The sequence below is a fragment of the Rhizobium herbae genome (assembly GCF_017873135.1).
Taxonomy (GTDB): Bacteria; Pseudomonadota; Alphaproteobacteria; order Rhizobiales; family Rhizobiaceae; genus Pararhizobium; species Pararhizobium herbae.
In genome coordinates this window covers 1-110,289 of sequence record NZ_JAGGJV010000004.1, presented here as the reverse complement: position 1 = coordinate 110,289, position 110,289 = coordinate 1, and the positions used below count along the sequence as shown (strand labels likewise).

The window sequence follows — 110,289 nt, the reverse complement described above, 5'->3', positions numbered from 1 at the left end:
GTGATCGCCTTGAAATGATGATGCAGCGAGGAAACGCTCATGCTGACCCGGTTGGCAAGATCCTCGATCCTCAGCGGCAGCGCGTAGTGTTCTTTCAGCCAGACGCAGGCGCGGCTCACCTGGTGCGATTGGCTCTCGGTTATCGCCATCTGGCGCAGTCGTCCGCTCTGTGGTCCGGTCAAGATCCGGTAGATGATTTCCTGCTCGATGAGCGGCAGCAGCGCCGCGGTGTCGCCGGGCCGGTTCAGCAGCCGCAGCAGCCGGATCGCGGCATCCTCGAGTTCGGGCGTTACGCTGCTCACCGCCATGCCGCGGGCAGCCGGAACAGGGGCACTGTCCTGATGGCCGGCATGTTCCAACAGCCCGGCAATCCGGGTCGTATCGATTTGGAACACGATACTCAGATAGGGTTTCTCGGCCGACGCTTCGACGACCTGGGTCGTGACCGGCAGGTCGATCGAGGTGAGCAGATAATCCGCGCCGCCATAGCGGTAAATCTCGTCTGCGAGCACCACCTGCTTTGCGCCTTGCGCGATCAGAGCGAAGCTCGGCTTGTAGGAGCCGCAGACTTTTGTGCCCGTTGTGGAGCGCATATGCACGCTCAATCCGGGGATAGGGGTTTGATGATCGCCATCCTTCTGGGCGAAACGGGCAATAAGATCAATCAGTTCCTGACTACGCTCAGTTCTTGAATCTGTCATAATCAAAAGTCTTTCCAGTGATTTAGGATCTGTGGTGCATTCCGGAAGTTAGTCTTTTACCTCACGTTTGCAAAACTCCGGCGACATCTTTTGCAGGATCGTACAATAATTTTGCAGGATTGCTCTAACGCCTGTTCGCCACTCCCTGCATAGTAGGCTTCTGGGGAGAGGCCATTCGTGCCTCCATGACAATCCCCGCTTCACAGAATAAAGGAGTGACCCATGGCCCTGGCAAGAGGATATGCGGCGACGGATGCGTCGAAACCGCTTGAGCCCTTTACCTTCGAACGGCGCGAACCCAATGATGACGACATCGTCATCGACATCAAGTTCTCCGGCATTTGCCATTCCGACATCCACCAGGCGCGCAACGAATGGGGCAATTCCAGCTTCCCCATGGTGCCCGGCCATGAGATTGCCGGCATTGTTACGGCGGTCGGAGCCAAGGTAACGAAGTTCAAGGTCGGCGATCGTGCCGGCGTCGGCTGCTTCGTCAACAGTTGCACCCACTGCGCAACGCGCGATCTTGACCTCGAACACTACATGCCCGGCCTGATCGCGACATATAACGGGTTCGAGGCCGATGGCGTCACCCCGACCTATGGCGGTTATTCCGATCATGTCGTCGTCAAGGAAGGCTATGCGCTGTCCATTCCGGAAAGCCTGCCGCTTGACGCCGCCGCACCGCTGCTCTGCGCTGGCATCACACTCTACTCGCCGCTGATGCACTGGAAGGCCGGTCCCGGCAAGAAGGTGGCCATTGTCGGCATGGGTGGCCTTGGCCATATGGGCGTCAAGATCGGTTCGGCGCTCGGTGCGGAGATCACCGTGCTCAGCCAGTCGCTTTCAAAGCAGGAAGACGGCCTGAAGCTCGGCGCGAGCCATTACTATGCCACCAAGGATCCGGAAACCTTCACGAAGCTCGCCGGCACGTTCGACCTGATTATCAGCACCGTCGGTGCCGATATGGATCTCGCTCCGTATCTGAACCTCCTGAAGCTGGACGGCACGATGGTGCTGGTCGGCGTGCCGGAGGTTCCGGCCTCGATCCACGCATTCTCCCTGATCGGTGGTCGCCGCAGCCTCGCCGGTTCGATGATCGGTTCGATCAAGGAAACCCAGGAAATGCTCGATTTCTGCGGCAAGCACAACATCGTCTCTGAAATCGAACTGATCCGCATGGACCAGGTCAACGAAGCCTATGAGCGCGTCATCAAGAGCGACGTGCGCTATCGCTTCGTCATCGACATGGCGACACTGTAAGTTTTTTGAATGTTCAGGCAGACCGGCACGTTCGAACATGCCGGTCTGCCGACCACACAAAGCGGTTACCGATGATCGATTCGCCCACATCGTATCGCAGTCGCTGTCGGCTGTTGAGCAAACGTACCCGTATGGGGCAGAAACTCACTGATACAAAATCGCAATTGTGAAAATCGTATACCAAGGTACACTCACGTCCGATTTCCTCGGTATATTTGGGTCGCTGGATGAGCTTGAAAGACGATTTTGCAGACTCTGCGTTGATGTTGCTCAGGCTCAGGCGCATTCGGGTTGAAATGAACAAAGGTACGCCGCCGGCGGAATCCTTGAAGATGCTGACGCAAATGATCAGCGATCAGCAGCTTTGCGATCGGGCCGAAACGGCCCTCCCGCGTGAGGATGCGGTTATCCTCGGGGTACGGTTGGCGTAACACCTGCGGTGGCAGATGGTGCCGCTACAGCCTTTCAGAGGCGATCACGCTTTTTTCTTCTCGGCATTTGCGTTCCGGTTTTTTGAACGCTCGATGGCCATGTCGATCAGGTAGATCAGCAAGCCATCGTCTTCCAAAAGTGCCGCGCTCCGCGAAGCGTAAAGAAGTTCGACCACGTATCGATCTTTGGGCACAAGTAATCCTCCTGCAGCATCCAAACGGTACACGCAGTCTGATCCGCGTCTTTCTTTTTGCAACTCCGATTTGTTGCCGTTAATTTTTCGCATTTTGAATATTGTTATATATCAGCACAGTTTTTGCTGGCTGAAATTCTGAAGCTCTCCGCAAAATCGGAATCCGGCAAGACGATGCGAACCTCTCGCGCAGTCCTCCCGGCCGCTCCAAGCGTCGTCAATTGGCTTCCGTCAGGGTTTCCGTACCTGAGCCATCCTTGCCGGTGATGGTCCACTTGCCATCGAGCGAACCATCGCCGTTCACTTTGTAGACGATGAGCCCGAGCGCGTCGCCGAGTACATAGGCCGCCGCGAAGGCATTGCCGTTGAGCATGCAGACGCCAGTGGATTTCACGCCCGCGGTGTCCCATTCGATGACGCAGGTCGTCTCGCTGGCCAGCGTTATTTCCGCCGTTCCGGAATAGCTCGACCCATCAAGATTGGTGCCCTCGACGGTATATTTTCCGGCGTTGACGGTTTGCGCATTCGCAGCGGATGCGGCCGCGAGCATGAGCGCTGCGGCGATTATGATCTTCTTCATTGGAACCCCCCCAAAAAAAGCTCGCTGATCGAGCGGCGCAGAGCGTAAGCGGATTCCCGGCGGTTTGAAAGGGGAGGTCGATTTGCGGATCGGAATGCGCTCGACCGTCGGCACGTCCGGACGCGTTCAGTGGCCAATGGCATACCAGCCCGTCTGGCTGCCGTCTTACGCCAACGGCAGTGGCCCGTCGTTCTTGATCTCTTCCATCACCGCATAAGTCCGCGTTTCCTTGACGCCCGGCAGTGTCCAGAGTACCTGGCCCAGGAAATTGCGGTAGGCGTTCATGTCTTCGAAGCGGGTCTTGACCAGATAGTCGAAACCGCCGGCGACCATGTGGCACTCAAGCACCGCGGAGGCCTGTTTGACGGCGGCGGCGAATTTGTCGAAGACTTCGGGCGTCGTCTTGTCGAGCATGACCTCGATGAAGACGAGGAGCCCGAAACCGAGCTTGTGCGGATCGAGCCGGGCGCCGAAACCGGAGACATAGCCTTCCTTGAGCAGGCGGCGCAGCCGTTCGCTTGTCGCTGTCGGCGAAAGCCCGATGCGGTCGGCCAGTTCCAGATTGGTGATCCGGCCGTCTGCCTGCAGGATGTTGAGAATCCGCCGGTCGATCTTGTCTATCTCGTGCATCGGCGCGATCCCCCAATACTTCAGTCTTGTGCAGGCTCAGGCCGCCAGCCGCATTTCAGCGAGCTTGACCCAGTAGGAGATGCCGTGCGGAATCGCCTCGTCGTTGAAGTCGTAGCCGGGGTTATGCAGGCCGGCCGTGTCGCCGTTGCCGATGAAGATGAAGGCGCCGGGGCGGGCCAGCAGCATGTAGGAGAAATCCTCGCCGCCCATCATCGGGTCGAGATCGCCCGAAACCTGGCTTTCGCCGGCAATGTTTGCTGCCGCCGCCAGGGCATAGGCGGTTTCCTGACGATGATTGACGGTGACAGGATAGTTGCGGCCGTAGGAAACCCTGATCTTGGCGCCATAGGCCGACCCAAGGCTTTCGGAAATCTGCTTGATGCGCTGTTCGGCGAGATCGCGCACTTCCGGCATCAGCGTGCGCACGGTGCCTGCGAGGATCGCCTGTTCCGGAATGATGTTGTGGGCAAAGCCGGCATTGAACTTGGTGACAGATACGACGACTGAAGCGAGCGGATCGACGGTGCGCGAGGCGATGGTCTGCAGCGCACCGACGATCTGCGAGCCGACGACGATGGGGTCGATGGTCTTGTGCGGCTGGGCTGCATGGCCGCCGCGGCCGTCGATCGTGACGGTGAATTCGTCGGTGGACGCCATGATCGGGCCGGTGCGGCTACCGAACTGGCCGACCGGCATGCCCGGCATGTTGTGCATGCCGTAGACTTCCTCGATGGCAAAACGCTCCATCATGCCGTCCTTGACCATTTCGTTGCCGCCGCCGCCGCCTTCTTCGGCCGGCTGGAAGATCACCGCGACCGCGCCCTTGAAGTTGCGGGTCTCGGCCAGGTATTTCGCAGCGCCCAGAAGCATGGCGGTGTGGCCGTCATGGCCGCAGGCGTGCATCTTGCCCGCAGTCGTCGAGGCCCAGGGCTTGCCGCTGGTTTCCGTCATCGGCAGGGCGTCCATGTCGGCGCGCAGGCCGATGGTGCGGCCTTCGCCCAGATTGCCCCTGATCAGACCGACGACACCGGTGCGGCCGAGACCGGTCACGATTTCGTCAACGCCGAATTCCTTCAGTTTGTTTTCGACGAAAGCTGCCGTATTTTCCACGGCGAACAGGAGTTCCGGCTTCGTGTGAAGGTGGCGCCGCCATTCGGTGACTTCGTTCTGGAGCTCTGCTGCGCGGTTCAGAATAGGCATTTTTGCTTCCTGTTGGTCCATTGCGGGGCATGGGTACGGGATTTTTGGCTTTGACGCTGAAGAATGGTCTTTGCCATCACCTCGCCATATAGGTTAAATAGCCGGACGATACGAGGCAATTCCCGAAATTTCGAGGTTTGATTGTGGTGACAACTGGAATTTTCAACAGCGGCACGGCGAAGCTATTGGCAGTCCTTGCGGGCGCCGGTGCATCGCTTCTGGCGGCAGCGCTCCCCAGCGCCGCCAATCCGCAGCTGGTTGTCGACGTCAATTCGCTGAAGGTCTACGAGCAGCGGGAAATCTACCAGAAATGGTATCCGGCATCGCTGACCAAGCTGATGACGGCCTATACGACCTTTCGCGCGTTGAAGTCCGGTCAGCTGACGCTTGAATCACCTGTGGTGATGACGAAGAACGCCGCCGGAGAGCCGCCGAGCAAGATGTTCTACAAGCCCGGCCAGGCTTTGACGCTCGACAGCGCGCTGAAGATGATGCTGATCAAATCGGCCAACGACATCGCGGTCGCGATCGGCGAGACCGTTGCCGGTTCCGAGCCCGCCTTCGTCAACATGATGAATGCCGAGGCCCGGCGGATCGGCATGTCCTCGTCGCATTTCATCAATCCCAATGGCCTGCCTGGCGCCGGTCAGTATACGACAGCGCGCGACCTCGCCGTTCTGGCGATCACCATCAAGCGCGAGTTTCCGCAATATTCGCCGTATTTCGCCTATGAAGGCTTCACCACCGGCAAGAAGAACTATCCCAATCTCAACATGCTGATCGGTCGTTTCGACGGTGCCGACGGCATGAAAACCGGCTTCATCTGTGCTTCCGGTTTCAACCAGGTGTCATCCGCGACCCGCAACGGCAAAGCCGTCGTTTCCGTCGTGCTGGGCGCCGACAGCCTTGGCGGCCGGGCGGATGAATCGGCGCGGCTGCTCCAACTCGGACTGACGTCGAACGGTGCTGGCAAGCCCGGTCTCGGCCAGATCGCGCCTTATGGCGAGACCCGGGATGTGGTGGCCGACGTCAGCAAGGAAATCTGCAATCCCAAGGCGGCGAAAATCCGCTCGGAAAACCGCGATGAAGTCGGGCGGCAGAAACTGCAGTCGCCGTATATTCACGAAATCAACCGGCCGCTGAACCTTGTCGCCGCAGGCCTGATTGCCGGCGGCGATGCCAAGGCGGTCGATGCCAAGGGGCAGGTGGCCGAGGGCGATGTCGCCAACGTGCCTATCCCGGTTCCTCGCCCCGTTTTCTGAGCCTCCCGCATACCGATTGGATAAACCATGAGCCCTGTTCTGAACGCCGTGCCGGTGTCGATCCTCACCGGGTTTCTCGGTGCGGGAAAGACATCGCTTCTCAACCGGCTGCTGAAGGATCCGGATCTGACGGACACCGCCGTGATCATCAACGAATTCGGCGATGTGTCGCTGGATCACCTGCTGGTCGAGGCGTCGAGCGACGGCATTATCGAGCTGTCCGACGGCTGCCTTTGCTGCACGGTGCGCGGCGAGTTGGTCGATACGCTGGCCGACCTGATGGACCGGATGCAGACGGGCAAGATCAGGCCGCTGAAGCGTGTCGTCATCGAGACCACCGGCCTTGCCGATCCCGCGCCGGTCCTGCAATCGGTGATGGGCAACCCAGTCATCGCACAGAGCTACCGGCTCGACGGAGTCGTCACCGTCGTCGATGCGGTCAACGGCCTATCGACGCTGAACAATCACGAGGAAGCCGTCAAGCAGGTCGCCATGGCCGACAGGCTGGTGATCAGCAAGATGTCGCTGGCGACGCCGGATGCGGTCATTTCGCTGAAAGCGCGGCTGAGAGACTTAAATCCGCGCGCAGCGATGATCGACGCCGACCTGCCCGAGGCAGGCAAGGCGGAACTTTTTCATTGCGGGCTGTATGATCCGGCGACCAAGATTGCCGATGTCGGCCGCTGGCTCCAGGACGAGGCCGCAGCGGATCACGATCATTGTCATGATCATGACCATGACCACTGCGGCCATGACCACCATGATCACGGCCACCACCATCACGATGAAAATCGCCACGGCGCGGACATCCGCTCCTTCAGCATTGTTCATGACCGGCCGATCGATCCGATGGCGCTGGAGATGTTCATCGACCTCTTGCGCTCCGCCCATGGCGAAAAGCTGCTCAGGATGAAGGCGATCGTCTCCATGTCCGACAATCCGGACCGGCCGCTGATCCTGCACGGCGTGCAGACCGTCTTCCATACGCCGCAGCGCATGGCCGCCTGGCCGGATCCGTCCGACCGGCGCACCCGCATGGTGCTGATCACCAAGGATCTGCCGGAAGCCTTCGTGCGCGATCTCTTTGATGCCTTCACCGGCAAGCCGAGCATCGACCGCCCGGACCGGCAGGCGCTGGAGGACAATCCGCTCGCAGTTCCGGGGCTCCGGATGTAGCTTCAACGGCAAAGGATAGGCATGGTTTTCGCGGCGGATGAGGGTATCGGCACCATGCCGGCGCATCCGCGAAGCGGGAGCGGTTCGTGGAGCCTTGGCGCCTCGTTCGTTGTCCATCTTGCGATCGGGCTGGCACTGCTGCTTGTCGTCGCGCCAAACAAGCAGGTTTTGGCACCGGAAGACGGCGTCACTGTCGATGTTCTGACGCCCCAGGAATTCGACGCCGCGAACGGACCATCTGTGGCTGAAACACCCGTTCAGAAACCGGCGGAAGCTTCCGTGCCGCCGCAGGCCGAGCAGGAAACACCCGATTTCGCCGAGTTGCCGACGGACCGGCCGAAGAACAAGGCCGCCGGCATGATCCGGGCGACCCGCCTCATGTCCGCAAAGGTACTCGCTGATCCGCGCAGCGCCAAGGCACGAAAGGCCATGAAGGAACTCGTCGCGTCGGAGCGTATCGTCCAGCTGTGCAATATAGAGGCGATGGAGCAGATCCATGTGTGGAAAGCCGGCCTTCAGCCCGATTTTATCGTGGCCTATGCGATGGCGGATGTTGCGCTGTCTGGAAACAGGCTTGAGGCTGCCGGGGCTGCGTTCCGCAGCAAGAGCCGGTGGTACAACGTTGGCTTCACCTGCGAGGTCACGCCGGATACGGAAAAGGTGACCGCATTTGCCTTTCTGGTGGGGGCCGAGATACCGAAAAGCGAATGGCGGGATCACAATCTGATGGCGGACGATGGGCCTGCCGATTAGCGGTCAACCCTTCTTGCGGATGACGAACCGGTGACCGCCGGCCAGCGCCTCGGATTGCTCCAGCGTGTGGCCGTCCTCGTTGCAGAAATGCGGAATGTCAATGACAGCCAGCGGGTCGGTCGTCTCGACCGTGATCAGCGCGCCGGGCGCAACGCTTTGTATGCGCTTGCGGGTTCTCAGGACTGGCAAGGGGCATTTCAGCCCCTTGAGATCGTAGACCAAGCCGTCGGTCAGCACATTGTCGGCTCGGGGCATCAATTGCCCCAGATTTTCCAGAACGGGCGCTTCTTGGGCTGTTGTTCTGCAACCACCTGTTCGGCTGCTGGTGCGGCATCGATTGTCGCGGTAGCCTGTGCCGCAGCGTCGGCCGGCTTCTTCGCCGTTGCGGTAGCGACCGGCTGGGCCGTTGCCACTGCTGCCGGCTGGTGCGTGGTTTGTTTCTGATTGACTGTCTGCTCGGCCTGCGCATCGGCAGGCGCTACGGCAGCCGGCTCCAGCGTCTGCGCATCAGCACCGCCTCTGGAGAACAGGCTGCCCCAGAAACCCTTCTTGGCCGGGCCTGTCTCCGCGACGGCGGCCTGCTCGACCGGCTTCGGCAGCGGGTTTTCCACCGGGACAGGCACGTTCTTGCCGTTGCGCGTGGACTTTTCGAGCTCGGCCTTCTGGATCTCGATCGCCTTCTTGGCTTCTTCCAGTTCGGCGCGGCGGGCTTCCTGCTTTTCGAGGTCGGCGACCTTCATCAGCTTGCCGGCGTCGAGCGATGTGCCGGTCGGCGCGTAGGCCAGTTCCTTGCCGACGCGCTGCTTGGCGACGATCGCCTTGCGTTCGGCCTCGGTGGGCTCATACCAGACCAGGCCGTCCAGCTTCTTCGTCGCCTTGGCATAGTCTTCATTGTATTTTTTGTTGTAGGCGGCAAGTGCCGTCTGCATCACCGCCGGCGTCGACATCGCCGGGCATTGGCCGGTCGGCGAGAACTTGCCGTCCGTCTGCTGGTTGAAGACGTATTTCTTCTCGCAGATGTTGACCTCGGGCGGGCGCTTGGTGATTTCGAACTGGTCGTAGCCGGGTTTCAGCATGTTCCAGAAGTCGATATTCGGGCTGTTGCGGTGCCGCGCCATATTTTCCGCCGTCATGCGGAAGGGCAGGGCCTGCAGCTGGATCGCCTGCTGGCCGCCCTTGTAGGCATCACGGGACAGCGCAAAGATTTCCTGCATCTGCTCGTCGGTCATCGAGTAGCAGCCGGATGACGAGCAGGCGCCGTGAATCATCAGGTTCGAACCATAACGGCCGTTGGCCTGATCGAAGCGATTGGGGTAGCCGGTGTTGATCGCCAGATAATAGCTGGAATTCGGGTTCATCTGGCCCGGCGAGATCGGATAGAAGCCTTCCGGCGCCTGCCGGTCGCCTTCCTTGACCTTGGGGCCGAGCTTGCCCGACCAGGCGCAGATCTTGTACTGGCGCAGCATTTCGAAGCGATTGGACGCATTGGCCTTCCAGACCTCGAGCACGCCTTCTTCCTTGAAGATGCGCAGCATGATCGGCGATTCCTTCGCCATGCTCATTGCCTGCATCTTCTGGACGATCTTGCCGGAAAGCTGGTAGTTGACCTTGCTGGAGACCTTCTTGAGATCGACGTCGACCGTATCCATCGCCTCATTGGCGGTGCAGCCGGCAAGCAGCGTGGCGATGGCAGCGGTGGCAAGAAGTGTTGTCAGACGCATCGGCAAAGGCCCATCAAGAAAACTGTCGAACGTAGCGCTCCCTTGGAGGCGGACCACGGGGAATCAATACGTCCTTATACTTCACAAAATCTTAACCTTGCAGACCCGCCTGAGCCCAAGCGTTCCAGAGCGCAGGAATATGGCCAAGGTTGGACCGTGTGTTCCATTTATCCTGCAACCCTGCTCGAATCCAGCAAATGTGATTAAAGCTGACGGCCGATGGCCAGGTATTTCTGACGGCGGTCGGTGCGCAACTGGTCGCCGGTGCGGCCCGAAAGCTCCTTGAGCGCATCGGCTATCACCGTGCCGGTCTTTTCGATCACCGCGTCCGGATCGCGATGCGCGCCGCCGACCGGTTCAGCGATGATGCCGTCGATGATCCCCAGCGACTTCAGGTCTTCGGCGGTGATCTTCATGTTGGTCGCCGCTTCCTTGGCGCGGGTCGAGTCGCGCCAGAGGATCGAGGCGGCACCTTCCGGCGAGATCACGCTGTAGATCGAGTGCTCCAGCATGTAGACACGGCTGCCGGTGGCAATGGCGATGGCGCCGCCGGAACCGCCTTCGCCGATGACGACGGAGACGATCGGAACGCGCATGTTGAGGCACATTTCGGTCGAGCGGGCGATGGCTTCCGCCTGGCCGCGTTCCTCGGCGCCGATGCCCGGATAGGCGCCGGCCGTATCGATCAGCGTAATCAGCGGCAGGCCGAAGCGGTCAGCCATCTCCATCACGCGAATTGCCTTGCGGTATCCTTCCGGACGGGCACTGCCGAAATTGTGCTTGATACGCGACTTGGTGTCGTTGCCTTTTTCCTGGCCGATGACGGCGACAGGGGTGCCGCGGAAGCGCGCGAGGCCTGCCTGGATGGCTTCGTCATTGGCGAACTTGCGGTCGCCGGCCAGGGGTGTGAATTCGGTGAAGAGGCTGGCTGCATATTCCTGGAAGTGCGGGCGCTGCGGATGGCGCGCGATCTGCGTCTTCTGCCAGGGGTTCAGCTTGGAATAGATTTCGGCCATCGCCTCGCGGGCGCGCACTTCCAGACGCTCGACCTCGTCTGTCGTGTCGATGCTCTCATCTTCGCTGGCAATCTTCTTCAGCTCGTGAATCTTGCCTTCGAGATCGGAGATGGGTTTTTCGAAATCGAGATAATTGTGCATGTGATGCGTTTCCGATCATATTGCGCCAGTGGCCGCGGACATGATGATCCAAAGGGTTCTGGCGCTCCTAATCCTGTTTTTTCGCCTGTTTGGCAAGAGGGTGATGATTTTGGACAAGCTGATGCAGCCGCTCTTCGAGCACATGGGTATAGATTTGTGTCGTTGAAATGTCCGAATGCCCCAGAAGTTCCTGTACCGCGCGAAGGTCCGCGCCATTGGCCAGCAGGTGGCTGGCAAAGGCGTGGCGCAGTACATGCGGCGAAATTGCCGCGACGCGGATGCCGGCGCGGGCGGCGAGATCCTTGAGGTCGCGGGCAAAAACCTGGCGCGGCAGATAGCCTGCTTTCCCCGCGGAGGGAAAAAGCCACGGGCTTTCCGGCGGCGGTGTTTTCTGCTCGGCATCGTGTTTCGCCATCGCCGTCCCATAGGCCTGCATGGCGCGGATAGCCGAGTGGGAGAGCGGCACCATCCGTTCCTTGTTGCCCTTGCCGCGAACGACGAGAAAGCGGCCGTTCTGTGCAAGCACCGATGCCGGCAGGGAGACGAGTTCGCTGACGCGCATGCCCGTGGCATAAAGCAGCTCGATCAGCGCATGCATGCGCAATCGTGCGACCGTGTCGCCGCCGCTCCTTGCCGCTTCCTGTTCTGCCTGTCCGATCAGCTTGGAAACGTCGTCGATGCTCAGGACCTTCGGCAGCGAACGGGCCTTCTTCGGCGCGTCGAGAACGCCGGTCGGATCGTCTGTGCGTAATCCTTCGGCATAGAGGAACTTGTAGAACTGCCGCAGCGCCGACAGCCGGCGTGCCTGCGAGGAAGCCTTGAAGCCCTGTTGGGCCAGATGGGACAGATAGGCGCGCAGATCATCCGAGGTGGCCGCCGTCGGTTTGACGCCGCGTTGCTTGAGGAAGGAGTAGGCATCTTCCAGATCGTGTTCGTAGGAAAGCAAAGTATTGTTGGCAGCCCCTCTTTCGGCGCTCATCATCTCCAGGAAGGATTCCATATGGGCGGCGGAAAGATCGATCATGGTGTCTTGTTGATCTGCTCGGAGGGAATGCGGATGGTGACGTCGCGCTCCACCGGATTGACGAAGGTCACCAGTGCCACCATCGTTCCATAGATCACTCCGGCGATCATGGCGCAGATGAACAGGAACCGGAACAGGGTGGGCATTTTCAACTCCTTGACGTGCCGTCTATATGAACATGCCCGTTCGCAAGTGCAAGAACCGCTGCACTGTCGCCGGTTTGCGCTCTTCACTGTACGACCACGACTTGACGCTTCCCGCCGTTTTGTCGATACCGGAGCGGAACGGGGAAGTTGAAACTGCATGAGCGACGTGATCGAACCGGTTTCCGAAGCGCTGATCGAGCAGGCGAAGGCCGCGCTCGGGAAACGGAACCTCGTCTTCGTCGGTCTGATGGGCGCCGGCAAATCGGCGATCGGCCGGATGACGGCGCAAGCACTTGGCATCCCCTTTGTCGATTCCGACCATGAAATCGAGCGTGTCTCGCGCATGACGATCAGCGAACTCTTCGCGGCCTATGGCGAAGAGGAATTCCGCGCACTGGAAGCCCGTGTCATCAAGCGCCTGCTGCATTCCGGCCCGCGCATCGTCTCCACCGGCGGCGGCGCCTATATCAACGAGCGCACACGCAAGCACATCAAGCGCCATGGTCTGTCCGTCTGGCTCAATGCGGAACTCGACGTTCTGTGGGAACGGGTCAACAAGCGCGACACCCGGCCGCTGCTGAAGACTGAAAATCCCAGGCAGACCCTCGAAAACCTCATGCGCGCCCGCTATCCGGTCTATGCCGGGGCGGACCTCACCGTGCTTTCCCGCGATGTCAAGAAAGAGGTGATGGTGGAAGAGGTTCTCGCCGCTCTCGCCACATTCCCGAAGAAGTGAAACCATGACCGCTGCCCACCCATCCGCCGCCCCAAAAACCGTGCGCGTCGATCTCGGCGACCGTTCCTATGACATCCTCATTGGTCCTGGCCTGATCGCGACTGCCGCAGGCGAGATCGCCGGGCGGCTGAAGGGCCGCCGTATGGCTGTCATCACCGACGCGCATGTCGCGCCGCTCTATCTCGAGCCTTTGATGGCGAGCCTGAAGGCGACGGGTATCGAGGCTGTGTCGCTCGTCCTGCCGGCCGGCGAAAAGACCAAGAGCTTCGAACACCTGATCCCCGTCTGCGAGGCAATCCTCGGCGCCCGGATCGAGCGCAACGATGCGGTGATTGCGCTCGGCGGCGGCGTCATCGGCGATCTCACCGGCTTTGCTGCCGGCATCGTCCGGCGCGGATCGCGCTTCATCCAGATTCCGACGTCGCTGCTGGCGCAGGTGGACAGTTCCGTCGGCGGCAAGACCGGCATCAACTCGCCGCACGGCAAGAACCTGATCGGCGTCTTCCACCAGCCCGACCTTGTGCTTGCCGATACCGACGTGCTGGATACCTTGAGCCCGCGCGAGTTCCGCGCCGGTTATGCCGAGGTCGCCAAATACGGGTTGATCGACAAGCCGGATTTTTTCGCCTGGCTGGAAAACAACTGGCAGGCGGTATTTGCCGGCGGCGACGCCCGGATCGAGGCGATCGCCGTCAGCTGCCAGGCCAAGGCCGATGTCGTCGCCGCGGACGAACGCGAGAACGGCCGGCGCGCCCTGCTCAATCTCGGCCACACATTCGGGCATGCGCTGGAGGCGGCCACCAAATATGATGGCACGCGGCTCGTGCACGGCGAGGGCGTGGCGATCGGCATGGTGCTGGCGCATCAGTTCTCGGCGCGCATGAATCTGGCAAGTCCGGACGATGCAACGCGGGTCGAGGCCCATCTGAAGACAGTCGGCCTGCCGACGCGCATGGACGATGTTCCGGGCGACCTGCCGCCGGCCGAAAAGCTGATGGATGCGATCGCCCAGGACAAGAAGGTGAAGGGCGGCAAGCTGACCTTCATCCTGACGCGCGGCATCGGCCAGTCCTTCGTCGCCGACGATGTGCCGGCCAATGAAGTGCTCCGGTTTCTTGAGGAAAAACATCCCAAATGACCATTGAAGCCGTCATTGCGTTTCTGTCCGAATATTGGCTCACCCTGGCGTCCGTCCTCGGTCTGCTGTTGTGCTCCGCCTTTTTTTCCGGATCAGAAACGGCGCTGACAGCCGCTTCCCGGGCCCGGATGCACACACTCGAAGTGAACGGGGATGAGCGCGCCAAGCTTGTGACGGCGCTGATCGCCCGACGCGACCGCCTGATCGGGACGCTGCTGATTGGCAACAATCTCGTCAACATCCTGGCGTCGTCTCTGACCACCAGCCTGTTTCTCGGCTTGTTCGGTGCGTCCGGCGTTGCCATTGCAACATTGGTGATGACGGCGCTTCTCGTCATCTTTTCCGAGGTCCTCCCCAAGAGCTGGGCGATCGCCGCCCCGGATCGTTTCGCCCTGACCGTGGCGCCCTTCGTTCGTCTCGTCGTCATCGTCGTCGGACCGGTCTCCAGCCTGGTCAATTGGATCGTCAGGCACATCCTTGGCCTGTTCGGTGTCAATCTCTCTTCCGAAATGCCGATGCTGACGGCGCATGAGGAATTGCGCGGCGCAGTCGATTTCCTGCATCGCGAAGGTTCCGTCATCAAGGCGGACCGCGACCGGCTCGGCGGCGTGCTTGATCTGGGTGAGCTCGAAGTCTCAGACATCATGATCCATCGCACATCCATGCGCGGCATCAATGCCGACGACGCGCCGGAGGCGGCCGTGCGCGCCGTTCTGGAAAGTCCTTATACCCGCATGCCGGTCTGGCGCGGATCGACCGACAACATCATCGGTGTCGTCCATGCCAAGGACCTGTTGCGCGCGCTGGCCGAGCCGGATGTCGAACCGGAAAATCTCGATATCAGCCGGATCACGCAAAAGCCGTGGTTCGTGCCGGATACCACCAATCTCAAGGACCAGCTTAACGCCTTCCTGCGCCGCAAGGCGCATTTTGCCATCGTCGTCGATGAATATGGCGAAGTGCAGGGGCTGGTGACGCTGGAGGATATCCTGGAGGAAATTGTCGGTGATATTTCCGACGAGCATGACCTGGAAATCCAGGGCGTGCGCCAGGAAGCCGACGGCTCGATCGTCGTCGATGGCAGCGTGCCGATCCGAGATCTCAACCGCGCGCTCGACTGGAACCTGCCGGACGAAGAGGCGACGACGGTCGCCGGCCTCGTCATTCACGAATCAAAGACCATCCCCGAGGAGCGGCAGGCGTTCACCTTCTACGGCAAACGCTTCATCGTAATGAAGCGGGTGAAGAACCGCATCACGCGGCTGCGGATCAGGCCGGCCGACGACGCGGCAATGCCTCCGCCCCTGACGCAGGGCGAAGGCCGCGAGTAGCAAAGTGATCGGGCTCAGCGGTTGCTGAGAATGCCGCCAAGAGCGCCGCCGAGCAGACCGCCGGCGAATGCCGCACCCGCCGGGTCCGCGCCGCCGCTGTTGCCCCGGCGTTCGACCGGGCCTTCCAGCGTGTCTTCCTGCTGTTGCTGCCTCTTGACGCGCTGTCCTGCCACTTTCTGGCGGACCGGCGTCTGTGCCTTGCGCACTGCCATGGCAGCCCTCTTCTGGGCTTCGAACTGTGCCCGGATCTGCGGCATCATCGGATCGGTCTGGACGACCAGGAACATGTGCTGCTGCTGGGTCAGATAAGTCGTTTCGACCATCCCGTTCTGTTTCTGCCAGGCGCTGATGGCAAGGCGCGATTTTGCCCCGAGTGCGCCATCGGCACCGCCGGTGACGTGGCCGAGTGCACCTAGCCGCAATTGAAGGTCGATCCGGCCTTCCTTGTCGAGATTGAGCGTAGCTTCCGTTTCCGGCGTGCCGATACTTGTCTTGACGTCATCCGGCATCGCCACGGCGGTGCGCACCTGGGAGGCCGAGGTGGTCGCTTCGCCAGCCGGAGCCACGGAGGCGACTTCGGTCGTTGCTTCGGCCTGCAACTGGTCGAGATTGAGCTTGGCAAGCGGCGCGAAGTTTCCGTTCGGATATTGCTGTAGGTAAAGCTCATAATGCGCTTTGGTGTTGCGCTTGGAGGCTTCCTCCCAGAGCTTCTGCTCGACCGTCCAGTTGACGTTGACGTCGTTGACATTCGCATTGCTCGTGTCCGGCGAAGGCTTCCGGTCGGTGGTCACGATGGCAATGCCCCTGTCCACCGGGTCGCCGCCGATAAAGACTTCGCGCGATAGCGAGGCATTGTGCCAGGGATGCTGCGCCCCGCCCGTTGCTTCCGATACATCGGCGCGGACCCTCGTCAGAGCGCTCTGGATCTCGAGGCCCGGCGTCGTCAGATGCCGTGCGAGAGCCGTCGTATAGGGGCTGTTGATACCCTTGCCGTCATAGGCCACGGCGCCGGGATCCGTGGCATAGGCGATCAGCAATCCACCGGAGCCGGAACTCTGGTTGTTGGCCTGAACCGGCGCCAGTCCCACGCCCATCGAGGCAGAGCGGCTGGCAGGCATGACCTTTGCCAGCGAACGAGCCAGCGGATTGTCGCGGCAGGCGTCGAGAATGATGATGCTGACCGCCGGATCCGGCGGCAGAGCGGCGAGAAACTTTTCGGCCGGAACGGTGCGGGTCTGCAACTGCGCCGCCTTTTCCAGCTGCGCGTCGATCGGCACGAGATAGTTGCGCCCGTCGACCTGCAGGCCGTGGCCGGCATAATAGACGACCGCAATATCGGCGTCGTAGGCGATCTCGGTGAACTGATCGACCAGCGCGGTCATCGCCACCTTGTCGAGATCTTCGCCCTCGATCACGGTGAAGCCTGCCGCGCGGAACGTCTCCGCCATCAGCTTGGCGTCGTTCTTCGGATTGGGCAGCTCCACGGCGTGCATGTAGGCACTGTTGCCCATCACCAGCGCGACCTTCTTGCCTGATGGCGTCGCGGCCGATGCGTAACCCATTGATAGAAACGCGGCGACAAACACCGCGACAAGCCCAAACCTCCTGAGCATCGTCCCAACCTCAAAAAACAAGGTCCGCCGGACAACCTTGAACCGGCTCCGCCTATGATGAAAATTTTCTGTATGTCTTAGATATTGGACGGATCCTGAGACCCGATTATTCTTCAACCCCACCTACGATTGTAGGTGCAGACTATAACCACGTCAATTCTGCAAGAGTTGAAGCCTTTGGGCGAAAACTCGTTGCTGCAATACTATCTATATATTTTTCTACCAGCGCGTTGTTTCCCCGGGAACAGCGGGTTCGAGCGCAAGGGCATGCAACCCCGCGTCAATTTCGGCCTTCAAGATCTCGTTTATGGCGCGGTGGCGGGCAATGCGGCTCATGCCGATAAAGGCGCTCGAAACGATGCGCACACGAATATGTGTTTCGCCGGTGCCGTCGAGATCCGGCTGGTGGCCGGCATGCAGATGGCTTTCGTTGACAACGATCAGTCGTTCGGGCGAAAAGGCCGCTGTGAGTTTTGTTTCGATGCGGCTTTGAAGCGACATGTTTTAGCCCCGTTTCTCTGGCTTTTCCGTGGGCATCGATCTCCGTCTGAAGACCCGTCTCCGGATTGCTTTTTGCGCGGTGCAAAATGGCTTCACAAAGCCTGTAACATTCCGGTTTGTCAATTCTTGTTGTGGCGCCCGCCACGCCCCATAATTAGCGCCATGAAACTTGATTCAAAATATTTTGACGGGATCCGGACGCGCCGCAGGGTGAACCAGAAACCGGAGCCAATGGCACCCAAATGTCAGTGGGACGGGTGCGAGGAGAATGCTGTCCATCGTGCGCCGGTCGGCCGCAATGCCGAGAACGAGTTCTTCATGTTCTGCTTCGAGCACGTCAAGGAATACAACAAGGGCTATAACTACTTTTCGGGTCTTTCGGATGCCGAGATTGCCCGCTACCAGAAAGAGGCGGTTACCGGCCATCGTCCGACCTGGACGGTGGGTGTGAACAAGAATGCCAAGAATGCGCCGCAGCAGTCACAGCAGCGCTCCGGTTCGGCTGGCGCGCAGGCCCGCATGCGTGATCCTTTCGGCTTCGTCGACCAGGCAAGAGCCCGCGCGCCGCGTCAGGAGCCGCGATTGCGCAAGCTGAAGACGCTGGAGGCCAAGGCCTTCGAGACGCTCGGCCTGCATGCAAATGCCACACCCGCCGACGTGAAGACGGCCTACAAGGAGCTTGTAAAAAAGCATCACCCTGATGCAAATGGCGGAGACAGGGGATCGGAAGAGCGTTTTCGCGCCGTGATCCAGGCATATCAATTGTTAAAACAGGCTGGCTTCTGCTAGGAACCCGTTTTATTACGGTCACACATTTATAAAGGCATAGACGGGACTGCCCCCGCCAAGCGAATCAAGGGGCTTTCCGTGCTGGAGACATGATGAGCAAGGTAGACCTCGATATTTCCAACCTCCCCGATACGACAGTTTCCGTCCGCGACGCTTTCGGCATCGATAGCGATCTGCGCGTGCCGGCCTATTCCAAGGCCGATGCCTATGTGCCGGACTTCGATCCGGACTATCTGTTCGACCGCGAAACGACGCTCGCCATTCTCGCAGGCTTTGCCCACAATCGCCGCGTCATGGTGTCGGGCTATCACGGTACCGGCAAGTCGACCCATATCGAGCAGGTCGCAGCCCGCCTCAACTGGCCGTGCGTGCGCGTCAACCTCGACAGCCATGTCAGCCGTATCGATCTCGTCGGCAAGGATGCGATCGTCGTCAAGGATGGCATGCAGGTCACCGAATTCAAGGACGGTATCCTGCCCTGGGCCTACCAGCACAATGTCGCGCTGGTTTTCGACGAGTATGACGCAGGCCGCCCGGACGTAATGTTCGTCATCCAGCGCGTACTCGAATCGTCCGGCCGCCTGACGCTGCTCGACCAGAGCCGCGTCATCAGGCCGCACCCGGCCTTCCGCCTGTTTGCGACTGCCAACACCGTCGGCCTCGGCGATACGACGGGCCTCTATCATGGCACGCAGCAGATCAACCAGGCGCAGATGGACCGCTGGTCGATCGTCACCACGCTGAACTATCTGCCGCATGACAACGAAGTCGATATCGTCGCCGCCAAGGCAAAAGGTTTCACCAAGGACCGGGGTCGCGACACCGTCTCGAAGATGGTGCGTGTCGCCGATCTCACCCGTGCCGCCTTCATCAACGGCGACCTGTCGACTGTCATGAGCCCGCGTACCGTCATTACCTGGGCTGAAAACGCGCATATCTTCGGCGATATCGCCTTTGCCTTCCGTGTTACCTTCCTCAACAAGTGCGACGAACTCGAGCGGGCGCTGGTGGCGGAACATTATCAGCGCGCCTTCGGCGTCGAGCTGAAGGAAAGCGCTGCCAATATCGTGCTCGAAGCCACGGCCTGATCCATGGCAGGCCGGGGCGACAATTCGAAAGCAAGACCCGCAGGGGTCGTTGATGTGGAACCGTTCCGCCGCGCGCTGACTGGCTGCATCCGCTCGATTGCCGGCGACCCGGAAGTCGAGGTGGTGTTTGCCAACGAGCGTCCGGGCCTGGCCGGCGAGCGCGTGCGGCTGCCGGAAATCTCCAAGCGGCCGACGCGCCAGGAATTGGCGATCACCCGCGGGCTCGGCGATTCGATGGCTCTGCGCAAGGCCTGCCATAATGCCCGCATCCACGCGACCATGTCGCCGCAGGGTGCCGATGCGCGGGTGATCTTCGACGCCGTCGAGCAGGCGCGCGTCGAGGCGATCGGGGCGCTCCGGATGACCGGCGTTGCCAGCAACCTGACGTCGATGCTCGACGACAAATATGCCCGCGCCAATTTCGGCAATATCGACCGGCAGGCGGATGCTCCGCTCGAAGAGGCCGTGGCGCTCATCGTGCGCGAGAAGCTCACCGGCCAGAAGCCTCCGGCATCGGCCGGCAAGGTACTCGATTTCTGGCGCGATTTCATCGAGGAAAAAGCTGCCGGCGACATGCAGAACCTTTCGGCTGCGGTCAACGACCAGCAGGCGTTTGCCCGCGTCGTGCGCGACATGCTGACCTCGATGGAAGTCGCCGAAAAATATGGCGACGACGAGGTCGAGCCCGACGATCAGGAGAGCCAGACCGACGAGGATCAGCCGCGCAGCCAGGAGCAGGATGAAAACAGCTCCGACGAGGATGCCGGCTCCGACGCCGCCCCTGCCGACGAGAACGAATCCGCCGACGAGCAGATGGACGAAGGCGAGATGGACGGCGCCGAGATCTCCGAAGACGAGATGTCGGACGACGGCGAGGACGACAGCGAGACGCCCGGTGAGGTCAAGCGGCCGAGCCATCCCTTCGACGATTTCAACGAGAAGGTCGACTACACCGTCTTTACCGAGGAGTTCGACGAGATCATCTCGTCCGAGGAGCTTTGCGACGAGGCCGAACTTGACCGCCTGCGGGCGTTCCTCGACAAGCAGCTTGCCCATCTTCAGGGCGCCGTCGGCCGTTTGGCCAACCGGTTGCAGCGCCGCCTGATGGCGCAACAGAACCGCTCCTGGGAATTCGACCTGGAAGAGGGCTATCTCGATTCGGCGCGGCTGACGCGCATGATCATCGACCCGATGCAGCCGCTCTCCTTCAAGCGCGAGAAGGACACGAACTTCCGCGATACGGTGGTGACGCTCCTGATCGACAATTCCGGCTCGATGCGCGGCCGGCCGATCACGGTCGCGGCTACCTGCGCCGATATTCTCGCCCGCACGCTGGAGCGTTGCGGCGTCAAGGTCGAGATTCTCGGCTTCACCACCAAGGCCTGGAAGGGCGGTCAGTCGCGCGAGCGGTGGCTCGCCAACGGCAAGCCGCAGACGCCGGGCCGCCTCAACGACCTCAGACATATCGTCTACAAGTCCGCCGACGCGCCATGGCGCCGGGCGCGGCGCAATCTCGGCCTGATGATGCGCGAGGGGCTTCTCAAGGAAAATATCGACGGCGAGGCGCTGATCTGGGCGCATAACCGGCTGCTCGCCCGCTCCGAGCAGCGGCGCATACTGATGATGATCTCGGATGGCGCGCCGGTCGATGATTCGACCCTGTCGGTCAATCCGGGCAATTATCTCGAGCGGCACCTGCGCGCCGTCATCGAGCAGATCGAGACGCGTTCGCCGGTCGAACTGCTGGCGATCGGTATCGGTCACGATGTGACCCGCTACTACCGCAAGGCTGTGACGATCGTGGATGCGGACGAGCTGGCCGGTGCGATGACCGAGCAGCTGGCCTCGCTGTTTGACGACGAGAGTTCACGCCGCCGCGCCGCGCCGACGCGACGCCGGGCGGGCTAGACATTTTCTGACCGGGGCATCCGATGCTGTCCCGGTTTCGGTTGCACATTGTTTTATGATTTTTCGGGAGCTGCCCTGAGCGCTCCGTCCCGGCGTGCCGGAAGGAACCCGTTTGAAAGCGACACTGATCCAGGCTGCCGCCTTTTCCCTGATGCTGGCCGTCATGCCGTCTGCGGCTGCAACGCTCCCGGTCTCGGAAACCGTTCCGGTGAAAAGCCGGCAGATCGAAAACTTCAAGATCGGCTCGGACCAAAAGCGGTTCGGCAAGCTGGAATTCATCGGCGGCATCGAGATGTCGTCGTCGAGCGCACTGCTTGGCGCGATCTCGTCGATTCGTTTTCGCCCGGACCGGAAGTCTTTTCTCGCCATCATGGACACCGGGCATTGGGTGGAGGGCGAAATCGAGCGCGACGAAAAGGGGCGGCTGGCGGGAACGAGCGATCTGACCGTAACCTCGATGATCGATACCAACGGGCTGTCGGAGCAGGTCAAGGAGCGGATGGACTGCGAAGGTGTGGCGCTGCGTGACGGCGAGGTTCTCGCCAGTTACGAGGGGCTCCACCGTGTCGACATCTATCCCGATCCGGGATTTGCGCAGTCTCCGCCGCTTGCAACCCTGCCGATCCTCATTCGTCCGAAATCATTGCGCCCCAATCGCGGGCTTGAAACCATCGCCGTTTCACCGAAGGAAAGCCCGCTTGCAGGCGGTGTCGTGGTGGTTTCGGAACTGAGTTTCGACAAGACCGATCATCTCTATGCCGCAGTACTCGACGGTCCGCGCAAGGGTATCTTCGGCGTCGTCCAGAAGGATCCCTTTGCCATCACCGACGGGGCCTTCCTGCCGAATGGCGACCTCTTGCTGCTCGAACGGCGCTTCAGCTTCGCCGAAGGCATCGGCATGCAGATCCGCCGTATCAAGGGTGCCGACATCAAGCCCGGCGCCGCGGTCGATGGCGAGATCCTGCTGAACGCGGACATGGGCTACCAGATCGACAACATGGAAGGCCTGGACGTCGTCGTCCAGCCCGACGGCGAGATCCGCGTCATCGTCGTTTCCGATGACAATCACTCTATCCTCGAACGCAACCTGATGCTGGAATTCCGGCTGGTCGAATAAGATGAGGCGTTAAAGAATAGTGCTGTGACTATTTCCGATCTTGCCGCAATCTCGATAGTTACCCAACTGCCGGAACCACCGGGAGGTTGGTTCGACTATAGCTTTACTGTTCTCATGGACGGCAATTTGGCGATTGTCCGAACGGATATTGATGTCCGCACGGGATATCTCCGCTGGTGGGAGCAGCGCTCTGAGAATCCTTATGCCGCAGCGCCCGAATTGTGGAATGGACGCATAAGACTTTCTGTCTTTGACGGGATTTCGGAAAGCCATATTGTTGAGGTCGACTCTCGCCCACACCCCGTTGTTTCACGCTTGGCAGATGGAAGATGGTTGCTTGCTCAAAGTCGATGCGAGCGTGGCGAAGGGAATGGCCACGTCTACGATGCCGACGGATTGCTTTCGGCCAGCTTCGTATTCGGCGACGGTATCGAGCACGTCCAGTGCTCGCCAGACAATACTATCTGGGTTGGATATTTTGATGAAGGCGTGTTTGCGGATCGGTTAGCCAATGGCCGTTGGCCGGTTTCGTCTGGTGGTATCGTGCGCTTCTCTGCGGATGGCGTCGTCCTGTGGTCCTACAATGATGAGGATCATGGAAGCGGGCCAGTAGATGATTGCTACGCGTTGACATTGGACGGTACTATAGCTTGGTCATGTTTCTATTCCGACTTTCCGATCGCGGCGATTGATGGTCAAACAGTCAATCTATGGAAAAATGAGATATCAGGCGTCAAGGCGATGGCTGTGGATCGCGATTATATTTTGCTGGCGGGAGGCTACCGAGACGATGCGCAACGTATTGCGCTCGTTCAGCTTGGCAACAAAGAATCTAAGCTTTTTGGAACGCTGCGGGCTCCGGCAATCCATTCCGATGCAGTCGGCCTGATGCAAGGGCTCGGGCAAACATTGCATATCGTAGCGGATGGTTGTTGGACCCGATTGACTGTCGCGGCAGCCAGAGCATTTCTGGTCAAGCGCCAGAAATGAAGACGGCAACCTTTCGAGATTGCCGCCTTTCATCGTTTTTATAGAGGCCTACGCCGAAGCCTTTTGCCCGGGCATCGGCTTGATAACGCTCATCAGCGCGCCATAGGGCAGCAGCATCACCAGGCCGACGATGATCTTGACGCTGAGGTCGCCCAGCGCCCAGGAGATCCAGCGGGGGGCTTCCGCCGTCATCACGCCGAGGATCGGGGCGCTTTCGAGCGCGAAGGGATCGTTCGGGCCGAAGACGGCGAAGAACGCCGCGAAGGCGAATGAAAAGAAGATCGCGGTGTCGAGGAAGGAGCCGAACAGCGAGCCCACCAGCGGCGCGCGCCACCAGCTCTGCGCCCGCAGCTTGTTGAACACCGAGATATCGAGAAGCTGGCCGAGCAGGAAAGCCGAGCCGGACGCGATCGCGATGCGGGGCGTGGCAACAAGTACCGACAGAAGGATGGCGACGGCAAAGCCTGCGATCACCACCTTGCGGGCAGTGCGCGGTCCGAACTGGCGATTGGTAAGGTCGGTGACGAGGAAGGCGATCGGATAGCTGAAGGCGCCCCAGGTCAGGAGATCGCCGAGCTGCATGCCGGCAATCGAACCGGGCAGGGGATACTGGACCAGGAAATTGGAGGCGACGACCACGAGGGTCATCAGCGCGACATAGGTGAGGAACGTGCGGTTTGTCAGCATTTTTTTATCCTGGGGTATGCCACCAGTTGGAGCAATCTGAATCCGCGTAGCCGCAGTGCTTTAAAAGCCCGGCAATGCCCGCGAACGGTTTACGGTCAGCGCAACACGAGAAAAAGGCTCGCCGGTTGCCCAGGCAAGCCTTTTGATCTCTATAGCCAAGTGTGCCGGATTAAGCGGCGACAGCGACGGCTGCTTCAGCCGTCTTCTTGACGATCTGGCGGCGCAGCAGGCGGGCGCGCATCGACAGCTCGACTTCGTCAGCCTTGATCAGGAACGCGTCGAGACCGCCGCGATGTTCGACCGAACGCAGAGCCGCAGCCGAGACGCGCAGACGGTAACGCTGGCCGAGCACGTCGGAAATCAACGTGACCTGGCACAGGTTCGGCAGGAACTTGCGCTTGGTCTTGTTGTTTGCGTGGCTCACATTGTTGCCCGACTGGACGCCCTTGCCGGTCAATTCGCAACTACGGGACATGATGCACCTATTTTTCTTTTCGCCTTCGGTCCATGCGTTGGCGGGCCATAAGCCCAGGCCGCATTCCGTTGGCCATGATTGGAAAGTTGCGGTTCTATAGTCAGAGACAGCCGCGGCGTCAAGCCAAACCTTCGTTTTCCGGGAAAACTCTTGAGGACCGTACAGGTTTTCAAGCCGAATATGCCGGTCGGTTCGGATTCTTCCTGTCCCTATACATCTTTGCGGCAGCCAATTCCACTTTATTGGGCCATGGGTTAAAGCTTGTGGCGAAAGCGGGTTTCGCGGCGCACAAATGCCGCAAACCCGCCGTATCGGCTAGTGTCGCGTGAACGGGAATGGAAGGGCATCTGGAATGAACTGGCGTATCGGCGTCTCGGCGCTCCTGGCTTTCGCCACGGCAACGTTTTCCACAGGCGCGGCCAAGGCCGTCGAAGTGACGCACAATACCGACTACAGCATTTCTCTTGCCGGCCTGCCGATTGCCCGGGCGTCGTTCCACACGGAACTCAATGCCGACCGCTATACCATTTCCGGCACGATGAATTCGGCCGGCCTTGCCGACATTTTCGCCGAGACGTCGGGCCAGACCTCGGTATCCGGCGTGGTCGGACGTGACCGATTGAGCGCTTCGGAGTATCGCGTCCGTTACCAGACCGGCAAGAAGGGCCGGGCGATCGACGTTCAGTTCCGCAATGGCGACGTCACGTCCGCCTCGATGAAGCCGGCGCGCAAGATCCCCAAGAACTGGGTGCCCGTGACCAAGGCGGACATGCGCGATGTCGTCGATCCGCTTTCAGGCCTGATCTTCCCGGCGGACACGAAGGTCTGCCCAAAAAGCGTGCCGGTCTTCGATGGCGAATCGCGCATGGACCTGAAACTCTCGGCAAAAGGCACCAGGCCCTTCAAGACCGATGGCTTCCAGGGCGATGTCATCGTCTGCGGCATCAAGTTCGTGCCGAAATCCGGCTATCGCAAGGGACGGGACGACGTCGATTATCTGCGCAAGCTGGAAACCATGGAGATCTGGTTTGCCAAGGCGGATGCGGTCAACGTATATGCTCCGGTCTATGTTAGGATTCCGACCAGCTACGGCCCGGTAACGATCTGGGCGACGCGGTTCGGAAGCTGAAGATCCACCAAAGCCGGGGGCAGGCGCATGAAATTCAAGGCAACGCTGATCGGTTTTTCGGCGATCCTGATGTGGTCGCTTTTGGCGCTGTTTACCGCCGCGTCCGGCACCATGCCGCCTTTCCAGCTTTCCGCCATCTGCTTTACCATCGGCAGCATTCCCGGCCTTGTGGTGCTGGCGCTGAAGCCGGAGCGGCTGGCGCTGCTCAAGCAGCCGGCCAAGGTCTGGATCGTCGGCATCGCCGGCCTGTTCGGCTATCACTTTCTCTATTTTACCGCCCTTCGAAACGCCCCGGCGGTCGAGGCCGGGCTGATTGCGTATCTGTGGCCGTTGCTGATTGTCGTCGGTTCGGCGCTTTTGCCGGGCGAGCGGCTGCGCTGGTATCATGTCGCTGGCGCCATTTGCGGTCTTTTCGGCACGATCCTGATCGTCGCGCGCAATGGTATTCAGTTCGATGACGCCTATGCCATGGGCTATGGCGCGGCCTTGGCCTGCGCCTTCACCTGGTCGGGCTATTCGCTGTTGACGCGCCGATTCGATGCCGTCTCGACGGATGTCGTCACCGGCTTCTGCCTGGCGACGGCTGCGCTGTCGTTCCTTTGCCATCTCGGCCTGGAAACGACGGTCTGGCCGGATACGGTGACGCAGTGGATCGCGGTCGCGGGCCTTGGCCTGCTGCCCGTCGGCGCAGCGTTCTATGCCTGGGACCATGGCGTCAAGAACGGCAATATCCAGATCCTCGGTGTCGCCAGCTATGCCGCCCCGGTTCTCTCGACGCTGGTGCTCATCGCCTTCGGCTTTGCCGAGCCGTCCTTTCGCATCGCGCTCGCCTGCCTGTTCGTGACGGGCGGCGCGGTTCTCGCGGCCAAGGACATCATCTTCCGCGATCGCAAGACAGCCGCGCAGCCGGCCGAATAAGGCTCACGTTTCCGGTGGGTGCCAGTCGGCCGGGGCCATCTCGAAGGCGGAGAAGTCGAAGCCCGGCGAAACCGTGCATCCGACCAGCGTCCAGGCTCCGAGCGAGGTCGCCGACTGCCACCAGTTGGCGGGCACCACGGCCTGCGGCAGTTCCCCCATCAGGATATTCGAGCCGAGCGTGACGATGGACGCCGGCTTGCCGTCCTCGGCGATGCTGAGCGCCAGCGGTGCGCCGGCATAGAAATGCCAGACCTCGACGGCGTCGCGGACGCGGTGCCAGTGCGAACGTTCGCCGCGCTCCAGCAGATAGTAGATGGCAGTGGAATGGCCCCGCGGGCCGCCTGCCGTGTCCTTGAAGGTCTGGATGTACCAGCCGCCTTCCGGATGGCGCTCCATCTTCAGCGTTTCGAGAATTGCCTTGGCCGATAGCGGCAGTTGAACGTCCATCAGAAATTATCCTTGCGCTTGCGGATCTCGGCAAAGACCTCGGCGTCCGTCGCACCGTTCATGCCCAGATGCGCCCGTATTCCGGCGTCATGCGGGCGCAGGAAGGGGTTGGTCGTTTTTTCCAGGCCCAATGTCGTCGGAGCGGTAAAGCCGCCCTTGGCGCGCAGGGCCTCGATCCCGGCGGCGCGGCTTTTCAGGGCCTCGTTGTCCGGATCGACCGTCACGGCGAATCGCGCATTCGACAGCGTGTATTCATGGCCGAAATAGACCACCGTATCGTCCGGCAGCGCCATGAGTTTCTGCAGCGAATTCCACATCTGCGCCGGCGTGCCCTCGAACAACCGGCCGCAGCCGAGCGCAAACAGCGTATCGGCGGAAAACAGCAGCTTGTCGTCGGGGAAATGGAAACAGATATGCCCGGCGGTGTGCCCGGGGGTCTCAAAGACATGCACCTTATGGCCGGCAAATTCGAAATCGCCGCCGTCGCCGATGGTCATGTCGATGCCCGGAATTTTCGACGCCTCGTTTTCGGGGCCGATGATCGTCGCATCATAGCGTGTCTTCAGGGCCAGATTGGCCTCGACATGGTCGGGATGATGGTGAGTCGTCAGGATATGCGTCAGCGTCCAGCCGCGCCGTTTCAGTGCGCCAAGGATCGGCAGTTCCTCCGGCGCGTCGATGGAGGCTGTAGCGCCGCTCACGGGATCGTGGATCAGCACGCCGAAATTGTCGGTGCGACAGAGAAAGAGATCGATTTCAAGATTGGCCATCGGGGATTCCTGGAAGGGACGGGTCGTTATGGCGAATGTAGTGAGCGCCGCCTTGAAGTCCACCCGTTCAAGGCTAACATGGAGGGTATGCACGCAGATATCGTCGACCTCCGCCAGTTCTATCATTCCCGCCTCGGGCGCTTTGCCGAACAATCGATCGGCATGGCGCTGTCGTCGCTCTGGGCGAGGCTGCCGGAGGAGCGTCTGGTGGGGCTCGGTTATGCCGTTCCCTATCTCGACCGCTTTCGCGCCGATACCGAGCGGACATTCGCCTTTATGCCGGCGGGGCAGGGGGCGGTGAACTGGCCGGTCGCCGAACTGTCCTCGACGGCGCTGATCTTCGACGAGGAACTGCCGCTGCCCGATTCGTCGATCGATCGCGTGCTGATGGTGCATGCGCTGGAATTCGCCGAGAACCCGCGCGAGACGATGAAGGAGCTCTGGCGCATCCTTGCGCCGGGCGGCCGTCTGGTCATCGTCGTGCCCAATCGCCGTGGTGTCTGGGCACGCATGGAACACACGCCGTTCGGCTCCGGCCGGCCCTATTCGCGCGGGCAGTTGACGGCGCTCCTGCGCGAAACCAATTTCACCCCCGGCGCATCCGCCGATGCGCTGTTTTTTCCACCCTCCAAGCTGAAGATGATCCTCAAGATGCGCCGGGCCTTCGAACGGGTCGGCCGCTCGCTCTGGCCTATGTTTTCCGGCGTCATCATCGTCGAGGCTCAGAAGCGGCTCTACCAGGGCCTGCCGGTCGCCGCCCGCGCCTCGCGCCGTGTCTTCGTGCCGGTGCTGGCGCCGCAGGGTGTGCCGACAACGCGGGATGCTGGGTAGGTCGTTCGTCGCGTCATTGGCAGCGGAGCAAGTTCCCCCCTCTGTCAGCTGCGCCGACAGAGGGGGGGGAACCACAAGCGCGAGCGAAGAAATCGGCATCACACTCGACAAAAACCCTCTTCACCTTTATTGGCTGAACGTCGTTTCCCTGCCGCCGAAAGCTGATCCCATGAGCACAGACCTTACGAGCCCCACACCGCGCCCCGGTATCCTCGATATTGCCGCCTACGTGCCGGGCAAGGAGCACGCGCCGGGTGTCGCCAAGGTCTACAAGCTCTCCTCCAACGAGACCCCGATGGGCCCGAGCCCGAAGGCGATCGAGGCGTTCCAGAAGGCGGCGGGCAAGCTTGAAATCTATCCCGATGGCCAGGCGATCGAACTGCGCGAGGCGATTGCCTCCGTCTATGGCCTCAACATCGCCAACCTGATGTGCGGCAACGGCTCCGACGAACTGCTCGGCCTGCTCTGCCACGTCTATCTCGCCCCCGGCGACGAAGCCATCATCACCGAGCATGGGTTCCTCGTCTACAAGATCCAGATCATGGGCGCCGGTGCCACACCGGTCACTGTTGCGGAAAGCGACTGCCATGTGACGGTCGACGCCATCCTTGCCGCCGTGACCCCGAAGACGAAGATGGTTTTCCTTGCCAATCCGGGCAATCCGACCGGCACCTATGTTCCGGTCGACGAAGTCCGCCGCCTGCAGGCGGGCCTGCCGAAGAACGTCATCCTCGTTCTCGACGCGGCCTATGCGGAATATGTCCGCCGCAACGATTACGAGGCAGGGCTCGAGCTGGTTTCGTCGAACCAGAACGTCGTGATGACCCGCACCTTCTCGAAGATCCACGGCCTTGCCGCCCTGCGCATCGGCTGGATGTACGCGCCGCTTGCCATCATCGATGCGCTGAACCGGGTACGCGGTCCGTTTAACATGAACGCGCCGGCCATTGCCGCCGGTGCCGCCGCCATCCGCGATCAGGCCTTTGCGGCGGCTGCCGCCGAACACAATCAGCTGTGGCTCGGCAAGGTCACCGGCGCTCTTTCGTCGCTCGATCTGCGGGTGACGCCGTCGGTTACCAATTTCGTGCTGATCCATTTCCCCGATATCGACGGCAAGCGGGCGCCGGATGCCGACGCATTCCTGACCAGCCGCGGCTTCATCCTGCGGGCCGTGCGCGGCTATGGCCTTCCCAATGCGCTGCGCATGACCATCGGCTCGGCGGAGGCCAATGAGGGCGTCATCGCTGCGTTGACCGAGTTCATGGGGCAACCTTGATGTCAGGTGGCGTGATGGCAAAACAGTTCGAAACCATCGCGCTGATCGGCATCGGCCTGATCGGCTCGTCGATCGCCCGCGAGATCAAGGACAAGGGCCTTGCCGGTTCCGTGACGGTGTCGACACGCAGCGAGGCGACGCTGAAGCGGGCGCAGGAACTCAATCTCGGCGACCGTTACACGACATCGGCCGCGGAGGCCGTCAAGGATGCCGATCTGGTCATCGTCTCGGTTCCTGTCGGTGCGTCCGGCGCCGTTGCTGCCGAGATCGCCGCCAACCTGAAGCCGGGCGCGATCGTCACCGATGTCGGCTCGACCAAGGGCTCGGTCATCGCCCAGATGGCGCCGCATATGCCGCAAGGCGTGCATTTCATTCCCGGCCACCCGATCGCGGGCACGGAATATTCCGGCCCGGACGCGGGCTTCATCGGCCTGTTCAAGGGCCGCTGGTGCATCCTGACGCCGCTACCGGACACGGACGAGGCGGCCAAGGCCAGGCTGCGCGCCTTCTGGGAAACGCTCGGCTCGATGGTCGACGACATGGACCCCGAGCATCACGACAAGGTTCTGGCGATCGTCTCGCATCTGCCGCACATCATCGCCTACAACATCGTCGGCACGGCGGATGACCTTGAAGCGGTGACCGAATCGGAAGTGATCAAATATTCCGCCTCCGGCTTCCGCGACTTCACGCGTCTCGCCGCCTCCGATCCGACCATGTGGCGCGACGTCTGCCTGCACAACAAGGACGCGATCCTCGAAATGCTGTCGCGCTTTTCCGAGGATCTCGCCTATCTGCAGCGGGCGATCCGCTGGGGTGACGGCGACAAGCTGTTCGACCTCTTCACCCGCACCCGCGCCATCCGCCGCTCCATTGTTCAGGCGGGGCAGGATACGGATATGGCCGATTTTGGGCGGCATGCGATGGATCAGAAGTAGGTCTTTGCAGCCGAGCCTGCGGTTTCCCTTCCTCACGCCGCGTAGCACAATCGCTCCCGCACACACCTCCATCCACGCGCGATCCCTCGCCGTGGTGTCAAAGAACAGGTCGGACGGGGCGCTCGCAAGAGCCTCGTTTTGGGTAGTGGGAAAGTGGCTTTCGCCAGCGCCCCGTTCGGCGGTTTCTGCCCGCGACTCCGGTTTCTCTGCGACCGGGCTTCAAGCCGGTCCTCTGTGCCACACAGGCACGTCCGCAGCCGCGACAGCCTGCGGAGGGAAACCATTTTCCGCGAACCCCTGATATGAGGACTTCCGTCCTTTCCCCACACCCGGCGCCGGCCCCGCCTCGCTGCCACGGCTGGCAGTGTATCCTCGGCGGAACGATCAGGAGTATGGCATGGGTTTTGGGGGCGGGGATGAACGGGGATGATTTTTTTGAGATGCGATTTGACGTGAGGTGTCCAGCCATCGGGAATGAGACTTTAGGGGGCGTTGGCAGATCCTCGGGTCAAGCCCGAGGATGACGGCGGGGAGGTGGGTTTTGCGCAAACAACCGGCTCTTTGCAGCAGGAATTTTTAGCTGAGCCCCTTCCCAAGGTCGTCATCCTCGGGCTTGACCCGAGGATCTGCCAATGCCTCACAAACGCATGGCGGGCCGTATCGGGATGATGGCCGCAGGGTCGTTGGATCAAATCCGCGGCAGTTCCCCAATCGGGAAGAACGCCAGAAACGCGATCCCGTCGCGGACGTTGAGCTTCACGCTCGCCTCGTTCTTGCCGTCGGCGAGCGCCGTCAGCATGTTGGCGATGTTGTTGACCATGGCCGTGCCGTCCTTGTCGGTGAAGACCTTGACGAGATTCTGGCGCCAGCCTTCGATGTTCTTCATGCTGACGCGGAACTCGCCCGAGATCAGCCCCTGATCGTCGACGCTGAAGGGGCCGGATGCTGTGGTCACCATGCCGCCGCCGAGATCGAGCGTCAGGTTGCGCATCTCACCCTTGCTGTTGCGCAGCGCGCCGGATTTGAGCCCGCCGGCCTGCATCAATGCGGCGCGGTCGACAATCGTCATGTCGGCGCTGGCATTGACGGGCGGCAGAAGGCTGAGGTCATTGTCCAGCTTTGCGTCGAACTGGTCGACGCTGAGGGCGGCATCCAGATCGGGACCATTCTGCCGGAAATGCGCCTCGCCATGTGCCGCGCTGAAGGCGAGCTTATGCGTGGCCCCGGCTGCCGCATCCTCTTCCACGGCCGGCAGGACAGACGTGCCTGTGAGCCGGTCATACGTCATCGACGTGCGGTCAAGGCCGGACAACGTTGCCTGGATGCTGGCATGCATCAGCGCCCAATCGGCAGATATCGACAAGCCGGGCGATACGCGGATTTCCGCCGGTCCGTCGAGTTCGATCACGGCGTGCCCCGGCTGATAGATCTGGGCAGCCGAACGCAGCGCGCCGAAGGTCGCAGAGGCGCCCTGCGCCGTGTCATCGAGGCGCACCGTGTCGCAGAACAATCCGATACGGAAGGGAAAGCCGCGCACGTCCATGCCGCCGCACTGCGCCGACGAACCCGTTGCCTGTCTTTCGGTGAGGAATGCCGAGAGGCGGCTCTGGATCTGGTCGGCGGCGAAAAACCATGCGCCGCAATAGACGGCCAGAAACAGCACGATGCCGATGGCCAGCCGCCTGATTTTCCGGCTTCCGACGGGGATTTCGGCAATGTCTGCTGCGGTCATGGTCTACTCCGGACTGTCGCTCGTCTTCGACGCCACGACACGAGGATTTCGGTCTGCCGATCTGGAGGTCCCGCTGCCGCATGTGCTCCGCAATCGTCGGAAAATCGATTCCGATTGCCAGGCAGATGCGCTAGGAAAGCACCAGGGTGGTCTATCCGCCGCTCCTGGCCCCGTTTTGTGGCGCCGGGATGGCATGGATATGAATGGCAGTGGATATGGACGATTTTTGGGTGTTTGGCTACGGTTCGCTGATGTGGAACCCCGGCTTTGCCTTTACCGACAAGATGACCGCCCGGGCCTTCGGCTACCGGCGCTCGCTTTGCGTCCGCTCCTTCGTGCACCGGGGAACGCCGGAACGCCCCGGCCTCGTGCTCGGCCTCGATTATGGCGGCTCCTGCCGGGGCATGGCCTTCAAGGTCGCTCCGGAGGAGAAGGACGGGGTCATCGGCTATCTGCGCGAGCGGGAACTGGTGACCCATGTCTACAAGGAGCGTATCATGCCGGTGCTGCTTGCCGACGGGCGCCGCGTGCCGGCGCTGGCCTACACGATCGACCGTGCCCATGTGCAGTATGCCGGTGCATTGAGCGTGGAGGACGCGGCGGCGACAGTTGCCGTGTCGCACGGGAAATCAGGGGCGAATACCGAATATGTCCTGAACACGCTTGCTCATCTCAAGGAGATGGGCATCCGCGATCACTGGCTGGAAGAGGTGGCCGCCGCCATCGGGCGAATGCCGCCTCAGACCTGAGTCTGCAGTTCCTTCAGCCGCTGCGCTGCCGTCGGCGGCAGGGGCAGATGCGGATTGTTCTTCACCGTTTCCACCAGCAGCGCGTCGCTGGCGGTTTCCATGACATCGACCAATGTCTTCAGGAAAACGTCGGGATCGAGGCCCGATTCGATCGGCGGCAGGATCTGCACCTTGAAATGGCCGGGATAGCGCAGGAACTTGCGGCGCGGCCAGAACAGGCCCGGGTGCATGACGACGGGCACCACCGGCATGTCGAGATCGCGGTAGAGCCGGGCAATGCCGTATTTGTATTCGGGCGGGGCACCCGGCGGACGGCGCGTGCCCTCGGGATAGATGATCAACTGTCGTCCCGTCGCCAACTCGTCCCGTGCGCGTTTCATCACCGCTGCCATCACCTTGCCGCGGGCACCGCGATCGACCGGCACCATGCGCTGCTTCTGCACGTACCAGCCGAACAGCGGAATCCAGACGAGTTCGCGCTTCAGGATGAAGAAGGGGTCGGACAGCCAGGGCAGCAGCGCATAGACGTCCCAGAACGACTGGTGTTTCGGTGCGAAGATGTAGCCGCCCTCGGGAATATTCTCCAGTCCCTCGATCTCGAAGGTCGTGCCGACGATGACACGGAAAAGCCAGTGATTGCTGCGGGCCCAGTTCTTCGGAACGAACCAGGATGTCTTGCGCGGCGACAGGAAGTAGAACGGCGTCATCACGATCATCTGGGCGATCAGGTTGATGTAGAAGACGATGTTGAACAGGACTGAACGCAGGATGATCATCAAGGTGGACTTTCACGGCAACAAGAATGATCCGCTGCGTACACGAATATCTCGGCAAGGAAAACTGCTTCGCTCGCAAGATCGTGCTGTCGGGGCTCAATTCCCGGAAGCGCTGGTCTCCTTGCCTTCGGTGCGCAGCCCGCTTGCAGGACGGGCGCCCAGCGCGTCGCGCACGGAGGCGATCGTCAGCTTGAGATATTCCGAGAGGATCGTTTTCAGCACAATCGGGTTGCGCAGCCAGTTGGTGCTCTTCAAATCGGAGTTGACGACGGGATAGGCGATGAACTCGATCTCCGGATTGGCCCGGCGCAATTCGAGCAGGCTGCGCGGCATATGGTAGTTGTTGGTGACAACCAGAATGCTGCGGTAGCCGTTGTCGCGGATCCAGTTGGCGGTCTCGTTGGCGTTGCCGATCGTATCGATCGCATCGTGGCCGATATCGACGCAGCATCTGAACAGATCGGCCGAGCTCTGGGTGTTGCGCCGGATCTGGCCGCCCGTCGTCGATGGGTGGACGCCCGAGATCAGCAGCCGTTTTCCTGCTCCGGTTTTCAGCAGTTCGACCGCCTGGTCGATCCGTTGGAAGCCTCCGGTGAGGACGACGATCGCATCGGCCTTCGGATTGGCCGGCGGCTGAAGGGAGGCAACGGAATCGGCGAAATAGAGGAAGCCTGCCGCGGCACAGCCGGCAGTCAGCAGAAGCACGTAGAATGTCAGCCGCACCAATCGGCGGCGGAGACTCACATGCCTTCGCACCAGCGTTGCCTTCCGCCGCGTTTCGCTTTCGCTCATTGCTTTTCCTGGTACTCCGCCGGCTGCTGTGATTCTTCCATAGAGGCAGATTGCGGCAAGGAATGGATGCAAGGCAACGCAATCATCGTGGTCAGGTCTGGTTGCCGTCGATGCGTGCCGGATCGGACCGGATCAGGTCGATCTCGTAGATGGTCCGCATCACCGTGAAACGGGCCGTCAGCGTCGTCAAAAGCGCAATGACGATCATGACGGCGGCGATGCCGAGGTAACCGGTATAGCCAATGGAAAAACTGCCGAACATGGCCGTCGCCTGGTCGCTCTGCGGCGTCGCCAGCGACCGCGACTGCCAGAAGCTTGCGATCGCGAAGCAGGCCGCAGCCAGAAGCCCGCCGGCGCCGGCGCCCTTCAGGCTGATTTTCAGGAAATGTTTCTGGAATTCCGACGCGACGAAACCGGCCTCGGCGCCGACGAAATGCAGCACCTCGACGATATGCCGGTTGCCCGACAGCGTCCCGCGCGTCGCGAAGATGACGGTCAGCACCATGGCCGAGAACACCAGCACCAGCACGCCGGTGCCGATCAGCGCCGTCGTATGCGCCATCGCCACCAGCCGGTCGACCCAGGTGCGGTGATCGTCGAGATAGGCTTGCGGGATGGTCTCCGTCAGCATCGCGCGCATCGCGGCGAAATCCGGCGGGTTCTGTTCGTCGATGGTAATGATGACGAGGCGCGGCACCGGCAGATCGTCGATATCGAGGCCTTCGCCCAGCCACGGCTCGAGCAGGCGGGCGGTCGCCGCCTTGTCGACGATCGTTCCGTCGGTGGTGCCTTCAAAGGTCAGGGCGAGATCGCGCGCGTCGGCGAGTGCCTTTTCCATGTCGAGTTTTTCGTCCGGCTTGATCTGGATGGTGATCTCACGGGAAATCTGGCTTTGCCAGCTCTGCGCCGTCGAGCGCACCATGCTGACCGCGCCGAGCGTCAGGCAGGCAAGAAAGGCCATGATGGCGATGACCAGCATCAGGGCATTGCCGGACACATTGCCGGGCGGCACGATCGGCGCGGTCGGGCGTACACGCAGGGAAGCCTTGCGCTCCTGCGGTGCTGCCGGTCCGGCGCGGTCGGTGACGCGGGCTTCACTCATAGATGTCGAGCCGCCCCTGCGAGAGGATCATCCGGCGCGCCTCGACCTGATCCATCAGCGAAAGGTCATGGGTGGCGATGACGACGGCGGTGCCGAGACGGTTGAGTTCGAGAAACAGATTGAGCAGGCGGCGCGCCATCGGCGGATCGACATTGCCGGTGGGCTCGTCGGCCAAAAGGATTTCCGGCCGGTCGATCAAAGCACGCGCGATTGCCGCGCGCTGCTTCTCGCCACCGGAAAGAACCGGCGGCAGTACATTGATCCGCTCGCCGAGCCCGACCCAGCCGAGCAGTTCGAGAACGTCGGCGCGGTAGGAGGATTCGTCCTTGCCGCGCACGCGCAGTGGCAGGGCGACGTTCTCGTAGGTCGTCAGGTGATCGAGCAGGCGGAAATCCTGGAAGACGATACCGACGCGGCGGCGCAGCATCGGGAGTTCGTCGCGCGGGATGGTCGAGATATTGCGGTCGAACATGCGGATCAGGCCGCGTGTCGGCTGCAGCGAGAGGAACAGCAATCTGAGCAGCGTCGTCTTGCCGGCGCCGGAAGGACCGGTCAGGAACTGGAACGATTTTTTGGGAATGTCGAAGGTCAGGTCGCGGAGGATTTCCGGACCCATTCCATAGCGCAATCCGACATTTTCAAAATGAATCAATGGGGTCAGTGTCCAGCTTCTCTTCAGTCTCGCCTGCCATGCATTCGCGGCGATGTGATGGTCCTTGCCGCAGCATGCAACACGGCACGCTTTTACAGCGTCAACATGGTTAAACAGTGGTTAATTTTCCATGAAAACACGCCGGTTCACGAGCACCATTTTCGAAGCATTAACCATTTAGGTTTACGTCTGAGAAAGGTTTGTTTCAATGCCCGAATCTAGCCTGTCGAGGCTGCGGGCATTCTGCGCGGCCGGTGCGGCCGCGAGAGGAGAGACGATGAACGCCTTCCGTTCAAATGGTGCTGCGCACAGGATGGACCTGCTGCCGCCGGACCGCCCGGCGCGCGCCGCTCAGAAGGCCGCTGTCCCGCGTCCCGCCGACATCGTCGATGCCGATTTCGAGATCGTTCCTTCGCACAGCCGGCGCAATGCTTATCCCGTGTTCAATGACAATCTCCGTCGCGCAGGAACCGTTGCGCAGAGGCCCGGCAGCGATTCCAACGTTACATCAGTGTTCCCGTGGGCGCTGAACCACCTTGAGCGCCTGCTCCAGACGGCGTCGCCCAAGGCGTTTGCCGTCCTGGTCACCTGCCTCTGTGCGCCGGTCTTCCTGCTCTTCGCCGGTCTCTCGCATTACCAGCCTGCCGCCGCCTCTTCGCCGCCCCTCTCCATCAATGACGTCACCACGTCGCTGAACGACGCCAACGGCATGAAGATCCTTTCTGTCCATGGCGCGGTCCAAAACCAATCCGATGCGCCGAAGGCGGTCCCGACAATCCTCGTCGATGTCATCGCCAACGGTCATCGGCGGACCGCCAGCCGGATCGTTTCCGATCAAGCCGTTCTTGCGCCGGGAGAAAGCCGCGCCTTTTCCACCCGCCTTCTACACACAGGTGGAAAACTGCCCGGTGTGGCGCTTTCCTTCGGCCAGCCGGGTGATTCGGCTCCCTGACTGTGCTAAGCGGCTAGGCTCCGGAGGCATGAAACGCAGTCTCCAAGATATTTCTGGAGACTATCCGTATGCCTGTCGTTCGTGGAAAAAATATCGAGCCGCTCTATTCCGCCGAAGTCATTGCCGAGCGGAACGTTGCAATGGCCGAGCAGATCGCCCACGGGCCGATCAACGATCTACTCGTCATTGCCGTACTCAAGGGTTCCTTCATTTTCGCCGCCGACCTGATCCGCGCCATGCACACTGTCGGCCTTGCCCCTGAAGTCGAGTTCATCACGCTGTCGAGCTACGGCACCGGTACCGTGTCGCAGGGTGTCAGGATCATCAAGGACATCGACAGCGACGTGCATGGCCGCGATGTTCTCTTGATCGACGACATTCTCGAATCCGGCCGTACCCTGCTTTTTGCCAAGGAACTGATGCTGGAGCGCGGCGCCAAGTCGGTGACGATCGCCGTTCTTCTCGACAAGAAAGTCAAGCGCCAGACCGATCTCGAAGCCGATTATGTCGGTTTCGAATGCCCGGATTATTTTGTCGTCGGCTACGGCATGGACGTCGCCTATGCCTTCCGCGAACTGCCCTTCGTCGGCATCGTCACGGGCGACGCCGAATAGCCATCCGGCTGTGGACAATTCCTGATCTGGCCATCCGCGTTTACGGAAAACAAACAAAACTCTGGTGGTGTTGACCCCGCAGCTTCTGTGCTGCGGATCAGGGACCTGGTGCCTCAAGGGCGCGCGTCCCGGCGAATTGTTGCCGAACCGGAGGCCATGATGGCGAAAATCCTGATTACCGAAGATGAGGACGGCCTGCGCCGTTTCGTTGCCCGCGCCTTGCAGCTCGACGGGCACGAGACTGTGGAAGCCGCCGATGGTGCCGAGGGGCTTGCCTGCCTTCGGGGCGAAAGCTTCGATCTGCTACTGTCGGATATTCGCATGCCCGTCATGGACGGCATCGAACTCGCCCTCCAGGCCTCGGCCGCGTTTCCGGCGCTGAAGATTCTGCTGATGACGGGATATGCAGAGCAGCGCGAGCGCGCCGACAATCTCGACGGCAAGGTGATTGACGTCGTGTCGAAGCCGTTCACGCTTCCGGATATCCGCAAGGCGGTGGCAGTGGCGCTGGCGGCTTGAGGGGCGCGGGCTTTGTTTTGAAGACGCTCCCTCATCAGGCCTGTCTGCCACACTTTCTCTAAAGGGGATTGGGTACTCGGCGCAATCCGGATCCGCTTGGAGCTGATCATTTTCGGGGATTTGGTGGTTCCATATTCGGGTTCCAGCGGGGGCTCTGTGGGTCACCACCAACAAACCCCGTTCCGTCATCAAACCCGGTGATCTCATGGCCAAACGATCGAATAAGCTCTCGAAGTGCGTTAATCCCCCCGTATGGAAAACCGTTCGGCTTAAATGTCAGTCTTGCTTGTGAATCATTAGTTCTGGTGATGCCGATAAGATCGTAGTCACCTTCCATAATGACAAAGATCAGAGACTCGAAGTTCCACGGTGGGGTAGGCATGTCTGCCTGATGTCGCTCGGGAAGTGGGGTCGAAAACCAGAATTTATTCCAGCGGTTCATTTCAGCTTCATCGGGCCACCAAAACGCGGAGCGGTCTCCGGCTTCGAAATAGGGTAACCAATGGGCCTCGTCAGCAATTGCGTCGTTGGCCTTTTGATGACGAAGCTCTTCTACCACCTTCGCGAGTCGGACGAGCGCTGGCTCGTCTCGAACAACGAATTCAACAAAGCAATTGGAGGCTGTAGGTCGTTCCATACAGTGAATATCACGAAATTCACGCGCGGACACAACAACGAAAATCCCTTTCCCCATCACCCGATAAGTGGGTCAAAGGCTTCGCGAATCTGTAAGGGCGACGCCGGTCACGGCTGTGACTTTCTACCTCACCTTATATCCAGCAACCTCTCCAGATACTGCCGCTCCGTTTTCGGCGATGAATTGGTGCCCAGGCGGCGGCGGCGGATTTCTTCCAGAATCTCCCGTGCCCGCTGGGTGTCGATCTCGTCCGGCACCTTCACCTGGTCGCCGAAATCCGGGCCGGCGTTCTGCTGGCGGCTTGAGGGGAGGGGTCAAGGAGCGCGTCTGGCCGTCTCTGGAAGATTGAGCGTGTCTAACGGCCTATCCTTGGATCTTGGGTGGCTTGATCGGTTCCCAAGATTGAAATTAGATGGACTTAGCGACTTTAAATCTTAATTCAGCCTTGGGCGTATGGGCGGACGCGAAATGATAGTAGCAACCGAAAAAACTGTTAAATGGTACGAGGTTTGGGCCGGTTATGCGTTAGTCCCGCCTGGGCTGGTTTTTCTCTGGGAGGATTTGCAAGGGAATATTGAAGTCTATTGCCCTTTGGAAAAGCGGGTCTGCTTTTACGGATCTTCCTATGAAGACGCGAGAATTTGGCTAAGTGAGGATGAATATCATCTGGTTGGCCGAATTGACGATGAAGATACAGTCGTACCTGCGTGATTTTTTGTTGTCGTAACTTCGTCCCATCAATCGATTTAGGGGCGTGGGTTAGATCGGGTTGAACGTCTGCCCGCAGAGTTTTGAGACATCTGATTTTTTCAGTTCTGCGAGGTATTCCGTTTCAGCGATCACAAAGGCTATCGCAGCGCCATAGAGCTTATTTCCGGCTACCGACCATTTCAGCTGACCGATCGTTGCAGACGGGGCAGTTCGAAAATGGAGAGAAGGCCATCGCCTACATTCTACGAGGCCGTCTTCCTCACCTTATATCCAACAGTCTTTCCAGATACTGCCTTTCCGTCTCCGGCGATGAGTTCGTCCCCAACCTCCGGCGGATTTCTTCCAGAATTTCGCGCGCGCGCTGGGTGTCGATCTCGTCGGGCACCTTCACCTGATCGCCGAAGTCCGGGCCTGTATTCTGCTGGCGGCGGCCGAGCGGGTCGCGGCCGTTCTGGCCGTATTGCGGCACGCCCTGTCCCTGTCCGGGGCCTTGTCCCTGGCTCTGCATCTGCTGCATCATGTCCTGCGCGCCGTCGCGCAGGGCCTGCAGCGCGCGGCCCTGGCTGCCGACGGCCTGTTCGCCCTGTCCCTTGCCGAGCGCGCCCGAAGCGCCCTTCATCTCGCGGCCGGCCTCGCCGAAACCCTTGCCGGGCTTGATGCCCATGCCTTCAAGGCCCTTCTGCAATTCGCCGAGCTGCTTGGCGAGCGCGTCCTGCTGCGCCTGCATGTCCTTCAGCGCCTGCTTCAGCTCCTCCGCGGTCATATCGTCCATCGGGCCCGGCTGCTGCGCGTTTTCGTCTGGCTGCTGTCCCGGTTGCTGCGGCATGTCCTGGTTGAAAAGCTCCTGATCCTGCCCGTCCAGCGGATCGCCGCGCTGCATGCGGTCGCGCAGCGCCTGGTCGTATTTGAAGGTCTCGTCCATCAGCTGCTGCTGCTGCTGCATCAGCTCGCCCAGCTTGTCCATCTGCTTGCGCATCTCGCTGTTCTCCTGGCCCTGCTGCTGTTGCTGCGGCCGGCCGGCCTGGAGATTGTTCATCATGCGCTGCATTTCGGACAGCATCTGCCGTGCCTGGTCCTTGGCGCCGGATTTGGCGAGGTTCTCGATCTGGTTCATCATCTTTTCCAGATCCTGCTGGCGCAGCACATTGTTCTGGTTCGGATTGGCGGCCACCTGCGGGTTCTTTGCCGCCTGCTTGGCCAGCGCCTCCATGTAGTCCTTCATGGCATCGCGCAGTTCCTGCATCAGCTTGGCGATTTCCTCGTCCGACGCGCCCTTTTCAAGGGCTTCGGACAGTTTCTGCTGGGCGTCGCGCAGGCGCTTGTCGGCCAGCGCCATGTCGCCGTCCTCGATGCCGAGCGCGATCTCCCAGAGATAGCCGGCAGCGTCGCGCAGCATGTCGTCGTTGCGCGAAAGCGCCATGCGGGTGCGAGCGGATTGCAGCAGCAGGAAATGCGTGAGGTTGGGGATCGTCTCGTCCGGGCGCACCATCAGGGCATCGTTGAGGTCGATGGCGCGGGGCAGGTCGTTGGCGTTGAGCGCAAACACCTGGCGCTGCTCGGCAATGGCGCCGGCCAGCGGCTCGAAGAACGGGCGGGCGGGCAGAATCATGTCCTGCGGCACGCTGCGGCCTTCCTGACCGGCGGCATCCTTGGCGACAAGCGTGACGCGGACGCGCTTTCCCGACAGCGGATGTTCGCTCAGGTTCCGGCTGGTCAGCCCTTTTGCCTCGCGCGCATTGCGCTTGGGGAGGTCGAGACGATATTCCGGCAGGGGATAAAGCGGCCGCGCGTCGGCTGCCTGCTTGTCGAGCGGAACGATCTCGGCCCAGGCATCCTGGATGCCGTAATCGTCCTTGGCGGCAAAGCCGATTTCAAGCGCGCCGTTTACCGTGGCGCGTGGAATGCCGTCGAAGCCGACATCCGGCACGCTGTCGGGGATCACAGTGAAGGCCCATTGCTCGCCGCCCACGGACAACGCGCCGTCCTTGGTGATCTTCATCAGATGGGTTTCGCTGCCGGGTTTTGCGGGATCGGCGGCGGTCGCCGCTGTTTCCGCCGGGTTCCCATCCTTGGTAGGCTTGGCGGCCTGTACGGGGATCACGAGCGGCTGGGCTGCGCCATTTTCCAGATAGGTGACGGAAGCGTTCTCGCCGCCGCTGGTGATGCGCACGGTCAGTTCGCTGAACCGCGGGATGCGCAGCGGTTCGGCGCTGCCGGTGGTCTGTTCGGCGCCCTGCCGGCCGGTGAGGAAAACCGGCGCCCGGCCGGTATAGCCCGGCGGCGTCACCCAGGCGTCGATGCGGACATCGGGCGCAGCGGCGAATTGCTGCGGCGGGTGAAACGCATCGGAAATCAGGCCGGCCTTGTTCGAATAGGAATAGGCAAAGGCAACGCAGGCGATGAGAACCGGGACGGCGCGCAGGCCGTAGCTATCGCTGCGGGCGATATCCGGCCTTGGCAATCCGGCCTCCAGCGCGCCGATCATCCGCGCCATGCGCGTCTGGTGTTCCTGCCACAGCGCCTGGCCGAAGGCGCCGCCGGTGGCCGGCTGGTCGTCCTGCACGCGGATTGCCTGATGCGGCAGATCGTTGCGCTCCTCCAGCATCCGGTCGGCTTCGGTATTGCCGGGGATATGCAGACGCAGGAGCGGAATCAACAGGATGACGAAGGCGGCTGCGAAGGCAAAAAGAGCCACGGCATGCAGCCAGCCGGGTGCGACGCGGAAGAAGCCGAACCAGGCGGCGGACAGAAACAGAAGAACAGTCGCAAGCAGCGGCAGGGCGCGGGGTGCTGCCTGTTCTGAGACGAGAACGAGGCGAGCAAGCGTCCGCTTGACCGCGAGACTTCTCATGAAGCCTGCTGTTGCTGTCGAGGTATTCCGCCGGATTTCCGTCATCCGTTCCCTTTCAGCGTTCGAACCGTGCTGTGAAGGATAACATTGTTTGTGGCGAAGACGAGGGCGGCAACGCAATCGTGATCGATTTCGGCCTCCCGTTGCAGTGCTATCAACAACGGCAGGCCGGGAATCGCCGAGCTGGTATCAGTCGAGCCAGTCGGGAACCGAATCGAGCCCGATCAGGTCCTCGTAGCTGGTGCGCGGACGAATCACGTGGAAGCGATTGCCCTTGACCAAAACTTCGGGCACCAGCAGGCGGCTGTTATAGGTGCCGGCCTGCACGGCGCCGTAGGCGCCTGCGGTACCGACCGAGATCAGGTCGCCGGGCTTCGGCATGGCCATTTCCCGGTCGAGCGCCAGATAGTCGCCGGTTTCGCAGACCGGGCCGACGATGTCGGCCTTGATGCGCGGCGCGTTGGCGGCGGAAATGCGCACCGACTGGATCTCGTGATAGGCCTCATAGAGCGTCGGGCGGATCAGGTCGTTCATGGCGCCGTCGACGACGACGAAGGTCTTCGAGCCGCCGTCCTTCACGTAGATGACTTCCGTCACCATGATGCCGGCATTGCCGACGATCAGCCGGCCGGGCTCCATGATGATCTTGCAGCCGAGTTCGCGCAGCTGGTCCTTGACGATGGTGGCATAGGCATCGGGCAGGGGCGGCGGGTTGTTGTCCAGCTTGTAGGGTACGCCAAGCCCGCCGCCGACATCGACGTGATCGATGCTGTGGCCGTCGGCGCGCAGCGCATCGACCAGTTCGCGCAACAGCTTGAAGGCATCGGCGAAGGGCTGCAGCTCGGTGATCTGGCTGCCGATATGCATGTCGATGCCGGTCACCTGGATGCCGGGCAGGGTCGCTGCGTGTGCATAGACCGCGCGGGCGCGCTCATAGGCGATGCCGAACTTGTTTTCCTTCTTGCCGGTCGAAATCTTGGCATGGGTCCTGGCATCGACATCCGGATTGATGCGAAAGGAAACATGCGCCTTCTTGCCTTCGCGCACGGCGCGGGCGTTGAGCACTTCCAGTTCCGGCTCGGATTCGACGTTGAAGCAGTAGATGCCGGCATCCAGCGCCAGGTCCATTTCCCGCGCGGTCTTGCCGACGCCTGAAAACATGATGCGGTTTGCCGGAATGCCGGCCGCCAAGGCCCGGCGCAGTTCGCCGCCGGACACGACGTCGACGCCGGCACCAAGGCGCCCGAGCGTCTTCAGCACGGCCTGGTTGGAATTGGCCTTCATGGCGTAGCAAACCATGGCGTCGATATCGGAAAACGCCTTGGAGAAGACCGAATAGTGCCGCTCCAGCGTCGCGGTGGAATAGCAGTAGAACGGCGTGCCCACCGCCTTGGCGATGTCGATGACGGAGACGTCTTCCGCGTGCAGAATGCCGTCGCGATATTCAAAATGGTTCAAGGGAGTGCTCTGTTAAAGGAGGGGATCGAGGAGAAAGGGCTTGCCCGGCGCTTCGTCCTTCTTTTCCACGGTGCCCGGTGCGGCCTTGGTGTTGATCGGCGCGCTTGAGCCGGGACGATCGAGATCGCCCTTGCGGCCGCAGCCGGAAAGCGTCAGGCCGGTTATGGCGAGGGCTGCAATCAGAATGGTGGTGTTTCGTAGGAGCATGGATGGTTCCCGGTCCGGGCAATCAAGCCCTTCGTCTCAAATTCGTCAGAACTCATATCGGCTTTTTAAGGCGCTGTGCACCCTGAATCTTGTCGTCAGTTCCGGGTGCGCCACCAGGCGATCTGTTTCCTCACCTCGCTCGGTGCCGTGCCACCGAAGGAGGTGCGGCTGGCAACCGAAGCCTCGACGGTCAGGACGCCGAACACCTTGTCGGTGATATCGGGATGGATCGCCTGCAGGTCTGCGAGCGAGAGTTCGGCAAGCTCGCACGCCTTCTGTTCGGCCAGCGCCACCGCGCGGCCGGTCACATGATGGGCGTCGCGGAAGGGCAGGCCTGCCTCGCGCACCAGCCAGTCGGCGAGATCGGTGGCCGTCGAGTAGCCGGAGCCGGCGGCGGCCTTCATGCGGTCGGCGCGGATGGTTATGTCGCGCACCATGCCGGTCATCGCGGCAATCGCCAGTTCCAGGCTTTCGGCTGAATCGAAGACCTGTTCCTTGTCTTCCTGCATGTCCTTCGAATAGGCGAGCGGCAGGCCCTTCATGACCGTCAGCAGTGCGATCAGCGAGCCGTTGATGCGGCCGGTCTTGGCGCGCACCAGTTCGGCCGCGTCCGGGTTCTTCTTCTGCGGCATGATCGACGAGCCGGTGGAAAAGGCATCCGACAGGCGCACGAAGCCGAATTGCGGCGTCGACCAGATGACGATCTCTTCCGCCAGACGCGACAGGTGCACAGCGCAGATCGAGGCGATCGACAGGAATTCCAGCGCGAAGTCACGATCCGACACGGTATCGATCGAGTTGCGGGTCGGCTCGCGGAAACCCAGCGCCTTGGCGGTCATGTGGCGATCGATCGGAAAGCCGGTGCCGGCAAGGGCGGCGGCGCCGATCGGGCTTTCGTCCATGTGTTCGATCGCATGGCGAACGCGTGCCCGGTCGCGGCCGAACATCTCGACATAGGCCATGCAGTGATGGCCGAAGGTGACGGGCTGGGCCGTCTGCAGATGGGTGAAGCCGGGCATCACCGTCTCGGCATGTTCTTCGGCGCGGTCGAGGAAGGCGGCGATCAGGCTCGTCAGCATGCCCTCGCACTTCTGCAGTTCTTCCTTGACCCAGAGGCGGAAATCGAGCGCCACCTGGTCGTTGCGCGAGCGGGCGGTGTGCAGGCGTCCGGCGGCCGGGCCGATCAGGGTTGCCAGCCGTGCCTCGATGTTCATGTGGATGTCTTCGAGCCGGCGGGAAAATTCGAACTGTCCGCTTTCGATCTCTGACAGGATCGTGTCGAGACCGTGAACGATCTTGTCTTTATCGTCAGCCGAAATGATGCCCTGATGCGCCAGCATGGTCGCATGCGCTATTGAGCCGCGGATGTCCTGGGCGAAAAGCTTCTTGTCGAAGCCGATCGAGGCATTTATCTCCTCCATGATCGCGGCCGGCCCTTGCGCGAAGCGACCGCCCCACATCTGGTTGGAGCTTTTGGTTTCGGAAGTGCCGTCGCCCATGAAGAATGCCCGCCCTGGAGAATGACCCGTTTTGGAAAATGAAGTGACCGACAGAAAAAAACGCTTTCCGCCTGCCAGACTGGTGGTGATCGCTGCCCTCGGAGGGCTGATCGCCGGTGCGGCAGCGGTATACGTCAGGGAAAGCGGGTCTGGCAATGGTGCGGCGGTGGAAACCGCCGGCGCAGAGGCTTGCGAGGCGGCAAAAGACAAGGTTGCGGCGATCACGCCGTTCCTGAAGGGGCATGTCGCTGCCATGGCGCCGGTGAGCGAGCCGCGCCCGCTGTCGGGTCTGAATTTCAAGGGTGGGGACGGCAAGGACCTGTCGCTCGCCGATTTCACCGGCAAGACCGTTCTCCTCAATCTCTGGGCGACCTGGTGCGTGCCCTGCCGCGAGGAAATGCCGGCGCTGAATGCGCTGCAGAAAGCTGAAGGCAGCGACAAATTCGAAGTGGTTGCGGTCAACATCGATATCGGTGACGACGAAAAGCCGAAGGCGTTCCTGAATGAGACCGGCGTGCATGACCTCGGCTATTATCGCGATGCCTCGATGGGCGTGTTCAATGCACTGAAGAAGGAAGGCCTTGCCTTCGGGCTGCCCGTCACGCTGCTGATGGATGAGAAGGGCTGCCTGATTTCGTCGATGAATGGCCCCGCCGCGTGGGACAGCGATGATGCAAAGGCTCTGGTGAAGGCAGCGGTCGCAGCGCCGCCGTCAGGCGCTCAATAGCAACGAGGCGCGGCCGGTGCCTCTTTTCGGCGTGGCTGCCGCAGCGTCTTTCGTCGCCATGGCGAGGATCGCCGCGGCCGGTACCGGGCGGGAATAGACAAAACCCTGTCCCTCCCGGATACCCATCTGCAATAGCGCGGCAATCTGTTCTTCCGTCTCGATGCCTTCGGCAACGACGATCATTCCGAATTTCGTCGCAAGCGAGGCCAGCATTTCCACCAGTTCAGACGATTTGCGGTCCAGGGTGATGCCGTCGACGAAGAACTTGTCGATCTTGAGATAATTGGCACCAAGCGCATGGATGGCGGACAAGCCGTTGTGACCGGTTCCCGCATCGTCGATGGCGACGCGCAGACCGGCGTCGATCAGGTTCGCCGTCACGGTTGCTGCGCGCGCCTTGTCGGTGATGACCTGCCGTTCGGTGACCTCGACGACGAGGGCGCGGTGGGGAAGATTGAAGCGCGTGGCATCCAAGATCAGATTGTCAACGAAACCGTCCGCCAGATACTGATCCGGGGTGACGTTGAAGGTCAGCTTCAGATGATTCTGCGCCTGCAAAAGCCCGCCAAGCTGAGCGCCGGCCTGTTTCAAAAGCTCGGTCGTCAGTCTTTCAATGCGGCCGCTGCTTTCGGCAAGGGGGATGAAGGCCAGCGGGGGAATCATCGAGCCATCCGGCTTGATCCACCGTGCCAGCATCTCGAAGCCGAGAAGTTTTCGATCCTCAAGATCGAAAATCGGCTGGAAATAGGGCTGGATCCGTCCGCCGGACAATGCGGTGTCGAGTTCGTCAAGGATCGACGTGTTGCGGAACATGCCGCGCGCCGCCAGAATGCCGAAGCCAAGGCCAAAGGCCAGTGTGATCGCGATCGTCTGCGGTGACAGCGCCTGGTTCCATCGGGCGAGCGCGGCCTGATCGACCTTCAGGCTGAACGCGATGGGATACTGCGTCGACTTCTCCTCGAACATGGTCAGTTTGGTGCCGTCGGTGAGCCATTTCTTCTGCGGGCTATAGCTGGCGAACGACGTGCCGTCCGCAAGGGTAAGCTGTATCAGCGCGCTGTCGCGCAGTTCGGCCGGCAGGATTGCAAAGAGCAGGCCGCTGGTGGCGAGAACTTCGACGATGTTTTCGTTCTCTCCATATTGCCAGCGCACACCAAGACCCTTCCACCCCGGGAAACGCAGGGAGGAGAGCGAATAGCCGGGGCTCTTGGTACGGTTTTGCTGCGCGGTCGCGATCGATTGCTCGAGAGCCTGCTTCTTTTCCTCGTAGCTCCAGCAGACGCCGTTTTCCGTTTCCAGGCGCATGTTCTTCATGATGCTGGAGCCGTAGAGCGCTCTTGTCATCGCCATCCGCTCGACGGTGGCGCACGACGTGCCGCGGTTGACGATGACGTCGCTCATTTTCATCGTGGCGGAGTCGATCGCCAGCTCCGTGCGCGCGATGGTGTCAGTCGCGAGTTGTCGCAACTGCTTTTCGTTCCAGGACGCAACGAATGCCCTGTGGGCGACGAAGAGGCCTGCGACGAACAGGCCGGTGAAGCACAGCACGAAAGCTGCGAAGCGTAGTTTGCGCTGAACTGTCATGGCCCGGCCCGTTGCTGACGCGGGGACCGTGGCGGAAACAGGTTAAAATCGCTTGAATTTTCTACCTCTGATTTAGCCGTGGCTCGCCGGTTCAGCGTGTAGGAACGGGAATTTCGCCGCGATAGTCGTAGAAGCCGCGTCCGGATTTGCGGCCGAGCCAGCCGGCCTCGACATATTTGACCAGCAGCGGGCAGGGGCGATACTTCGAGTCCGCCAGCCCGTCATGCAGCACCTGCATGATCGACAGGCAGGTGTCGAGACCAATGAAATCAGCAAGCTGCAGCGGCCCCATCGGGTGATTGGCACCGAGCCTCATCGCCGTGTCGATGGCATCGACGCTGCCGACGCCTTCATAAAGCGTGTAGATCGCCTCGTTGATCATCGGCAGCAGGATGCGGTTGACGATGAAGGCCGGAAAGTCTTCGGCGACCGTGATCGTCTTGTCGAGCGTGGCGACGAACTGCTTGGCGGTTGAAAACGTGCCTTCTTCGGTGGCGATGCCGCGCACCAGTTCGACCAGTTTCATCACCGGCACCGGGTTCATGAAATGGATGCCCATGAAGCGTTCCGGACGGTCGGTCGCGGATGCAAGCCGCGTGATCGACAGGGAGGATGTGTTGGTGGCGAGAATGGCATCGGCCTTGAGGACAGGACAGACCTGGCCGTAGATCTTGCGCTTGACGCTTTCGTCCTCCGTCGCGGCCTCGATCACCAGATCCATTGGCGACAGGTCGTTGACGTCGGCGGAGCCCTTGATCAGCGACAGCGCCTTCTTGCGCTCCTCGTCGGTCAGTTTGCCGGAGGAAACCTGACGCGCCATATTGCCGTTGATGGTTGCAAGGCCTGCTTCGACGCGATCGGCGGAAATGTCGTAGATGTGCACCTTGTAGCCTGCCGCGGCCGATACCTGGGCAATGCCGCAGCCCATCTGTCCAGCGCCCACAATTCCGACATTCTTGATCATCGAGCCAATTTTCCATCATCAATTCGGAAGGGCGGTCGCGCTTCCGTTCAGGCAAAATGCAGTACACCCGTTGGGGCGGAGTATTCGAATGCCAGTGATAAAGGCATCGCCGCCACTTTTCCAGCCTTTATTCATGGCGCAAGCCATTCTGGGTTCAGGAAAGGCATTGCTTCTAAAACGAAAAACGGCCGCGCAGAGTTGCGCGGCCGCTGATGTCATTTTTAAAAAGCTCAGAGTGCTTTTTCGAGTTCCGGCAGGATGACGAAGAGATCGCCGACGAGGCCGTAGTCGGCAACCTGGAAGATCGGGGCTTCCTCGTCCTTGTTGATGGCGACGATGACCTTACTGTCCTTCATGCCGGCCAGATGCTGGATGGCGCCGGAAATGCCGACCGCGATGTAGAGCTGCGGGGCGACGACCTTGCCGGTCTGGCCGACCTGCCAGTCGTTCGGAGCATAGCCTGCATCGACCGCTGCGCGCGATGCGCCGACGGCGGCGCCGAGCTTGTCGGCAACCGGCAGGATGACTTCCTGGAACTTTTCCGACGAGCCGAGCGCGCGACCGCCGGAGATGATGATCTTGGCAGAGGTCAGTTCCGGGCGATCGGACGAGGACAGTGCATCCTTGACGAAGGTCGACAGACCCGGATTGGCAGCGGCCGATATGGTTTCAACCGATGCCGAGCCGCCCTCTGCGGCCGAGGCGAAGGATGCCGTGCGAACGGTGATGACCTTCTTGGCCTCTGAAGACTGTACCGTCTGGATGGCGTTGCCGGCGTAGATCGGGCGCTTGAAGGTATCGGCCGAGACAACCTCGGTGATTTCCGAGATCTGGGCGATGTCGAGAAGGGCTGCGACGCGCGGCAGAACGTTCTTGCCGACCGAAGTGGCGGCCGACAGGATCGTGTCGTAGGAGCCGGCCAGCGAGACGATCAGCGCTGCCAGCGGTTCTGCGAGGTTGTTGGCAAGGTCGTCGCTTTCGGCGAGCAGAACCTTGGAAACGCCCGAAAGCTTGGCGGCGGCATCGGCCGCGGCCTTGGCGCCCTTGCCGGCCACCAGCACATGCACGTCGCCGCCGATTTTCGAGGCGGCCGTCAGTGTCTTGGCGGTCTGGTCGGACAGGGTTGCATTGTCGTGGTCTGCCAGAAGAAGAATGGCCATGATGTTAGTCTCCCTTTTCCTGGACCTTAAAGCACGCCGGCTTCGTTTTTCAGCTTGTCGACGAGTTCCGCGACGGTCTTCACCTTGATACCAGCCTTGCGGCCCGAAGGCTCCTCGGTCTTCAGCACCTTGAGGCGCGGTGCGGTGTCGACGCCGAAATCGGCCGGGCTCTTCTTGTCGAGCGGCTTCTTCTTGGCCTTCATGATGTTCGGCAGCGAGGCGTAGCGCGGCTCGTTCAGGCGCAGGTCGGTGGTGACGACCGCCGGCAGCTTGATCTCGATGGTCTGCAGACCGCCGTCGACTTCGCGTGTCACGGCAGCCTTGCCGTCGCCGATCTCGATCTTCGAGGCGAACGTGCCCTGCGCCCAGCCCAAGAGGGCGGACAGCATCTGGCCGGTCTGGTTCGAGTCGTCGTCGATCGCCTGCTTGCCGACAATGATCAGGCCGGGCTGTTCCGCTTCGGCGACGCCCTTGATGATCTTGGCAACGGCCAGCGGCTCGACGGCATCGTCGGTCTCGACCAGGATCGCCCGGTCGGCGCCCATGGCAAGAGCGGTGCGCAGCGTTTCCTCGGCCTTGGCCGGGCCAACGGAGACCACCACCACTTCCGACGCCTTGCCGGCTTCCTTCAGCCGCAGCGCTTCCTCGACCGAAATCTCGTCGAACGGGTTCATCGACATCTTCACATTGGCAAGCTCGACACCGGAACCATCCGGCTTGACCCGGATCTTCACGTTGTAGTCGACGACACGCTTGACGGTGACCAGAACTTTCATGATGTCCTTCCTTACGAAACGTTTGCGAGAAAATGCGCTTTAACGCAGCGGCCTGATTGTCGGTTGGCGACATCGATACGCGTTTTTTTCTCAATTACAATCTTTGCCCCTCCGGCGGCTGCAAGATTGCCAGGGGAAAAATACTTACGTTTACGTGCGCGTCAATATTAAATTGCTCGTTTGGCGCCATCTTCTGCGGGCTTCCCGTTTGCGACCGGTTCTTGCCGGTCTCTAACGCGCTGTTCTGATTGAAAATATCCTGGCAGGAGCGATCTGATGGAGGGATGGATCAGGACTGCCTGCCCCAGGGGCTGTGCTTCGTTGTGTTCTCCGCAGCCGGGACGGGTGTGCTGCCAGCCATTGCTTCCACATGCCGCACGGCGCGTGGCGTGACGATGGTTCGGTCGAACAGCGGCACATCCCGGCGTCGCAAAATGACAACAAGAACCAGCCCGGCGATGATGCCGCCGACATGGGCGCCCCAGGAGACGCCGCTTTCCGGATCGACGACCAGCATGAAAAACTGCTGGCCGATCCACAGCGCAAGCGGAAAGAAGGCGGGCAGGGGCAGCGGAATGCGGAACAGCACCAGCACCCAGACCCGCACCTTCGGATGCAAAAGGAAATAGGCGGCGACGACGCCGGAAATGGCGCCTGACGCGCCGATCAACGGCGCTTCGGAGGCCGTGTTGACCAATCCGTGCGTCAGGGCACCGGCCGCGGCGCAGAGAAGATAGAAGATCAGGAAGCGCACATGGCCCAGCGCATCCTCGACATTGTCGCCGAACACCCAGAGAAAAATCATGTTGCCGAAGAGATGCCAGAAATCGCCATGCAGGAAGGAATAGGTGATGTAGGTCGCTTCATCGGGCACGATCACGAGGTTGGGCGCCAGATGCGCATAGTCGAAGGCGATGGCGGGGATATAGCCCAGGCCCATCGTCGTGGCGTTGGAGAAATCCTCCGGCGCCAGAAGCGGCCCGGTGATCAGCCAGATGATCGTGTTGATGACGATCAGGCTGATCGTGACGTACTGGACCTTGATGTATTTCAGGGAATTCGCGTCGTGCAGCGGTATGAACATAGGCGCGTCGGTCCCTAGAAGAGCGGCGATAAGCCCGGAGCTTACCTGTTTTTTCCCGGAACCCAAAGCACATCGGATCGTCCCTTGTCGTTCGTCCAGCGCGCGGCGACGAAGAGGAAATCGGAGAGCCGGTTGACATATTCAAGTGCCGGGGAACTGACGGTTTCACCCTCTATCCGCGCCAGTTCGACCATGTGGCGCTCGGCTCGCCGCACAATGGTGCGGGCGATGTGCAGCGTGGCCGCGGCACTGCTGCCGCCGGGCAGGACGAAGGAGCGCAGCGGGTCGAGATCGGCGTTCAGCGCGTCAATCTCGACTTCCAGCCGTGTCACCTGCACTGCTAAGATCCGCAGTGGTTCATACGGCAGCGTCTCGCCGGTATCCGGCGTCGAAAGATCGGCGCCGAGGTCGAACAGGTCGTTCTGGATTCGCATCAGCATGGCGTCGAGCGCCTCGAATTCCGCCGTATGCTGGCGCGCAAGTCCTATGAAGGAATTGGCCTCGTCGATCGTGCCATAGGCCTCGACGCGCAGGTCGCTCTTCAGCCGGCGCGGGCCGGCCGCCAGCCCCGTGGTGCCGTCGTCACCGGTTTTGGTGTAGATCTTGTTGAGCTTCACCATTGGTCAGCGCCCGCCGCCGGTGATCCACAGCGTCAGCATGATCAGCACGATCGCCACCGCCTGCAGGAACACGCGGGCCTGCATCAGCTTGTTGGACGTGTTGCCGTCGCCGCCCTTTGCCATATGCAGCAGGCCGCGGATGAGAACGATGGCGACAAGGCCCATGACGAGCAATGTCAAACCGGTGAGAAAACTGTGCATGTGACTTACCCTTGCCTTTCAGCTCAGCCGAGCCGGCCGATGATGCGATAGAACAGCGCGGCCGGAAGCAGTTTCTTCAAAATCGCACCCTGTTTGGCCGGCTGCGTCACGATGTAATGCGGCTTCGGCTTCTTCGCGGTCAATGCGCGTTTCAGCGCAGCATAGACCGCATCCGGTTCGAGCTTGCCGCGGGCCGGGCCGCTCTCGCCCTTCAGCCGCCGCATCTGCCGTTCGTATTCCCTGGCATGGACGGACCCCTTCAGGTCGATGAAGCGCTCGATATAGGTGACCGCATTGGCGGTGAAGCGCGATGTGATCGGACCCGGTTCGATCAGGCTGACCTCGATGCCGCTGCCTTCAAGCTCCATGCGCATGGTCAGCGTCAGGCCTTCCAGAGCGAATTTCGAGGCATTGTAGGCGCCTCGCCAGCGATAGGGAACAATGCCGAGGATGGACGAGCATTGCACGATCCGCCCGTGGCCCTGCGCCCGCATCGCCGGAATCACCTGCCGCGTCAGGTCGTGCCAGCCGATGACGTTGGTTTCCAGCTGGAGGCGCAGCGCTTCCGTCGGCAGATCCTCGACCGCGCCGGCCTGGCCATAGGCGCCGTTGTTGAACAGCGCATCCAGCTTGCCGCCGGTGCGGGCAAACACCGCGCCGACAAGATCCGATATGGTGTCGGGTTTGGTATAATCCATCAGAAAGGCTTCGATGCCGTCGTTTTGCAGCGGCTCGAGGTCCTCCACGCGCCGGACGGTCGCAAACACCCACCATCCGTCTTTGGCCAGCGCGCGGGCGCACCAGGCGCCGATGCCGGACGAGCAGCCGGTGATGATTATCGAGGGGCGGTCGGTCATTTGGGTTTTTCCTGTAGAAATCGCCGACCGGTTTCCCATATTCATGAACGGGTTACAATCGCAGTAGCGTAACGAGACAGCGGGAGAAAGAATGCCGGCCTTCATTCGCATAGCCTGGAAGGTCGTCTTTGATGCCGTCTGGCATTTCAGCGAGGACGACGGCTGGGCGATGGCGAGCCATGTGGCACTGTCAACTCTCTTGGCGATCTTTCCCTTCCTGATCTTCGGGACTGCGCTCGGCAGCTTTCTCGGCGCCGACCAGTTCGCGACGACGGCGGTGCATTTCATCTTCGATACCTGGCCGGAATCGATCGCCAAGCCGATTTCCGATGAGGTCGTGCGGGTGTTGACCATCCCGCGCGGCGGGTTGCTGACCATATCCGTTCTGGCCGCCGCCTATTTCGCCTCCAATGGCGTCGAAGCGCTGCGTGTCTCGCTCAACCGTGCCTATCGCGTCGTCGAAAGCAGGCCCTGGTACAAGACGCGCGTCGCCAGTCTCGCCTTCGTTCTGGCTGGCGTTCTGGTTCTGGTGATCGTCAGCCTTCTGCTCGTCGCCGTCCCGCTCGCCATCCGCTATGCCGGGACCTATCTGCCCTGGTTCAACGGCCTCCTGACGGTGATCGACAGCTGGAGCCTGGCCGGCGTCTTCATCATGCTGACAACGGGCCTGATCGTCAGCCATCTCTGGCTGCCGGCCGGCCGCCGCAAGATCATGGACGTGCTGCCGGGCATCATCCTGACCCTGACCGCCTGGTCGGTCGGGGCTTACGTCTTTGCCTCCTACCTTGCGACCTTCGCCAACTACGTCTCGACCTATGCCGGGCTCGCTTCGATCATGATCGCGCTGGTCTTTCTCTACATCGTCGGCGTCATCTTCATCCTCGGCGCCGAGATCAACGCGGCGATCATGAAATACAAGGTGAAGCGCATGGTGATCCGCCACATCATGGGCCCAAGACCAGATGAGGTTAAGGCGACGGATGTCCCGAGTGAGACAGAAGCGCCGAGGGAAAACGTCCTATAGGAACATCGCCCGGACATCGTCCGGTGTCTTTCCTGCCTCCCGGAAGGCGGCGATGCCGGTATCGCGGTTGCTCTTCGACAGTTTGCGGCCGTCGGCCCCAAGGATCAGGCGGTGGTGGTGATAGACCGGCTCGGGAAGGTCGAGCAGCCCTTGCAGCAGCCGGTGCACCGATGTCGCATGGAAGAGATCGCGCCCGCGCACCACATGCGTCACCCCCTGCAGCGCATCGTCCAGCGTCACCGCCAGATGGTAGCTCGACGGCGCGTCCGAGCGCGACAGCACGACATCGCCCCAGGCGCCCGGATCGGCCGCGATCGCGCCGGTTTCACCGTTCGGACCGGTGCCGGTTTCCTGCCATGTCAGCGGCGCATCCAGCGTTGCCAGTGCCCTGGCCATGTCCAGCCGCCAGGCATGCGGCTTGCCGCCGGCCAGCATCCTTTGACGGGCGGACGGCGACAGTTTCCGTTCCTCGCCGGGATAGAGCGGCGCGCCGTCCGGATCGCGCGGCCAGCTTCTGCCTTTTGCTTCGAACTCGCCGACCATCACCTTGATTGCTCCGCGTGTGAGAAAGGAGGGATAAACCAGATCCCGGTCGATCAGCGTGCCGAGCGCCTGGCGATAGAGATCGAGATGCTCCGATTGGCGCCGTACCGGTTTTTCCCAGTCGAGGCCCAGCCAGCCGAGATCGTCGACAATTCCGGCCTCGAATTCCGGTGTGCAGCGGGCGATGTCGATATCCTCGATCCGCAGCAGGAACCGGCCGCCGTTCGCTTTCGCCATGTCATGGTTGAGAAGGGCGGACAGCGCATGGCCGAGATGGAGCTGGCCGTTGGGGCTCGGGGCAAACCGGAACACCGGTTGTTTTGACATCGTTTTGTTCATAGTTTCTTCTTGGCACGGAAGCGCGTATCCGGCCATTCGTTTCGCCCATATAGCTTCGTCGAAGTGCGGGCCGAACGCCGCTGGTGCGCTGGAGGATTGGAGATGCGGATCATCCGCACGCATGAGGATATCAGCGCCGGCTTGAGCGGGCTGGTGATGCTCGACGCGCGGCTGGAGCCGGTGGTGGCGAGGGCCGGGCCGGTGCCGTTGCGCCGTGCCGATCCCGGTTATCGCGGCATCGCCAACATCATCGTCTCGCAAATGGTCTCGAAGGCCAGCGCCGCCGCCATCTGGGGACGCATGGAAACGGCGCTCGGCGACATCAACGCCGACAGTGTGTCCGCCATGTCGGATGACGATTGCCGCCAGCTCGGCCTGTCGCGCGCCAAGGCCGATACCTTGCGGCGGGTGGCCCGCGCGGTCATTGCCGGCGAGCTCGATCTGGAGGCTATCTGTTCCGTCGAGGGCAGTGCTGCCATCCGCGAAATGACCGCCATCAAGGGCGTCGGGCGCTGGACGGCCGAGGTCTATCTCTTGTTTTGCGCCGGTCATCCGGATGTGTTTCCGGTCGGCGATGTGGCGCTGCAGAATGCCGTCGGCCATGCGCTGATGCTGGAGGTGCGTCCTTCCGCCCGGGAACTCGATTCGCTGACCGGGCTCTGGGCGCCATGGCGCAGCGTCGCCGCGCGGCTTTTCTGGGCCTATTATGCCACGCAAATGCGCCGGGATGGCTTGCCGGTGCCACCGTAATGAAAAAAGCGAATCTTTTGTTTCCTTTTTCCTTTTGGCTTCACAATCCTGACGCAACGGGCCTAATATAGAAGGTGCAGGTGCCGAATCGAGCAGGAGTATACTGGCTTGACGATTGCAGTCTCACCACACGGCCTTCCAGCGCTCGTGCTGAACGCTGACTATAGGCCGCTGAGTTATTACCCCTTGTCGCTGTGGTCCTGGCAGGACGCGATCAAGGCCGTTTTCCTAGACCGCGTGCATATCCTGGCAGAATACGATCATCAGGTCTCTTCCCCCAGCTTCTCCATGCGCCTGCCCAGTGTCGTCTGCCTGAAAAGCTACGTGCAGCCGTCCCGCCATCCGGCCTTCACCCGGTTCAACGTGTTCCTGCGTGACCGGTTCGAATGCCAGTATTGCGGCTCGCCCGATGACCTGACCTTCGACCATGTGATCCCGCGCTGCTGCGGCGGCCAGACCACGTGGGAAAATGTCGTCGCCGCCTGCTCGCCCTGCAATCTGCGCAAGGGCGGCAAGCTGCCGCGCCAGGCCGGCATGTTCCCGCACCAGAAGCCGTTCCACCCGACGGTGCAGGACCTCCACAACAACGGCCGGCTGTTCCCGCCCAACCATCTGCACGACAGCTGGATGGACTATCTCTACTGGGATGTGGAACTGCAGCCGTAACGGATGGGCGGTGTTTGCGGAGGCGTCCACCGACTCGGCGGCAGGTTTCGCTGCGGTGGGAGTGGCTAGCTGCATGTCCTGCCAGCCGTACTTCAAGAGCAAAATATGGGATTAAATCTGCTCTATTTGCGCCATATAGGACAGTTCCAGCAACCCCGATAAGTTGTGATATTATCCGCCCGTGAATGCACCGCCTCGCGGTATTAGTTTGCGAGGTAGGAGCCCGGTTGCGATGGTCGCCGCAAATGTTCCTCTAATTAATCCCGAAGCTCTGGGGAAGAGTTACGTAGTGTGGGGAATTGATTGTGACACGCTGTGCTGGTTATTTGCCGCTGCCGCAAAGGAGGAACCATGTCCAAGATTAGCTCAGACGTTCCAATTGAAAATTTCTTGATTCCCACGCTGACGATGGATCCTATCGGCTATAATGAAGGCTCGTTTGGTTCTGTCACATTTGTGGGGAACTCCGGGAGCACAAGGTTCGAGCTTATTATGATCGGAAATTTTTACGACAGCTCACCCATAAGCGGTTATTTGTCGAGCATGACGCTGTTTATTTTCGAAAATGGCAGTGAAACGCCGACTGATACACCTCGGTTTTCGTCCAGCGAACCGATATACATCTCCGATGTGGCTCTGCTGCTAAAATCGGGATCGTTAAGCGAACAGATCCTTATGGGTGGCAGTGATGACCTATATGGGATTAAGGAAGGCTACGCTGGCGACGATACATTTCATCTTCTATTGCCGGATCTTAGTGGATTAATTGGCGGCGACGGCACAGATACCGTGTCCTTTGATGAGCGGACAACATCTTTGGATTTTACCGTGGGCGGCGGCTTTATTTCAATCGAGCGATTTGTCGGGTCAAAATATGACGACGTGATGCGCGGTAGTCTTCGCAGTGACGACCTTTCCGGTTCCGATGGCAATGATTCCCTGTTGGGGGAAATTGGGAATGATAAACTCTATGGCGGCAACGGCAACGACGTGCTGAGCGGCGGCTCCGGGGGCGATATGCTGTCGGGCGGCGCGGGTATCGATACAGCCTCCTATGCAGATGCGGTGAAGAATGTGGTGGTCAGCCTGATTAATCCTTCTGTCAATACCAGAGATGCCGTGGGCGACAGCTATACTTCGATCGAGAACCTGACAGGTAGTTCATTTGCCGATAAGCTCTATGGCAACGCCAGCGCCAATGTCATTGACGGTGGATCCGGCAACGATCTGATTTCCGGTGGCGATGGCAGCGATTACCTTTACGGACATGACGGCAAGGATATTCTCCGCGGCGGCACTGGAAATGAACTGATGTATGGCGGCGGCGAAAATGATACGATCACCGGCGATAGCGGCGCGGACGCCCTTTATGGCGGCGCGGGTGCCGACACTTTCATCTACAAGTTGTTGACAAGCTCGACAGTTTCATCATCGGGACGCGATACAATTTTCGACTTCAGCCGCGGCCAAGGCGACAGGATTGACCTATCGCTTATCGATGCCAAGGCTCACACCTCCGGCAACAACAGCTTCATCTTCAAAGGAACGGCAGCCTATACCGGCCATGAGGGTGAACTGCGTTACGTCAAGAGCGGCAGCGACACCTATATCTACGGCGACGTCAACGGCGACAAGAAATCGGATTTCGCTATTCATCTGGACGACACCATGACGCTCTCGGGGGGCGATTTCATACTCTAGCCACCATCGGAACGGTTAGGGGACGTGGGGCTTTGGCTGCGCAATAACCGAAGGAAACGATGAAGGTTGCTTTACGCCTTCGTCGCACCGCGCAGCGCAATACCAGCCAAAATCAAACTGGCAATAACATTCCACCCCGCAAAGGAAAGCCCCAGCACGCGCAGCGCCGCATCCGTGCAGGACGGGCCGTGCTTGCTGTCGAGATCGCCGAGCAGGTCGCCGACATTGCCTGAAACGCCTGATGCTGTCGTCGCGCAGGTCGCAGGGCCTTCCCAGAAATGCCACTCGACGCCGGCGTGATAGACGCCGAGCCCTGCGCCGACCAGCATCAGGATGCCGATGACGAGCAGCAGTGTGCGGGTTGTCCAGGCGGGCAGCTTGAGGACCGAGGTCGCGATTGCAGCCACGCCGATCGGGATGCCCCAGTAGTAGGGCGTGCGCTGCATCAGGCAGAGCGCGCAGGGGATATAGCCGCCGATATGCTCGAAGGCGAGCGCCCCGCCGACGGTCGCCGCCATGCCGAGCGTGGCGACGAGGGACGGCAGAAGGCCGCGGGTGGGCTGTGTCAGGCTGTCGCTCAAGGAACGCTCCATCGGAATATCAGGCAAAGAGACGATAGGCGACGAACATGGCTATCAGCAGGCCTGCAACGCCGGCCGCCAGCATGCCCAGCCGCTTTTCGATGAAATGGCGAATTTCCTCGCCGTAACGGCGCAGGAGCCAGGCGAGCAGGAAGAACCGGGCGCCGCGGGCAATGATTGCGGAGACGATGAACAGCGGCAGGCCGATGCCCGCAACCCCCGAAAGGATGGTGACGACCTTGATCGGCGGCAGATGTGCCAAGCCGGAGGTCACCAGCAGAAGCACAAGCATCTCGTCGCTGAACCCGGCCCTGAGTTGATCGAAGGCGTCCAGCTTGCCGTAGAATTCCAGGATCGGCTTGGCGAGCGCCTCGAAGGCGTAGTGGCCGATATACCATCCGGCAATACCGCCGAGCACCGAGGCGACGGTCGCCACGAGCGCATAGCGCCAGGCACGTTCCGGCCGCGCCAGAGCCATCGGCAGGAACAGCACGTCGGCGGGAACAAGAAAGACTGAACTCTCGACGAAAGCGATGACGGCGAGCCAGACTTCGGCGGATTTCCGGGCGGCAAGCGACATTGTCCAGTCGTAAAGGCGTCGGAGCATGCGGGCTTCCCAATTGAGGTCCATGCCTTTTAGGCAGGATTGCCGGCCCTGTAAATGATTTGCTGCGGATGCGAACTGCACAGTTTTGTGATTCTCGCCCGGTGATCTTCAAAATCCCGGTTGACCGCCCCGAAACGGTTCGTGTACACGATTTTTGCTACCCCGAAAGGTATCCGTGCCCCGTTGGCGGAATTGGTAGACGCGCCTGACTCAAAATCAGGTTCCGAGAGGAGTGCTGGTTCGATTCCGGCACGGGGCACCATTTTCTCAACAGTATCATTACGTTGCCACCAGCAGGCTTGCAAAGTTCCTGCTTCGGAGAATTCCGCAGGCGCGGCGTAAAACCCGGCAGCGTTCATGCCGGTGTCCTTGTGTGTCGATTGGTGTAAACTACACTCGGTGATCGCGGCGGGAGGTTTTCAAATGTTGATTGCCAGAATAGTGCTGGCCGTTCTGTTTGGCCTGGTATTCTTTGCCCGCATCACATCGGACGCAGGCGCATCGGCCGACGGATATTACAGGACGGAGGCGCCAGACGAGGAAGATGCCGAGGGAGCCGACGGCGATGAGGATATCAGAAGCTGACATCCTGCCGGTTCGCTCAGATCGCGTCGGCCATCGCCGTGACCATCTGCACGCCGCACGCAACTTGCTTAATTGAAATACAACCGTTCAGCGTGCGTAAGACGCCGTTTGGTGGCCGGATGCACCAAACCGGGACAGGTCCAAAGGACGGTTAACCGCCAATCCGCATCGCGATTGCAAAAATTTTCATCGATGACCAGTCTGGAACAAATCAATCCCCAATCGGCACACCCCGTCGCCAACAAGGAGTCGAGCATGTCCCAGTCTGCCAAGTCCTGCGTCATTTTCGATGACGTCGATGCCCTGTCCGGCGCCTTGTTCTCCTGGTGCGCGGAAAGAAGCATCCGGCTGCGCAGCCAGGAAGGCGTCAGCGCTGCCGGTGCCGTGATCGAGCTGTTCTTTGCAGGCTACAGGACGCAGGACGAACTGCTGGGCGCGCTGAACGATCGCAATAGCCGCGAGGTCGTTTTCGCTTCTTAAGGATTGCAGGGTTCCGATAAGGCTGATGTGCCGCATAGGCATGTGTCCATGCGGCCGGATGTGCCTCGACATCACATCCGGTATCATATTTGGCGTTCGGGTGCAGTCCTCCGGAATCTGCCTTTGAAATGTCAGACGACGAAAAAGTCGGCCACCGTCAGGGCTGCCTTGTTGCTGATCGTCGCGAAATGCACACCGCCGCCGGCGGCATTGCCATTGCTGTCGTAATACAGTTCGCCGGTATCGGTTTCGTAGATGATGCGGTCACTGCTGTCGCCGGCCAGCCCGGTGGTGTTTGCCCGGAAGGCGGCCGCTGCGAGCGCGCCGGTTGCCAAAGCGGCAAAGATGTCATGATCCAAGCGTATCGTGTCGGCGGCGACGTTGAAATCCTGGATGCTGTCGACATTGGTCGATGCGTTGAGCGCCGTGTCGAACAGGAAGATATCCTTGCCGCCTTCGCCATGCAGTATGTCGTTGCCGAGACCGCCGGAGAGAAGGTCATTGCCGCCGCCCGCCTTGAAATGGTTTTCAAGTGAATTGCCATAGAGTTTGTCGGCCGCGCTGCCGGTGCGCGCGCCTTCGATGCTGGACAGTGTGTCGGTCTTGCCGAATCCGTCGATCGCCTTTTGAGTCACCAGATTGACAGTTACACTGCCGGTGCCGTCGCGGCGTTCGTCGCGATCATAGCGGACAACGTCGAAACCACCACCGCCGTTGATCGTGTCGCGGCCGCCAAGCCCCATGAATTGCTCATCGGCGCCCGAGCCGGTGAAGCTATCCCTGAATTGCGTTCCGCGGAAATGTTCGAACTCCTTGAAGGTCTCGACATTGCCCCAGGCATCGGTGACCGTTCCCGTGGTCGAGTTCAGACTGATGCCGCGGTAGGCCGAGGGCGTATAATACGCATCGTCGAAGGCGAGCGTGTCGTAGTCGCTACCATTGCCGTCATAGGTGTCCTTGCCTTCGCCGCCCTGGACATAGTCCCCGCCCGCTCCGCCGATGAACGTGTCGTTGCCGGCATAACCGACGAGCGTCTGATCGCCGGCATTGCCTGTGAGGGTATCGTTCCCGCGCATCAGGTACCGTGCCAGGTCATACTGATTGTAGGCGCCAGCGGCATCGAAGAAGGTTTCGAGCGAGATATTCAGTCCCGCCAGCTCCTGCATTTTGGTGGTGCCGTTGTTGAGGTAGACAACGAAGCCGGTCAGCGTCCCGCCGATCGGATTGCCATCCGAATCGAAAGCGAACCCGGTGCCGACCAGTTTCAGTTTCAATCCGTTCGAAAGATCGAATTTGATCGCGGTCGAGGCCTTCGCGGTCTGTGTTGCTTGACCGAGATTAACGATTTCGTCGAAAAACGGGAGATAGTCGAAACCCGCCAAAGGAGGGTTATAGTGATCCGGATATATTGAGCCTGGGAAAAACGATGTAAAAATTGCCATGAAAGAATCCTCCCCTTCAAGACCGGATAATTTTTTGAATTAGAATGTAGTAATATTCCCTCCGAAGAACCGCAATTGAAACGGCCCTACGTCTAGAGTTGAAGTCCCTTCCCCAGAGGTGTTAGGTGCACCGCAGCGAAATTTCTTGCGGCGGGCACATGCTTCCGATCAGCGATACCTATGAAAACCTCCGCCGCGACTTCCGCTGGCAGATTCCGGAAAAGGTCAATATCGGCACGGCCGTCAGCGATGTCTGGGCCAAGCGCGATCCCGAGCGGGTCTGCCTGCAGCATTTCAGCCCGGATGGCACGCATTTGTCGCTGACCTATGGCGCTTTCGCGGCCCGGTCATCTTCCTTCGCGCAAGGGCTTCTGCAACAGGGCGTCCGGCCAGGGGACAGGGTCGCGATCCTTCTGCCCCAGAGCTTCGAGACGGCGATCGCCCATGCCGGCATCTACAAGCTCGGCGCCATCGCGCTGCCGCTGGCCCTTCTGTTCGGCGTCGAGGCGCTGGAGTACCGGCTGCGCGATGCGGGAGCGTCCGCCATCGTCACCAATCGTTTCGGTTACGAGAAAATCGCGGCGATCCGCAGCCAGCTGCCGGAGCTGAAATCCGTTGTGCTGGTGGATGGCAATGCGCCGGACACGATCGCCTTCGCAGCTCTTGCGGACGGCGACACGCCCGCATTCGTGGCCGCCGATACGACGCCGGACGATCCGGCAATGATGATCTACACCTCGGGCACGACCGGTCCGCCGAAGGGCGCGCTGCATGGGCACCGGGTGCTGCTCGGCCATATCCCCGGCTTCCAGTTCCATCATGCCTTCCTGCCGCAGCCGGGCGACCGGATGTGGACGCCGGCCGACTGGGCCTGGGCGGGCGGGCTTTTGAATGCGCTCCTGCCATCGCTGCTGCTCGGCGTTCCCGTGGTGTCCTCGCCCGGCCAGAAGTTCGACCCGCATATGGCGTTCCGCATTCTGGAGGAGATGGACGTGCGCAATGCCTTCATCCCGCCGACGGCGCTGCGGCTGATGAAGTCGGTCGACAATCCGCGCTCGCTGTACAGGCTCAATCTGAGGACGATCGGCTCGGCGGGTGAATCGCTCGGGCGTGAAACCTGGGAACAGGCAAGCGAAGCGTTCGGCGTGCCGGTCAACGAATTCTACGGCCAGACAGAATGCAATATCGTGCTGTCGTCCGCCGCCAATCTCGGCGTGCTGAAACCCGGCTCGATGGGCAAGCCGGCTCCGGGCCACGACGTTTCGATCATCGACGGTGAGGGCGTGGAGCTTCCCATAGGCACTGTCGGCCAGGTCGCCGTGCGCCGCCCCGACCCGGTGATGTTCCTTGGCTACTGGAAGAACGAGGCGGCGACATCGGCAAAGTTCATCGGCGACTGGATGACGACGGGCGACCAGGGCGTCCAGGATGAGGACGGCTACGTCACCTTCTTCGGACGCGACGACGATGTCATCACTTCGTCCGGTTATCGGATCGGTCCGGGCGAGATCGAGGACTGTCTGGCCGGCCATCCGGCCGTGCAGCTTGCCGCCGCCATCGGCAAGCCGGATGCAGTGCGCACCGAGATCGTCAAGGCCTATATCGTGCTGAAACCGGGCTATCAGGCCGGGCCGGCGCTGGAGGTCGATATCCGCAGCTGGGTCAAGACGCGGCTGTCGATGCACGAATATCCGCGCGAAATCGAATTCCTCGACAGCCTGCCGCTGACCACGTCGGGCAAGGTCATCCGCCGCATCCTGCGCGACCGGGCGATCGCGGATGGCTGAGCGCTCGTCGCCGAATTGCTTGCCTACCGCAACGAACGCGGCGCCAGCGAGCGGATCTTTTCACGCAGCAGGCGGGCCATGTTGCGGGTGTTGCGGTAGAGGTGGAGCTGCGCCGCCACCTGGCGCACGTCGCGGTCGCGGTTCTGGGTGAGGCCGATGACCAGCGTGCCCATGTCCTCGCGCTCCTCCCAGAAACGGCTCATCACCGGATGGTCGGGCGTAGCGCAGCTGTCGGAGCGCATGATGTTGGCGTCGTCGAGGTGCCATTCGGTCAGCTCGGCCAGAAGCAGCTTGCCGGGCGAGTATTTGGCATATTGCTCGTCATAGGCCGTCTTCCAGGTATAGGCCTCGCCCGCCATCATCAGGACGATCATCGAGGCGATGGCCGTGCCGTCGAGATCCAGCGTGTGGATGCGCACGCTGTCGGCATCGGCCAGATTGGTGATTGCTTCGCGGGCGAAGGCGGCGCGATAGCGGTCGAGCACCATCGCCGTGCGCTGGCGGCCTTTCCAGCCGCTTGCCTCCAGAGCCAGGAATTCTTCCATGCGAAAGCGGATATCGGCCGGCTGGCGGGCGACGTTGTAGGATACGCGGCCGACCTTCTCCAAGAGGGTCCATTGCCGACGCAACTCGCGCAGATGTGCAGCGCTGATGGCGTGGCGCAGATACGTCTGGCCATCCTGCAGGCTTTCCAGCATCGGCCGGGTAAAGGTGTCGGTCACGGTCAGCGGCAGGTTGCGGCCGATGGCGACGGCGCGGGCAAGCTGGGCGAACTTGCCCTTGAGACGAATGTCGGGAAGCACGAGGACACCCGGCAGGCCGGCCGACGGAGCAGTCAGCGCCTCGTAGAGATTATCGATGGTTTCCGCCGCGTCCTCGGCGTCGAGCAGCGGCACGCCCAGCGGCCCGAACGGGTTGGACCAGGCGCGGATGATCGGTGCACCAATGGAAAAGCCGGGTTTCTCGATCGAAAACGGCATCAGGAAGCGGATGCGGCTGCGGCGCTCGTCATTGTCGCGGATCAGCGCCAGGCGGATGATGCGGTCTTCCAGACGCGGCATGGCCGGCGCGAGGAAGCGGCCGGTGAAGAAGACGTTCGGCTCCATCGCCCGGTTGGAGAGGAAGTCCAGTTCCGTCTGCAACTCATAGCCCTGGCGTGCCGGGTAAAGGCAAAGCTGCCGGCCGGGGCGGCCGATGGCGATGGTGTTGTCTGCGACAGGCCGCTCGGGCACCGGCGGCACGAGGCCGCCGAGGATGCGTGCCGACCGGCTGTTGGCGTCGTCTGGGAAGTGCGGATTGCCGGTCATGGGCGGGGTGCCTCTGCTTTGATGGTTCGGGCATGCGGGTCGGCGAAGGCGAAGAGTACGATGCCGAAGGTGCGGCGCACGGCGACATGAAGAAGGATCGCCTCGACGAACATGGCGCCGGATGTGGCCATTGCCGCACCGGTCAGTCCGAACAAAGGGATCATCGTGACGTTGAGCGCCAGATTGCAGACAAGGGCCAAGGCATAGAGCGCGACGCAAAGCTTCTGCTGGCCTGCCATGGTGAGAAAGGCTTCCGCCGGGCCGACCAGTGCCTTTGCCATGATGCCGGCAAACAGGATGGCCATCAGCGAATAGCCGGAGACGAAGGCGGGACCGAACAGCGACAGGAGGAACGTGCCGCAGGCAAGGACCATCAGGCCGACGACCAGCGACGGCCAGAACGACCATCTGGCGCTTTCGACCGCGATGACGGCAAGCTGCTGACGGTCGGGATTGGCCATGGCGGCGGAAAAGCGCGGGGATGCGGCGGCCTTGACGGAGAACATCACGAAATGGACGAGCGCCATGGTCTTGGCGGCGGCGAAATAGATCGCGACGCTGGCGGGATCGAGATAGAGCCCGACGATCACCACGTCGGAATTGGTCAGCATGAAGCCGAACCCCTCGATCAGGAAGATCGGCAGGGCGACGCGGAACCAGGTGCCGAACTCGATGCGGCTCGGGCCTTTGACATAGCGCCGGCGCAGCCGCCAGGTCAGGATGAAGAACTGGCTGACGCTCGTGAGGTAGGTGGCGGCCATGGCGGCGATCATCGCGGTGCGGGCCGTATGCGGCTCGCCGATCACCACGGCCAACATCATCAGGCCGAGGATCAGCACCGGCCGGATGATATAGGTCGGGCTCATCGCCGAAACGGCCCAGCTATGGGCGCGCGACGTTCCGTCCATGACATCGCCGAGCGCGATCATCGGCAGCGAGAAGATGCCGAGATAGAGCGGTACGAGATAGTAGCCGTCGATACGGTCGCCGAACAGCCAGAGGCCGGCGATGCCCACGATGGCAAGCGCTGTCGCGGAAACGAGTGCGAAGATGCGCACCGTCGTCGTCAGCCCGCGGATTTCCGCCACGGCGTCGCGGGCGTGATACTGCGGCAGGAAGCGGATGATCGCGGTATGGAAGCCGAGGCAGGAGAGGTTGCCGAACAGCACTACCAGCACCCAGACGAAAACGAAGATGCCGTATTCGAACTCGCCCATGACGCGGGCCAGGATGATCTGGGAGACGAAAGCGATGGCCGCGCTGACGACGCGGATGGCGAAGGCGACGAGCGCCATGCGCTGGGCAAGATGCCGGGGGTCGCTGCTGGTCAGAACGGGGATCAGTTTTTCAAGCAGCGGCAACAGCCGGTCCCTCAATGCGGGCGGCAAAATTCGTCCAGCCGTTTGACATGCTGCCATGAACAAGTGGGTACCCGAAACTACGCAAAACAGGATGCCAGTCTTGACAGAACAGCGTTAACAAACGGTGGAGAAAGGGCCGTCAGTCCACGGTTTCGCTATCTGCAACCGGTTAAGCGCGGGCGGTCGGTGCCTGCTGACAACGGCAATCGATATGCTATTGTCGGTTGCATTCGGTGGCAGAAGCAGCGTGCGTGAAACCAGCTCACTCAACCGGCCAGCTAACGCGGCTGGGAAGACGGGCTCCCCGGCCGAGGCAACGGCCTTGCTGTCGAATCTGGAGGTGATCTATGTGGCAAAAACCATTTAGCATCACGCTTATGATGCGAAAAACCCGGACGGGCTGGTCAATAGCTGTCCGGGTTAGCTTCGTAAAATAAGTAAATCGGTCGGCGGGAGTGCAATCTCGCCGACCACTTCAGAAATAAGCCTTCTGCCTTGCAAAATCAAGCGCTGAGCGAGTTAAGCCTCGAACGCACCATGGCAGTGCTTGTATTTCTTGCCCGAGCCGCAGGGGCAGGCTTCGTTGCGGGCGACCTTGCCCCAGCTCGAAGGATCCTGCGGATTGCGGTTTTCCGGCTCGACGAAATTCAGATTGACGGTGTCTGCAAAGTCGTCGACGCCCGTGTCGGGGTCGATGTGGTGGCCGATCATTTCCGGCGGCACCGGTTGCGGCGCTTCGGCGGCTTCGCGGACCAGTTCGACGCGCATCAGTTGTGCCGTCACGGCCTGGCGAAGGTTCCCCAATAGCGCCTGGAACAACTCGAAGGCTTCGGACTTGTATTCCTGCAGCGGATCGCGCTGGGCATAGCCGCGGAAGCCGATGACGGAGCGCAGGTGGTCGAGATTGACGATATGCTCGCGCCAGAGATGGTCGAGCGTCTGCAGCACGACCGAACGCTCGACGTAGAGCATGATATCCGGACCAAAACGTTCGGCGCGGTCTGCTGCTGCCTTGTCGGCTTCGGCAGTGATGCGCTCGCGAATATCGTTCTCGTCGATGCCTTCCTCGGCGGCCCATTCGATGATCGGCAGGTCGAGATTGAGCGAGTTCTGCACGTCGGTCTTGAGGCCGACGGCATCCCACTGTTCGGCATAAGCCTTTTCCGGAATGCGCTTGGTGACGATATCCTCGATGACTTCGTGGCGCATGTCGGCGACAGTTTCGGAGATATCGGTCGCGTCCATCATCTCGATGCGCTGTTCGAAGATCACCTTGCGCTGGTCGTTCAAGACGTCGTCGTATTTCAGAAGGTTCTTGCGGGTGTCGAAGTTGCGGGCTTCGACCTTCTTCTGGGCGCGTTCGAGCGCCTTGTTGATCCAGGGATGGACGATCGCTTCGCCTTCCTTGAGACCGAGCTTCTGCAGCATCGAATCCATGCGGTCCGAGCCGAAGATGCGCATCAGGTCGTCCTGAAGCGACAGGAAGAATTTCGAACGGCCAGGGTCCCCCTGACGTCCGGAACGGCCACGCAGCTGGTTGTCGATGCGGCGGCTTTCGTGGCGTTCGGTGGCCAGAACGTAGAGACCGCCGGCAGAAAGCGCGATGTCCTTCAGGCGCTGGACCTCGACCTTGATCGCGGCTTCCTTTTCGTCGCGCTCGGGGCCGTGCTCCATCTCGCCGAGTTCGCGCTCGATGCGCATTTCAAGGTTGCCGCCGAGCTGGATGTCGGTACCGCGGCCGGCCATGTTGGTCGCGATCGTGACCGCACCCGGGACGCCGGCCTGCGAAACGATATAGGCTTCCTGTTCGTGATAACGGGCGTTGAGAACCTGGAAATTCTTGAAGCCCGCGTCCTTGAGCATCTTTGCCAGAAGCTCGGACTTTTCGATCGAGGTGGTGCCGACCAGCACAGGCTGCTGGCGATCCTGCGATTCCTTGATTTCGGCGATGATCGCCTTGTATTTTTCTTCCGCCGTCCGATAGACCTCGTCGTCCTCGTCGATACGCTTGATCGGCAGGTTGGTCGGCACTTCGACGACTTCGAGGCCGTAGATGTTGCCGAACTCTTCCGCTTCGGTCGAAGCCGTGCCGGTCATGCCGCCGAGCTTCTTGTACATGCGGAAGTAGTTCTGGAAGGTGACCGAGGCCAGAGTCTGGTTTTCCGGCTGGATGGTGACCTTTTCCTTGGCTTCGAGCGCCTGGTGCTGGCCTTCCGAATAGCGGCGGCCCGGCATCATGCGGCCGGTAAATTCGTCGATGATGACGATCTCGTCATTGCGGACGATGTAGTCCTTGTCCTTCTGGAAGAGCCGATGCGCCTTCAGGGCATTGTTGACGTGGTGGACGATGGCGACGTTCTCGACGTCGTAAAGCGTTTCGCCCTTAAGCAGGTTTGCATCCCGCAGCAGGTTTTCAAGCTTCTCGGTACCGACTTCGGAGAAGTTGGCCGAGCGCTGCTTCTCGTCGATTTCGTAATCTTCCGGCGACAGCATCGGAATGAACTTGTCGATCGTGTTGTAAAGTTCGGAGCGATCGTCGAGCGGGCCGGAGATGATCAGCGGCGTGCGCGCTTCGTCGACGAGGATCGAGTCGACTTCGTCGACGATGGCGAAGAAATGGCCACGCTGGACCATCTGGCTGCGCTCGTACTTCATGTTGTCGCGCAGATAGTCGAAGCCGAGTTCGTTGTTGGTCGCGTACGTCACATCGCAGGCATAGGCCGCGCGGCGCTGGTCGTCCGTCAGGCCATGCACGATGACGCCCGTGGTCATGCCGAGGAACGAATAGATCCGGTTCATCGTCGCCGAGTCGCGGGCGGCGAGATAGTCGTTGACGGTGACGACATGCACGCCCTTGCCGGCGAGCGCATTGAGGTAGACCGGCAGCGTTGCCACAAGCGTCTTGCCTTCGCCGGTCTTCATCTCGGCGATCGACTTCTCGTGCAGGATCATGCCGCCGATCAGCTGGACGTCGAAAGGGCGCAGGCCGAGCGTGCGGCGCGCGGCTTCGCGAACGACGGCAAAGGCCGGCACCAGAAGATCGTCAAGCGTCTTGCCGTCGGCGAACTGCTGGCGGAATTCGACGGTCTTGGCGGCCAACGCTTCGTCCGAGAGCGCCTTCGTTTCTGTCTCAAGCGCATTGATGGCATCGACCTTGGCTTTGTAGCCACGCACACGGCGGTCATTTGATGAGCCGAAAATTTTGCGGGCGAGGCCGCCGAGACTGACCATAAGAATGGTCCTTTCTTCTATGTCGCCAAACGCGGGTCAATTCCGCGAAATACTATGAACCGCCCGGAAGTGTTCTGGACGCGAGGTTGCGTGACAGATAAGAGGGGGGTCGAATTATGTCAACGGGAGTTGAGGTTCACGAATAGCAAGGATCGACGATAGGACGCCCGCATCCTATGGGTTTCTGTCATCGTTCCTTGGTATGAGGCTACAGAACGGCCACAATCTGATGATGTGGAACGTTTCAAGCCGGCCGTGACCGCGGTTCCGGATACCAGCGTGGAAGGTATGAGGATGTTGAAATACAAAATGCTTGCGGCAGTTGCCCTGATCGCTGTCATGGCCGCCCAGGGCCCGGCAGCGGCACAGGATGCCGCCGATCCCGTCATCGCCAAAGTCGGCAGTGCGGAAATTCACAAGTCGGAACTCGACTTTGCCATGACGGGTCTTGACCCGCAGCTCGCACAATTGCCTGAGGACCAGAAACGCGCTGCTGCCCTTTCGGGCCTGATCGACGTCAAGCTTCTGGCCAAGGATGCCGACAAGGAAGGTCTTCAGAACGACGAAGACTTCAAGAAGCGCATCGCCTATCTCACCGATCGCGAATTGCACAACGCCTTCTTCAAGAAGCACGTCGTCGACGCCGTGAAGCCGGAAGAAGTCAAGGCGCGCTACGACGCGGAAATCGCCAAGATCGCGCCGCAGGAAGAGGTCAAGGCCCGCCATATTCTGGTCAAGACCGAGGACGAAGCCAAGGCGGTCATCAAGGATCTCGATGCCGGCAAGGACTTTGCGACGCTCGCCAAGGAAAAGTCGACCGATCCGAACAAGGCTGACGGCGGCGATCTCGGATATTTCACCAAGGACCGCATGGTCCCGGAATTCTCCGAGGCTGCCTTCAAGCTGGAAAAGGGCAAGTATACCGAGACACCGGTGAAGACCCAGTTCGGCTACCACGTCATCCTGCTCGAAGACAAGCGCGCCCAGCCGGCACCGCCGCTCGAACAGGTCGAGCCGCAGGTCAAGCAGCTGGTCATGCGCGACAAGTATATCGAGCTTCTGGCCGCTGCCAAGAAGGATGCCGGCGTCGATATCACCGATCCGGCCCTCAAGAAGGCATATGACGACGCCAACAAGGCAGAGGCCGCCAACTAAGCTCTTTTTGCAAGCGCCCCTCATCCGGCCTGCCGGCCACCTTCTCCCCATCACCATGGGGCGAAGGGAGAGGTGAGGGCTCTTAATAGCCGATCTCCGTCATTCCTGTGCTCGTCACAGGAATCCAGCCGCCCAAGGACTTGGGCGAAAAGTCTTTTGACCCGACGTCCGTCGGGTCGCTGGATCCCCGCCACAAGGGCGAGGATGACGGAGGATGGGGCCTTCTGCTTTATCCCAAGTCAGTTCCCGGTGGTTTTTCTTAATCTGAGGTTTGATCATGTCCGGCTCCGTTTCTCCGCTTGCCCCGAAATCCTTTGCCGAGATGCCGCCGGTGCGTGGCGTCCGGATGGCGACTGCCGCCGCCGGCATCAAGTACAAGAACCGCACCGACGTGCTCTTGATGGTCTTCGACGAGCCGGCGGCTGTCGCCGGCGTCTTCACCAAATCCCGCTGCCCCTCGGCACCGGTCGATTTCTGCCGCCAGAATCTGGCAGGCGGCGTGGCGCGTGCTGTCGTCGTGAACTCCGGCAATGCCAATGCCTTCACCGGCAAGAAGGGCAGAGCGGCGACGGAACTGACGGCGCAATCCGCATCCGAAGCTGTCGGTTGCGCCACCGGCGAAGTGTTCCTCGCCTCCACCGGGGTGATCGGCGAGCCGCTGGATGCGACAAAATTTGCCGGCGTTCTGAGCGACATGACCAGCCAGGCGACGGGCGACTTCTGGTTCGAGGCCGCCAAGGCGATCATGACGACCGACACCTATCCGAAGGTTTCGACCCGCAGCGCAGAGATCGGCGGCGTCACGGTGATCATCAACGGCATCGCCAAGGGCGCCGGCATGATCGCGCCGGACATGGCGACGATGCTGTCCTTCGTCGTGACCGATGCGGATATCGCGCCGGCCGCCTTGCAGGTTCTGCTGTCCGAAGGTACCGGCCCGACCTTCAATTCCGTCACGGTCGACAGCGACACCTCGACCTCCGACACGCTGATGCTGTTTGCCACCGGCGCTGCCGGCAAGGATGGCCAGAAGACAGTAACCGATGCCGCTGATCCGGCGCTCGACGGTTTTCGCGCCGCGCTGAACGAGCTCCTTCGTGACCTGGCGCTGCAGGTGGTGCGTGACGGCGAGGGTGCCCGCAAGATGGTTGCCGTCACCGTAGAGGGCGCTGAAAGCGATGAGGCCGCCAAGCGCATCGGGCTGTCGATTGCCAATTCACCGTTGGTCAAGACGGCTGTTGCCGGCGAGGACGCCAATTGGGGGCGCGTCGTCATGGCGGTCGGCAAGTCCGGCGAAATGGCCGATCGCGATCGTCTGGCGATCTGGTTCGGCGATGTCCGCGTCGCCGTCGAGGGCGAGCGTGATCCGGCCTATTCGGAAGCCGCGGCCTCGGCCGTGATGAAGGAAGAGGACATTTCCATCCGGGTCGAGATCGGTCTCGGTTCGGGCAAGGCAACGGTTTACACCTGCGATCTGACCAAGGAATATGTCGAGATCAACGGCGACTACCGGAGCTGATATCAAGTGCAGGATTCGATCTCGAAAGCCGATTTGCCGAATGTGCGCCGCCTTGAAGCCGTCGGCTTTCGGGCCTGGCCGGCGGCATCCGTACACTATGATGGCAGCTGGCTGATCCGCCTGACGGCAGGGCACGATTCCAAGCGGCTCAACTCGGTCAATCCGCTGGACCCTTCGGACTGCCGCGATATCGAAATCCGGCTGGAGAAGGCGGCCAAGCGCTTCGCCGATTACGGCCGGCCGCTCACCGTGCGCCAGACGCCGCTGACGCCGCCGCAATTGATTGCGTATATGAGCGAACACAATTGGCCGGTGTTCTCCGAAACCATCGTCATGATGGCCGATATACCGCCGAACGACACGACGGAATCGATCGAGCATCTGCCGTTGCGCGACGTCGGCCGGTTCGTCGATGCCCGGCTGCGGATCTGCGGCGAAAGCAGCCAGGACAAGGCGGGCCTGAGCGAAATCATCAATGCGATCAAGCCGGAATGCGGGCTGTTTCTCTTCGAATCCCCCGACGACGGTCCGATCGCGGTGTCGCTGGCGGTTCACGACAACGATCTCGCCGGGATTCTTCAGGTTGCCGTCGCTGAAAGCGTGCGGCGGCAGGGCGTGGGAAGTGCCATCGTCAACGCCTCGCTGCGCTGGGCTCGTCTTCGCGGTGCGCGCACAGCCTGGCTCTCGGTCGAAGCCGACAATGAGGCGGCCATTCTTCTCTATCGCAAATTCGGTTTCAGGGACGTCTACCGGTATGCCTACCGGCGTGCGGAGCTTTGACGATGAGCGTGACGGACAGAAAAATCCTGCTGGTCGCCGCCTGCGCGCTGGTCGATAGCGACGGCCGCATTCTTCTCGCCCAACGTCCCGAAGGCAAGTCTCTGGCCGGGCTCTGGGAATTTCCCGGCGGCAAGGTGGAGCCCGGCGAAACGCCGGAGGAAACGCTGATCCGCGAGCTTGACGAGGAACTGGGCGTGCGCACCAAGGTCGCCTGCCTTGCGCCGCTGACCTTTGCCAGCCACACCTACGACGATTTCCATCTGCTGATGCCGCTCTATGTCTGCCGGCGCTACGAGGGCGTTGCCCATGGCCGGGAAGGCCAGGCGGTGAAATGGGTGCGGCCGAAGGCGTTGCGCGACTATCCGATGCCGCCGGCCGACGAGCCGCTTATCCCCTACTTAATGGATTTGCTCTGATCAAATCCTGGAAATTTCGATTTTATTAATCGAACATTTATCACCCTCCGTCAAAATCAGCCTCAGTCAAGTGCCGGTGTCTATTGGTTTCGGGATGTTTCCCGCGGCCGACGCCGGTTGTGTATCGGCGTGGACATGGTTGAAGCGGTGAGGGTGAACCGTCTTCAAGGAAGCGCACGTATTCGAAGAGGCAGACGATGGTTGACGATGATTTTTGGAGAACGGTTCAGGACAAGGATTTGGTGACGAGCCAGAGCCGCCGCACGGGTGCGCTCAATCTGTCGCTGCTGTTCGGTACCGCCGTCATCGCGCTGACCCTCATTCTGACGCCGATGCTGACGTCGAAGACGGACAACAAGGTGCTCGCCGACGCGCCGATCGACTACGACAATATTTCGACCGGCTCGATTCCGAGCAGCAATCCGACCAAGCGCTACACGGTGCGCCGGAGCGTGCTGCAGGAAATGCCGGGCGCCGTCTGCATTATCGATGGTGATGGAAGCAAAAGCGGCTGCTGATTGCCGGCATGAGCCGGAGGTGCCCGTGTTCGTGTTTGCTGTCAGCCGGGGTCGATATCGACCCGACAATTAGGGTACGCATGCTCTCCTTTTCGGGTGACGTTATTCGTAGGGGCATGCGCAGACAGGCTGGGAGCACATGAAGACACTGATTCGTTTCCTGAACGATACAAACGGTGCCACAGCGGTCGAATATGGCCTGCTTGCCGGTCTGATCTCCGTCGCGATGATCATCGGCCTCGAAAGTTTCTCCGATGCACTGCTGGGCGTCTTCAACACGCTCAGCGCCGCGATCAACGATCCCGTTGTCAGCCCCTGATCAACGGGCCTATTCCTTGAGCGGCAATTCCCGCGTGCTCAGCGCATCCGACAGGCGCTGTTTGGCCGAGCCCGGTTTCAGCGGTTTCTGCTGGCTTTCGTGCGGCGCCCAGCCGGAAATATAGATGATCGAAAACGTCGCCCGGATGCGGCCGTCCGGATCGCCAAAACGCTCCGCATAGATTTCCGCTGCCTTCAGAAAGAATTTCCGGCTCAAGGGCTTGCGGCTGCGGGCTGCGAGCGGATTGGTCATCCCCATCGAGCGCAGATCCTTCAATAGGGAAAACAGCGACGCGTAGCGCACCGTGTAGGTCTCGGTGTCGGCGACCGGCAGGGTGAAGCCGGCGCGTTGCAGCAGAGCGCCGATATCGCGGACATCGGCGAAAGGGATGACGCGCGGGCTGGCGCCGCCGGTCATTTCGCTCTCGGCCGCCAAAAGCACCTCGCGCAATTCCTGCAATGTGCCGCTGCCGGGGATGGCGGCAAGGAACAGGCCGTCCGGTTTCAGCGACCGGCGCACCTGGATGAAGACGCCGGGCGTGTCGTTGGTCAGGTGCAGCGACAGCGGCGAGACGATGAGGTTGGTCGATTCTGCCGCCAGCGGCACGGTTTCAAGCGGCGAGACCGAGACGCTTTCGCCTGCGGCTGCGAACGCCGCATCCGTCTCGACCCTGACGATCTCCGTGACCTTGCCGGTGTTTGCGAGATACCGGGCCGTCAGGCCGGTATAACCGTGCAGTTCGACGGCCTTGTCGAAATGGCGTTCGACGACGTCGAGGCGCTCGGCCAGTTCCTGCGCGGCGATCTCCAGCAGGAATTGCGCCTTCGGATCGCCGTTGCGGAATGCCCGCTGGCGGCGGGCTTCGATGAGCGTCTGGTCGAAAACGATATCCACGGGCGTGCTTCCTAAAAATCTGATCGCAATGAAACCCGCCCCGCCGTAAAGTCAACAGCATGCAGGGCGAAGGGGCAGAAAATCCGGGGTGGCGGCTGGCCAAGGGGTTGCGCGGTCTGATGGCGGCGGCGGTCGATGCCGTCTATCCGCCTGTTTGTAGCGGGTGCGGCCGGATGGTCGGGCAGCATCGCGGCGTCTGCCCCGCCTGCTGGTCGACGCTGCGGCTGATCGAGCGGCCTTATTGCGAGGTTCTCGGCGTGCCGTTCTCGCACGATCTCGGCGCCGGCATCCTGTCGGCCGATGCCATCGCCAACCCGCCGGTGTTCGAGCGGCTGCGCTCGGTTGCCATTCATGACGGCATCGCCAAATCGCTCGTGCACGGACTGAAATACCGCGACCGCACAGACCTTGCCGTGATGATGGCCGAATGGATGATCCGCGCCAGCGACGGCAGCGTTGCGGGCTGCGACGCGGTGATCCCGGTTCCGCTGCACGCCTTCCGGCTCTGGGGCCGCAAGTTCAACCAGTCGGCCGAGCTTGCCCGGGCTGTCGCCCGGATTTCGGCCCGGCCTTACCTGCCGAACGCCTTGATCCGCATCAAGCGCACGGCCCAGCAGGTCGGGCTGGGTGCCACGGCGCGTCAGGACAACGTGCGCGGCGCCTTTGCCGTCACCGAGGCCGGGAAGGCGATTGTGTTCGGCAAGCGCATCGTGCTGGTCGACGATGTCTATACGACAGGGGCGACGGTTTCCGCCGCGACACGGGCGCTGAAGAAGGCCGGTGCTGCGGATGTCACCGTTTTGACCTTTGCAAGAGCCATGTCCGGTCTTATATGACACGGTATGTGATGCTGGCCGAGGGCCGGCGAAGGAGCAGGTCAAGACTATGGCTTCGGTCGTCATTTATACCCGTCAATTCTGCGGATACTGTTCCGCGGCGAAGAAACTTCTGGAAACCAAGGGCGTGACGTTCGAGGAGCATGATGCCACCTATGCGCCCGACGTGCGCCAGAAGATGATCGAACGGTCGAACGGCGGCACGACGTTCCCGCAGATCTTCATCAACAACACCCATATCGGCGGTTGCGACGACCTGCATGCGCTCGAACGCGCCGGCAAGCTCGACGATATGCTTGCCGCATAAGGAGCGCTTTCATGACGTTCAAGGCCGCAGCGATCCAGATGTGTTCCGGTGTCGACCCGGCCAGAAACGCTGAAACCATGGCGCGGCTGGTCCGCGACGCGGCGGCGCAAGGGGCTGCCTATGTGCAGACGCCGGAAATGACCGGTGCGTTGCAGCGGGACCGCGCCGCGATGAAGGCGGCCTTGCGCGATGAAAGCTCCGACCTGATCGTTGCCGCCGCCTCCGGGCTTGCCGGCGAACTCGGCATCCATCTGCATGTCGGATCGACGGCGATCGGCCTTGGCGACGGCAAGATGGCCAATCGCGGTTTCCTCTTCGGACCCGATGGCCGCAAGATCACCCATTACGACAAGATCCACATGTTCGACGTCGATCTCGACAATGGCGAAAGCTGGCGGGAAAGCTCGGCCTATACGCCGGGTGGCACCGCGCGGCTGGTGAACCTGCCGTTCGGCAAGCTCGGCTGCGCCATCTGCTACGACGTGCGTTTTCCCGAGCTTTTCCGGGCGCAGGCGGCGGCGGGGGCTCAGATCATGTCGGTGCCGGCTGCGTTTACGCGCCAGACCGGCGAGGCGCATTGGGAGATCCTGCTTCGGGCCCGCGCCATCGAGAATGGCATGTTCGTCATCGCCGCTGCCCAGGCCGGCGTGCATGAGGACGGCCGCGAGACCTATGGCCATTCGATGATCATCGATCCCTGGGGCGTCGTTCTCGCTTCGGCCGGCGGCACCGGCGAAGGCGTCGTGCTGGCCGATATCGATATTGCGGCGGTTGCTGCTGCGCGCGGGAAAATTCCGAACCTCAAGAACGGCCGGGCGTTCTCGCTGGAGGAGGTGCCGGCGAGTACCTCCGGGGACGTGGCCGCTTGATCAAATACACGCTTTCCTGCGAGAACGGCCATTCCTTCGAAGGCTGGTTTTCTTCGAGCGCCGATTTCGACCGCCAGGCCGATCTCGGGCTGGTCTCCTGTCCTGCCTGCGGTTCCGTTTCCGTTGCCAAGGAGCTGATGGCGCCTTCGGTCTCGACGGCCCGCAAGAAGGATGAGGCCAAGGTGCTGATGATGGACCAGGCCCGCAAGGAAGCGGTCGCCAAGATCCGCGAACTGGTGACCTCGATCCGCGAGAATTCCGAGGATGTGGGCAACAGGTTTCCCGAGGAAGCGCGCAAGATCCACTATGGCGAGGCCGAGCAGCGCGGATTGATCGGCCAGGCGACGGTCGACGAGGCTCGCGCTCTGCTGGAGGAAGGCATCGAGATCGCCGCGCTGCCGGTGCTGCCGGATGACGTCAACTGACATGACGGCCGGCGGATCGCGTCTGGCAGGCGCGCGCCTGGCCATCTACAATTTCGGCCTGCATGTCGGCCCCGAGGACGATCCCCGCGTCGAGGGTTTCGTGTCCCGCGAACCCGCCAACTTCGAAGCCGCGTCGCGGGCATCCGGCTTTGTCGGCCGCTCCGGCTACCGCGGCGTGCCCGGACCGCGCAGCTGGGGCATTCAGGTCTTTCCACGTTTCATCGACGGCAGCGGTTTCGACAGCGCCCCGTCATCTCTCTCGCTGTGGGCGGATATCGAATCGCTGATGGCGTTTTCCTACAACGGCGTTCATGCCGATGCGCTGAAACACGGGCGCAACTGGAATATCAAGCCCAGCTGGCCGCCGCTGGTACTCTGGTGGGTGGCGGAACGCCATGTTCCCGACTGGTCCGAAGGCGTCGAGCGGCTGGAATATCTCCATGACTACGGCGCTTCGCCAAGAGCATTCACCTTCAAAGAACCCTTCACCCCCGATGGCGAAGCCTATGTCATCGACCGGGATCGTGTCCGGCGGATCGCCGACGACAATGGCAAGGGGCAGGAAGACCTGCTTGCGCATGTGTTGACGCTGAAAGTCTAGCATGGGGGTAAAGGGGCGGGGATGATTGGGGGTGCGGTGAGAGGGCCTTCGCACCGCTTTCGTCGATCTTTCGCGGTTCTATTGGCGCTATGGCAGGATGGTTTTAATGTCCCGACATTATCAAACCGGAGGCTGGATGGTGCCGACTGTTGAGAATGCCCGCCAGGCCGATATACGCCGGCTGCGCGAGATGTGGGAAGAGGGCAAAGCCAGCGGCAAGCCGATGCCGGTGGACTTTGACACGTTGCGGGAAGAGGCCCGCCAAGATTTGGTGACCGCTCAGATAAACGGCCGCTGATTCGGTTTGGTCGCCTCAATTGGAGGTCGCTTTTGGTCATATTTATCCGATTTTGAAGGCAGTTTCCTCCGTCATTCCTGTGCCTGTCACAGGAATCCAGCCACGCGACGTCGGTCGCGTGAAAGGAGTCTTTTGCGCCGCGGACGCGGCGCTGCTGGATCCCCGCCACAAGGGCGAGGATGACGGAGAAGAGGGGTAGCTGCTCATCAATCGTCAAACTGGTAGAGGCGGCCTCACAGGGAGAAAACCCTCATGTCAAAGAGCAGATCGACCCAAGGCGTAATTTTCTCCAGCTTGGGCAATCGATCAAAGTCTAGCATGGGGACGACAGGCGGGGATGTTTGAATTTGCTGCGCGCTTATTGAAGGCGCTCCACTATGTCGTCAGGTGGATTGATCAGCCATTCCCTGTATTGCTCGTAGGTCAGTCTGCCTTCCACCGCGGCATTCATGAGAAGCGCGCACACATTTGCGATGACCTCGGTGGCAGACACCGTATTCATGGCCTCGATCTCTTCGCGCACATCCTCGGAAATTTCGGCCGCCATTTCGGATGCGCAGGATGATATGTGTTCGTGGCGCAAAAGAGGGCGCTCTTTGAGACCTTTGTATCTCGCGGTCCATTGTTCCTTTGTGATCGGCTCGCCGCTTGCCGGCGAGGACACGACCAGACAAAGGGTGCCGATGATTACGAGGGCTGAGCGTATCAATGCAGTCTCCGCTGATAACAGCCATACGTTGCATTGATGGTGCCGCATTGTCCAGTCTTCGTCTGCGCCTGATCGATTTGTTGAAGGGCGCGTTTTGAATAGCGCAGTTTCACAACCGGTATTTGGACAGCACGGTTTCTACCTCGGCTCCGCGCGGTCGCTACCGCCTGATCAAGAAGCTTTGTCATGCATCCACTATGCCATGATCGATTCACAACAAAAACTGAAATTATCGCGCTGCTCAATAGGCCACATCGACGCTGCGGAAGCGGCGTTTTTTCCGGGGGAGTTTCGGTTCGTTCTTTTTCTTCCGGTCGTCGCTCAGCACCTGGACGAGGCCTTTTTCCGGATAGGGGACGAGAGCCTCGGCGGTGAAGCTTTTCGGCAGTTCGGGTGAAAGCCTGAGCGGTGGTTGCGCGGTCCCGGTCCAGGAATAGAGCGAGAATTCTTCTTTCTCATCCTCCGGGTCGCCGCCGTTTTCGTGCGGGCCGGCGAGGATGAGGTAGACCGCCGGCGACAGGCCGGTCCAGTCGATGCTGCGCACGCCGCGGTTTTCAAGGTCGAGCAGGTGCATTTCGCCGAAACGCGGCTGCGCGCTGCGCTCGGTCACTCCGACCGGATTTTTCAGGCGCAGGACGGGCGCCATGCCGTCCTTGAGGGGACTGCGAAAGCCGATCAGCAGGTCGCCCTCCGGCGAACCGGCGAGGCCTTCGACGTTGATGTCGGTGCCGGAGATCTGCAATTCCCGCTTCAGATGCCGGCGCAGCTTTTCGAACGGCGTTCCGACCGGCTCGAGCGTCGGGCCGTCGGCGGTGTGGACGATGCGCGAGGCGAAGAGGACGGAACGGTCCCTGGCGTTTCCGCCGTTGCCGGGCCGGGAGAACGAACTCATCCAGTAAACCCGGTCGCCGATACGGGCAGCGGCCTCGATGTCGGATTTTTCCTCGCCGATGAAGCTCTTGAACTTGAGTGCCCGCACGGGCCTTGCAATGCCGCGGCGGTAGATCTGCAAGGTGTTGGTCTCGTCGCTGGCGACGACGAAATGGCTGTCGTCGAGGGCGACGGCGGCCGACGCCTCGCAGATGCCGATATACTCGAACGGTTTGGGGCCGATATGATCGACCGGGAGAATGCCGAGGGATGGAATTTTCATCGCGACAGTCTCCTGCGATATCTTGCGGGTCAGGCCGGGCGTTTGGCGACGATCATGTAGTTGACGTCCATATCCTTCGACAGGTTCCACTGGTTTGCAAGCGGATTGAAGAAGACGCCGGTGCGGTCCGTTACTTCCATGCCGCCGGCGGTGATCGGTCTTTCCAGCTCTTCCGGGCGCACCAGCTTTTCATACTGATGCGTGCCGCGCGGCAGCCAGCGCAGGACGTTTTCGGCCGCGAAGATGGCGAGCGCCGCCGCCTTCATCGTGCGGTTGATGGTGGCGACGAACATCAGGCCGCCGGGGCGCACCATCGAGGCGCAGGTGCTGATGAAGAATTCGACATCGGCGACATGCTCGACCACTTCCATGTTGAGCACGACATCGAAGGTCTCGCCGGCCTCGGCCAGCGATTCCGCCGTCACTGCGCGGTAATCCACATTGACGCCGCTGCCGGCCGCATGGGTCCTGGCGATCATGATGTTCTTTTCCGAGGCGTCGGCGCCGACGACATTGGCGCCCATGCGGGCCATCGGCTCGGACAGCAGCCCGCCGCCGCAGCCGATATCGAGGACGCGCAGGCCCTTGAGCGGCTGGGGCGCCTTGGCCTCGCGGCCGAAATTGTCCGACACGCGGTCGCGGATATAGGTGAGGCGGACCGGATTGAACTTGTGCAGCGGCTTGAACTTGCCCTTCGGGTCCCACCACTCGGCGGCCATGGCGGAAAACCGGTCGACTTGCGCCTGGTCGATGGTGCTGCGGGCTTGCTCGCTCATGGTCGGAACTCCTTGGGATAGAACCCTTTTGAAGTCGGACGATCGGGATGGAAAGTCAAGGGTTGGCAGTGTCGCGGGGGGGCGAGGGGCGGCTTTACTCTCCCCGTGAGGGGGAGGGTCGGAGCGTAGCGCCGGATGGGGTGATCTGCGGCATATACAATGGACCGTGGTGTTCGCGGTGGTCACCCCCACCCGCCGCGTTGCGGCGACCTCCCCCCTCAAGGGGGAGGTAGGCTTCCTCTTCTCCCCGGCGGGGAGAAGGTGCCCGAAGGGCGGATGAGGGGGCGGTTCGGCATGGAGGGGCGGGTCTTGCATCGCTCTATTCTCTCAACTTTCCCAACCTCAGTTTGTCCGAACTACCAATTTTAAGGTGGCTTCGCCCCCCTCATCCGGCCCTGCGGGCCACCTTCTCCCCGCCGGGGAGAAGAGGGAGATCGCGGTACCCTCAACGCCCTTCAGCCACGCCCGGAAAATCCGCCGTGGGTTTGCTTGATGATTTACTTGGTCGGGGCGCTGGAAAGTGCCGATGACTAAGTAATGTATATGACGCCTTCTAGCGCCCCGTTCAGTGTCTTTTGCCGCGCTTCTCAGGTTCTTCTACGCCTCTCCCTTTTTGGGGGGAGAGACCTCCAATGCCCCGGCCCGGCCGCTTATCCGCCGGACTTTTCAATGAGGCGGGGTACCATCCTGGACCGTCGTCAGACGGTGTGATGACCCGGCACGCCCGGCCCGCTTTCACGAACCGGAGGAGAACCGCCTTTCACGCAGCCCCGGGGATCTGACGCGCGTTTCGCCAAATCGTCCGGGCACCGGCCCCGTCTCGCCGGCAACGCTTTCCGGTGTATCCGATGACGGGACGAGCAGGAGCATGACACGGAAAAACAGGGCGGGGATGAACGGGGATGTTTTTTTCAGGTTCGGTTGATCGAGACGCCGCCGTCGACGAGCATGGCGGTGCCGGTGGTGAAGCTTGAGGCATCCGAGGCGAGGTAGAGAACGGAGCGGGCGATCTCCTCCGGTTTTGCCATGCGCTTGAGGGCATGCAGGCCTTCGACGAAGGCAAGGACCTCCGGTCCGGCGCCGGGCGCGTTGGTAAAACTCATCGGCGTATCGGTGCCACCGGGCAGGATCGCATTGACGCGGATGCCCTTCGATCCAAGCTCGGCCGCAAGGCTCTGGGTGAGGCCGACCAGTCCGGCCTTGGCGGCGGCATAGGCGCTGGTGTTCGGCATGCCCGCCGTATGGCCGACGAAGCTGGAGGTGAAGATCAGCGAGCCCGCACCGCGGGCGGCCATGGCGGGCACCTGATATCTGGCGCCGAAGAAGGCGCTGGTCAGATTGGTTTCGATCGTTTCCTGCCAGCCGGCGGTCGACAGGTCGGCGATCGGCGCCATCTCCCCGGTGGTGCCGGCATTGTTGAAGGCGATGTCGAGGCCGCCGAATTTTTCCGTCGCGGCGCCGACCAGGGACCGGGCGTGGGTTTCGTCGCGCACATCGCCGTCGATGGCAAAGGCCTCACCGCCTTCGGCTTCGATTTCCGCGACGAGTTCGTCAAGTGCGGTTCGGCGGCGTCCCGACAGGATGAGGCGGGCGCCCTCTTGAGCGAACAGTTTTGCCGTTGCCCGGCCGATGCCGGAGCTGGCGCCGGTGATGATGGCGACCTTGCTGGAAAGTGCGGTCATGATTGAATCTCCTGTTGCTGTTGCGGGAGGTTCAATCGCAGCACGGGCTGCGCGCCGCCACCCGATTCCTGCGCGGGGATCTGGGCGGGAAGTATGGTTATGTAAGTCGTTACCGATGCTTCAAAGCTTCATCTTGTCCAGCCGAAGCGCCATTGCCGATGACTGCCGGTGCATCATCGCCGATGCATGGGGGCCTAAAAGCTGGATCAGCGGGATCAGCACGATCAGCAGGACGAGGGTGGCGATGTAGAGCAGCCCAAGAGGAATTCGACGCGCTTTCAAACAGAAATCTCCAGTGTCGATCGCCACTTTGCCGGGCGATACTGACATCAGGCTGAACGCTTCAAAAAAAATGCGCGGAACTTGCTCCCTGCGAGAGGCCGGTTCGCAAGGGCACTTTCGCCAGCCGTTCCCCGTTCAGGTTCCTGTCAGAAAACCGGACCAGATGTCGGGCGTGGAGACGGCCGCGGGTGCCGACGCATGCCCGACGGCGCCCAGCCGGATGGCCTGACAGCGAATGCGCCGTGCCCGGCTCCATCAGTCTGATGCGAAGCAGGAGATGACCGGTGTCATTGGAAACCCTATCAACGGCGGCCCCGCGCCTGACACGCCCGGCCATCGGCAGCGCGACGCTGAGCGTGATCGTGGCGCTCTATCTCATCTTCGTGACGAACGGGACATTCTGGACCAAGGCCGTCGACTATCTCGGCGCCCCAAGTTTCGGGCTCATTCTGCTCGGTATCGGGCTTTTTGCACTGTTTTCGGCTGTTTGCGTTGCCGTCTCGGTGAAATATCTCACCAAGCCGGTGTTCATCGTGCTCATCATGAGCGCTGCGGCTGCCTCGCGGTTCATGGATCACTTCGGCACGGTCATCGACGTCGACATGATCCGCAACGCTGCCGAGACGACGGGTTCGGAAGCCGGTCATCTGCTGACGGAAGGCTTTCTCATCCATATGACGCTGTTTGGCGTTCTGCCTTCCGTGCTGGTCGCGCTGGTGCGCATCCAGCACCGGCCGTTCTTTCAGAAGTTCAAATGGAATATGGCGCTGGTCCTGTCCTGTCTTGCGGTTTTCGCATCCGTCGGCCTTGCAAACGTCCGCACTTTCGCGGCCACCACCCGCCAGCATCGCGATCTGATGGCGACGCTGAACCCGGTCGCGCCGATCGTCAGCGTCGTGCGGTATGTCATGGCCAGCGAGGCGGAGAAGGACATCGTCGTCCAGTCGCTCGGAGCCGATGCGCACGTCATCGCACCGACGGCGTCAGGTAAGCCGCGCGTTACCGTCATCGTTGCAGGGGAAACGGCGCGGGCGGAGAATTTCTCGCTCAATGGCTATGCCCGCGACACCAATCCGGAGCTTGGCCGGCAGGATATACGCTATTTCACTGACACATCGAGCTGCGGCACGGCGACGGCGGTTTCGCTGCCCTGCATGTTCTCGGTCTACACACGCAGCACCTATACGCACCAGAAGGGGCTTGAAACCGAAAATCTCCTCGATGTCCTGACCCATGCCGGCATCAGGGCGGAATGGTGGGACAACAACACCGGCAGCAAGGCGCTTGCCAACCGCATCGCCTACACGTCGCTCTCGACGATCAACGATCCGCGTTTCTGCAAGGATCACGAATGCCTGGACGACGTTCACCTGGACCGTCTCGGCGCCTGGCTCGATGCCGTCAAGGGCGACAGCGTGCTGGTACTTCACCAGCTCGGCAGCCACGGGCCGGCCTATTTCCAGCGCTATCCGGACGCTTTCCGCCGGTTCACGCCGGATTGCCGGACGCCGGAACTTGGCAACTGTTCGCGCGACGAGATCGTCAATGCCTATGACAATACCATCCTTTATACCGACCACGTTCTCTCGACCGTCATCGACATGCTGAAAGCCCGCGAAAACAGGATGGCGGGATCGATGATCTACATGTCCGATCATGGCGAATCGCTGGGCGAGCACGGGCTGTATCTGCACGGCGCCCCCTATTTCATCGCGCCGTCGCAGCAGACCCATGTTCCGTTCGTCCTGTGGCAGGGGACGGAGGCCAAGGTCGGCACCAACCAGACGTGCCTGCAGGCAAAGACCAGCGAGCCGCAGTCGCACGACAACCTGTTCCATACGGTGCTCGGCATGATGAATGTCGCGACCAAGGTCTATGACCCGGCGCTCGATGTTCTGGCGTCCTGCCGGGGCGGCGCCGCTTCTTAAGCGGCCGGAAGGACATCCTGAATTCCGCGGCCTGCTCCCGGTCAACGGGGGCGGGCCTGTCGTCGTGATCATCAAAGCCGTTTGACGCCGGACTCCAAAGAGGAAATAAGAATGCCGGGAAGGCTGACCGATAAAAGGACCAGCGGCTTGCGCGTTCTGCTCGTCGAGGACAATGAGATTCTAGGAGAGGCCGTGCGCGATCATATCGCGGCTGCCGGTCATGCGGTCGACTGGATGAAGACGCTGGACGATGCGCGCACATCGCTGCGCGCCGTCGCCTACGGCCTGATCCTGCTCGACCTGCGGCTGCCGGACGGCAGCGGCATCGCCCTTCTGAAGGAGCTGCGCACGGTCGGCAACGCGACGCCGGTGATCATCCTCACCGCGCATGACCAGATTTCCGATCGGATCGAAGGCCTGAACAGCGGTGCCGACGACTATCTCGTCAAGCCGTTCGATCTTGGCGAACTGACCGCACGCATGCTTGCCGTCATCCGCCGCTATGGCGGCAATATTTCGCCGACGATCGCTTTCGGCGAGCTGAAGATCAGCCCGGTCGACCGGCGGGTGTTTGCCGGCGACAGGGAAGTCGGTCTGTCCGGCCGCGAATGGGCGGTTCTCGACATGCTGCTTTCCCGGCCGGGCGCGATCGTCTCGAAAGCGCAGATCGAGGAGGCGCTCTATGCGTTCGGTTCGGAGATCGAGAGCAACACCGTCGAGGTCTATGTCAGCCGGCTGCGCAAGAAACTCGGGCGGGAGCATGTCGTGACCGTGCGCGGCGTCGGCTACAAGATCGGGGCTGCGGCGTGAAACAGCAGAAAATCCGGGCGCAAAGCATGACGCGGCGGCTGATCCTGTGGCTGACGGGGGCGGCGACAGCCTTCTGGCTGATTGCCGCCGGCCTCGGCGTTTCGGTGATGCATGACGAGTTCGGGGAAATCTTCGACGGTTCGCTGCAGGAAACGGCCGAGCGTCTCGTGCCGATGATCGTTACCGATCTCGATCGGCGCAAAGATCCTGCCTATCCGCCGCATCTTCGCGACGAGAGCGACGACGCGGGCGAAGAATATCTGGTCTACCAGGTGCGCGATGCCAAGGGAGACATTCTCTTCCGGTCGCACGATGCGCCGGCCAAGCCTTTCGGCGCGCCGCTGAAGCGCGGTTTCTGGACCGACGACACCTACCGATTCTTCACGGCGACATCGGCCGACCACGCGGTCTTCGTGCAGGTGGCCGATGCGCTGGCGAACCGGTCGGAGGCATCGACGGAGGGCGGCATGGCCTTGTTCCTGCCGGTCCTTATCCTCATTCCGGTCAGCGTCCTCCTGATCTGGCTGATCGTGCGCCGGACGCTGGCGCCGGTCGACGACCTGCGCCGGGCGATCGAGGAAAAGGACGGCGGCAACATGGCGCCGGTGCCATCCGGCACATTGCCGCGCGAGCTTCGGCCGATCGCCCGCTCGGTCAACCATCTGCTGACGCGGCTGCAATCGGCCTTCGACGCGGAGCGGGAGTTTACCGCCAACAGCGCCCACGAATTGCGCACGCCGATCGCCGGCGCGCTGGCGCAGACGCAGATGCTGATCGCCGAACTCGACGGTCCGAAAAAACGCCGCGCCCAGCAGATCGAAACCTCGCTGGTCAATCTCGGCCATACGGCGGAAAAGCTGCTGCAACTGGCACGCGCCGAAGCCGGGATCGGCACCGGCACGACAAGGGTCGATCTGGCGCGTGTGCTGGAACTGGTGGTGACCGATTTCGAGCGCGGCGATCCGGCCTCCAGGCGTTTGCGCCTTCACCGCGCGGCCGGCGCGAAGCTGGAAGGCACATATAGCGAGGACGCTTTTGCGATCGTCCTGCGCAACCTGATCGAGAACGCCCTGGTGCATGGCCGCGCGGACGAGCCTGTCGATATCCGGCTCGAGACGAACGGCGTGGTGCGCATCGTCAACGGCGCGGCGGCGCTGACACCGGACGAGCTGGCCGCGATCCGCAAACGTTTCGGCCGGGGCAATACCGCTTCGCCCGGCTCGGGTCTCGGGCTCTCGATCGCCGAGCGGCTGTTGCAGCAGATGAATGCCGGCTTCGAGGTCTTGTCGCCGGCCACGGACCGGGCGGACGGGTTCGAGGTGGTGCTGCGGTTTGGGGGTGGAGAGGTTGCCGGGTGAGGAGGCTGGGAATGGGGGGCTTGATGAAGAAGCAGGGGGCGGTGACGTCGCTCGATTCCAGGGTGATGGGTGCGGTTTCCACAATTGTCACCTCTTGCGAAGCTGAAAAACCCTTCCAATATCTTACCAGTGATATGGTTTCACTAGGGAGTTGGAACATGTTCGACTTTCTTGATTCGGTGGATATGGAGAAATTGAGCCGCGCGATCGATGTTCGCTGCAGAGAACTGAACATTCATCCCGAGAGCATTGAAGCGCAGATGGTCGCAAGCCAGCTCTTGGGTATGTTCCAAAGCGGAGTAACGGACGAAGCGGAACTGACCACGCGGCCGATTATGATGGAAATTGTCCAACATGGGTGACCGGTAGCGTGCCGGGGACGGATGCCCGAAGTCCGAATTCGGACGGCGTATGCACGCTCAGAACCTAGCTCCCCCTCCAACGGAGCCTTCTTTTCGAAATCTGGTGAGTTCGTGCGTTCCTTCCGACTATGAGAGGCTACGTCGGAACAAAATCCTTCGTTACGAGTTTCGCGCGCGAGTAAACTCTTGGAGGAGAGAAATGCACCCGAATGACATCTGCAAACCAACCGAAATTCAGTGGCAACCGGTCATCGTCAGACTTCGTGGCGGTATCAAGAAGAAGGTATGCGGTCCGCTTCAGGGCTTTGAGATTTTGAACCGGCACATGGCCAGCCCGAACAGTCACATCTGCGCGAATGCAGCTCGTTGCTGCCGCCTTGCGCTTGAACGCAAGATGACACCTGAACAAGCGAGAGAAGCGTTTGTTGTCGCCACGATGGACCAAGAGCTGCGCGCGCACTGAGGTCATGCCGCGCTCAAGAGTATGTCGCCCTGCCGAGCATCGTTGCGGTCGAGCATGGGCAGGATGGTTTCGTTTGGTGCTTTCTGACCCAGACGAACCAGCCACACTGGATGTCGGGGCGGTGGCCGACAACGAGAGTTCCAATACGAAACGATAGGTGACGGAAAATGTTACCGACGTTGAATGGGGGCCGTGCTGCTTCTGCGCGGGCACAAGCGTCGCTTGGCCGATTTTCCAAATGCTCCCGGGTTCTTCCATCCGGCCCATTTCAGATCTCGCGTGAAGGCTTCACGCCATCGACAGGAACAGGTTGGCGATCGGCGGGGCGAGGGTGGCTGCCAGGAAATCCTGGCCGGATTGTCCCGGATGCGTTGCGTCGGTGGAGGCAAAGGCTCCGGATGCCGAATAGGCGCCAGTCGCGGCGAAATCGTAGAAGCGCACACGGCTCTTATCCCATGCCGCGGCATAGCCCGCCGCGATGGCAGCGGTGCATGCCTTCGAGCTGGTGGTATCGTAATAGGGGCTGATGCCGACGATGCGCACCTTCGGCAGTGCCTTCAGCAGCTCGTCCAGCCTTGCCGTGATTTCGGCCTTCAACGCCGCGCCGGTCAGAGAGCTAAACTGGAACATGTCGTTGAAGCCGTCGGCGATGACCAGCATGTCCGGCGCGAGATCGATAATCCCCGGCGTATCGAGCGAGAAGCGGGTTCTTTTCAGAAAGCCCCGGCCGCTGGTGCCATACTGGACGAAGCGCTCTTCCAGTCCGAGCATATAGGCGACCTGTCGCGACCAGTTGCCGCCTGCCCACGTGTTGAAGAAGCCCTGCGTGATGCTGTCGCCGGCGATCAGCAGCTTGGCGGCCTGCGTATTCTCCGCCCACGGAAGAACGCTGACACCGGGATCGACGTTGATGCCCCCGAAGCGGACGCCGAACCCCAGGATCATCTCGATCTTGCGCACGTGCTTCGTCGTGTTGAGCGTGCCAAAGACAGTGGTGAAGGTCGCACCGGTCCCCGATCCTGTCGTGCTGCCTTGCGTCGTCCTGGCCGGCGCAACGCTGTAGACGCCGGCGCGATGGATTGCCGCCGCGGTGATGGCGCCGGCATCCACGCCGGTCACCCGCACCTGAGCCGCCGTGATGAAGGTGCCGCCGGAAAGGGTGACGACATCGCCGACGGCGTAGCCGGAGCCGGCGTCGAGAATTGCCGGATTGATCAGCCCGTATGTCGGAACATCGGTGCCGAAATCCTGCAGGACGAAATGCTCGGTATCGTCATTGAGGCCCGGATGTTCCTCCGAGAACAGCGCCTTGGAAACCGGTCTGCCATCCACGTACAGGGTGACCGAGCTCTGCCCGAGATAGGACCGGATCCGGTAGTCGAAGCGCGTCCCGTCGAATATGAAGCGATAGCGCACGCCGCCGCGCGAGCCTTTCTTGTAGGCGCCGCTGTCCTCGAACGTCCCGCCGAGCCGCGTCATCCGAGTATCGTCCTTGCCGCAACCGGGCACGGTCGATCCGCTGATCAGACTTGCCGCCGCGGCGGCGCCGACCGAGATCGCCGGCGGAGAAGCCATCACATCCGGAACGGCGCGCAGCGCGGTGAACCCCAGCTTCCAGCGATGGAACCGGGACAGACCGGCATAGTGTGCCCGATCAAGCGCGATTTCGCCCGCGCCGAATACATTTGCAATGTCGCCCATTATGAATCTCTCAAATAATAGAAGCTCTTGGCAATATCGAAGACGGCAGCGCCATTAAAAGTTGGTGCTACGCCGTTGTAGGTCGTGCGCGTGTAGCCGGCAAGAGCCCTCACCACCCCAGAGCGGGAGCGCTGTCACGATATCCGTGCCCATCAGCCGAACCATCTCAATCCCGGTCCGGCGCCCCGAGCGGGAAGAAGGCGCGATAGGGCCGGCCTTCGTCGACGGCGCGGGCGAAGGAGGGGCGGGCGAGCAGGCGCGCGCGATAGGCGCGGACGTTCGGCAGCGTTTCAGGGATCGGATGCACCCAGTCGGCGTAGAACAGCGACGGGCAGGCGGCGCAATCGGCGAGGCTGAACGTGTCGCCGGCCGCCCATTCGGTCTTTGCCACCACGCCATCCAGCCAGGCATAGGCGTCGTCGAGCATCGCCTTCGCCTCCTTGACGCCATAGGGATCGCGGTCTGTCTCCGGGCGGATCTGGTTGAACACCACCTTCTGCATCGGCGTCATGACGTAATTGTCGAAGAAACGGTCCATCATGCGGGTGCGAAGGGCTGCCTGCGGGTCCTGCGGGATCAGGCGGACGGTGCCCGGATAGTTCAGCATCAGATATTCGATGATGATGGTTGCTTCCATCACGGCGTTTTCGCCGTCCTTCAGCACCGGAAAGCGCTTGATCGGCCAGATCGACTGCCACTCCTCGACGGTGCCTGCCTCGTCGGGGCTCAGCATGCGGTAATCGAACGCGGTGCCGTTTTCATAGATGGCGACGAGGACCTTCTGGCAATAGGACGAGAAGGGATGGGCGAAAAGTTGCGGTTTCATCATACTCTCCGAAAACTGATTTCAATCTGCAACTGGTTGTGTTGTAGGATAAGCAATCCTATATTGCAAGCGGTTTTAAAAAAAGGCGACACATGGACAACGCACACCGGTCGGGATGCCCGATCAATCTGACGCTGGAAATGCTCGGCGACCGCTGGAGCCTGATCGTCATCCGCGACATCATGTTCGGCAACAAGCGGCATTTTCGCGAGCTTCTCACGCAATCGGAAGAAGGAATAGCCTCCAATGTGCTGGCCGACCGGCTGAAGCGGCTGACGGAGAACGGGCTTTTGTCGCGCGCCGACGATCCGAGCCACAAGCAGAAGGGCATCTACAGCCTGACCGAGCCGTCGATCCAGCTGGTGCCGCTTCTGGCGCAGATAGGCGCCTGGGGCAGGCGGCACACGCCGGCGTCGGAGGAACTGTCGATCCGCGCCGAGCTGCTGGAGAAGGGCGGGCCGGCGATGTGGGCTGATTTCATGGAGGAATTGCGGAGCTTGCATCTTGGAATGCCGGCGCCGGAACGCTCGGTGTTTGCGGAATTGCAGGCCGCGTATCTGGCGGTGGTGGCGCGGAAGAGCGGGGCTGCGACCGGATGATGAGGCGTTCGGATGATCGCTTCGGCTCTGGTCCAAATGTCACGTCGCCGTAACAGCCCTTCACCCTAACCCTGCCTGCGGCAGGGTAATCGCATATGGATTTGCGCGGGCGTGCGACGCTCTCCCTCTTCTCCCCAGCGGGGAGAAGTGCCGAACGCAGTGAGGCGATGAGGGGGCTTCGGCGAAGCCGGAGCCAGAAAGAGGTGACCTTCGGCCCCCCTCATCCGCCCTTCGGGCACCTTCTCCCCGCTGGGGAGAAGAGGGGACTTTCTCGGAGTTCGCCGCTTGATCCTTCTCCCCGTCATAACGGGGAGAAGGTGCCCGAGAGGGCGGATGAGGGGCCTTTAGGCATTGAGCCCCGCCGTGATCAATACACTTCCGGCACGTACATCTCGTCCGGCACCGGATGGCGGATGTAGTCGTCGTGGCGGACGCGGTCGGGCAGTTCGATTTCGGGTTTCGGCACGTCCTCGTAGGGGATCTGCTTGAGGAGATGGGCGATGCAGTTGAGGCGGGCCTTCTTCTTGTCGACGGCCTGAACCACCCACCAGGGCGCATCCTCCGTATGGGTGCGGGCCAGCATCTCTTCCTTGGCCTTGGTGTATTCTTCCCAGTGGATGCGGCTTTCCATGTCCATCGGCGACAGTTTCCACTGCTTCAAGGGATCGTGGATGCGCATCTTGAAGCGGAACTCCTGTTCCTCGTCGGTGATCGAGAACCAGTATTTGATCAGCACGATGCCGGAGCGCACCAGCATGCGCTCGAATTCGGGCACCGAACGGAAGAATTCGTCGAGTTCGTCCTGCGTGCAGAAACCCATGACGCGCTCGACACCGGCGCGGTTGTACCAGCTGCGGTCGAACAGCACCATTTCGCCTGCCGTCGGCAGATGCGGGATGTAGCGCTGGAAATACCATTGATTGCGCTCGCGCTCGGTCGGCGCCGGCAGCGCCACGGTGCGGCAGACGCGCGGATTGAGGCGCTGGGTGACGCGCTTGATGGCGCCGCCCTTGCCGGCCGAATCGCGGCCTTCGAACAGCACGACGACCTTGAGCTTCTTGTGCTGGACCCAGTCCTGCAGCCGGACCAGCTCGTGCTGGAGGCGGAACAGCTCGCGGAAATAGACTTTGCGGTCGATCGTCGGCTCGGCCGGCTCCGACATGCCCTCGGCGACCAGCTCGTCGAGCCGGTCCTCTTCCATCTGCATTTCCAGCTCTTCGTCGAAGCTGTCGGCAATTTCCGCCTTGATGCGGCTGAGCTGGTCGATCATTTGGTCACATCCCCGTTGGTCGGGGGCACAGGAGCAGGGTTTGATGACAGGTATGTGACAGTGGGGTGTGTTGTGGGGTGAAGATTGTTGGGCGAGGAACCGAGAATTAGGTGGGATGGCAAGTGTCATGGGCAGTATCCCAATTTCCAAGTTCTCGGGATTCAAAGACGAAGTAGGCGAGAAAGTCATTGCGATCGCGTTTGCGATCGGCATGCTGGGTCCAGATCACGTCGAGAAACAGCGGAAGAAGTTGACCACCATTGAGGAAGCACCTGTACAACCGCCATTGTGATGACTGACTTCATTCGTCGGCTGGAATAAATTCAGTAACTCTAGTGGATACTAGGGATTCTGACTTGCTTACAACTTGCTTTTGAAGGACAATTCAACCTGCTTAGAGATTTTCAAGTTGAAGAGGAGAGCCGAATGGCAAACAAACCTGTTGTTATTACTGGTGATAGCATGCGTCCCATAACAATTCGGCCGGCCTCTGGCGGTGAGGGCGCATCGGCACAGCCCACAACCACCGGCTCGGGCGCCCCTGCAAAGCCACCGAAGCGCTAAACTTTAGCGGTTATGACGTGACGGTCAGGCAGACGCCAAGAGACATCTACTCGCTTAATTGATGACTTCGGAAGATAGGTTAGAGTTATGTCGCCATCGTTCCCGGTGATTTCGTATTGTTCAAATGAGTTATCCTCCCTATAGCGGCCCGTCACATATACTGCCATCCCGTCTTCGTTCATGATGACTGGCACTTTAGGGAACGGCTTCATCTGTCCGAAGTTTGCTTCTAGGACGAGTCCATTCTCCAAATGAATCTGCACTACTGTCCATTTGGCAGACTGATTCATAATCGATTGCCAGACCGACGACTCGTGATCGTCGCGATAGACGCCGCTAGCATTCATCATGACGCGAGCAGCTCTCTCACCAAGTGAACGCCAGAGCATCCCGAACGCTACTGCTATAGTGCATGTGAGAATGGCGACTAAGGCGACAGATACCGCCTCATCCACGGCAAGCGGCATTCTTTTGGGAAGGAGCCATAGAGTTGCGGCCGTAGCGGAACGTGCCGCAACTCCGAAGCTCAGAACCTGAAGGAGGAAGTCTTCTGTTCTATGGTTTCTTCCTTTGCCTATGGAGATAATCTTGTACGCCAAATAGCCGGCGACAAGAACGATTTGAAGCTCGTAGGGTATCTTCAGTAAGGTTTCCAAATCCCGCCCTCAATTCTCGTCACCAACATATATCCCACCCCTTCCGCCATTGCACCCCGCTCCCAATTTCGCTAAGAGACCGCCAACTTCTCAAAGCAGGCGCGGACCCAAGCGCGGCAGGCAGTACCGGTAGAGGCATATGGCACGCATCGTGATGAAATTCGGCGGCACGTCCGTCGCGGATATGGATCGCATCCGGAATGTGGCCCGCCATGTGAAACGTGAAGTCGATGCCGGCCATGAGGTCGCGGTGGTGGTGTCTGCCATGTCGGGCAAGACCAACGAACTGGTCGCCTGGACGCGCGATGCCTCGCCGATGCATGATGCCCGCGAATATGACGCGGTCGTTGCTTCGGGCGAGCAGGTGACGTCGGGTCTTCTGGCGCTGGCCTTGCAGAATATCGGCATCAACGCCCGCTCCTGGCAGGGCTGGCAGATCCCGATCAAGACCGACAATGCCCATGGCGCGGCGCGCATTCTGGAGATCGACGGTTCGGAACTGATCCGCCGCTTCGGCGAGGGCCAGGTGGCCGTCATCGCCGGCTTCCAGGGGCTTGGGCCGGACAACCGGATCGCGACGCTCGGGCGCGGCGGGTCGGACACCTCGGCGGTGGCGATCGCAGCTGCCATCAAGGCGGATCGTTGCGATATCTACACCGATGTCGACGGCGTCTACACCACCGATCCGCGCATCGAGCCGAAGGCCAAGCGGCTGAAGAAGATCGCGTTCGAGGAAATGCTGGAAATGGCATCCCTCGGCGCCAAGGTTTTGCAGGTTCGCTCGGTCGAGCTTGCCATGGTATTCAAGGTTCGCACCTTCGTGCGCTCCAGTTTCGATGACCCAGACGCGCCGGGCATGGGCGATTTTTTGAACCCGCCCGGTACGCTGATTTGTGATGAGGAAGAGATTTTGGAACAGGAAGTCGTTACCGGCATCGCCTATGCCAAGGATGAAGCGCAAATCTCGCTGCGACGCCTGGCCGACCGGCCCGGCGTTTCGGCCGCGATCTTCGGGCCGCTGGCCGAAAGCCACATCAATGTCGACATGATCGTCCAGAACATTTCGGAAGACGGTTCGAAGACCGACATGACGTTTACGGTGCCCTCGACCGACGTCGACAAGGCGCTGAAGGTGCTGAACGACTCGAAGGACAAGATCGGCTTCGACGTCATCCAGAACGAATCAGGCCTGGTCAAAGTCTCGGTCATCGGTATCGGCATGCGCAGCCATGCGGGCGTGGCTGCGTCCGCTTTCCGCGCACTTGCCGAAAAAGGCATCAACATCAAGGCGATCACCACCTCGGAAATCAAGATTTCCATCCTGATCGACGGCGCTTATGCCGAATTGGCAGTTCGCACTTTGCATTCCGTCTACGGTCTGGATAAGAGTTAAGACAAGCGGCGACGACGACGTTTGGGCGCGAGAGCGCCGGAACAAATTGCCGCCTGCAGTTGTTGACTTTCAGACAGGAGACGAAGCGCGATGAGAGACCTCTCCGCGGGTCCACGCGTCCTTCTCAAGCGGTTGCGCGAACTGATGGCGGAACCGCTCGAGCCGCAGGAGCGCCTTGACCAGATTGTTCGCCAGATCGCGCAGAACATGGTCGCGGAGGTGTGCTCGGTCTACGTGCTGCGCTCCGACGGCGTACTCGAACTCTATGCCACCGAAGGTCTGAACAAGGATGCGGTCCATCTGGCGCAATTGCAGATGGGGCAGGGCCTCGTCGGCACGATTGCCGCCAGCGCCCGGCCGCTCAATCTCTCCGACGCGCAGGCGCATCCGGCCTTTACCTACCTGCCGGAGACCGGCGAAGAAATCTATCATTCGTTCATGGGCGTGCCGATTCTCCGCACCGGCCGCTCGCTCGGCGTTCTCGTCGTGCAGAACAAGGCGAGCCGCAACTATCGCGACGACGAGGTCGAGGCGCTCGAGACCACGGCGATGGTGCTGGCCGAAATGGTCGCGACCGGGGAACTGAAGAAGATTACCCGGCCGGGGCTGGAACTCGACCTGTCGCGCCCCGTGACGATCGACGGCAACAGCTTCAACGACGGCATCGGGCTTGGCTATGTCGTGCTGCACGAGCCGCGCATCGTCGTCACCAATCTTTTGAACGACGACACCGATCATGAACTCGGCCGGCTGGCGGAAGCGCTGGGCAGCCTGCGCATCTCGATCGACGACATGCTGTCGCGCCGCGACGTCTCCATGGAAGGCGAGCATCGCGCGGTGCTGGAAGCCTACCGGATGTTTGCCCATGACCGCGGCTGGGTGCGCAAGCTCGAAGAGGCGATCCGCAACGGGTTGACGGCGGAAGCGGCGGTCGAGCGGGTGCAGAGCGAAACCAAGGCACGGATGATCCGGCTGACGGATCCGTACCTACGCGAGCGCATGCATGATTTCGACGACCTCGCCAACCGGCTGCTCCGGCAACTGACCGGCTATGGCGCCAAGCTTTCGGCCACGGATTTTCCGGCGGATGCAATCGTCGTCGCGCGCGCCATGGGCGCTGCCGAACTGCTCGACTATCCGCGCGAAAACATCCGCGGCGTGGTGCTCGAAGATGGCGCCGTGACCAGCCATGTGGTGATCGTCGCGCGCGCCATGGGCATTTCGGTGGTCGGCCAGGCGGCGGGCGTGGTTGCGCTGGCCGAAAACGGCGATGCGATCATCGTCGATGGCGACGATGCCAAGGTGCACTTGCGGCCGATGGCCGATCTGCAGCGGGCATATGAGGAAAAGGTGCGGCTCAGGGCGCGCCGCCAAGAGCAGTTCAAGGCGCTGCGCGGCGTCGAGCCTTTGACCAGGGACGGCAAGCGGATCAAGCTGCAGATGAATGCCGGCCTGATGGTGGACCTGCCGCAGCTTGTCGAATCCGGGGCGGAGGGCATCGGCCTGTTCCGCACCGAGCTGCAGTTCATGATCGCCTCGACCATGCCGAAGATGGAGGAGCAGGAAGTCTTCTACCGCAACGTCCTGAAGCAGGCGGCCGGCAAACCGGTAACCTTCCGGACGCTGGATATCGGCGGCGACAAGGTACTGCCTTATCTGAGGGCGATGGAAGAGGAAAACCCGGCGCTCGGCTGGCGGGCGATCCGCCTGTCGCTGGATCGCCCCGGCCTGTTGCGTACGCAGCTGCGCGCCATGCTGCGCGCGTCGGCGGGGCAGGAATTGCGCATCATGCTGCCGATGGTGACGGAAGTCTCCGAACTGCGGACCGTGCGCGAACTCTTACAGAAGGAAATCCAGCGTCAGTCGAAGATCGGCGAGCAATTGCCGCGCAAGCTGCAGTTCGGCGCCATGCTGGAAGTGCCGGCGCTGCTCTGGCAGCTGGACGAGCTGATGGACGAGGTCGACTTCGTCTCGGTCGGGTCCAACGACCTGTTCCAGTTTTCGATGGCGGTCGATCGCGGCAACGCGCGGGTATCGGATCGTTTCGACGTACTCGGCCGGCCGTTCCTGCGCATCCTGCGCGACATCATCCGGGCGGGCGACCGCAACGAGACCTCGGTGACGCTCTGCGGCGAGATGGCGAGCAAGCCGCTGTCGGCGATGGCGCTGCTCGGCATCGGCTACCGCTCGGTCTCGATGTCGCCGACGGCCGTCGGGCCGGTCAAGGCAATGCTTCTGGCGCTGGATGTCGACAAGCTTTCGGCCATGCTGCACGCGGCGCTGGACGACACCAGGGGCCGGACCCCGGTGCGCCAGATGCTGGTGGATTTCGCGACGGAGAATGGGGTTCCGGTTTAGCTTCCGAGATTGCTGAGGGTACCCCCTCTGTCGGCGACGCCGACATCTCCCCCACAAGGGGGAGATTGGCCGCTGGCGTTGTGCCTCCCTCACTCGGATGTCATAGAGAAAAGAATGATCTCCCCCCTTGTGGGGGAGATGTCACGAAGTGACAGAGGGGGGGTAAACTCTCCTCAACCTCAATTGAATCGGACTGGCGCGCGTTCTGCAACTGTCCCACGGAGCAAACATTGGCCACACTTCCTGTTGAAAAAATGCGCGAGCTGGAGCGTCGCTTCGGCGAGATCGAGGCGCGGATGTCGGAAGGGCCGGCGGCGGATGTCTATGTGAAGCTGGCGTCGGAATATTCCGAGCTGCAGCCGGTGGTGACGAAGATCCGGCTTTACGAAAAGTCTCTTGCCGAGCTCGCGGATGTCAACGCGCTGATGAACGACCGCACGACGGATCGCGAGATGCGCGATCTGGCCGAGATGGAAAAGCCCGAGATCGAGCAACGCATCGAAACGCTGGAGCAGGAGATGCAGATCCTGCTCCTGCCGAAGGACGCGGCCGACGAAAAGAGCGCCATTCTCGAAATTCGCGCCGGCACCGGCGGTTCGGAGGCGGCGCTTTTCGCGGGCGATCTCTTCCGCATGTACGAACGCTATGCTTCGGCCAGGGGCTGGAAGGTCGAGGTGCTGTCGGCCAGCGAAGGGGATGCCGGCGGCTATAAGGAAATCATCGCCACCGTGACCGGGCGCGGGGTGTTTTCGAAGCTCAAATTCGAATCCGGCGTGCACCGGGTGCAGCGCGTGCCGGATACCGAAACGCAGGGGCGTATCCATACGTCTGCCGCGACCGTTGCCGTCCTGCCGGAAGCCGAGGATATCGACATCGAGATTCGCCAGGAAGACATCCGCATCGACACGATGCGCTCGTCGGGCGCCGGCGGCCAGCACGTCAACACGACGGACTCGGCTGTGCGTATCACCCACATGCCGTCCGGCATCGTCGTCACGTCCTCGGAAAAATCACAGCACCAGAACCGGGCCAAGGCGATGCAGGTTCTGCGCTCGCGGCTCTACGACATGGAGCGGCAGAAGGCGGACAGCGAACGGTCCGCCTCACGCAAGAGCCAGGTGGGGTCGGGCGACCGTTCCGAGCGCATCCGCACCTATAATTTTCCGCAAGGCCGCGTCACCGACCATCGCATCAACCTGACGCTCTACAAGATCGACCGGATGATGATGGGCGAGATCGACGAAGTGGTCGACGCGCTGCTCGCCGACTACCAGGCCGACCAGCTGGCGCGCTTAAGCGAGGTCAAGGGATGACCGATACGCTCGACAGCCTGTTTGCCGAGGCGCGGGCCCGGTTTCTGAAAGCCCATATCGGCGAGGCGGCGCTCGATGCCCGCGTGCTGATTTCCGGGCTGCTCGACCTGCCGGCGGTGGCATTCATGACGCGCGGCGACGAGGTGGTTTCGCAAAAGGACGCGCTGCGCATTCGCGCGGCGATCGACCGCCGCGCGGCGCACGAGCCGGTTCACCGCATTCTCGGGGAACGCGAATTCTACGGGCTGATGCTTGGCATGTCCGAGCACACGCTGGAGCCCCGGCCGGATTCGGAGATGATCGTCGAGGGGCTCATCCCCTTTGCGCAGAAGATCGTGGCTGCGAAAAAATGCTGCCAGATCCTCGATCTCGGCACCGGTACCGGGGCTATCTGCCTGGCTCTCCTCAGTGCCGTGCCGGAAGCAACCGGTGTCGGTTCCGATCTGTCGCCGGGGGCCGTTGCAATGGCGCAGGCCAATGCCGCGCGCAACACTCTCGATCAGCGCTTTTCGGGCGTGGAAAGCGATTGGTTCGGCAGCATTGTCGGCAAGTTCGACATCATCGTCTCAAATCCGCCCTATATACGCACGGAGGTGGTGGCGTCGCTGGCGCCCGAGGTGCGGGACCATGATCCGGCGCTGGCGCTGGATGGCGGCGTCGATGGTCTGGACGCCTATCGTACCATCGCCGCCCATGCCGCCGGCCATCTGGCCGATGACGGCATTGTCGGCGTCGAGATCGGCTACGACCAGATGCAGGTGGTGGGGGAGCTTTTCGAAGGCGAGGGCTTCCGGGTGATCGACCGGGTGCGCGACCTTGGCGGAAACGACCGGGCCATCCTGTTCTCGTTCGGCCGCTAAGCCCTGCAAATGGGCATATATCGCAATGTTCTTTTTTGAAAACGTGAAGAAAAGGCTTGGAATCACACGGGAAGCGGGCTAGGTTGCCAGCCACGCACTGGGCAAAAGGTCACGGACCACAGATTCGTTCCGGTCAGAACTTGCCGCAGGGATTGCTCTCACAAAAGAGTTGCTAAGGTTCGACAGTGCCTGGTGCGGGTACCTGTTAATTTGACTTTAACCAGCGACGGTGCCGTCATGAGGCGGTTGGGTCGCGGCGCGTGCCTGCTTGATCCGGAATCCCCTGATACGGAATTTCTGGCAAGCCACGAAGCCACAAGATCATCAATATCAAGAGAATCCAGGTGAGTGAACGATGAGGCCAGGACAGCAGAACAAGCGCGGCCGTGGGCGTAACAATAACAATACCAGCAGCAGCAACAATGGCGGCGGTGGCAATAACAATAACAACAATCATAACCGGAAGGGTTCCAACCCTCTGACCCGCACGTATGACAGCTCCGGCCCGGACGTGAAGATCCGCGGTACAGCCCAGCACATCGCCGAGAAATACGGCAATCTTGCCCGTGACGCGCAAAGCTCCGGCGACCGGGTTGTGGCTGAAAACTATCTTCAGCATGCCGAACACTACAACCGCATCATTGCGGCCGCCCAGGCGCAGATGCAGGAACGTTTCCAGCGTGACGACCGTGGCGACTACAACGATCGCAACGATTTTCAGGACCGCGACGGCAACGAGCGCGACGACGACATGGACCAGGGCGACAACGACGAGAACTCCGTCGGCCAGGACCAGCAGCTCGAGCAGGAGCGGCATCACCAGCAGGCAGAGCGTCAGCAGCGCCAGTCCGATGGCGAGCGCCAGCAGCGTCAGCCGGAGCAGCAGGATCGCCAGCGCCAGCCGGATCAGCGCCAGCCCGATCAGGAGCGCCCGCGCCAGGACCGGCAGCGCCAGCAGGACCGCCCGCGTCCGCCGCGCCCGGAACAGGCCCAGCAGCGTCCCGACCTTGCCCCGCAGCCCGTCATCGATGGTTCCGGCCCGCAACCGGTGATCGAAGGCACGCCGGTCGAGGTTTCGCTGGAAGAGGAAGCACCGACAGGCCGCGCTCCGACGCGCCGCCGCACCGCTCCCCGTCCACGCCGGCAGCCGCGCCGCGGCGAAGCCGGTGGCGACGAGGCTGCTGAAACAGCGGAAGCCGGTGGCGAACAGGCAGGCGAGAAGCCGGCTCTGGTCGAGGTTGCCGGCGAGTAAGCCCGACTGAAACCCGCGATATAAACATGAAAGCCGCTTGCAGCAGATCGTTGCGGGCGGCTTTTTCGTTGACGGTTGCCCTGAAGCCTGGGCGGTGCGCGATGTCATAACGGCTGCTTTTCCCTGCGCTCACGCTATTCGGGCGTCACCTCAGTTTGCAGCCAGCCGGCCGGCGGCGACGATCAGAAGTCCGCCGGCTGTTCCTTCGATCCAGCGGCGGCGGCGGTTGCTAAAGCCGCCTGTCTTTCCGGCCGCAGCAATCACGATGCTCAAGATCGTGTAGACGATCCCGCAAAGAGCAATGAAGATCGCAGACAGGACAACAGCCTGGCGGCCGATGCTCCCGCCGTGCGTCATGAATTGCGGCAGGATCGCAAAATAGATCATCATGCCTTTGGGATTGAGGCATGCGGTCAGGAACCCGCGCTGAAACTGGTCCTTCGCCAGGGTGGCCGAAAGGGAAAGATGCCCCGTTTTCATGGCGGAGCGGATGAGCTGGACCGCCAGATAGACCAGATAGGCGACCCCAAGCCAGCGCAACCCCTGAAACAGCGCCGGCGAGGCGGCGACAAGAGCCGCCACGCCGAGAGCGACGAGGGTTGAATGTACCATGTAGCCAATACAGACGCCGGCGGTTGAGCGCAGGCCGGCGGCCGCTCCCCCTGACAGCGCCTGCGATGCCACGAAAAGCATGTCGGGACCGGGGGTGCAGATCAACGGCAGCACCGTCGCAGCGAAGACGAGCATTGTTTCTGTGTTCATGGCTGGAATCGTAGGGCAACCGGCCGGCAATCAGGTTGCGAAGATGCCGGAAAATGGAGTAAATTTGGCATTAGATGGATCTAATTGTGAAAAAATGAGCATTCAATGCCAGAAAAATTGGATGATATAGACCGGCGCATCCTGCGCGCGTTGCAACGCGACGGCCGGCTGCAGAATGTCGAGCTTGCGAGGGAGGTAGGGTTGTCGCCATCGCCCTGCCTGCGCCGGGTCAAGCTGCTGGAGGAGGCAGGCGTGATCGACCGCTATGTCGCAGTCCTTGATTCCGCGAAGGTCGGCCTTGGTCTGTCGATGTTCGCGCGGGTCTGGCTGACGGCTCAGGACGCGGAAACCATCGATCATTTCATCGCGGCGATGAAGCAGCTTCCCCAGGTGATGGAGTGTTATATCATGCTCGGGGAAAGCGACGCCCTGTTGCGCGTCGCCGTGACAGATCTCGATGACTACCGGCGTTTTCAGGCCGCCCATCTCACGCGGAAAAACGGAATCCAGAACGTCAAAACCGATGTGCCGAGCCAGATCGTCAAGCAGACTTCCGTTTTGCCGATATGACGTCCGGGTATTCGGGCGGAGGGGAGTGTTTTCGTGGGCGCGGTTGCTGCAAAGCGCTAGTCGCCTTTTGCCCTGCAAGCATCCGATTCAATCTCGCAGAGACCCCGGCCAGCCCCTTTAATTTCCAAAAGTCCGGCCCCATATTCCTTCCAAGTTGCCGTGGCCGCCTTTCGCGAGGCGGCGGAACGGCGAGACGCGGGCTTGCCTTTTGAGGGAGCCTCATTCCAACTGTCGGCAGTGCCAAGGATGGGCTGACCGATTACCGGAGGGTGACTGATGAATATTGAAAAATACTCCGAGCGCGTGCGCGGTTTTCTGCAATCGGCTCAGACCTATGCGCTGGCACAGGGCCATCCGCAATTCGTTCCCGAACATGTGCTGAAAGTCCTGCTCGACGACGACCAGGGCATGGCGGCATCGCTGATCGAGCGGGCCGGCGGCAGCGCCAAGGACGCAAGGCTTGCCAATGACGGTGCGCTTGCCAAGCTGCCGAAAGTCTCGGGCGGCAACGGCTCGCTGTCGCTTTCGCAGCCGCTTGCCAAGGTGTTCACCACGGCCGAAGAGGCCGCCAAGAAGGCGGGCGACAGTTTCGTCACCGTCGAGCGGCTGCTGCAGGCGCTGATCATCGAGACTTCGGCTGCGACCTCCGGAATCCTGTCTAAGGCGGGACTGACCGCGTCCAAGCTCAACCAGGTGATCAACGACATCCGCAAGGGCCGCACCGCCGATGGCGCCAATGCCGAGGCCGGCTTCGATGCCTTGAAGAAATATGCGCGTGACCTCACGGCCGACGCCCGCGACGGCAAGCTCGACCCGGTGATCGGCCGCGACGACGAAATCCGTCGCACCATCCAGGTCCTGTCGCGCCGCACCAAGAACAACCCGGTGCTGATCGGCGAGCCCGGCGTCGGCAAGACGGCGATCGCCGAAGGCCTCGCCTTGCGCATCATCAATGGCGACGTGCCGGAAAGCCTCAAGGACAAGAAGCTCATGGCGCTCGACATGGGCTCGCTGATTGCGGGCGCAAAATTCCGCGGCGAATTCGAGGAGCGGCTGAAGGCCATTCTGTCCGAGGTTCAGGCGGAAGCGGGCGAGATCATCCTGTTCATCGACGAGATGCACACGCTGGTGGGCGCCGGCAAGGCGGACGGGGCGATGGACGCCTCCAACCTCTTGAAGCCGGCGCTTGCGCGCGGCGAGCTGCACTGCGTTGGCGCCACCACGCTCGACGAATACCGCAAGCATGTCGAAAAGGACGCGGCCCTTGCCCGCCGGTTCCAGCCTGTCATGGTCAACGAGCCGAATGTCGAGGACACGATCTCGATCCTGCGCGGCCTGAAGGAAAAGTACGAGCAGCATCACAAGGTGCGGATCTCCGATTCGGCGCTGGTGGCGGCTGCGACGCTTTCTAACCGCTACATCACCGACCGGTTCCTGCCCGACAAGGCCATCGACCTGATGGACGAAGCCGCCTCGCGGCTGCGCATGCAGGTGGATTCGAAGCCCGAAGAGCTGGACGAACTCGACCGCCGCATCATGCAGCTGAAGATCGAGCGCGAGGCGTTGAAAAAGGAAACCGACCGGGCCTCGAAGGACCGGCTGGAAAAGCTGGAACTGGACCTGACCGGGCTCGAGGAGCAGGCCGATGCGCTGACCGCGCGCTGGCAGGCGGAAAAGTCGAAGCTTGGTCTGGCGGCTGATCTCAAGAAGCAGCTGGACGAGGCCCGCAACGAACTGGCGGCAGCGCAGCGCAAGGGTGAATTCCAGCGGGCAGGGGAGCTTGCCTATGGGGTGATCCCGAAGCTGGAGAAGGAACTGGAAGTCTCCGAAAGCCAGGATTCGTCGGCGCTCGACCCGATGGTGCAGGAAGTCGTGACCCCCGACAACATCGCCCATGTCGTGTCCCGCTGGACCGGAATTCCGGTGGAGAAAATGCTCGAAGGCCAGCGCGACAAGCTGTTGCGCATGGAAGACGAACTGGGCAAATGGGTGGTCGGCCAGGGCGATGCGGTCCAGGCCGTGTCGCGCGCGGTTCGCCGTTCGCGGGCCGGCCTGCAGGATCCGAACCGTCCGATCGGTTCGTTTATCTTTCTCGGGCCAACCGGCGTCGGCAAGACGGAGCTGACCAAGGCTTTGGCGCGCTTCCTCTTCGACGACGATACGGCGCTGGTGCGCATGGATATGTCCGAGTACATGGAGAAGCACTCCGTCTCCCGGCTGATCGGCGCACCTCCCGGCTATGTCGGCTACGAGGAAGGCGGCGCGCTGACCGAAGCGGTGCGGCGCAAGCCCTATCAGGTCGTGCTGTTCGACGAGATCGAGAAGGCGCATCCGGACGTGTTCAACGTGCTGCTGCAGGTGCTTGACGACGGCCGTCTGACCGATGGCCAGGGCCGCACGGTGGATTTCCGCAACACGATGATCATCATGACCTCCAATCTCGGGGCGGAATATCTGTCGCAGCTTGGCGAAAACGATGACAGCGACATGGTGCGCGATCAGGTGATGGACGTGGTGCGCGGCCATTTCCGGCCGGAATTCCTCAACCGGGTCGACGAGATCATCCTGTTCCACCGCCTGAAGCGCGGCGAAATGGGCACGATCGTCGATATCCAGCTGGAGCGCCTGCGCCAGCTGCTCGCCGACCGCAAGATCACGCTCGAACTCGACGACGAGGCGCGCGCCTTCCTCGCCGACAAGGGCTACGATCCGGCCTATGGCGCGCGTCCCCTGAAGCGGGCCATCCAGAAATACGTCCAGGACCCGCTGGCCGAACAGATCCTGCAGGGGAATTTCCCGGACGGATCGACGATCAAGGCGTTTTCGGGCTCCGACCGGCTGAACTTCAAGCTGCGGGGCGGTGCCGAGAAGGCCGCGGCCTGATACGATGACAAGAGAAAGGCCGTCCTTCGGGGCGGCCTTTTGCTTTATCGCTGATGTAGGCACAGGCCGGAGGGTGGTCCGTGACGTAGGCTTGGGGGTGGGATGCAGAAACCGATATTGTTCGGCGCGGATTATAGCGTCTACGTGCGTGCGGTCCGGCTTGCTCTGTTTGAGAAAGGCGTTGATTACGATCTCGTGCCGATCGATGTCTTTGCCGAAACAGGGCCGCCGCCGCCATACCTCACCCGGCAACCCTTCGGCCGGATCCCGGCCTTAGAGCATGACGGATTTCAACTTTACGAGACCGGGGCAATAACGCGTTATATCGATGAGGCATTCGAGGGGCCTGCTCTCCAGCCAGCCGACCCTTGCCATCGGGCACGCGTCAACCAGATCATCAGCATCGCGGACGGATATGTTTATTCGACGCTCGTCTGGGGCATTTACGTCGAACGGGTTTCCAAGCCCTTGCGGGGCGAACCAAGCGATGAGACACGGCTTGCCGCCTCCCTTTCCAAGGCGCCGGTCATCCTGAAAGCGCTTGCCGATCTTATGGGCGATGGCCCTTGGCTGGGCGGAACGGCCCTGACACTCGCCAATCTGCATGTCGCGCCGATGATGGATTATTTCGCCAAATCTCCGGAAGGCCTGCCGATGCTCGACCGTCACGCCAATCTCAGAGGCTGGTGGTCGCGGATGCGGGAGCGGGCGAGCATGCGGCAGACGGAGCCGGGGGAGTAGGGGAGGCCAGATGCCGGTGGGGTTCAGGGAAGGCATCAGCTTTGATGGAGCAAGGCGGAATTGGGATGATTCCGGTCCTCGGCCGCTGTCGTGGTCGGCTTGGTACCCTGCTAGCAAGGACGCGTGCGTGGCGGCCCCGGCTACATCTTCGTGGTTCAAGAGGGAACCAGTTGCATGGGATGCGCGGCTTGCATCATCGGAAGCGACATTCCCGCTGGTGTTGCTATCACACGGAAGTGGCAGCAGTACGGCTGCGCTGGAGTGGCTCGCATATCGGCTTGCGCAATGCGGATATGTGGCCTTGGGTGTCAATCATCACGGTCATACCGGCGGCGAGCCATACCGAGCTGAAGGGTTTCTATGTCTATGGGAGCGTGCCAGAGACTTTAGCGCGCTTTTGGACGATCCTTCATGGCGCCATGCTGTCGGCGGAGCCGTTGATAATGAAGCCTGCGTCGCCGGGTTTTCGGCAGGGGCCTATACAGCCATGCTTCTCATGGGCGCGCGTGTTGCCTACTCACAATTTGAGCCTGGCAATCCCGTCAAAAGTCCGATCCGGGGTCCAAGAGAATTTCCCGATCTTATAGATGAGCTACCAAGGCTCCGGGATGTTCCGGTTTTTCGGGAGTCATGGGAGCGGCGGCGGAGCGACTATACGGACCCAAGGATCAAGCGAGCCGCCGTGATAGCGCCGGGCCGTTCTGTGTTGGGCTTTGCCAAGGATAGCCTGCAAACTATCCGCAAACCGATCCAATTGTACGGCGGGGGTGATGACACCGTTGCTCCCCCAGCGGAGTGTTGCGAATGGCTTCACAAAAACGTGCCGGGCAGCACATGTGAAATCATAACGGGTGTGGGGCATTATACATTTCTGCCCGAAGGAACAGAAATCGGTGATCAGGCCGCTCCAGAACTCTTCCAAGATAAACTGGGGGTCGAGCGGCGGGCTGTGCATGCATGTGTTGCGCAGCGTATAGCGGGTTTCTGCGGCTGCGCTCCGGTAGCGTCCGTATTGGGCGAACGTGACTGAGTTCGCCAATGAACTGCAATTTTCTTGCGCACGGGATCTTTCTCCGAAGCTTGCAGTAAAGTCTGGAAGGGCAACAACGATGGCGCGAGGCAAACGCGCCCACCTACTGCACCGCCGCCACTTCGGCATTGCCATTGTCCTTGGCCAGCAACTCGTCGATACGGCCGCGTTCCTTCTCGAACTGGGCCAGTGCCTGGCCGTCGAGCGACTTGCCGCCGGGAAGGCGGATGCGTAAGGGGTCGACGCGGTTGCCGTTGACGATCAGTTCGTAGTGCAGATGCGGGCCGGTCGACAGGCCGGTCGTGCCGATCCAGCCGATCACCTGGCCCTGGACGACCTTGGCGCCGACGGTGACGTTCTTGGCGATCGCGCTCTGGTGATTGTAGGACGAGACATAGCCGTTGGCATGGCGGATCAGGGTCTGGTTGCCGTAGCCGCCGGAATCCCAGCCGGCCTTTTCGACCACGCCGTTGCCGGCCGCGATGATCGGCGTGCCGCGGGGGGCCGCCCAGTCGACGCCGGTATGCATGCGCGAGAAACCGAGGATCGGATGGCGGCGCATGCCGAAGCCGGAGCGGAAGGTACCGTTCGGCACGGGATTGCGCAGCAGGAACTGGCGGATGCTCTTGCCCTGCTCGTTGTAATAGTCGACCGAATTGTCGTCCGGATCCTGGAACCGGTAGAAACGCGTCTCGGCATCGCCGAATTTTGCGTTGACGTAGAGCAGTTCTGAATCGTCGGTCGCCTTGCCGCTGTCGTCGGCGACGGAGAAGAACGCCTCCAGACTGTCGGTCGGCTTCAATTGCGCCTGGAAATCGACATTGCTGGCGAGAAGCTTGATGATCTGGGCGATCATCGTCGTGTTCATGCCGTAGGAAAGAGCGGCACGATAGACGCCGTCGTAGACGCGGGGCAGGTCGCGGCCGGCAGAGACCGATGGCGTGCCGTTGTCGTCAAAGGCGGTGGCGATCGCATCCAGCGGCGGCGGCTCGTATCCCTTGACGAAATGGCCCTTGTCATCGAGCGCCATGGTAAAGACATGGCTGCCGTGCGAATAGACGCTGGCGCGCACCACCTTTGCCTCGTCGTTCTGGCCCTTCTGGATGATGCCGATGCGCAGGACGTCGCCCTCCTGCAGGTCGGTCGCGTCCAGCGCCGGCCGCAGATAGCCGGCGAGATCCTCGGCCTGGGCTTTTCCATAACCGGCATTGATGAGAACGGCGGCGATCGGCGTTGCCCGGCGGACCGGAATGACGTCGTCGGCATATTCGGTGGTCTCGTCGGTGATGTTTTCGAAGGACGATACCGTCATGTTCTCCTCGACCACCCGGGCGGACAGGCCCTGGATCAGGTCGAGATCGGAGGCATCGGAGGCAAAGCGGCGCGGATCGACATAGAAGAGCGAGGCAAGCTGGGTGTTGCCGTCGGTCAGCACCGAACCGTTGGTGCGGACATTTTCCTCGACCTCATCCATGGACATGGACGGGGCGAATTTCAGCGTCGAACCCTTGAGCGGGAAGTCGACGGTTTTCAGCGCGACTTCGGATTCGACGTCGGAGCCGTAGATGGTCCCGGTGCGGCTGACGGGTGGAGCGGCTTCCGCCTCGTCGCTGGAAAAGATCGCCAGCGGATCGAAGGCAGGATATTTTTCCGCCGGCTGGTGGTTGGCGGCCAGCGTCATCTTCACATGCGCGAAGGGCTGGCGCCGCACCACTTCCTTCTCGCCGTCATGGGTCATGGTCGAGACTTCCATGATGGTGCGGTCGGAGGGCTTGGCAACGATGCTGGGGCTCAGGATACGGTTGCCGCGCTTGGCGGCGGCCGTCGGCTGCGAGCCGCGGGCGGAGGGGTCGATTGCCGCATAGGCTTCGGCCGGGATGGCCAGCTGCTGGCGTCCGTCGAGGGCGGCAAACAGCGCCACGCCCATCAGAAGGCTTGAGGTAATGCCGGTGAGGAACGTGCCCGAAAGCCAGCGCAGAGAAATCTCGCGCCGGTCGGGTGCCCTGCGTCCATCCGCAAGGATCGGCGGCTCGTTGCCGAGCGACCGCATCATGGTCTTGTCCGTGATCATGCCAATTCGAGCGGAGTCCCTGGTTACGCGCCGTTTCTTATTATGGTCTCGGTATGTTGTGCGAAGATGTGCATCTTTCATGCCTCCGAGTCAAACAGAACAGCCATCACCATATAGGGCTGCATATAGGGTCGAAGAGAGCCGGCGAAGCACCGCGCAACGCACTTGCGAATGCCTTTTAGGGCGCCGATTGTGAAGAAGTGAGGGCGGAATTGTGATTTCGGCTCTCTACAAGGGGTTATCCGGATTGTCGCAATGCAGCAAAGCCTTACGGCGCAGGCTTTTGTCAAAAAACTGTCATTTTTTTCAAAAAGCCTGTTGACTATGAACGATGCCTGGGACTATAAACCGCTCACCAACGAGGGCGGCGGCGCTGCTGGCGACCGACGAACTCGCTCTGAAGTTTCTTGAGAAAGTTTTGAGCGGATTGTG

Annotated in this window: 114 protein-coding genes, 1 tRNA gene and 1 pseudogene (1 of these 116 only partly in view); 61 read left to right on the top strand and 55 right to left on the bottom strand. The window is 61.3% G+C overall.

The features are described 5' to 3' along the window. Positions 1-701, bottom strand: partial view of an AraC family transcriptional regulator gene (locus J2Z75_RS12110; protein ID WP_209852548.1) — the 5' portion only. It extends 241 nt beyond the left edge of the window; only the first 701 of its 942 coding nucleotides appear in the window; the start codon lies at positions 699-701; its stop codon lies beyond the left edge, outside the window. Positions 702-923: 222 nt separating this feature from the next. Here J2Z75_RS12110 and J2Z75_RS12105 point away from each other — a divergent pair, with 222 nt between their 5' ends. Next, positions 924-1,964 (top strand): NAD(P)-dependent alcohol dehydrogenase, encoded by a 1,041-nt coding sequence (locus tag J2Z75_RS12105; RefSeq protein ID WP_209852546.1) that lies wholly within the window; start codon positions 924-926, stop codon positions 1,962-1,964. Between the two features lie 227 nt (positions 1,965-2,191). Continuing rightward, positions 2,192-2,395 carry a hypothetical protein gene (locus tag J2Z75_RS12100; protein WP_209852544.1) on the top strand — a complete coding sequence of 68 codons (204 nt, stop codon included), beginning with the start codon at positions 2,192-2,194 and terminating at the stop codon, positions 2,393-2,395. Between the two features lie 44 nt (positions 2,396-2,439). Here J2Z75_RS12100 and J2Z75_RS12095 read toward each other — a convergent pair whose 3' ends face one another. The 4 genes from J2Z75_RS12095 to J2Z75_RS12080 form a co-directional block, all read right to left on the bottom strand. Continuing rightward, positions 2,440-2,682 (bottom strand): hypothetical protein, encoded by a 243-nt coding sequence (locus J2Z75_RS12095; protein ID WP_209852542.1) that lies wholly within the window; start codon positions 2,680-2,682, stop codon positions 2,440-2,442. A 124-nt stretch (positions 2,683-2,806) separates the two neighbouring features. After that, positions 2,807-3,169, bottom strand: coding sequence for a hypothetical protein (locus J2Z75_RS12090; protein ID WP_209852540.1), 363 nt, complete (start codon positions 3,167-3,169; stop codon positions 2,807-2,809). A gap of 165 nt (positions 3,170-3,334) precedes the next feature. Continuing rightward, on the bottom strand, positions 3,335-3,799 hold the full coding sequence (locus J2Z75_RS12085) for an Lrp/AsnC ligand binding domain-containing protein (RefSeq protein ID WP_209852538.1): 465 nt from the start codon (positions 3,797-3,799) through the stop codon (positions 3,335-3,337). Between the two features lie 36 nt (positions 3,800-3,835). Next, positions 3,836-4,999, bottom strand: coding sequence for a M20 aminoacylase family protein (locus J2Z75_RS12080; RefSeq protein WP_209852535.1), 1,164 nt, complete (start codon positions 4,997-4,999; stop codon positions 3,836-3,838). Between the two features lie 185 nt (positions 5,000-5,184). On the opposite strand from J2Z75_RS12080, the gene J2Z75_RS12075 reads away from it, so the two are divergent. The 3 genes from J2Z75_RS12075 to J2Z75_RS12065 are packed head-to-tail and all read left to right on the top strand — an operon-like array spanning position 5,185 to position 8,190. Then, positions 5,185-6,261, top strand: a complete 1,077-nt coding sequence (locus tag J2Z75_RS12075) for a D-alanyl-D-alanine carboxypeptidase family protein (RefSeq protein WP_209853365.1) — start codon at positions 5,185-5,187, stop codon at positions 6,259-6,261. Between the two features lie 27 nt (positions 6,262-6,288). Next, positions 6,289-7,437, top strand: a complete 1,149-nt coding sequence (locus J2Z75_RS12070) for a CobW family GTP-binding protein (protein WP_209852532.1) — start codon at positions 6,289-6,291, stop codon at positions 7,435-7,437. 21 nt (positions 7,438-7,458) lie between these two features. Then, positions 7,459-8,190, top strand: coding sequence for a DUF930 domain-containing protein (locus J2Z75_RS12065; RefSeq protein ID WP_209852529.1), 732 nt, complete (start codon positions 7,459-7,461; stop codon positions 8,188-8,190). Positions 8,191-8,193: 3 nt separating this feature from the next. Here J2Z75_RS12065 and J2Z75_RS12060 read toward each other — a convergent pair whose 3' ends face one another. The 5 genes from J2Z75_RS12060 to J2Z75_RS12040 all read right to left on the bottom strand — a co-directional run bounded on the left by J2Z75_RS12060 (position 8,194) and on the right by J2Z75_RS12040 (position 12,238). Then, complete coding sequence (locus J2Z75_RS12060; RefSeq protein WP_209852527.1) at positions 8,194-8,445, bottom strand: sulfurtransferase TusA family protein; 252 nt, start codon at positions 8,443-8,445, stop codon at positions 8,194-8,196. After that, complete coding sequence (locus tag J2Z75_RS12055) at positions 8,445-9,911, bottom strand: L,D-transpeptidase family protein (protein WP_209852525.1); 1,467 nt, start codon at positions 9,909-9,911, stop codon at positions 8,445-8,447. The genes J2Z75_RS12060 and J2Z75_RS12055 overlap by 1 nt, the downstream gene beginning before the upstream one ends. Positions 9,912-10,114: 203 nt before the next feature. Next, the gene (locus tag J2Z75_RS12050; RefSeq protein WP_209852523.1) at positions 10,115-11,068 is read right to left on the bottom strand and encodes an acetyl-CoA carboxylase carboxyltransferase subunit alpha; all 954 of its coding nucleotides are present in this window, start codon (positions 11,066-11,068) and stop codon (positions 10,115-10,117) included. Positions 11,069-11,135: 67 nt separating this feature from the next. Continuing rightward, positions 11,136-12,092: a site-specific tyrosine recombinase XerD gene (gene xerD / locus J2Z75_RS12045; protein ID WP_209852520.1), complete on the bottom strand. Its 957-nt coding sequence runs from the start codon at positions 12,090-12,092 to the stop codon at positions 11,136-11,138. Beyond that, positions 12,089-12,238 carry a hypothetical protein gene (locus tag J2Z75_RS12040; RefSeq protein ID WP_209852517.1) on the bottom strand — a complete coding sequence of 50 codons (150 nt, stop codon included), beginning with the start codon at positions 12,236-12,238 and terminating at the stop codon, positions 12,089-12,091. The genes xerD and J2Z75_RS12040 overlap by 4 nt, the downstream gene beginning before the upstream one ends. Positions 12,239-12,395: 157 nt before the next feature. Between J2Z75_RS12040 and J2Z75_RS12035 the strand changes: the two genes are divergently transcribed. From J2Z75_RS12035 to J2Z75_RS12025, 3 genes are read left to right on the top strand one after another with little or no spacing between them, the layout of a single operon-like run. After that, a complete protein-coding gene (locus J2Z75_RS12035) occupies positions 12,396-12,974 on the top strand; it encodes a shikimate kinase (protein WP_209852514.1) in 579 nt (192 codons plus the stop codon). 4 nt (positions 12,975-12,978) lie between these two features. Then, the gene (gene aroB / locus J2Z75_RS12030) at positions 12,979-14,112 is read left to right on the top strand and encodes a 3-dehydroquinate synthase (protein WP_209852511.1); all 1,134 of its coding nucleotides are present in this window, start codon (positions 12,979-12,981) and stop codon (positions 14,110-14,112) included. Continuing rightward, positions 14,109-15,443: an HlyC/CorC family transporter gene (locus J2Z75_RS12025; protein ID WP_209852507.1), complete on the top strand. Its 1,335-nt coding sequence runs from the start codon at positions 14,109-14,111 to the stop codon at positions 15,441-15,443. Before aroB ends, J2Z75_RS12025 begins: the two co-directional genes overlap by 4 nt. 14 nt (positions 15,444-15,457) lie before the next feature. Here the strand turns inward: J2Z75_RS12025 and J2Z75_RS12020 are convergent, their stop codons facing one another. Together J2Z75_RS12020 and J2Z75_RS12015 are read right to left on the bottom strand one after the other, a co-directional pair. Continuing rightward, positions 15,458-17,056, bottom strand: coding sequence for a caspase family protein (locus J2Z75_RS12020; RefSeq protein WP_209852504.1), 1,599 nt, complete (start codon positions 17,054-17,056; stop codon positions 15,458-15,460). A 219-nt stretch (positions 17,057-17,275) separates the two neighbouring features. Continuing rightward, positions 17,276-17,557 (bottom strand): BolA family protein, encoded by a 282-nt coding sequence (locus J2Z75_RS12015; protein ID WP_209852501.1) that lies wholly within the window; start codon positions 17,555-17,557, stop codon positions 17,276-17,278. Positions 17,558-17,710: 153 nt separating this feature from the next. Between J2Z75_RS12015 and J2Z75_RS12010 the strand changes: the two genes are divergently transcribed. The 5 genes from J2Z75_RS12010 to J2Z75_RS11990 all read left to right on the top strand — a co-directional run bounded on the left by J2Z75_RS12010 (position 17,711) and on the right by J2Z75_RS11990 (position 23,449). Further along, the gene (locus J2Z75_RS12010) at positions 17,711-18,346 is read left to right on the top strand and encodes a J domain-containing protein (RefSeq protein WP_209853363.1); all 636 of its coding nucleotides are present in this window, start codon (positions 17,711-17,713) and stop codon (positions 18,344-18,346) included. Between the two features lie 92 nt (positions 18,347-18,438). Continuing rightward, positions 18,439-19,434 carry a cobaltochelatase subunit CobS gene (gene cobS / locus J2Z75_RS12005; RefSeq protein WP_209852500.1) on the top strand — a complete coding sequence of 332 codons (996 nt, stop codon included), beginning with the start codon at positions 18,439-18,441 and terminating at the stop codon, positions 19,432-19,434. Positions 19,435-19,437: 3 nt separating this feature from the next. Then, the gene (gene cobT / locus J2Z75_RS12000) at positions 19,438-21,342 is read left to right on the top strand and encodes a cobaltochelatase subunit CobT (RefSeq protein ID WP_209852496.1); all 1,905 of its coding nucleotides are present in this window, start codon (positions 19,438-19,440) and stop codon (positions 21,340-21,342) included. Between the two features lie 151 nt (positions 21,343-21,493). Further along, positions 21,494-22,459, top strand: a complete 966-nt coding sequence (locus J2Z75_RS11995; protein WP_209853361.1) for an esterase-like activity of phytase family protein — start codon at positions 21,494-21,496, stop codon at positions 22,457-22,459. A 24-nt stretch (positions 22,460-22,483) separates the two neighbouring features. Then, positions 22,484-23,449, top strand: a complete 966-nt coding sequence (locus J2Z75_RS11990; protein WP_209852493.1) for a hypothetical protein — start codon at positions 22,484-22,486, stop codon at positions 23,447-23,449. Positions 23,450-23,497: 48 nt separating this feature from the next. On the opposite strand, the gene J2Z75_RS11985 is transcribed toward J2Z75_RS11990, so the two are convergent. Together J2Z75_RS11985 and rpmB are read right to left on the bottom strand one after the other, a co-directional pair. Beyond that, a complete protein-coding gene (locus tag J2Z75_RS11985; protein WP_209852490.1) occupies positions 23,498-24,136 on the bottom strand; it encodes a queuosine precursor transporter in 639 nt (212 codons plus the stop codon). A 169-nt stretch (positions 24,137-24,305) separates the two neighbouring features. Next, positions 24,306-24,611 (bottom strand): 50S ribosomal protein L28, encoded by a 306-nt coding sequence (gene rpmB, locus J2Z75_RS11980; RefSeq protein ID WP_209852486.1) that lies wholly within the window; start codon positions 24,609-24,611, stop codon positions 24,306-24,308. 352 nt (positions 24,612-24,963) lie between these two features. On the opposite strand from rpmB, the gene J2Z75_RS11975 reads away from it, so the two are divergent. Continuing rightward, positions 24,964-25,740, top strand: a complete 777-nt coding sequence (locus tag J2Z75_RS11975) for a DUF3108 domain-containing protein (protein ID WP_209852483.1) — start codon at positions 24,964-24,966, stop codon at positions 25,738-25,740. 27 nt (positions 25,741-25,767) lie between these two features. Further along, positions 25,768-26,658: an aromatic amino acid exporter YddG gene (gene yddG / locus J2Z75_RS11970; protein WP_209852480.1), complete on the top strand. Its 891-nt coding sequence runs from the start codon at positions 25,768-25,770 to the stop codon at positions 26,656-26,658. A gap of 3 nt (positions 26,659-26,661) precedes the next feature. On the opposite strand, the gene J2Z75_RS11965 is transcribed toward yddG, so the two are convergent. Together J2Z75_RS11965 and gloB are read right to left on the bottom strand one after the other, a co-directional pair. Beyond that, complete coding sequence (locus J2Z75_RS11965) at positions 26,662-27,105, bottom strand: cupin domain-containing protein (RefSeq protein ID WP_209852477.1); 444 nt, start codon at positions 27,103-27,105, stop codon at positions 26,662-26,664. Then, entirely contained in the window at positions 27,105-27,875 is a 771-nt protein-coding gene (gene gloB, locus J2Z75_RS11960) for a hydroxyacylglutathione hydrolase (protein WP_209852475.1), read from the bottom strand. Before gloB ends, J2Z75_RS11965 begins: the two co-directional genes overlap by 1 nt. An 87-nt stretch (positions 27,876-27,962) precedes the next feature. Between gloB and J2Z75_RS11955 the strand changes: the two genes are divergently transcribed. From J2Z75_RS11955 to J2Z75_RS11945, 3 genes are all read left to right on the top strand, one after another. Beyond that, positions 27,963-28,706 carry a class I SAM-dependent methyltransferase gene (locus tag J2Z75_RS11955; protein ID WP_209852472.1) on the top strand — a complete coding sequence of 248 codons (744 nt, stop codon included), beginning with the start codon at positions 27,963-27,965 and terminating at the stop codon, positions 28,704-28,706. 169 nt (positions 28,707-28,875) lie between these two features. Continuing rightward, on the top strand, positions 28,876-29,982 hold the full coding sequence (hisC, locus tag J2Z75_RS11950) for a histidinol-phosphate transaminase (protein ID WP_209852469.1): 1,107 nt from the start codon (positions 28,876-28,878) through the stop codon (positions 29,980-29,982). Between the two features lie 14 nt (positions 29,983-29,996). Then, complete coding sequence (locus tag J2Z75_RS11945) at positions 29,997-30,920, top strand: prephenate/arogenate dehydrogenase family protein (RefSeq protein ID WP_209852465.1); 924 nt, start codon at positions 29,997-29,999, stop codon at positions 30,918-30,920. Between the two features lie 688 nt (positions 30,921-31,608). On the opposite strand, the gene J2Z75_RS11940 is transcribed toward J2Z75_RS11945, so the two are convergent. After that, positions 31,609-32,652, bottom strand: coding sequence for a DUF2125 domain-containing protein (locus J2Z75_RS11940; RefSeq protein ID WP_209852463.1), 1,044 nt, complete (start codon positions 32,650-32,652; stop codon positions 31,609-31,611). 203 nt (positions 32,653-32,855) lie between these two features. Here J2Z75_RS11940 and J2Z75_RS11935 point away from each other — a divergent pair, with 203 nt between their 5' ends. Beyond that, the gene (locus J2Z75_RS11935; RefSeq protein ID WP_209852460.1) at positions 32,856-33,401 is read left to right on the top strand and encodes a gamma-glutamylcyclotransferase; all 546 of its coding nucleotides are present in this window, start codon (positions 32,856-32,858) and stop codon (positions 33,399-33,401) included. Here the strand turns inward: J2Z75_RS11935 and J2Z75_RS11930 are convergent. The 4 genes from J2Z75_RS11930 to ftsE all read right to left on the bottom strand — a co-directional run bounded on the left by J2Z75_RS11930 (position 33,392) and on the right by ftsE (position 36,723). Beyond that, the gene (locus tag J2Z75_RS11930) at positions 33,392-34,177 is read right to left on the bottom strand and encodes a lysophospholipid acyltransferase family protein (protein ID WP_209852457.1); all 786 of its coding nucleotides are present in this window, start codon (positions 34,175-34,177) and stop codon (positions 33,392-33,394) included. The two genes, J2Z75_RS11935 and J2Z75_RS11930, sit on opposite strands and share 10 nt — an antisense overlap. Positions 34,178-34,273: 96 nt before the next feature. Then, positions 34,274-34,969, bottom strand: a complete 696-nt coding sequence (locus J2Z75_RS11925; protein WP_209852455.1) for a YdcF family protein — start codon at positions 34,967-34,969, stop codon at positions 34,274-34,276. 91 nt (positions 34,970-35,060) lie between these two features. Then, positions 35,061-36,071 (bottom strand): cell division protein FtsX, encoded by a 1,011-nt coding sequence (locus J2Z75_RS11920; protein WP_209852453.1) that lies wholly within the window; start codon positions 36,069-36,071, stop codon positions 35,061-35,063. Further along, positions 36,064-36,723, bottom strand: coding sequence for a cell division ATP-binding protein FtsE (gene ftsE / locus J2Z75_RS11915; protein WP_068954509.1), 660 nt, complete (start codon positions 36,721-36,723; stop codon positions 36,064-36,066). Before ftsE ends, J2Z75_RS11920 begins: the two co-directional genes overlap by 8 nt. A 277-nt stretch (positions 36,724-37,000) precedes the next feature. Between ftsE and J2Z75_RS11910 the strand changes: the two genes are divergently transcribed. From J2Z75_RS11910 to J2Z75_RS11900, 3 genes are all read left to right on the top strand, one after another. After that, positions 37,001-37,675 carry a hypothetical protein gene (locus J2Z75_RS11910; protein WP_209852451.1) on the top strand — a complete coding sequence of 225 codons (675 nt, stop codon included), beginning with the start codon at positions 37,001-37,003 and terminating at the stop codon, positions 37,673-37,675. 68 nt (positions 37,676-37,743) lie between these two features. Then, positions 37,744-38,289 carry a hypoxanthine phosphoribosyltransferase gene (gene hpt / locus J2Z75_RS11905; RefSeq protein ID WP_209852449.1) on the top strand — a complete coding sequence of 182 codons (546 nt, stop codon included), beginning with the start codon at positions 37,744-37,746 and terminating at the stop codon, positions 38,287-38,289. Positions 38,290-38,448: 159 nt separating this feature from the next. Next, complete coding sequence (locus tag J2Z75_RS11900; protein WP_209852447.1) at positions 38,449-38,808, top strand: response regulator; 360 nt, start codon at positions 38,449-38,451, stop codon at positions 38,806-38,808. A 106-nt stretch (positions 38,809-38,914) separates the two neighbouring features. Here the strand turns inward: J2Z75_RS11900 and J2Z75_RS11895 are convergent, their stop codons facing one another. Together J2Z75_RS11895 and J2Z75_RS11890 are read right to left on the bottom strand one after the other, a co-directional pair. After that, positions 38,915-39,478 (bottom strand): hypothetical protein, encoded by a 564-nt coding sequence (locus J2Z75_RS11895; protein ID WP_209852445.1) that lies wholly within the window; start codon positions 39,476-39,478, stop codon positions 38,915-38,917. 95 nt (positions 39,479-39,573) lie between these two features. Further along, positions 39,574-39,744, bottom strand: a pseudogene (locus tag J2Z75_RS11890) (DUF4175 family protein); the annotation flags it as partial. Between the two features lie 169 nt (positions 39,745-39,913). Here J2Z75_RS11890 and J2Z75_RS11885 point away from each other — a divergent pair. Next, positions 39,914-40,156, top strand: coding sequence for a hypothetical protein (locus tag J2Z75_RS11885; RefSeq protein ID WP_209852439.1), 243 nt, complete (start codon positions 39,914-39,916; stop codon positions 40,154-40,156). A gap of 259 nt (positions 40,157-40,415) precedes the next feature. On the opposite strand, the gene J2Z75_RS11880 is transcribed toward J2Z75_RS11885, so the two are convergent. From J2Z75_RS11880 to argH, 4 genes are all read right to left on the bottom strand, one after another. Further along, entirely contained in the window at positions 40,416-43,052 is a 2,637-nt protein-coding gene (locus J2Z75_RS11880) for a TIGR02302 family protein (RefSeq protein WP_209852437.1), read from the bottom strand. A 144-nt stretch (positions 43,053-43,196) separates the two neighbouring features. Further along, on the bottom strand, positions 43,197-44,465 hold the full coding sequence (gene lysA / locus J2Z75_RS11875) for a diaminopimelate decarboxylase (RefSeq protein ID WP_209852435.1): 1,269 nt from the start codon (positions 44,463-44,465) through the stop codon (positions 43,197-43,199). A 12-nt stretch (positions 44,466-44,477) separates the two neighbouring features. Then, a complete protein-coding gene (gene lptM, locus J2Z75_RS11870) occupies positions 44,478-44,672 on the bottom strand; it encodes an LPS translocon maturation chaperone LptM (RefSeq protein WP_209852434.1) in 195 nt (64 codons plus the stop codon). 95 nt (positions 44,673-44,767) lie between these two features. Next, positions 44,768-46,171 carry an argininosuccinate lyase gene (gene argH, locus J2Z75_RS11865; RefSeq protein ID WP_209852432.1) on the bottom strand — a complete coding sequence of 468 codons (1,404 nt, stop codon included), beginning with the start codon at positions 46,169-46,171 and terminating at the stop codon, positions 44,768-44,770. 43 nt (positions 46,172-46,214) lie between these two features. On the opposite strand from argH, the gene tlpA reads away from it, so the two are divergent. After that, entirely contained in the window at positions 46,215-46,898 is a 684-nt protein-coding gene (gene tlpA / locus J2Z75_RS11860) for a thiol:disulfide interchange protein TlpA (protein ID WP_209852430.1), read from the top strand. Here tlpA and J2Z75_RS11855 read toward each other — a convergent pair. From J2Z75_RS11855 to J2Z75_RS11820, 8 genes are all read right to left on the bottom strand, one after another. Continuing rightward, positions 46,884-48,482: an EAL domain-containing protein gene (locus J2Z75_RS11855; protein ID WP_209852427.1), complete on the bottom strand. Its 1,599-nt coding sequence runs from the start codon at positions 48,480-48,482 to the stop codon at positions 46,884-46,886. The genes tlpA and J2Z75_RS11855 overlap by 15 nt on opposite strands. 91 nt (positions 48,483-48,573) lie before the next feature. Further along, positions 48,574-49,446, bottom strand: coding sequence for a 3-hydroxybutyryl-CoA dehydrogenase (locus tag J2Z75_RS11850; RefSeq protein WP_209852424.1), 873 nt, complete (start codon positions 49,444-49,446; stop codon positions 48,574-48,576). Between the two features lie 230 nt (positions 49,447-49,676). Beyond that, on the bottom strand, positions 49,677-50,606 hold the full coding sequence (locus tag J2Z75_RS11845) for an electron transfer flavoprotein subunit alpha/FixB family protein (RefSeq protein ID WP_209852421.1): 930 nt from the start codon (positions 50,604-50,606) through the stop codon (positions 49,677-49,679). Between the two features lie 26 nt (positions 50,607-50,632). Beyond that, positions 50,633-51,382 (bottom strand): electron transfer flavoprotein subunit beta/FixA family protein, encoded by a 750-nt coding sequence (locus tag J2Z75_RS11840; protein ID WP_209852418.1) that lies wholly within the window; start codon positions 51,380-51,382, stop codon positions 50,633-50,635. 289 nt (positions 51,383-51,671) lie between these two features. Beyond that, complete coding sequence (locus tag J2Z75_RS11835) at positions 51,672-52,466, bottom strand: rhomboid family intramembrane serine protease (RefSeq protein WP_209852415.1); 795 nt, start codon at positions 52,464-52,466, stop codon at positions 51,672-51,674. A 41-nt stretch (positions 52,467-52,507) separates the two neighbouring features. Then, positions 52,508-53,086, bottom strand: coding sequence for a cob(I)yrinic acid a,c-diamide adenosyltransferase (locus J2Z75_RS11830; RefSeq protein WP_209852412.1), 579 nt, complete (start codon positions 53,084-53,086; stop codon positions 52,508-52,510). A 3-nt stretch (positions 53,087-53,089) separates the two neighbouring features. Further along, on the bottom strand, positions 53,090-53,287 hold the full coding sequence (locus tag J2Z75_RS11825; RefSeq protein ID WP_060639493.1) for a twin transmembrane helix small protein: 198 nt from the start codon (positions 53,285-53,287) through the stop codon (positions 53,090-53,092). A 23-nt stretch (positions 53,288-53,310) separates the two neighbouring features. Beyond that, a complete protein-coding gene (locus J2Z75_RS11820; protein WP_209852409.1) occupies positions 53,311-54,144 on the bottom strand; it encodes an SDR family oxidoreductase in 834 nt (277 codons plus the stop codon). Positions 54,145-54,235: 91 nt separating this feature from the next. Here J2Z75_RS11820 and J2Z75_RS11815 point away from each other — a divergent pair, with 91 nt between their 5' ends. Continuing rightward, positions 54,236-55,168 (top strand): YihY/virulence factor BrkB family protein, encoded by a 933-nt coding sequence (locus tag J2Z75_RS11815; RefSeq protein WP_234937315.1) that lies wholly within the window; start codon positions 54,236-54,238, stop codon positions 55,166-55,168. Here J2Z75_RS11815 and gluQRS read toward each other — a convergent pair. Then, the gene (gene gluQRS, locus J2Z75_RS11810; RefSeq protein ID WP_234937314.1) at positions 55,163-56,038 is read right to left on the bottom strand and encodes a tRNA glutamyl-Q(34) synthetase GluQRS; all 876 of its coding nucleotides are present in this window, start codon (positions 56,036-56,038) and stop codon (positions 55,163-55,165) included. The two genes, J2Z75_RS11815 and gluQRS, sit on opposite strands and share 6 nt — an antisense overlap. A 114-nt stretch (positions 56,039-56,152) precedes the next feature. Here gluQRS and J2Z75_RS11805 point away from each other — a divergent pair, with 114 nt between their 5' ends. The 3 genes from J2Z75_RS11805 to J2Z75_RS11795 all read left to right on the top strand — a co-directional run bounded on the left by J2Z75_RS11805 (position 56,153) and on the right by J2Z75_RS11795 (position 59,167). Beyond that, entirely contained in the window at positions 56,153-56,800 is a 648-nt protein-coding gene (locus tag J2Z75_RS11805) for a DNA-3-methyladenine glycosylase family protein (protein WP_209852404.1), read from the top strand. 108 nt (positions 56,801-56,908) lie between these two features. After that, entirely contained in the window at positions 56,909-57,466 is a 558-nt protein-coding gene (locus J2Z75_RS11800; RefSeq protein WP_037125657.1) for an HNH endonuclease, read from the top strand. 351 nt (positions 57,467-57,817) lie between these two features. Then, positions 57,818-59,167, top strand: a complete 1,350-nt coding sequence (locus tag J2Z75_RS11795; protein WP_209852401.1) for a calcium-binding protein — start codon at positions 57,818-57,820, stop codon at positions 59,165-59,167. 71 nt (positions 59,168-59,238) lie between these two features. Here J2Z75_RS11795 and J2Z75_RS11790 read toward each other — a convergent pair whose 3' ends face one another. Together J2Z75_RS11790 and J2Z75_RS11785 are read right to left on the bottom strand one after the other, a co-directional pair. Continuing rightward, a complete protein-coding gene (locus tag J2Z75_RS11790; protein ID WP_209852398.1) occupies positions 59,239-59,760 on the bottom strand; it encodes a disulfide bond formation protein B in 522 nt (173 codons plus the stop codon). A 7-nt stretch (positions 59,761-59,767) separates the two neighbouring features. Continuing rightward, on the bottom strand, positions 59,768-60,355 hold the full coding sequence (locus J2Z75_RS11785; protein ID WP_209852396.1) for a YqaA family protein: 588 nt from the start codon (positions 60,353-60,355) through the stop codon (positions 59,768-59,770). 177 nt (positions 60,356-60,532) lie between these two features. Between J2Z75_RS11785 and J2Z75_RS11780 the strand changes: the two genes are divergently transcribed. From J2Z75_RS11780 to J2Z75_RS11770, 3 genes are all read left to right on the top strand, one after another. Further along, positions 60,533-60,617, top strand: a tRNA-Leu gene (locus J2Z75_RS11780). Between the two features lie 161 nt (positions 60,618-60,778). Beyond that, on the top strand, positions 60,779-60,940 hold the full coding sequence (locus tag J2Z75_RS11775) for a hypothetical protein (protein ID WP_209852393.1): 162 nt from the start codon (positions 60,779-60,781) through the stop codon (positions 60,938-60,940). 255 nt (positions 60,941-61,195) lie between these two features. Next, positions 61,196-61,420 carry a hypothetical protein gene (locus tag J2Z75_RS11770; protein WP_209852390.1) on the top strand — a complete coding sequence of 75 codons (225 nt, stop codon included), beginning with the start codon at positions 61,196-61,198 and terminating at the stop codon, positions 61,418-61,420. 131 nt (positions 61,421-61,551) lie between these two features. Here the strand turns inward: J2Z75_RS11770 and J2Z75_RS11765 are convergent, their stop codons facing one another. Continuing rightward, positions 61,552-62,862, bottom strand: a complete 1,311-nt coding sequence (locus J2Z75_RS11765; RefSeq protein WP_209852387.1) for a calcium-binding protein — start codon at positions 62,860-62,862, stop codon at positions 61,552-61,554. Between the two features lie 158 nt (positions 62,863-63,020). On the opposite strand from J2Z75_RS11765, the gene J2Z75_RS11760 reads away from it, so the two are divergent. Beyond that, positions 63,021-64,649, top strand: a complete 1,629-nt coding sequence (locus J2Z75_RS11760) for an AMP-binding protein (RefSeq protein ID WP_209852384.1) — start codon at positions 63,021-63,023, stop codon at positions 64,647-64,649. Positions 64,650-64,672: 23 nt separating this feature from the next. Here J2Z75_RS11760 and J2Z75_RS11755 read toward each other — a convergent pair whose 3' ends face one another. From J2Z75_RS11755 to secA, 3 genes are all read right to left on the bottom strand, one after another. Then, positions 64,673-65,956: a GNAT family N-acetyltransferase gene (locus J2Z75_RS11755; RefSeq protein ID WP_209852380.1), complete on the bottom strand. Its 1,284-nt coding sequence runs from the start codon at positions 65,954-65,956 to the stop codon at positions 64,673-64,675. Continuing rightward, positions 65,953-67,374 carry a lipopolysaccharide biosynthesis protein gene (locus J2Z75_RS11750; RefSeq protein ID WP_209852377.1) on the bottom strand — a complete coding sequence of 474 codons (1,422 nt, stop codon included), beginning with the start codon at positions 67,372-67,374 and terminating at the stop codon, positions 65,953-65,955. The genes J2Z75_RS11755 and J2Z75_RS11750 overlap by 4 nt, the downstream gene beginning before the upstream one ends. A 462-nt stretch (positions 67,375-67,836) precedes the next feature. After that, positions 67,837-70,548, bottom strand: coding sequence for a preprotein translocase subunit SecA (gene secA / locus J2Z75_RS11745; RefSeq protein WP_209852374.1), 2,712 nt, complete (start codon positions 70,546-70,548; stop codon positions 67,837-67,839). A 294-nt stretch (positions 70,549-70,842) separates the two neighbouring features. On the opposite strand from secA, the gene J2Z75_RS11740 reads away from it, so the two are divergent. The 6 genes from J2Z75_RS11740 to J2Z75_RS11715 all read left to right on the top strand — a co-directional run bounded on the left by J2Z75_RS11740 (position 70,843) and on the right by J2Z75_RS11715 (position 75,255). Beyond that, positions 70,843-71,703: a peptidylprolyl isomerase gene (locus tag J2Z75_RS11740; RefSeq protein ID WP_209852371.1), complete on the top strand. Its 861-nt coding sequence runs from the start codon at positions 70,843-70,845 to the stop codon at positions 71,701-71,703. Between the two features lie 277 nt (positions 71,704-71,980). Next, entirely contained in the window at positions 71,981-73,222 is a 1,242-nt protein-coding gene (argJ, locus tag J2Z75_RS11735; RefSeq protein WP_209852368.1) for a bifunctional glutamate N-acetyltransferase/amino-acid acetyltransferase ArgJ, read from the top strand. Positions 73,223-73,228: 6 nt separating this feature from the next. Beyond that, positions 73,229-74,002, top strand: coding sequence for a GNAT family N-acetyltransferase (locus tag J2Z75_RS11730; RefSeq protein WP_209852365.1), 774 nt, complete (start codon positions 73,229-73,231; stop codon positions 74,000-74,002). A gap of 2 nt (positions 74,003-74,004) precedes the next feature. Next, on the top strand, positions 74,005-74,418 hold the full coding sequence (gene mutT / locus J2Z75_RS11725) for an 8-oxo-dGTP diphosphatase MutT (RefSeq protein ID WP_209852362.1): 414 nt from the start codon (positions 74,005-74,007) through the stop codon (positions 74,416-74,418). A gap of 197 nt (positions 74,419-74,615) precedes the next feature. Continuing rightward, positions 74,616-74,936, top strand: coding sequence for a hypothetical protein (locus tag J2Z75_RS11720; RefSeq protein ID WP_209852358.1), 321 nt, complete (start codon positions 74,616-74,618; stop codon positions 74,934-74,936). 139 nt (positions 74,937-75,075) lie between these two features. Beyond that, positions 75,076-75,255 (top strand): Flp family type IVb pilin, encoded by a 180-nt coding sequence (locus tag J2Z75_RS11715; protein ID WP_209852356.1) that lies wholly within the window; start codon positions 75,076-75,078, stop codon positions 75,253-75,255. A 9-nt stretch (positions 75,256-75,264) separates the two neighbouring features. Here the strand turns inward: J2Z75_RS11715 and J2Z75_RS11710 are convergent, their stop codons facing one another. Next, positions 75,265-76,149, bottom strand: a complete 885-nt coding sequence (locus tag J2Z75_RS11710; protein WP_209852353.1) for a methyltransferase domain-containing protein — start codon at positions 76,147-76,149, stop codon at positions 75,265-75,267. 59 nt (positions 76,150-76,208) lie between these two features. On the opposite strand from J2Z75_RS11710, the gene J2Z75_RS11705 reads away from it, so the two are divergent. From J2Z75_RS11705 to J2Z75_RS11680, 6 genes are all read left to right on the top strand, one after another. Continuing rightward, positions 76,209-76,985 carry a ComF family protein gene (locus J2Z75_RS11705; RefSeq protein ID WP_209852351.1) on the top strand — a complete coding sequence of 259 codons (777 nt, stop codon included), beginning with the start codon at positions 76,209-76,211 and terminating at the stop codon, positions 76,983-76,985. Between the two features lie 49 nt (positions 76,986-77,034). Next, positions 77,035-77,292, top strand: coding sequence for a glutaredoxin 3 (gene grxC / locus J2Z75_RS11700; RefSeq protein ID WP_209852346.1), 258 nt, complete (start codon positions 77,035-77,037; stop codon positions 77,290-77,292). Between the two features lie 11 nt (positions 77,293-77,303). Continuing rightward, complete coding sequence (locus J2Z75_RS11695; RefSeq protein WP_209852343.1) at positions 77,304-78,161, top strand: carbon-nitrogen hydrolase family protein; 858 nt, start codon at positions 77,304-77,306, stop codon at positions 78,159-78,161. After that, a complete protein-coding gene (locus J2Z75_RS11690) occupies positions 78,158-78,586 on the top strand; it encodes a DUF1178 family protein (RefSeq protein WP_209852340.1) in 429 nt (142 codons plus the stop codon). The genes J2Z75_RS11695 and J2Z75_RS11690 overlap by 4 nt, the downstream gene beginning before the upstream one ends. Next, positions 78,573-79,187, top strand: coding sequence for a DUF3291 domain-containing protein (locus J2Z75_RS11685; protein WP_234937313.1), 615 nt, complete (start codon positions 78,573-78,575; stop codon positions 79,185-79,187). Before J2Z75_RS11690 ends, J2Z75_RS11685 begins: the two co-directional genes overlap by 14 nt. Positions 79,188-79,323: 136 nt before the next feature. After that, positions 79,324-79,485, top strand: coding sequence for a type II toxin-antitoxin system ParD family antitoxin (locus J2Z75_RS11680; protein ID WP_234937312.1), 162 nt, complete (start codon positions 79,324-79,326; stop codon positions 79,483-79,485). 358 nt (positions 79,486-79,843) lie between these two features. Here J2Z75_RS11680 and J2Z75_RS11675 read toward each other — a convergent pair whose 3' ends face one another. The 5 genes from J2Z75_RS11675 to J2Z75_RS11655 all read right to left on the bottom strand — a co-directional run bounded on the left by J2Z75_RS11675 (position 79,844) and on the right by J2Z75_RS11655 (position 84,087). Next, positions 79,844-80,242, bottom strand: a complete 399-nt coding sequence (locus J2Z75_RS11675) for a hypothetical protein (protein ID WP_209852337.1) — start codon at positions 80,240-80,242, stop codon at positions 79,844-79,846. 193 nt (positions 80,243-80,435) lie between these two features. Further along, positions 80,436-81,347: a DUF3616 domain-containing protein gene (locus J2Z75_RS11670; protein ID WP_209852334.1), complete on the bottom strand. Its 912-nt coding sequence runs from the start codon at positions 81,345-81,347 to the stop codon at positions 80,436-80,438. 29 nt (positions 81,348-81,376) lie between these two features. Further along, positions 81,377-82,123, bottom strand: a complete 747-nt coding sequence (gene ubiG / locus J2Z75_RS11665) for a bifunctional 2-polyprenyl-6-hydroxyphenol methylase/3-demethylubiquinol 3-O-methyltransferase UbiG (protein WP_209852331.1) — start codon at positions 82,121-82,123, stop codon at positions 81,377-81,379. Positions 82,124-83,034: 911 nt separating this feature from the next. After that, complete coding sequence (locus J2Z75_RS11660) at positions 83,035-83,805, bottom strand: SDR family oxidoreductase (RefSeq protein ID WP_209852328.1); 771 nt, start codon at positions 83,803-83,805, stop codon at positions 83,035-83,037. Between the two features lie 120 nt (positions 83,806-83,925). Then, positions 83,926-84,087 carry a hypothetical protein gene (locus J2Z75_RS11655; protein ID WP_209852324.1) on the bottom strand — a complete coding sequence of 54 codons (162 nt, stop codon included), beginning with the start codon at positions 84,085-84,087 and terminating at the stop codon, positions 83,926-83,928. 284 nt (positions 84,088-84,371) lie between these two features. Here J2Z75_RS11655 and J2Z75_RS11650 point away from each other — a divergent pair, with 284 nt between their 5' ends. From J2Z75_RS11650 to J2Z75_RS11630, 5 genes are all read left to right on the top strand, one after another. Then, positions 84,372-86,015 carry a phosphoethanolamine transferase gene (locus J2Z75_RS11650; RefSeq protein WP_327791254.1) on the top strand — a complete coding sequence of 548 codons (1,644 nt, stop codon included), beginning with the start codon at positions 84,372-84,374 and terminating at the stop codon, positions 86,013-86,015. A 147-nt stretch (positions 86,016-86,162) separates the two neighbouring features. Beyond that, entirely contained in the window at positions 86,163-86,825 is a 663-nt protein-coding gene (locus J2Z75_RS11645) for a response regulator transcription factor (RefSeq protein ID WP_209852320.1), read from the top strand. A 26-nt stretch (positions 86,826-86,851) separates the two neighbouring features. Then, positions 86,852-88,183, top strand: coding sequence for an ATP-binding protein (locus tag J2Z75_RS11640; RefSeq protein WP_209853355.1), 1,332 nt, complete (start codon positions 86,852-86,854; stop codon positions 88,181-88,183). 20 nt (positions 88,184-88,203) lie between these two features. Beyond that, positions 88,204-88,545, top strand: coding sequence for a hypothetical protein (locus tag J2Z75_RS11635; RefSeq protein WP_209852318.1), 342 nt, complete (start codon positions 88,204-88,206; stop codon positions 88,543-88,545). 199 nt (positions 88,546-88,744) lie between these two features. Next, positions 88,745-89,008, top strand: coding sequence for a DUF982 domain-containing protein (locus tag J2Z75_RS11630; protein ID WP_209852315.1), 264 nt, complete (start codon positions 88,745-88,747; stop codon positions 89,006-89,008). Between the two features lie 288 nt (positions 89,009-89,296). Here the strand turns inward: J2Z75_RS11630 and J2Z75_RS11625 are convergent, their stop codons facing one another. Further along, positions 89,297-90,709 (bottom strand): SGNH/GDSL hydrolase family protein, encoded by a 1,413-nt coding sequence (locus J2Z75_RS11625; protein ID WP_209852312.1) that lies wholly within the window; start codon positions 90,707-90,709, stop codon positions 89,297-89,299. Positions 90,710-90,875: 166 nt separating this feature from the next. After that, complete coding sequence (locus tag J2Z75_RS11620) at positions 90,876-91,535, bottom strand: glutathione S-transferase family protein (protein ID WP_209852309.1); 660 nt, start codon at positions 91,533-91,535, stop codon at positions 90,876-90,878. A 92-nt stretch (positions 91,536-91,627) separates the two neighbouring features. Between J2Z75_RS11620 and J2Z75_RS11615 the strand changes: the two genes are divergently transcribed. Continuing rightward, entirely contained in the window at positions 91,628-92,134 is a 507-nt protein-coding gene (locus J2Z75_RS11615) for a winged helix-turn-helix transcriptional regulator (protein ID WP_209852307.1), read from the top strand. 367 nt (positions 92,135-92,501) lie between these two features. On the opposite strand, the gene ppk2 is transcribed toward J2Z75_RS11615, so the two are convergent. Beyond that, on the bottom strand, positions 92,502-93,404 hold the full coding sequence (ppk2, locus tag J2Z75_RS11610) for a polyphosphate kinase 2 (RefSeq protein WP_209852305.1): 903 nt from the start codon (positions 93,402-93,404) through the stop codon (positions 92,502-92,504). 127 nt (positions 93,405-93,531) lie between these two features. Here ppk2 and J2Z75_RS11605 point away from each other — a divergent pair, with 127 nt between their 5' ends. Further along, positions 93,532-93,696 (top strand): hypothetical protein, encoded by a 165-nt coding sequence (locus tag J2Z75_RS11605; protein ID WP_209852302.1) that lies wholly within the window; start codon positions 93,532-93,534, stop codon positions 93,694-93,696. Positions 93,697-93,964: 268 nt separating this feature from the next. On the opposite strand, the gene J2Z75_RS11600 is transcribed toward J2Z75_RS11605, so the two are convergent. Further along, complete coding sequence (locus J2Z75_RS11600; protein ID WP_209852299.1) at positions 93,965-94,624, bottom strand: hypothetical protein; 660 nt, start codon at positions 94,622-94,624, stop codon at positions 93,965-93,967. A gap of 139 nt (positions 94,625-94,763) precedes the next feature. Between J2Z75_RS11600 and J2Z75_RS11595 the strand changes: the two genes are divergently transcribed. From J2Z75_RS11595 to prmC, 4 genes are all read left to right on the top strand, one after another. Further along, positions 94,764-96,017, top strand: a complete 1,254-nt coding sequence (locus tag J2Z75_RS11595) for an aspartate kinase (protein ID WP_209852296.1) — start codon at positions 94,764-94,766, stop codon at positions 96,015-96,017. A 90-nt stretch (positions 96,018-96,107) separates the two neighbouring features. Further along, complete coding sequence (gene ptsP, locus J2Z75_RS11590) at positions 96,108-98,375, top strand: phosphoenolpyruvate--protein phosphotransferase (protein ID WP_209852293.1); 2,268 nt, start codon at positions 96,108-96,110, stop codon at positions 98,373-98,375. 230 nt (positions 98,376-98,605) lie between these two features. Then, the gene (gene prfA / locus J2Z75_RS11585; RefSeq protein WP_209852290.1) at positions 98,606-99,688 is read left to right on the top strand and encodes a peptide chain release factor 1; all 1,083 of its coding nucleotides are present in this window, start codon (positions 98,606-98,608) and stop codon (positions 99,686-99,688) included. After that, positions 99,685-100,548, top strand: coding sequence for a peptide chain release factor N(5)-glutamine methyltransferase (gene prmC, locus J2Z75_RS11580; RefSeq protein WP_209852287.1), 864 nt, complete (start codon positions 99,685-99,687; stop codon positions 100,546-100,548). The genes prfA and prmC overlap by 4 nt, the downstream gene beginning before the upstream one ends. A gap of 235 nt (positions 100,549-100,783) precedes the next feature. Here the strand turns inward: prmC and J2Z75_RS11575 are convergent, their stop codons facing one another. Then, complete coding sequence (locus J2Z75_RS11575) at positions 100,784-101,005, bottom strand: hypothetical protein (protein WP_209853408.1); 222 nt, start codon at positions 101,003-101,005, stop codon at positions 100,784-100,786. Between J2Z75_RS11575 and J2Z75_RS11570 the strand changes: the two genes are divergently transcribed. Beyond that, positions 100,904-101,800, top strand: a complete 897-nt coding sequence (locus J2Z75_RS11570) for a DUF4167 domain-containing protein (protein ID WP_209852285.1) — start codon at positions 100,904-100,906, stop codon at positions 101,798-101,800. The genes J2Z75_RS11575 and J2Z75_RS11570 overlap by 102 nt on opposite strands. Positions 101,801-101,950: 150 nt before the next feature. Here J2Z75_RS11570 and J2Z75_RS11565 read toward each other — a convergent pair whose 3' ends face one another. Then, the gene (locus J2Z75_RS11565) at positions 101,951-102,562 is read right to left on the bottom strand and encodes a LysE family translocator (protein WP_209852282.1); all 612 of its coding nucleotides are present in this window, start codon (positions 102,560-102,562) and stop codon (positions 101,951-101,953) included. 105 nt (positions 102,563-102,667) lie between these two features. On the opposite strand from J2Z75_RS11565, the gene J2Z75_RS11560 reads away from it, so the two are divergent. The 4 genes from J2Z75_RS11560 (at position 102,668) to J2Z75_RS29210 (ending at position 107,786) form a co-directional block, all read left to right on the top strand. Continuing rightward, the gene (locus J2Z75_RS11560; protein ID WP_209852279.1) at positions 102,668-103,132 is read left to right on the top strand and encodes an Lrp/AsnC family transcriptional regulator; all 465 of its coding nucleotides are present in this window, start codon (positions 102,668-102,670) and stop codon (positions 103,130-103,132) included. Between the two features lie 276 nt (positions 103,133-103,408). Beyond that, positions 103,409-106,015, top strand: a complete 2,607-nt coding sequence (gene clpB, locus J2Z75_RS11555) for an ATP-dependent chaperone ClpB (RefSeq protein ID WP_209852275.1) — start codon at positions 103,409-103,411, stop codon at positions 106,013-106,015. 102 nt (positions 106,016-106,117) lie between these two features. Continuing rightward, a complete protein-coding gene (locus tag J2Z75_RS11550) occupies positions 106,118-106,756 on the top strand; it encodes a glutathione S-transferase family protein (protein ID WP_209852272.1) in 639 nt (212 codons plus the stop codon). A gap of 10 nt (positions 106,757-106,766) precedes the next feature. Further along, the gene (locus tag J2Z75_RS29210; RefSeq protein ID WP_234937311.1) at positions 106,767-107,786 is read left to right on the top strand and encodes an alpha/beta hydrolase family protein; all 1,020 of its coding nucleotides are present in this window, start codon (positions 106,767-106,769) and stop codon (positions 107,784-107,786) included. A 103-nt stretch (positions 107,787-107,889) separates the two neighbouring features. Here J2Z75_RS29210 and J2Z75_RS11545 read toward each other — a convergent pair whose 3' ends face one another. Continuing rightward, a complete protein-coding gene (locus tag J2Z75_RS11545; protein ID WP_209852269.1) occupies positions 107,890-109,857 on the bottom strand; it encodes a M23 family metallopeptidase in 1,968 nt (655 codons plus the stop codon). 255 nt (positions 109,858-110,112) lie between these two features. Here J2Z75_RS11545 and J2Z75_RS11540 point away from each other — a divergent pair, with 255 nt between their 5' ends. Further along, a complete protein-coding gene (locus J2Z75_RS11540) occupies positions 110,113-110,268 on the top strand; it encodes a hypothetical protein (RefSeq protein WP_209852267.1) in 156 nt (51 codons plus the stop codon). The last annotated feature ends 21 nt before the right edge of the window (positions 110,269-110,289 follow it).

What these genes read in the sequence shown, in the direction of transcription:
- J2Z75_RS12105 (WP_209852546.1), top strand. Translation starts at nt 924, where the DNA reads ATGGCCCTGGCAAGAGGATATGCGGCGACGGATGCGTCGAAACCGCTT.
- J2Z75_RS12100 (WP_209852544.1), top strand. Translation starts at nt 2,192, where the DNA reads ATGAGCTTGAAAGACGATTTTGCAGACTCTGCGTTGATGTTGCTCAGG.
- J2Z75_RS12095 (WP_209852542.1), bottom strand. Translation starts at nt 2,682, where the DNA reads ATGCGAAAAATTAACGGCAACAAATCGGAGTTGCAAAAAGAAAGACGC.
- J2Z75_RS12090 (WP_209852540.1), bottom strand. Translation starts at nt 3,169, where the DNA reads ATGAAGAAGATCATAATCGCCGCAGCGCTCATGCTCGCGGCCGCATCC.
- J2Z75_RS12085 (WP_209852538.1), bottom strand. Translation starts at nt 3,799, where the DNA reads ATGCACGAGATAGACAAGATCGACCGGCGGATTCTCAACATCCTGCAG.
- J2Z75_RS12080 (WP_209852535.1), bottom strand. Translation starts at nt 4,999, where the DNA reads ATGCCTATTCTGAACCGCGCAGCAGAGCTCCAGAACGAAGTCACCGAA.
- J2Z75_RS12070 (WP_209852532.1), top strand. Translation starts at nt 6,289, where the DNA reads ATGAGCCCTGTTCTGAACGCCGTGCCGGTGTCGATCCTCACCGGGTTT.
- J2Z75_RS12065 (WP_209852529.1), top strand. Translation starts at nt 7,459, where the DNA reads ATGGTTTTCGCGGCGGATGAGGGTATCGGCACCATGCCGGCGCATCCG.
- J2Z75_RS12060 (WP_209852527.1), bottom strand. Translation starts at nt 8,445, where the DNA reads ATGCCCCGAGCCGACAATGTGCTGACCGACGGCTTGGTCTACGATCTC.
- J2Z75_RS12055 (WP_209852525.1), bottom strand. Translation starts at nt 9,911, where the DNA reads ATGCGTCTGACAACACTTCTTGCCACCGCTGCCATCGCCACGCTGCTT.
- J2Z75_RS12050 (WP_209852523.1), bottom strand. Translation starts at nt 11,068, where the DNA reads ATGCACAATTATCTCGATTTCGAAAAACCCATCTCCGATCTCGAAGGC.
- xerD (WP_209852520.1), bottom strand. Translation starts at nt 12,092, where the DNA reads ATGATCGATCTTTCCGCCGCCCATATGGAATCCTTCCTGGAGATGATG.
- J2Z75_RS12040 (WP_209852517.1), bottom strand. Translation starts at nt 12,238, where the DNA reads ATGCCCACCCTGTTCCGGTTCCTGTTCATCTGCGCCATGATCGCCGGA.
- J2Z75_RS12035 (WP_209852514.1), top strand. Translation starts at nt 12,396, where the DNA reads ATGAGCGACGTGATCGAACCGGTTTCCGAAGCGCTGATCGAGCAGGCG.
- aroB (WP_209852511.1), top strand. Translation starts at nt 12,979, where the DNA reads ATGACCGCTGCCCACCCATCCGCCGCCCCAAAAACCGTGCGCGTCGAT.
- J2Z75_RS12025 (WP_209852507.1), top strand. Translation starts at nt 14,109, where the DNA reads ATGACCATTGAAGCCGTCATTGCGTTTCTGTCCGAATATTGGCTCACC.
- J2Z75_RS12020 (WP_209852504.1), bottom strand. Translation starts at nt 17,056, where the DNA reads ATGCTCAGGAGGTTTGGGCTTGTCGCGGTGTTTGTCGCCGCGTTTCTA.
- J2Z75_RS12015 (WP_209852501.1), bottom strand. Translation starts at nt 17,557, where the DNA reads ATGTCGCTTCAAAGCCGCATCGAAACAAAACTCACAGCGGCCTTTTCG.
- cobS (WP_209852500.1), top strand. Translation starts at nt 18,439, where the DNA reads ATGAGCAAGGTAGACCTCGATATTTCCAACCTCCCCGATACGACAGTT.
- cobT (WP_209852496.1), top strand. Translation starts at nt 19,438, where the DNA reads ATGGCAGGCCGGGGCGACAATTCGAAAGCAAGACCCGCAGGGGTCGTT.
- J2Z75_RS11995 (WP_209853361.1), top strand. Translation starts at nt 21,494, where the DNA reads ATGCTGGCCGTCATGCCGTCTGCGGCTGCAACGCTCCCGGTCTCGGAA.
- J2Z75_RS11985 (WP_209852490.1), bottom strand. Translation starts at nt 24,136, where the DNA reads ATGCTGACAAACCGCACGTTCCTCACCTATGTCGCGCTGATGACCCTC.
- rpmB (WP_209852486.1), bottom strand. Translation starts at nt 24,611, where the DNA reads ATGTCCCGTAGTTGCGAATTGACCGGCAAGGGCGTCCAGTCGGGCAAC.
- J2Z75_RS11975 (WP_209852483.1), top strand. Translation starts at nt 24,964, where the DNA reads ATGAACTGGCGTATCGGCGTCTCGGCGCTCCTGGCTTTCGCCACGGCA.
- yddG (WP_209852480.1), top strand. Translation starts at nt 25,768, where the DNA reads ATGAAATTCAAGGCAACGCTGATCGGTTTTTCGGCGATCCTGATGTGG.
- J2Z75_RS11965 (WP_209852477.1), bottom strand. Translation starts at nt 27,105, where the DNA reads ATGGACGTTCAACTGCCGCTATCGGCCAAGGCAATTCTCGAAACGCTG.
- gloB (WP_209852475.1), bottom strand. Translation starts at nt 27,875, where the DNA reads ATGGCCAATCTTGAAATCGATCTCTTTCTCTGTCGCACCGACAATTTC.
- J2Z75_RS11955 (WP_209852472.1), top strand. Translation starts at nt 27,963, where the DNA reads ATGCACGCAGATATCGTCGACCTCCGCCAGTTCTATCATTCCCGCCTC.
- hisC (WP_209852469.1), top strand. Translation starts at nt 28,876, where the DNA reads ATGAGCACAGACCTTACGAGCCCCACACCGCGCCCCGGTATCCTCGAT.
- J2Z75_RS11945 (WP_209852465.1), top strand. Translation starts at nt 29,997, where the DNA reads ATGGCAAAACAGTTCGAAACCATCGCGCTGATCGGCATCGGCCTGATC.
- J2Z75_RS11940 (WP_209852463.1), bottom strand. Translation starts at nt 32,652, where the DNA reads ATGACCGCAGCAGACATTGCCGAAATCCCCGTCGGAAGCCGGAAAATC.
- J2Z75_RS11935 (WP_209852460.1), top strand. Translation starts at nt 32,856, where the DNA reads ATGGCAGTGGATATGGACGATTTTTGGGTGTTTGGCTACGGTTCGCTG.
- J2Z75_RS11930 (WP_209852457.1), bottom strand. Translation starts at nt 34,177, where the DNA reads ATGATCATCCTGCGTTCAGTCCTGTTCAACATCGTCTTCTACATCAAC.
- J2Z75_RS11925 (WP_209852455.1), bottom strand. Translation starts at nt 34,969, where the DNA reads ATGAGCGAAAGCGAAACGCGGCGGAAGGCAACGCTGGTGCGAAGGCAT.
- J2Z75_RS11920 (WP_209852453.1), bottom strand. Translation starts at nt 36,071, where the DNA reads ATGAGTGAAGCCCGCGTCACCGACCGCGCCGGACCGGCAGCACCGCAG.
- J2Z75_RS11910 (WP_209852451.1), top strand. Translation starts at nt 37,001, where the DNA reads ATGAACGCCTTCCGTTCAAATGGTGCTGCGCACAGGATGGACCTGCTG.
- hpt (WP_209852449.1), top strand. Translation starts at nt 37,744, where the DNA reads ATGCCTGTCGTTCGTGGAAAAAATATCGAGCCGCTCTATTCCGCCGAA.
- J2Z75_RS11900 (WP_209852447.1), top strand. Translation starts at nt 38,449, where the DNA reads ATGGCGAAAATCCTGATTACCGAAGATGAGGACGGCCTGCGCCGTTTC.
- J2Z75_RS11885 (WP_209852439.1), top strand. Translation starts at nt 39,914, where the DNA reads ATGATAGTAGCAACCGAAAAAACTGTTAAATGGTACGAGGTTTGGGCC.
- J2Z75_RS11880 (WP_209852437.1), bottom strand. Translation starts at nt 43,052, where the DNA reads ATGACGGAAATCCGGCGGAATACCTCGACAGCAACAGCAGGCTTCATG.
- lptM (WP_209852434.1), bottom strand. Translation starts at nt 44,672, where the DNA reads ATGCTCCTACGAAACACCACCATTCTGATTGCAGCCCTCGCCATAACC.
- argH (WP_209852432.1), bottom strand. Translation starts at nt 46,171, where the DNA reads ATGGGCGACGGCACTTCCGAAACCAAAAGCTCCAACCAGATGTGGGGC.
- J2Z75_RS11855 (WP_209852427.1), bottom strand. Translation starts at nt 48,482, where the DNA reads ATGACAGTTCAGCGCAAACTACGCTTCGCAGCTTTCGTGCTGTGCTTC.
- J2Z75_RS11850 (WP_209852424.1), bottom strand. Translation starts at nt 49,446, where the DNA reads ATGATCAAGAATGTCGGAATTGTGGGCGCTGGACAGATGGGCTGCGGC.
- J2Z75_RS11845 (WP_209852421.1), bottom strand. Translation starts at nt 50,606, where the DNA reads ATGGCCATTCTTCTTCTGGCAGACCACGACAATGCAACCCTGTCCGAC.
- J2Z75_RS11840 (WP_209852418.1), bottom strand. Translation starts at nt 51,382, where the DNA reads ATGAAAGTTCTGGTCACCGTCAAGCGTGTCGTCGACTACAACGTGAAG.
- J2Z75_RS11835 (WP_209852415.1), bottom strand. Translation starts at nt 52,466, where the DNA reads ATGTTCATACCGCTGCACGACGCGAATTCCCTGAAATACATCAAGGTC.
- J2Z75_RS11830 (WP_209852412.1), bottom strand. Translation starts at nt 53,086, where the DNA reads ATGGTGAAGCTCAACAAGATCTACACCAAAACCGGTGACGACGGCACC.
- J2Z75_RS11825 (WP_060639493.1), bottom strand. Translation starts at nt 53,287, where the DNA reads ATGCACAGTTTTCTCACCGGTTTGACATTGCTCGTCATGGGCCTTGTC.
- J2Z75_RS11820 (WP_209852409.1), bottom strand. Translation starts at nt 54,144, where the DNA reads ATGACCGACCGCCCCTCGATAATCATCACCGGCTGCTCGTCCGGCATC.
- J2Z75_RS11815 (WP_234937315.1), top strand. Translation starts at nt 54,236, where the DNA reads ATGCCGGCCTTCATTCGCATAGCCTGGAAGGTCGTCTTTGATGCCGTC.
- gluQRS (WP_234937314.1), bottom strand. Translation starts at nt 56,038, where the DNA reads ATGTCAAAACAACCGGTGTTCCGGTTTGCCCCGAGCCCCAACGGCCAG.
- J2Z75_RS11805 (WP_209852404.1), top strand. Translation starts at nt 56,153, where the DNA reads ATGCGGATCATCCGCACGCATGAGGATATCAGCGCCGGCTTGAGCGGG.
- J2Z75_RS11795 (WP_209852401.1), top strand. Translation starts at nt 57,818, where the DNA reads ATGTCCAAGATTAGCTCAGACGTTCCAATTGAAAATTTCTTGATTCCC.
- J2Z75_RS11790 (WP_209852398.1), bottom strand. Translation starts at nt 59,760, where the DNA reads ATGGAGCGTTCCTTGAGCGACAGCCTGACACAGCCCACCCGCGGCCTT.
- J2Z75_RS11785 (WP_209852396.1), bottom strand. Translation starts at nt 60,355, where the DNA reads ATGCTCCGACGCCTTTACGACTGGACAATGTCGCTTGCCGCCCGGAAA.
- J2Z75_RS11775 (WP_209852393.1), top strand. Translation starts at nt 60,779, where the DNA reads ATGTTGATTGCCAGAATAGTGCTGGCCGTTCTGTTTGGCCTGGTATTC.
- J2Z75_RS11770 (WP_209852390.1), top strand. Translation starts at nt 61,196, where the DNA reads ATGTCCCAGTCTGCCAAGTCCTGCGTCATTTTCGATGACGTCGATGCC.
- J2Z75_RS11765 (WP_209852387.1), bottom strand. Translation starts at nt 62,862, where the DNA reads ATGGCAATTTTTACATCGTTTTTCCCAGGCTCAATATATCCGGATCAC.
- J2Z75_RS11760 (WP_209852384.1), top strand. Translation starts at nt 63,021, where the DNA reads ATGCTTCCGATCAGCGATACCTATGAAAACCTCCGCCGCGACTTCCGC.
- J2Z75_RS11755 (WP_209852380.1), bottom strand. Translation starts at nt 65,956, where the DNA reads ATGACCGGCAATCCGCACTTCCCAGACGACGCCAACAGCCGGTCGGCA.
- J2Z75_RS11750 (WP_209852377.1), bottom strand. Translation starts at nt 67,374, where the DNA reads ATGGCAGCATGTCAAACGGCTGGACGAATTTTGCCGCCCGCATTGAGG.
- secA (WP_209852374.1), bottom strand. Translation starts at nt 70,548, where the DNA reads ATGGTCAGTCTCGGCGGCCTCGCCCGCAAAATTTTCGGCTCATCAAAT.
- J2Z75_RS11740 (WP_209852371.1), top strand. Translation starts at nt 70,843, where the DNA reads ATGTTGAAATACAAAATGCTTGCGGCAGTTGCCCTGATCGCTGTCATG.
- argJ (WP_209852368.1), top strand. Translation starts at nt 71,981, where the DNA reads ATGTCCGGCTCCGTTTCTCCGCTTGCCCCGAAATCCTTTGCCGAGATG.
- mutT (WP_209852362.1), top strand. Translation starts at nt 74,005, where the DNA reads ATGAGCGTGACGGACAGAAAAATCCTGCTGGTCGCCGCCTGCGCGCTG.
- J2Z75_RS11720 (WP_209852358.1), top strand. Translation starts at nt 74,616, where the DNA reads ATGGTTGACGATGATTTTTGGAGAACGGTTCAGGACAAGGATTTGGTG.
- J2Z75_RS11715 (WP_209852356.1), top strand. Translation starts at nt 75,076, where the DNA reads ATGAAGACACTGATTCGTTTCCTGAACGATACAAACGGTGCCACAGCG.
- J2Z75_RS11705 (WP_209852351.1), top strand. Translation starts at nt 76,209, where the DNA reads ATGCAGGGCGAAGGGGCAGAAAATCCGGGGTGGCGGCTGGCCAAGGGG.
- grxC (WP_209852346.1), top strand. Translation starts at nt 77,035, where the DNA reads ATGGCTTCGGTCGTCATTTATACCCGTCAATTCTGCGGATACTGTTCC.
- J2Z75_RS11695 (WP_209852343.1), top strand. Translation starts at nt 77,304, where the DNA reads ATGACGTTCAAGGCCGCAGCGATCCAGATGTGTTCCGGTGTCGACCCG.
- J2Z75_RS11685 (WP_234937313.1), top strand. Translation starts at nt 78,573, where the DNA reads ATGACGTCAACTGACATGACGGCCGGCGGATCGCGTCTGGCAGGCGCG.
- J2Z75_RS11680 (WP_234937312.1), top strand. Translation starts at nt 79,324, where the DNA reads ATGGTGCCGACTGTTGAGAATGCCCGCCAGGCCGATATACGCCGGCTG.
- J2Z75_RS11675 (WP_209852337.1), bottom strand. Translation starts at nt 80,242, where the DNA reads ATGCGGCACCATCAATGCAACGTATGGCTGTTATCAGCGGAGACTGCA.
- J2Z75_RS11670 (WP_209852334.1), bottom strand. Translation starts at nt 81,347, where the DNA reads ATGAAAATTCCATCCCTCGGCATTCTCCCGGTCGATCATATCGGCCCC.
- ubiG (WP_209852331.1), bottom strand. Translation starts at nt 82,123, where the DNA reads ATGAGCGAGCAAGCCCGCAGCACCATCGACCAGGCGCAAGTCGACCGG.
- J2Z75_RS11660 (WP_209852328.1), bottom strand. Translation starts at nt 83,805, where the DNA reads ATGACCGCACTTTCCAGCAAGGTCGCCATCATCACCGGCGCCAGCTCC.
- J2Z75_RS11640 (WP_209853355.1), top strand. Translation starts at nt 86,852, where the DNA reads ATGACGCGGCGGCTGATCCTGTGGCTGACGGGGGCGGCGACAGCCTTC.
- J2Z75_RS11630 (WP_209852315.1), top strand. Translation starts at nt 88,745, where the DNA reads ATGCACCCGAATGACATCTGCAAACCAACCGAAATTCAGTGGCAACCG.
- J2Z75_RS11625 (WP_209852312.1), bottom strand. Translation starts at nt 90,709, where the DNA reads ATGGGCGACATTGCAAATGTATTCGGCGCGGGCGAAATCGCGCTTGAT.
- J2Z75_RS11620 (WP_209852309.1), bottom strand. Translation starts at nt 91,535, where the DNA reads ATGAAACCGCAACTTTTCGCCCATCCCTTCTCGTCCTATTGCCAGAAG.
- J2Z75_RS11615 (WP_209852307.1), top strand. Translation starts at nt 91,628, where the DNA reads ATGGACAACGCACACCGGTCGGGATGCCCGATCAATCTGACGCTGGAA.
- ppk2 (WP_209852305.1), bottom strand. Translation starts at nt 93,404, where the DNA reads ATGATCGACCAGCTCAGCCGCATCAAGGCGGAAATTGCCGACAGCTTC.
- J2Z75_RS11605 (WP_209852302.1), top strand. Translation starts at nt 93,532, where the DNA reads ATGGGCAGTATCCCAATTTCCAAGTTCTCGGGATTCAAAGACGAAGTA.
- J2Z75_RS11595 (WP_209852296.1), top strand. Translation starts at nt 94,764, where the DNA reads ATGGCACGCATCGTGATGAAATTCGGCGGCACGTCCGTCGCGGATATG.
- ptsP (WP_209852293.1), top strand. Translation starts at nt 96,108, where the DNA reads ATGAGAGACCTCTCCGCGGGTCCACGCGTCCTTCTCAAGCGGTTGCGC.
- prmC (WP_209852287.1), top strand. Translation starts at nt 99,685, where the DNA reads ATGACCGATACGCTCGACAGCCTGTTTGCCGAGGCGCGGGCCCGGTTT.
- J2Z75_RS11570 (WP_209852285.1), top strand. Translation starts at nt 100,904, where the DNA reads ATGAGGCCAGGACAGCAGAACAAGCGCGGCCGTGGGCGTAACAATAAC.
- J2Z75_RS11575 (WP_209853408.1), bottom strand. Translation starts at nt 101,005, where the DNA reads ATGATTGTTGTTATTGTTATTGCCACCGCCGCCATTGTTGCTGCTGCT.
- J2Z75_RS11565 (WP_209852282.1), bottom strand. Translation starts at nt 102,562, where the DNA reads ATGAACACAGAAACAATGCTCGTCTTCGCTGCGACGGTGCTGCCGTTG.
- J2Z75_RS11560 (WP_209852279.1), top strand. Translation starts at nt 102,668, where the DNA reads ATGCCAGAAAAATTGGATGATATAGACCGGCGCATCCTGCGCGCGTTG.
- clpB (WP_209852275.1), top strand. Translation starts at nt 103,409, where the DNA reads ATGAATATTGAAAAATACTCCGAGCGCGTGCGCGGTTTTCTGCAATCG.
- J2Z75_RS11550 (WP_209852272.1), top strand. Translation starts at nt 106,118, where the DNA reads ATGCAGAAACCGATATTGTTCGGCGCGGATTATAGCGTCTACGTGCGT.
- J2Z75_RS29210 (WP_234937311.1), top strand. Translation starts at nt 106,767, where the DNA reads ATGCCGGTGGGGTTCAGGGAAGGCATCAGCTTTGATGGAGCAAGGCGG.
- J2Z75_RS11545 (WP_209852269.1), bottom strand. Translation starts at nt 109,857, where the DNA reads ATGATCACGGACAAGACCATGATGCGGTCGCTCGGCAACGAGCCGCCG.
- J2Z75_RS11540 (WP_209852267.1), top strand. Translation starts at nt 110,113, where the DNA reads ATGCAGCAAAGCCTTACGGCGCAGGCTTTTGTCAAAAAACTGTCATTT.